We start from the raw sequence: 111,740 nt of genomic DNA on the forward strand, positions 1-111,740 counted from the left end.
CATTTCCAAGCGCGTGAAGGTGGATGTGCCTATCGTTGGCCACGTACAGTCCGTACTCGGCGAGATGAATGATCTGCTGGATGGCGAATTCAAAGCGGCTGCCGACAAAAAACCGGAAGAAGCGGCCATTCAGGCATGGTGGACCCAGATTGAAGCCTGGCGCAGCAAGAAGTGTCTGAGCTACGACCGCAACAGCGACATCATCAAGCCACAATACGTGCTGGAAAAACTGTGGGAAGTGACCAAAGGCGATGCCTTCATCACCTCGGACGTAGGCCAGCACCAGATGTGGGCGGCGCAATATTACAAATTCGACAAGCCACGTCGCTGGATCAATTCTGGCGGCCTGGGCACCATGGGTGTGGGCCTGCCTTACGCCATGGGCGTGCAGCTGGCTTACCCCGATGCGCAAGTCGCCTGTGTGACTGGTGAAGCTTCGATACAGATGTGTATTCAGGAGCTGTCTACCTGCAAGCAGTTCCACCTGCCGGTCAAGGTAATCACCCTGAACAACCGCTATATGGGCATGGTGCGCCAGTGGCAAGAGTTCTTCTACGGCAACCGTTACTCCGAATCCTACATGGACGCGCTGCCTGACTTCGTCAAGCTGGCGGAAGCTTATGGCCACGTTGGCATGCGCATCGAGAAGCCATCCGATGTCGAGCCAGCATTGAAAGAAGCGTTCGGCCCCAAGCTGAAAGAGCGCATGGTATTCATGGACTTCCTCACCGACCAGAAGGAAAACGTATTCCCGATGGTGCCGAATGGCAAGGGGCTGTCCGAGATGATTCTGGCCGAAGAACTGTAGAGCGAGCTGTTAGATGAAACACATTATTTCCTTACTCATGGAAAACGAAGCGGGCGCCTTGTCCCGCGTGGCCGGCCTGTTCTCGGCGCGTGCCTACAATATTGAATCCCTGACTGTGGCTCCTACCGAAGATCCCACATTGTCACGCATGACCATCGTCACTTCCGGATCCGACGAAGTGATCGAGCAGATCATCAAGCAGCTCAACAAGCTGGTCGATGTGGTCAAGGTACTCGACCTTAACGATGGTCGTTATATCGAACGCGAACTGATGCTGGTCAAGGTAAAGGCCACTGGCCCTTTCCGCGACGAAATGAAACGTATGTGCGATATCTTCCGTGGTCGCATCATTGATGTGGCCGATGGCAGTTACACCATTGAGCTGACTGGCACTGGCAGCAAGCTGGATGCGTTTCTGGAAGCGCTGGACAAGACGGCCATACTGGAAACAGTGCGTACCGGCGCCTCTGGCATCGGACGCGGCGACCGGATTCTCAAGATTTAATCAATGTGAGTTCGGGCAATTGGATGCCCGTTTTCTGGCGCTGCATGGCCCAGACCTGATTTCAAATATCCGGACTCACGCCAAACACTATAAATTTAGGAGTTGAAATGAAAGTTTATTACGATAAAGACGCCGACCTTTCACTGATCAAGAATCTGAAAGTCACCATCGTCGGTTATGGCTCTCAAGGCCACGCCCACGCACAAAACCTGAAGGACTCCGGTGTTAATGTGACTGTGGCTCTGCGCAAGGATGGCAGCTCCTGGAACAAGGCCGTGAATGCCGGTCATCAGGTTGCTGAAATCGCCGATGCTGTGAAGCAGGCCGATCTGGTCATGATTCTGCTGCCAGATGAAACCATGCCGCAAATCTACCATGCCGACATCGCAAACAACCTGAAGCAAGGCGCTACCGTCGCATTTGCTCACGGCTTCAATATTCACTACAACCAGATCGTGCCACGCGCTGACCTGGACGTGATCATGATTGCCCCCAAGGGCCCAGGCCACACCGTACGCTCCGAATACCTGAAGGGCGGCGGCGTACCAACCCTGATCGCTGTTTACCAGGACCAATCCGGCAAGGCCAAGGATGTTGCACTGTCCTACGCTTGCGCCAACGGCGGCACCAAGGGTGGCGTGATCGAAACCAACTTCCGCGAAGAAACTGAAACCGATCTGTTCGGCGAACAGGCTGTGCTGTGTGGCGGCGCGGTTGAGCTGGTAAAGGCTGGCTTTGAAACCCTGACCGAAGCTGGTTACGCGCCTGAAATGGCCTACTTCGAGTGCCTGCACGAGCTGAAGCTGATTGTGGATCTGATGTACGAAGGCGGCATCGCCAACATGAACTACTCGATCTCCAACAACGCTGAGTACGGTGAATATGTGACCGGCCCACGCGTGATTGCTGATCAGGCACGTGCTGCCATGAAGGAATGCCTGAAGAACATCCAGACTGGCGAATACGCCAAGCAGTTCATCGCTGAAGGCCGCACCAACTATCCATCCATGACCGCACGTCGTCGCCTGAACGCTGCTCACCCGATTGAGCAAGTTGGTGGCCAACTGCGCGCCATGATGCCTTGGATCACCAAGAACAAGCTGGTTGACCAAAGCAAGAACTAAGCAACATCCCCGTCATGCGTAAATTCAACGCATGACACCATGAAAAAGGCGATGCTCATGCATCGCCTTTTTTATTGCCTACACACCGCCATCCTTGGGACTTGTGGCCGCTATCATTATAATAGTCCGCTCATTGCCCATCCGGAATCTTGTGTGTTGAACCGTCTCGCCGTCTCCCTGCAATATCTCTTGCCCAAACAGGCCATCACCGTTTTCGCCGGATGGGTCGCCAATGCCCGCATGGGCTGGGTAACAACAGCGATCATTCGCTGGTTCGTCGCTCGCTACTCAGTGAATATGCAAGAAGCTGTTGAGCCCGATATCAAGCACTACGCCAGTTTTAACGAATTCTTCACCCGTCCCCTGCGCGCAGATGCCCGCCCCGTCGCTGAGGCTACCTGGCTATGCCCGGTTGATGGTGCTATCAGCCAGATCGGCCCCATTGTTGGCGACCAGATTTTTCAGGCCAAAGGCCACCACTACTCCACCACCGCATTGCTGGCGGGCAATCAGGCACTGGCAGATGAATTTCAGGATGGCCACTTTGCCACCCTCTACCTCAGCCCCAGAGACTATCACCGCATCCACATGCCATGCGATGGGCATCTGCTGCGCATGACCTACGTCCCCGGCGATCTGTTTTCGGTCAACCCGGTGACTGCGCAAGGCGTACCTGGCCTGTTTGCGCGCAACGAGCGCGTGGTATGCGAGTTTGACTCAGCGCATGGCAAGTTTGTGCTGGTATTGGTAGGCGCCACCATCGTCGGCAGCATGGCCACAACCTGGCATGGCGTGGTCAATCCGCCACGTCCGGGCAATATTTCGGTATGGGAATATGCCGAGCACCAGATTCACCTCAAGCAGAATGAGGAAATGGGTCGGTTTTTATTGGGCTCGACGGTGGTGCTGCTTTTTCCAAAACAGCCGCTGCAGTTTAATCCGGTATGGCAGGAAGGCCGCCCGATCCGGCTGGGCGAAGCCATGGCAAACAGGGGCTAGCTAGCACCAGCCCCACGCAAGCTTGCTCAGGAGGCAATAATCGAACTGCTGTGATTGCGCGGTTTTTTGCGCGTATCCCCGCTGAGGTGAGCCGCAAGCTCATTCAGGGCAAGACGATACACCTCGCGCTTGAACTCAATCACACTCTCCATGGGCACCCAATACTCGCTCCAGCGCCAGGCATCAAACTCAGGATGCGTGCTGGCACGCAGTGACACATCCGAATCGCGACCTACCATACGCAGCAGGAACCAGATCTGCTTCTGGCCGCGATAACTGCCGCGCCACTCACGCTTGATCCAGTTGGTGGGGACTTCATACCGCAACCAGTCGCGGGTGCGGCCAAGAATTTTGACGTGCTCCGGGCGCAAGCCAACCTCTTCCATAAGCTCACGGTACATGGCTTGCTCGGGCGTTTCGCCGTGCTTGATGCCACCCTGCGGAAACTGCCAGGAGTGTTCGCGAATACGCTTGCCCCAAAAAACCTCATTGCGGGCATTGCATAATATGATGCCGACATTCGGGCGATATCCATCGCGATCTATCATGACGTACTACCTTAATAATTTAGTGTAATTTTTTCACACTTCAGCCCCGATTGAAAGCCGCATGCCAACTTGCCTTACTGGAAGCCAGAGGATCACGCCTGCAGGCCGTGCAAATTCGGGAATATCACCTGCCAAGCGCGCCTTGACGCTGTTTGCAAGCCCCCCGTATACTGCGTAGTCAACCATATCGGCTTTTCAAGCGTTTGATTCACATCACAACCATTCCGCAGATCCGCTTTCCATTGAAACCGTTGCTTATCCTCCTTGCCGCACTCTCCGCCTGCATCGCATGGTCATGCCAGGCTGGCGGCTTTGCCTACATCAGCAATCAGGGGAATAACACGGTATCGGTAATTGATCTTGCGTCGAATCAGGTCATTGCCAGCATAGAAGTTGGCAAGGCGCCTGTTGGTGTCGCGACTTCTGCCGCCCTGGGCCGCACCTATATCAGCAATGTCGACGGCCAATCCATCAGCGTGATTGACTCTCAGCATTACAAAGTATTGCAAGAGTTGCCATTACATGGCTCGCCGGTCGGCATTGCCCTTGCGCCAGACAGCAAAACCCTGTTTGTCGCCGACTGGTTTGAAGACAAGGTACTGGCGCTGGACACCGCCGACCTGACGCAACAGCGCACAGTCAATGTCGGCAAGGCGCCAGCAGGCATTATCGTCAGCCCAGATGGCAAGCAGCTTTATGTTGCCAATCGCGATAGCAACGATGTCGCTATCATTGATACCGCCAGCATGCAGATCGTCAAGCGCATTGCCGTGGGCGAACACCCATTTGGACTGGGCCTGAGCCGGGATGGCAAGCAGCTTTACGCCGTTAATGTTTATAGCAACAGCGTTTCCATGATTGATACGCAAACACATCAGGTCAACACCATCAAGGTGGGGGAACATCCCTATTGCGTCACGGTCAGCACAGATGGCAGCCGCATTTACGTCACCAATACGCAAAGCGACAATGTCTCGGTGATTGATGTTGCCCAGCAAAAAGTCATCAGCATCGTGCCGGTGGGAGGTTACCCCGAAGGCATCAGTTTTGATCATGCGAACCAGCGGGTATATGTTGCCAACTGGTTCGACAACACGGTTTCAGTGATCGACGCCAGCAACAATAAATTGGTCCAGACCATTGCCACGGACAAGCAAAGCCGGGCATTTGGCCAGTTTATTCAGGAGACGGCGCACTGAGAATGAATCCAGCCCCGGATTCGGATTTAGCACCAAGACTTTTATCAACGGAGAAAAATCGCATGAAAAAACTACTCGCCCTCATTGCCATGGCCGTCATTCCATTGACCGCCGCTGCGCACGGTCCATCGCCACAAAAAGTTGAAAAAACAGTCACCATCAAGGCTGAACCAGCCAAGGTGTGGGCGCTGATCAAGGACTTCGGCAACATGCAGAAATGGCACCCCGCCGTTGCCAGCACCAAGCTGGAAACCAAGGATGGTGACACCTATCGCCTGCTGACCCTCAAAGGCGGCGGCACCATCTACGAAAAACTGCGTAGCGCTGACGATGCCGACATGAAGCTGAAATATGAAATCGTGGAAGGCGTATTGCCCGTGGCTGATTACAACTCCTTCATCACCGTCAAGGCAGGCCCTGGCGCTGGCGAAAGCACCGTGACCTGGGTAGGTCGCTTCTACCGCGTGTACAAGCTGAACCCACCTATCCCACCAGGTCAGGATGACGAATCCGCCATCAACGCGGTGACCGGTGTCTACGACGCTGGCCTGGCCAACCTGAAGAAAGTGGCTGAAGGCAAATAATTGCCATCAGCAAACGGTGACATTTTTTGTCACTGAAAATCAAAAAAGCGGATGTCACCATCCGCTTTTTTTTTGCCTGCGTTATGCTTGATTCATCTGATAAACGAAGTGATCAACCAACACCCCGTTTATCGACGCAACACCCCTGGCAGACATCTGCTAGAGACTCTCCTAAATTGATTGAAAGGTGATGACATGAAAAACGCACAGCAAGGTTTTACTCTTATCGAACTGATGATCGTGGTCGCGATTATTGGTATTTTGGCAGCGGTGGCGATTCCGGCTTATCAGGATTACACCGCAAAAGGCCAAGCAACTGAAGCTATGGTTCTGCTGGACGGCCTGAAGACACCGATTGCAGAGGGGATGTCTCAAGATCCAACATCAGGTTGTGCAATTCCAACAGGCGCAGTCATCCAAGGTAAATTCGTTGATACGATTACACCAAGCTTATCCGGAGCCGTATGCTCATTAGAAGCAAAATACAGAGCGAGTGGTGTTGCAACTGGCATTGCCGGCAAGACTGTTGTCATGACATACAACTCTGAAACAGGTGCTTATACATACAGCGGCGGTGACCTTATTGCCAAGTATCGTCCAAAAGCATGGCAAGCAGCCACCACAACTCCATAATCTCCTGACATAAAGCCCTGGCAGTATTGCCAGGGCTTTTTTTATGCGAGGCCGATATGAAAAAAAGCTTGGGATTCACACTGATTGAACTGATGATTGTCGTTGCCATCATTGGGGTTCTGGCTGCAATCGCTATCCCTGCCTATCAAACCTATATAGCCAAATCGCAAGTCTCAGAAGCCATGGTGATTATGGATGGATTAAAGTCGTCGATGGCTGATTTATTATCTCAAGACCCTTCTGCTTTTAATTGCACCCCTCCCAGCACAGCCACTACCGAAGGGAAATATGTGGCCTCCACAACAGGAACGTGGACTGACCCGGTATGCACGATTACAGCGACATTTAAGAATGCAGGTGTTGCAAGTGAGTTACAAAGTGCCAATCTCAAAATGAACTATGATGTAAGTACGGGTGCATTCGAAACACGCCAATCGCTGACGGGGGGCACAACGCCAACAAAATATTTATCCCCTTCATGGCAATAATCATGGCCTTTACTACAGCTTAAACACCTGCATATTCTGCAAACCTCTCAAAGCCGCATGTTGCGAGCTTTGCTCAATCTGATACATGATCTCAGCTCCCTCGCCCGGCTTCAGGTGGGTGATATATACATGCGCTGATTTCTTCAGCTTGGCCAGCTCCTCAAACAACAACGACGGGCACAGGTGCTTGGATGCTTGTGCCAACGCCATCTCATCATTACCAAACGCCGTTTCAATCAGCACATATTTCAGGTTTTCAATCCGGTTGACGTGTTCCCACAGGGCTTCGCACGTGGTCGTGTCGCCCGTGAACACCATGCTGCTGGTGCCACTATCCAGCCAGTAGCCAACGGCGGGAACCGTATGATTGGCGGGAAGCGGAGTAATACTGCGTCCGCTTAAGCTTACGGCTTTACCTAGCGCGACCTCGGCATAGCGCATCAAGGGGCTTGTTTCGCTGGGGACGGCGCTGAAGTCAGGCCAGATGATCCAGTTGAAGATGTGGGTTTTAAGCGCATGCAAGGTCTCGGGGAGCGCATGAATAATCACGGGCGCTTCGCGCAGACCAGCCACCGTATCCAGCATGAGCGGCAAGCAGGCAATATGGTCCAGGTGCGAATGGGTGAGGAAGACGTGATCTATTTTCGCCATCTGCTCAATACTGAGATCGCCCACCCCGGTGCCTGCGTCAATCAGGATATCGTCGTCCACCAGCAATGAGGTCGTGCGCAGATTGCCGCCTATGCCGCCGCTACATCCCAATACTTTCACTTGCATGGCGCTCGCTCCATATAGCCCCGCTTCCGTCTTTTGTTATGATAGATGCTTGCCCACTGCCTGACAGACGGGCATGGCACGATGGTAGCGCGTATTCCCCGCCCAGCCTAGCAGCCCCCGGCCAACCCATTATCTGGATAATCCACACATGCTCGAAAAAATCACCCTGGAACCTCAAGCGCTGGCGACCGCCAGCATTATCTGGCTGCATGGACTGGGCGCCGATGGGCATGATTTCGTGCCGATTGCCGAGGAACTGGGCTTGCTGCAAGTGCGGTATATTTTTCCGCATGCGCCAGTGCGGCCTATCAGCCTCAACAATGGCTACGCCATGCGCGGCTGGTACGATATTTTTGGCCTGGGACTGGATAGCCAGCAGGATGAAGCGGGCATACGCGCCATGCAAGCCGAGATCGAAACCCTTGTTCAGGATGAAATCGCGCAGGGAATCCCGGCTGAGCGTATTGTCTTGGCAGGCTTTTCACAGGGGGGCGCCATGGCGCTGCAAACAGCATTGCGCTACTCGCATCGACTGGCTGGCGTGCTCGCGCTCTCGACCTATTTACCAATCAAACAGGCACTGGCTACTGAGAAACATGCCGCCAACCAGGCGACGCCCATTTTCATGGCACACGGCACGGACGATAGTGTGATTCTGCCCGCGACGGCCGCCATCTCGCGGGATGTATTGCGCGACAATGGCTATGCGCTGGAATGGCATACCTACGACATGCCGCATAGCGTATGTGCCGAAGAAATTGACGACATCCGCCAGTTTTTGCAGCGCGTGCTGCGTTAAGGCTCATCGCTTTCCGGCACACGGCATACTCCTCAACAACCTCGAGCATGCCCGGGCGCAGCGCGTTTAATCGCGCACCATGACCGCTATGCGCACCCAGTCGGCCTGCTGTTCCAGCACATCGCCCAGCGTGGCCCGATAATCGGAATGTTCCAGATGCATTACCAGTTCGCCAACGTCGGCTTGCGGCTGCAGAGGCAGTAGCAAGCTCGGCGGCCAGTTTCTGTCGTCATCGCGCCCCAGATAAAGGCCAGGAATGGGCTCTTCGTCGGCGGGCAGGTCTTCGGTTGTCAATTGCACATAGGCGGGCGTATAGGAAATCACTTCCAGGCCCACATAAAGCTCGCGACCCGGCCGCTGCTGGAGGCTACGCACCACGGCCAGCACTTCCATATCCGGATTCAACGCAAACTGCAGGGATAGCAAGGCGCCGGGCTTAACCCACAGATTCAGGTCCGCATTCACGACAGCGCCCAGGCCAAATACGCTCTCGTTCTGCACCTCCCACGAATTCGGCAGGGGCTGCACATCATCCGGATGAAGAAAAGTCGGGCGGTAGGCTTCGTTTCGGATTTGCTGACATACGGCAAACAGGCCATTGACCGCTTGCGCCAGCTTGGAGACGGCGGCACGCTCGACGCGTCTGCGCTGCTCGCGCAGATCAGACCAGGCCATGATAAGCAGATCAATGATCTGGGCGCTTCGGACTGTCGTGGCGTCTGGCAATATCGGCAGGCTGATGGCGCCAGCAGAGAGCTGCTCGCGCATCTGCTCCAGATCACGCAAGATCATCTCAATCACCCAGCAGCGAAAGTTTTCAGTGGGCGTAAAGTTGCGCAAGCGCCTGGCACCGACATCCTGTCCCAGGTCGACAAACATGGCATGCGGACGGTCATCGCAATGTGCCGTCACTGCCACTTGCACGCTCCACTGCGCTACCCAGCGGTCCAGCGCTTCGATTTCCGCTTTCTGCATGCTGCTGAGATTGATGCTGTCCAGCATCAGAATATGCACATAACCCGACTGGAAAGCGGGGATATCCAGCCGCAAGCGTTCGGCCAGCAGATAATCCGCATGCAGCTCCAGCCAGTAACGCTCGGGAATAGGCTGATAACGCATGTAACACCATTTGGCGATCAAGGCCATGACCTGCAGCTTTTCCAGCAGCAATTGCATGAGCTGCTGCTTGCTCTGGCGGGCCATCAAGGCTTTGATGTGGTTGGTGCATGCGACGCGTGACTGTTGCAGATGCTCGCCGACGATACGCACAATGCGGTTTTCCAGCACGACATCGAGCTTGGGCGTGGTGGCAAAGTAGCGAGTCAGTGACAGCAAATCCGGCCGGCACGATTGCTGCAGATAGATCACCGCTTCAAGATCACCCAGCGGCATGGCTTTGGACAAGGCCTGGTTGGCTGACTCCAGGCGAACCAGCCACTCTTCGTCCAGCGAGGTAGCATTCTTCATCATCGTTATATGCAGCCTGCGCTGCTCCCTGTTGTATTGTTATTCCCGACCCTGCATTTAGCCCTGACAAAGATATAGCGTAAACTATATAATTCAGGCTAGAAATGCATACTCGTTATCGCCTCGCGGCCTTCATTTTACAGACGCACGCCCCAGAATAATCAATGTCATGAGCAAAAAAATTGCCGATGCGCCACTCACTTACGAAAGTGCTGTGAGCGAACTCGAAGCACTGGTTCAGCAGATGGAGACCAACCAGCTACCGCTGGAGCTCTCGCTGGCCGCCTACAAACGCGGGGCCGAGTTATTGAAATTCTGCCAGCAGACCTTGGCCGATGTCGATCAACAAGTGCAGATACTGAACGATACCCACCAACTCAAATCTTTTAGCGATCAACAATAATGGATTTCAACGCATGGTCGCTGGATATCCAGACCCGCATGGAGCGGGTGCTGGACGACATATTACCTGCTGCAAATATCATACCATCGCGCCTGCATGGGGCGATGCGCTATGCCGTGCTGGGCGGTGGCAAGCGCGTTCGCGCCCTGCTCGCCCACGCTGCGGGGGAGTTCTGTCAGGCGCCGATTTCGGCGGTGGAACAATCAGCCGCTGCGGTAGAGCTGATACACGCTTATTCGCTGGTGCATGACGACATGCCCTGCATGGACGACGACGACCTGCGCCGCGGCAAACCCTCCTGTCATAAACAATACGACGACGCCACCGCACTGCTGGTCGGTGATGCCCTGCAAACGCTGGCGTTCAAGGTGCTGGCGGAGCCAAGGCTGCTTCGTGATGCAGCACGCCAATTGCATATGGTGCATATTCTGGCAGTGGCGAGCGGTTCACGCGGCATGGCCGGTGGGCAGGCAATTGATCTTGCCAGCGTGGGCCTCGACCTGACGCAGACCGAACTGGAACAGATGCACATCCACAAAACCGGTGCGCTGATTCGCGCTGCCGCACTGCTGGGTGCCGAAAGCGCGAATACGGTTGATGCCGACCGCATCAAAGCCGTCGACCACTATGCCCAGGCGATCGGCCTCGCCTTCCAGGTGGTGGACGACATTCTCGATAGCGAAGCCGACACCACCACGCTCGGCAAAACTGCTGGCAAGGACGCCGACAGCAACAAGCCGACCTATGTCACCATCCTCGGCCTGGAGCGGGCAAAGCAGCTGGCGCAAGAACTTTACGACGAAGCCCTGGCGCCATTGGCCGCTTACGGGGATTCCGCCTTACGCCTGCAGCAGCTGGCTAAATTCATTACGCAACGCAGCTTCTGATATGTATCCATTACTCGACACTATCCAATCGCCGGAACAGCTACGATTACTTGATCGCAAGCAGCTTCCCGAGCTGGCCCAGGAACTGCGCACCTTTGTGATTGATAGCGTGGCGCGCACGGGCGGCCATCTTTCATCCAACCTGGGCGTAGTTGAGCTGACCATCGCCCTGCACTATGTATTCAACACCCCGGAAGACCGGCTGGTGTGGGATGTGGGCCACCAGACCTACCCGCACAAGATTCTGACCGGACGCCGCGATGGCATGGCCGACTTGCGCATGCCGAATGGCATCGCCGGTTTTCCGCGTCGCAACGAAAGCCCATACGATACCTTTGGCACGGGGCATTCCAGCACCTCGATCTCCGCCGCACTGGGCATGGCGATTGCCGCCCAGCAGCAGGGTTCAGAGCGCCGCGCGGTTGCCATCATCGGCGACGGTGCCATGACCGCCGGTATGGCCTTTGAGGCGCTCAACAACGCAGGCGCAATGGATGCCAACCTGCTGGTGATCCTCAACGACAATGACATGTCGATTTCGCCGAATGTGGGCGCCCTGCACAACTATCTAGCCAAGCTGCTTTCCGGCCGCTTTTATGCGTCCATGCGCCGCTCCGGCGAGAAGGTGCTGGGCGTGGTGCCACCCATGCTGGAATTTGCCAAGCGGGCGGAAGAGCACGTCAAGGGCATGGTCACGCCAGGCACGCTGTTCGAAGAGTTCGGCTTTAACTATATCGGCCCGATTGACGGCCACGATATTGAAACCCTGATTACCACGCTGAAAAATATCCGCAAGCTCAAGGGCCCGCAATTCCTCCACATCGTCACGCAAAAAGGCCATGGCTATGCGCCTGCCGAGGATAATCCCGGCAAATACCATGGCGTGGGGAAATTTGATCCGAGCAATGGCTGCTCTGTTGCCACCAGCAGCAAAAAAACCTACACCCAGGTATTCAGCGACTGGCTGGTCGACATGGCGGAGCAAGACGAGCGCCTGATCGGCATTACCCCGGCCATGTGCGATGGCTCCGGCCTCAACGCCTTTGCCGAGAAATTCCCCAAGCGCTTTTTTGATGTCGGCATTGCCGAGCAGCATGCCCTCACCTTTGCCGCGGGTATGGCCTGCGATGGCATGAAGCCTGTAGTCGCCATTTACTCGACATTTTTACAGCGCGCCTACGATCAACTTATTCATGATATTGCATTGCAAAACCTGCCTGTCGTGTTTGCGATTGATCGCGCTGGCCTGGTGGGCGCCGATGGCCCGACCCATGCCGGCAGCTTTGATTTGAGCTTTATGCGCTGCATCCCCAACATGCTGATCCTGGCGCCGTCGGATGAAAACGAATGCCGCCAGATGTTGTATACCGCCTATCAGCATGATGGCCCCAGCGCGGTGCGCTACCCTCGCGGTGGCGGCCCTGGTGCCGTCATTGAAAAGGCCATGACAGCGCTGCCCATCGGCAAGGGCGAAGTGCGCCGCCATGGCAAAAACGTTGCCATACTGGCCTTTGGCAGCATGCTGACACCCGCGCTGGCAGCTGGAGAAAAGCTGGATGCCACTGTCGTCAACATGCGCTTCGTCAAGCCACTGGATGTAGCCCTGATTGCCGAGTTGGCCGCCAGCCATAGCCTGCTGGTGACGGTAGAGGAAAACACATTACTCGGTGGCGCAGGCGCGGCGGTGATGGAAGCATTGCAGCAGATCAATCCGCAGGTGGCCACCCTGAGCCTGGGCTTACCGGATACCTTCATTGATCATGGTGTGCATGAAACCATGCTGGCGGAATGCGGTCTCAATGCGGAAGGCATCATTGCCTCAATTGAGAAAAAATTAACCTAGTAGTATACTCAAGTATTACACCGCACTCTCTTTACGATATTGGAACGCCCCATGAACCAGCCAGTTACACCAGCCATTGAAGATGTCCAGAACACGCCGGATACGCGACATCTCGCCATCGACAAGGTGGGGATCAAATCCATACGCCATCCGGTAAAGGTCAAGGACAAAACTGGTGGTGTGCAGCATACGGTCGCCATGTTTGACATGTATGTGCATCTGCCGCACAACTTCAAGGGCACCCACATGTCGCGCTTTGTTGAGATTCTCAACATGAACGAGCGCGAGATTTCGGTGGAGTCTTTCGAGACTATCCTGCGTGCCATGGTAGAGCGGCTGGAAGCAGAGTCCGGTTACGTCGAAATGACCTTCCCGTACTTCATCAACAAGGCAGCGCCGATCTCTGGCGTGCAAAGCCTGCTGGATTATGAAGTCACCTTCATTGGTGAAATCAACAAGGGCAAATTTGATATCACAGTCAAAGTCATGGTGCCGGTCACCAGCCTGTGTCCATGCTCAAAGAAGATTTCTAACTACGGTGCGCACAACCAGCGTTCGCATGTGACCATCACTGCCCTGATCAATGATTTCATCTGGGTGGAAGACCTGATCCGCATCGTGGAAACACAAGCTTCCTCCGAGCTGTTTGGTCTGCTGAAGCGTCCGGATGAAAAATACGTCACCGAGCATGCCTATGACAATCCCAAGTTTGTGGAAGACATGGTGCGCGATGTAGCGGCTCAACTGAATGTGGAAAAGCGCATCGTGAAATACGTAGTGGAATCTGAGAATTTCGAGTCCATTCACAACCACTCGGCCTATGCCTTGATCGAGCGGGATAAACGTATCCAGGCTTAACGCTGGCAAGCCTTGCAGCGAGCTGAAAATAAAAAAGCGCATCTCACCAGATGCGCTTTTTTGTTGCCGAAACCCTGCGAAAATCCTAGGTTCAGTATTTTTTGGTCAACGTCATGGTGATACCGTCGCGCCGCATTTCCAAGCGGTTCAGCGCACTCATGCCAAGCAGTACCATCGCGGGCGAACCACCCTCCAGCACCACGCAATCAACCTGATTCAGGATCACGTTTCCCAGCTTCAGTGTATTGATCACCACACGGTACCCCACCTCTTCCCCCGAGGCAGTATGGATAGGAATGCGAACTCCCTTTTTGTAATCAATGCCGGCATAGACCGCATCACCACTGTTCATGGCGATCAATGTAGCCCCGGTATCAACAAGAAATCGGAGCTCGCGGCCATTTACCATGCCATCCGTCACAAAGTGCCCGGCACCATCGGCATAGAGAGTGACGCTGGCAGGGCCGGTGGCCTGATTTCCCGCCACAGTAGCGGCCTGCCCCATCCCCAGTTCGCGCCGCTTGCCTTCCACCTCAAGCACCGCCCGGCTGGTATCGGCCGCCACCAATTTGACGCCTTCACGCGAGACCTGGCCCACAGAAAGAGTCTGCGGCTTACCCTTGTTGATAATCAGCATCGCCTTGTTGTTAAACAGGGCCACCACGTTGATATCGGTATCCGCATGCACGGCAAACGGCCACAGGCAGAGCAAAGCGAGAGTGAACAGCCGCGGCATGCGGGTCTCCTTCAGAGAGGACTTATTGGTTTTTCTTGGGCATCAGCCAGGCAAATAACAGGCAGCCCAGCATAGCGCAACTGGCCGAGAGGGTAAATGTCCAGCTGGGCCCCAGCGTATCCCAGGCATAGCCACTGGCAATGGCCCCGGCCGTGCCGCCCATGCCATAGGAGACGCTGGTATACAGCCCCTGCCCTTTGGACTGGTGGCGCCCCTTGAAATATTGATGCGTCAGCGCCACCGCGGCGGCGTGATAAGAGCCGAAGGTCGCCGCATGCAGGGTCTGCGCCAGCAGAATCAGCACCCAGTTATCCACCGCCCAGCCAATCACACTGAATCGTACAAAGGCCAGAACCAGGCTGCCCATCATGATGCGGCGCAAGCCGAACCTGGCGGTCAGCCGCGGCATGCCAAGAAAAATCAGAATCTCGCACACCACGCCCAGCCCCCATAACCAGCCGACATGGGTGGCGCTATAACCATGCGCCACCAGATAGATCGAGTAAAAGGTGTAATACACACCATGCGCCGCCGACATGGTGAAACAGGCGACCATCAGCGCGACCACTTCGCGCCGGCGAATAATCGCCCATAGCGATCCGGCATCATCATGGTGCCGAAGTACCGCAGGATCATTCAGCTTGAGTGAAAACAGAAACACCCCAACCAGCAAACCCAGCACCACCCACAGCAGCGCCCGGATATCGCTGAAATCCAGCAGGTAACCGAGGCCAATGACGGCGGCAATAAATCCGATCGACCCCCACAGGCGGATGCGGCCATACCGATCAAACCTGTCCCCCAGATGCCCGAGCGTGACTGCCTCAATCAATGGCAAGGAAGCACTCCAGAAAAAACTCAACGCCAGCATCACCGCAAACAGCCAGGCAAATGAGGTCCCGAAGAAGACACCGGCATATGCCAGCAGGCTCAAGCCCGCCAGCCATTGAATGATACGGACGCGATGGCCTAGATGATCGGCCAGCCAGCCCCACAAACTGGGCGAGAATATGCGCGCCACCTGAAACAGCGACATGAGAATCGCAATCTGGAAAGCGCTGAAGGCAAGGGATTTCAGGTAGAGGCTCCAGAACGGCGTAAAGGCGCCGACGAAGCCAAAATAGGCAAGATAAAAACCAGACAGACGCCAGTAGAGAGACTTATGCATACCGGACGTCTGCGGTTTTATTCAGAGAAAAATCAGATATGTGGTGTGGGGGTGACAACATCGCCGCATTGCGCACGATGACGCAAGGCGTGATCAATGAGCACCAGCGCCATCATGGCCTCGGCAATGGGCGTCGCACGCACACCGACACAGGGGTCATGGCGACCAGTCGTCTGCATGGTGAGTTCGTCGCCCTGCTTGTCGATAGAGCGGCGCTCCTGGGGAATGCTGGACGTTGGCTTTAGCGCAAGGTGGATTTCAATATCCTGCCCGCTCGAAATACCGCCGAGTATGCCACCGGCATGATTGGTGGCAAAACCATGCGCCGTCAGCTCGTCGCTATGTTCAGAGCCACGCTGCGCCACGCTGGCAAAACCTGCGCCGACCTCAACACCCTTGACTGCATTGATGCTCATCATGGCATATGCCAGCTCGGCATCCAGACGGTCGTAGACCGGCTCGCCCCAGCCAACCGGCACGCCACGGGCCACCACGGAAATGCGGGCACCCACCGAGTCGCGCTCGGCGCGAATCTTGTCCAGATAGGCCTCAAGCTCAGGCAAGATGGTGCGATTGGGCGCAAAGAAAGGGTTCTCTGCGACAGCATCAAAGGTCTCGAAGGGAATGGTCAGCTCACCCAGCTGACTCATATAACCCTGAATGGTGACGCCGTAACGCTCTTTCAACCACTTCTTGGCAATGGCGCCTGCCGCCACACGCACCGCCGTTTCGCGGGCACTGGAGCGGCCACCTCCGCGGTAATCGCGGATGCCGTATTTCTGCCAGTAGGTGTAATCAGCATGGCCGGGGCGGAATGTCTCGGCGATCTTGCCGTAATCCTGGCTGCGTTGATCCTGATTGCGAATAATGAAGCCTATCGGCGCGCCGGTGGTTTTACCTTCAAACACACCAGACAGGATTTCAACGGTATCCGGCTCCTTGCGCTGCGTGACATGGCGCGAAGTACCGGGCTTGCGCCGGTCCAGTTCCACTTGCAAATCAGCCTCGCTGAGGGCCATGCCCGGAGGACACCCGTCTACCACACCGCCAATGGCGGGGCCGTGAGACTCACCGAAGGAGGTAAGCGTAAAAAGTGTGCCTAGTGTATTGCCGGACATGAGATTCTCTTGCGTATAAGCCTGAAAAGGCTGAAGTTTACCATAAGCGCCAGACTGGCATGCCGCGCCTCAAGCCTTGAGGCCGCGAATCCATTGCGTGTAGACGCGCTCTGCCGTTTTCTGCAGCACCGCCACATTTGCACTGAGCGCCGCCGTGATATCGGCGACCTGCTGCACACCAGGGCTGGCCGCAGCGGCCTGGATTTCATCTGCGCCGACACGGCACCAGTCCAGCACCATTTGCTCGGTCATTTCAATATGGCATTGCAATGCCAGGTGCTTGCCGATGGCATAGGCCTGATTTTCGCAATAGGGGCTGACCAGCAAGGGCGTGGCTGCCGGTGGTGGCGCAAAGGTTTCACCATGCCAATGAAATGCCAGGAAATGGGCTTGATCACCAAACCAGGCTTTTGCTTCCGGCGCAGCCGTTGGTGATACCTCGCCCCAGCCGATTTCCTTGATCGGGTTCAGCGTTACCTGGCCGCCGAGTGCCTGACTGATCAGTTGGCCACCCAGACAGTGCCCCAGCAGCGGGATATCCAGTGCATACGCTTCACGGATAAGGCCCAGCACAGGCGCTATCCATGGCAGATCATCATGCACACTCATGGGTCCACCCATCAAAACCACGCCACTGTAGTCGGCAATCGATGTGGGCAAGCTTTCACCCTGATCAATCTTCAACAATTGCCAGGGAATCTGATGCGCATCCAGAAACTGCGCCAGAAATCCGGGACCTTCAACTGCAGCGTGACGAAAAATGATGACGGGCTTCATGCGTAATCCTCATAAAAAGCGGGTTAATTAAAAAACGACATCCATCAGAGATAGCTTTCATGGCAATCGGCTGGCTGAGACAAAACCATCAGGTCGCCAGTATCTTAAACTCGCCAGGTTGCAACCCGGCCAGGGTGTGTGCGCCTATCGCATAGCGTATCAACCGGAGGGTAGGAAAGCCGATCTTGGCCGTCATGCGCCTTACCTGGCGATTCTTGCCCTCACTGATGCGGATTTCCAGCCAGGTGGTGGGAATGGCTTTGCGCTCGCGGATGGGCGGAACCCGTGCCCATAGATTGGCAGGCTCGGCAATAATCTTCACCTGTGCAGGCTGAGTCACAAAATCACCCAAATCGACACCACGGCGCAGCGGCGAGAGTGCTTCATCGTCCGGCGCACCTTCCACCTGAGCCCAATATATCTTGATTTCTTTATGCTTGGGGTGCGCAATCCTGTGTTGCAAGCGGCCGTCATCGGTTAAAATAAGCAAACCTTCGCTGTCCGTATCTAGTCTCCCCGCTGCATATACATCCGGCATCGCGATGTAATCCTTGAGCGTGGGATGATTTTCATGCGCGCTGAACTGGCAAACTACGCCAAAAGGCTTGTTGAACAGAATAAGCATTTAATTTCTAGGGATCTACTCAATGTCTACAAAAATCGTTGTGCCTGGCTTTGGCGAAAAAATCACCGTAAACGCAGATAACTCTCTTAACGTTCCCGATCAGCCGATTATCCCATTTATTGAGGGCGATGGCATTGGCGTTGACATCACGCCCCCCATGATCAATGTTGTGGATGCTGCGGTAAACAAGGCCTACAGCGGTAAGCGCCAGATTGCCTGGATGGAAGTGTACGCTGGTGAAAAGGCTACCAAGGTATATGGAGACAATACCTGGCTGCCTGAAGAAACCATGAAAGCCGTGCGCGACTATGTGATCTCGATCAAGGGCCCGCTGACAACGCCGGTAGGCGGCGGCATCCGATCGCTGAATGTGACCCTGCGTCAGGAACTGGATCTGTATGTCTGTCTGCGCCCGGTACAGTACTTCACTGGCGTGCCCAGCCCGGTCAAACATCCGGAAAAAACCGACATGGTGATTTTCCGTGAAAATACCGAAGACATTTATGCTGGTATCGAGTGGGCGGCAGGGACCGATGAAGTCAAGAAAGTCATCGACTTCCTTTCCGACATGGGCGTGCGCAAGAAAATCCGTTTCCCCGAAAGCTCTTCCATCGGCATCAAGCCAGTATCCGTGGATGGCAGCAAGCGCCTGGTTCGCAAGGCTATTCAATATGCGATCGACAATAACCGCAAATCGGTGACCATTGCCCACAAAGGCAACATCATGAAATTCACCGAAGGCGGTTTCAAGACCTGGGGCTATGAAGTCGCCAAGGAAGAATTTGGCGCGGTGGAGATCGATGGCGGCCCATGGTGCAAGCTGCCAAATGGCATCATCATCAAGGATTGCATCGCCGATGCCTTCCTGCAGGAAATTCTGCTGCACCCGCAGGACTATGACGTGGTGGCCACCCTGAATCTGAATGGTGATTACATGTCCGACGCGCTGGCCGCGCAGGTAGGTGGTATTGGCATTGCGCCAGGCGCCAATCTGTCGGATACCGTGGCCATGTTTGAGGCAACACACGGCACTGCCCCCAAGATTGCAGGCAAGGATATCGCCAACCCAAGCTCACTCATCCTCTCCGCTGAGATGATGCTGCGCCACATGGGCTGGGCAGAAGCCGCCGACCTGGTGCTAAAAGGCGTGGGGCAAGCGATTAGCGCCAAACGCGTCACGCATGACTTCTCCTCGCAAATGGAAGGCGCTACGCAAGTGGGCAGCGCTCAATTTGGCGACGAAATCATCAACAACATGTAATCAGCCAGCCATGTTAGCCACGCCATGTGGGTGGCTAACATGCGCAAAACTCACTACAAATGAAAACGGCCCGCGTGACGGGCCGTTTTCATGAAGACTGGTTAGCTTAAAAAGCTTAGGCCTTCTGGATGTTGGAAGCCTGTTTGCCTTTAGGGCCTTCGGTAACGTCAAAGCTTACGCGCTGACCTTCCTTAAGACTTTTGTAGCCAGACTCTACAATTGCGGAGAAGTGTGCGAACAAATCGTCGCCACCATCGTCCGGGGTAATGAAACCAAAACCTTTGGAGTCATTAAACCACTTTACGGTACCTGTTGCCATTTCATACTTCCTTGCTAAAACATTAAGAGGAGGCGTCCTCAAAAGTTTGTACTTCAAGACTTTAAGTCGGTAGTGCCGGCTACTATGACCTCGAATCCAAACGCCTGAACGCGTTTTTACGTGTGTTGAATCAAGAAGTCAAGGTTTTTTTAGCGTTTTTTGCATTTTATTTGAACTTTTTAAAACAGTTTCAATACAAGACAGCTAAGTGCCTAATTCAACTACGCTATTTACCCCCAATCTGACAGGACACGCCAAGTATTCACTTGGATTCTGAAGTGCAATGGCTATTTATCTGTATTGAAATGCAAAATTTGTCACCTGTATATGTCACTTGCTTTACAAAAAAAAGCCGACCGTGCATTATTAAATGTCGTGAAAACTCCCAATACAAGCACAGCAAGGTCGGTTATCTGAATGGCAGCCACCACCCTTCCCAGTAAGTTAGGCGGGCTTGCACGCATGCTGGTGCAAGAGCAACTGCTATCGGAAGAAGACGCGGCCAGTGTACAGGCCAGTGCAACTGCACAACGCATCCCCTTTGTCAGCCAGCTGGTACAAAGCAAGAAACTCCCGGCACTGAAAATTGCTGAGACGGCAGCCAATGCCTTCGGCTTCCCCCTGTTTGATCTTGATGCTTTAAATCCCGATTACATTCCGGCCAAAACGATAGACACCAAGCTCATGGCGAGCAGCCGTGTCATGGCATTGCAAAGCCGCGGCAATTCGCTGTTTGTCGCCCTGTCCGACCCCACCAACCTGCATGCTCTGGATGATGTGCAGTTTCAGGTAGGCATGGCGCTTTCCCCTGTGGTGGTCGAAGAAGACAAACTGAGCAAGTGGATTGCCAGACTGGTGGAAGCGAGCGATACCAGCATGCAATCGCTCAGCATGAGCGATGAATTCAGCCTGGACATGGAATCCGGCAATGAGCCGGTGGAGCAAGAAGTCAGCAGTGCGGAAATTGACGATGCTCCGGTGGTGAAATACATCCAGAAGATACTGCTGGATGCGATCAACATGGGTGCCTCTGACCTGCATTTCGAACCGTATGAGAAGTATTACCGCATTCGCTATCGGGTAGATGGCGTGTTGCAGGAAATCGCCCAGCCGCCGCTGGCCATCAAGGAAAAAATGGCCTCCCGCATCAAGGTGATCTCCAATCTGGATATCTCGGAAAAGCGCGTTCCGCAGGATGGCCGCATGAAACTGGTGCTGTCCAAAACCCGGACCATCGACTTCCGCGTCAGCACCCTGCCCATGATCAATGGCGAAAAAATCGTCATGCGGATTCTGGACCCGAGCAGCGCCACGCTGGGCATTGAGGCATTGGGGTATGAGCCAGACCAGAAAGAGGCACTGCTCAGTGCCGTCAGCCGCCCATATGGATTGGTGCTGGTCACCGGGCCAACCGGCTCAGGCAAAACCGTGTCCCTCTATACCTGCCTCAATATTCTCAATAGCCCAGGCGTCAATATTTCCACGGCGGAAGACCCGGCAGAAATACCCTTGCCTGGCATCAACCAGGTGAATGTGAACGACAAGCAGGGCCTGACCTTTGCCGCCGCCTTGAAAGCATTTTTGCGGCAGGATCCCGATATCATCATGATCGGGGAAATTCGCGATCTGGAAACGGCCGACATGGCGATCAAGGCCGCCTCGACCGGCCACATGGTGCTGTCCACCCTGCATACCAACGATGCGCCATCGACCCTGACCCGCCTGATGAATATGGGCGTGGCGCCTTTCAATATTGCCTCGGCTGTTTCGCTGATTACAGCCCAGCGTCTGGCACGGCGCTTGTGCCCGCATTGCAGAGAGCCGCTCGACCTGCCAAAAGAGGCGCTGCTCAGTGTGGGATTCACCGAAGCTGATCTGGATGGAAGCTGGCAATTGTATGGGCCACGCGAGGGCGGCTGCGAGATGTGCAATGGCGGCTACAAAGGTCGGGTGGGGATTTACCAGGTCATGCCCGTTTCAGACGAAATGAGCCGTATCATCATGAAAAACGGCACCGCGCATGATATTGCGGACCAGGCCAAGCGCGAAGGCGTACGTGACCTTCGCCAGTCAGGTCTCATGAAAGTCAAACAGGGTCTCACTTCCATCGCAGAGGTTGAGGCAGTGACCAATGAATAATCCGCCAACCATAGCATCACTCAGGGGTAATTATGGCCGCACAAGCTAGCAAGGAAGTGATCTACGCCTGGGAAGGCACGGACAAAAAAGGCAAAAAAATCAAAGGCGAAGTCAAAGCCAGTGGCGAAGCCTTCGTCAATGCCACCTTGCGTCGCCAGGGCATTACCGTTACCAAGATCAAAAAACAGAGCGGCCTCAAGTCTGGCGGCAAGGTCAAGGAAAAGGATGTCACGCTATTTACGCGTCAACTGGCCACCATGATGAAAGCCGGCGTGCCGCTGCTACAGGCATTTGAGATTGTCGGCAAAGGGCATAACAATCCCGCGGTTTCCAAACTGCTCAGCGATATCAAGTCGGACGTGGAAACCGGCAGCAGCCTCAGCCAGGCATTTCGTAAATACCCGCTTTATTTTGATACCCTTTACTGCAACCTGGTAGGAGCTGGCGAGCAAGCTGGTATTCTGGATTCGCTGCTTGAACGCCTGGCGACTTACAAGGAAAAAATCCTCGCGATCAAAAGCAAGATTAAATCAGCGCTGTTTTATCCCATCTCCATCGTTGTCGTCGCCTTTATCATCACTGCCGTCATCATGATTTTCGTGATTCCGGCATTCAAGGAGTTGTTCACCAGCTTTGGTGCAGACTTGCCAGCGCCCACCTTGCTGGTCATGGCGATTTCCGACTTTTTCGTCGAATACTGGTGGGCAATTTTTGGGGCCATTGGTGGCGGCGTGTGGTTTTTCTTCTACTCCTGGAAGCGCTCGATCAAGATGCAAGCGACCATGGACCGGCTTGTTCTTAAAATTCCGGTATTTGGAGAGTTGATACGCAAGGCCACCATCGCCCGCTTTGCTCGCACCCTATCCACCATGTTTGCCGCCGGCGTGCCACTGGTGGAAGCACTGGACTCCGTTGCCGGCGCATCGGGCAACCGCGTTTACTATGAGGCAACCAAGCAGATTCAAAGCGAGATCAGCACGGGTACCAGCCTCACCGTGGCCATGCAGAATGTAGAAGTTTTCCCCAATATGGTATTGCAAATGGTCGCCATTGGTGAGGAATCGGGTGCGCTTGACTCGATGCTGTCCAAGGTCGCCGATTTCTACGAAGCAGAAGTGGATGATGCGGTAGAAGCCTTGTCCAGCCTGATGGAGCCTATCATCATGGTCGTGCTGGGCACGCTGATCGGGGGGCTGGTCATCGCCATGTATCTGCCTATCTTCAAGATGGGGCAAGTGGTTTAAGGCGCGTTGTCCCAGATTAGTCCTCTGGCTTTTCAGCGGGTTGCGGACACAAAAAAAGAGGCGGATTACCGCCTCTTTTTTTACAGCCCGCAAACAGTGACTGTTATTTTTTGGCCGGTGTGGTGCTCATGGCTTTTTCAATATCCTTGGCAGGGTAGGCACCCAGCATTCGTTTGCCATCGGCAAAAATCAGGGTGGGGGTGCTCACCACGCCCAGTTTGCGACCAAGCTCGGCGGATTTATCAATCGCAGAAGTATCGCAGTTACCGGCTTTGGCCAGCTGACCATTCAACACCCAATCCTGCCAGGCCTTGGCGCGATCAGTAGCGCACCAGATCGCCTTGGATTTGTTTACCGCATCAGGATGCAGTTGTTCCAGCGGGAAAAGGAAGGTGTAGATCGTGACATCGTTGATATTCACCAGCTCTTTTTGCTCAAGCCGTTTGCAATAAGGGCAGTCCGGGTCAGAAAATACGACCAGCTTGCGGCTGCCATTACCCTTGACGACCTTGATGGCCTGATCCAGCGGCAAGGAAGAAAAGTCCACCTTGGTCAGTTCATCCAGACGCTCGCCAGTCACATCACGCTTGGACTTGGGCTCGATAAGACGGCCATCCGCAATCAGAAAGCTGAATTTGTCGTCGGTATAGATAATCTGACCATCCAGAAATACTTCATACAAGCCGGCATAGCTGGTTTTGGTGATGCTTTCAACGCGCACTTTGGGATATGTAGCTTCAATCGCCTTGCGCAGGCTGGCTTCATCGGCGTGGACATTCAGGCTGAACGCCGCAACCAGCATCATTCCCATCAACTTCTTAATCATGAAATTTCCTTAATCAAACTGCTTAAATAATAGCGTGCTGTATCAGCGGTTTTTTCAATGCGGAAGCATCTACCAGCCGCATGCCATGGTTACGCAAACGCCTTAGCACGGCATGCTCACTGGCAAACAGCAGTTGCAAGCCATGCGTCAATCCCTGCAACGATACCATATCCGTCTTGCGCGACCGCTCGTAATGACGCAAAAGCTGAATATCGCCCCAGCTTTGCAGGGCGTGTCGCCGGGTCAGACTCTGCATCAGGCTAACCACATCGCGAAAGCCCAGATTCACCCCTTGCCCAGCCAGCGGATGCACCTGATGCGCGGCATCGCCCACCAGCGCCAGATGGGGCTTCACCAGCACATGCGATGTCTGTTTGACCAGAGGAAACGCAGCAGCTGGCGTAATCAGGCGCAAAGCGCCCAAGGCATGCTGCCCAGCCTCGGCCACACGTGCCTCCAGCGCCGCGGCATCCAGGGCAAGTAATTCTTTTGCCCCCTCCGTGGACCAGACAATCGAAATGCGGTTCCCCGGCAATGGCAACCACGCCAGGATTCCATCCTTATTCAGCCATTGCTGCGCGATATTGCCGTGTGGCAATGCCGTTTCGAAATTCGCCACCAGCCCTTGCTGAGCATACACATGCTTATCGCTGCTGATGCCCGCCTGCTGCCGTACCCAGGATGCCCCGCCATCGGCTGCCACCAGCAGGTCGGCACTGATTTTCTCACCACTTTCCAGCGTCAGCGTAGCGGCTTTGTCACTGAAAGAGGCACCCGCACACGCCGTAGCAAATCGCATATCAACGCCAGCCTCGTCCAGAGCTTGCAGTAGCGCCTGCTGCAAGGCCGTGTTTTCAACAATAAACCCCAACTGGGAGGCGCCTATGTCTTCGGCATCAAAATGCAACTGGTCTTGGTCGCTATCGCCCCAGACCATCATGCGATCGATCGGACAAATTCGCTCCGCGGGGATACGCGACCAGACACCCAGCGCTGCCAGCCACTCGGCATTGCCCGGGGTGATGGCATAAATCCGGCTATCCCAGTCATGCGTGAGCTCCAGGGAAGAACGGGCTGCACGATCCAGCAAAATAGCATGCATGCCCTGATGCGTGGCCGCCAGCGCCGTTGCCAAGCCCACCAGACCGCCACCTACCACTACCATCTCAGCGCGGGTACTCATCCACGGCTCCCAAAACTCATCTTGCGCACCAATCTGTGTTTAACAAAAGGCACCACATCCAGCAAACCCAGGCCTACACCCCGCATGCGATTGAGTCCGACAATGTCATTGGAAAACAGGTTGACGAGGAAATCGGTAAACAGCAAACCGCGCTTGGTATCGGTTTTACGGCTGGCGCTGTAAGTCTTGAACATATCCAGGCTTCCCCATGCGGCGGCCGGCGTTTCGGCAATTTTCCTGGCCAGCTCCCAGGCATCGCGCAGCCCCACATTGAAACCTTGCCCGGCCACCGGATGCATGGTCTGGGCGGCATTGCCGATCACCACCAGATGTGGCGCGGTTACCGGATCAAGATAGGACAGCTTGAGCGGAAAGCTCATGCGCTTTTCCACCTGCAAAAAACGCCCAACGCGATCACCAAAGTGCTGATGCAACTGCTGCAGGAAGACCTCATCCGGCAGTTCCAGCAAACCGTGGATGGCATCTGCCTGTCCGGTCCATACCAGCGAAAAGTCGTGGGGCCCATTGGGCAACAGGGCGACCGGGCCATCCGGGGTGAATCGCTCATAGGCAATATTGTCGTGGGCAAGCTCGGCGCGGACCTTGGTGACCAGGGCATCATGTCCATAGTGCTTGGTTTCGCGCTTCAGCCCCGGAATATCGCCCAGGCTGCGGCCACCATCGGCCAGAACTACCAGCTTGCCGGTCAGGGTATGTGTCACGCCATGCTGCCGGTAACTCACTTCACCATGTTCGGCTGAAGGCGTAATCGTCAGTACCTCGGCTTCATGGCGGATATCGGTCTCACTATCCTGCTGTAATGCGTGATCAAGCACACGGCTCAGATTGCCATAGGAAAGCACATAACCCAGCGCTGACTGGCCGTGCTCTTCCGCCCGCAAGCGCGAGCGGCCCAGGCTGCCACGTTGTGAAATATGAATGGTGTTGATGGCGGTCGCCTGCTCTGCAAGCTGGCTCCACAGACCGAGCTTTTCCAGAATGACGCGCGTACCATAAGACAAGGCCAGCGCGCGCTGATCCGCATGTGCTGCACCGGGCGCACGGGCTTCCAGCAAGGTGGCACGCAGGCCCTGCTTGCGCAGCTTGAGTGCCAGAGTAGCGCCGACCGGACCGCCACCTACGATAATGATATCGGCCTGATCACTCATGCTGCCCTCATCAACTCTTCAATCGCGGCGACGGTTTTAGGTGCCGCTTCGGTAATGATGTCGCAACCCTCGGCGGTCACCAGCGCATCATCTTCAATACGGATGCCGATATTCCAGAACGCTTCCGGCACACTGTCGGCAGGTCGAATGTAACAACCCGGCTCCACCGTCAGCACCATGCCTGGCTGCAATGTGCGCCATTCGCCGTCCAGCTTGTACTCACCTGCATCATGTACATCCAGGCCTAACCAGTGGCCAGTGCGATGCATGTAAAACTGGCGATAATCGCCCGACTCCAGCACCGCATCCACCGTGCCGTGGCACAGGCCCAGATCAATAAAGCCTTGCGCCAATACCTTGAGTGCAGCTTCATGCGGGGCGTTCCAGTGCGATTGCGGGTTGACCTGGGCGATGGCAGCGTATTGGGCCGCCAGCACCAGCTCATAAACATCCTTTTGCGCCCCACTGAATCGGCCATTGACGGGAAAAGTCCGCGTAATGTCCGAAGCATAACCATCCAGTTCGCAGCCCGCGTCGATCAGCAACAAATCGCCATCGTTGAGCGGCGCATTGTTGGCGATGTAATGCAGCACGCAGGCATTCGCGCCGCCGGCCACAATGGAGGTATACGCCGGATACTGGCTGCCATGGCGATAAAAGGTATGCAGCAACTCGGCTTCAATTTCGTATTCATGCTTGCCGGGCCTCGTGGCCTGCATGGCACGCGCATGTGCTTCAGCCGAAATAACGGCCGCGCGGCGCATGGTGGCAATCTCCTGCGGCGACTTGATAAGCCGCATCTCGTCCAGCAAGGCTCTTACATCGCGAATCGCAGCAGGCGCGCTGACTCCAGCCCGGCCCTGGCTGCGCAACTGATTGATCCATCCCGTTACGCGCTGATCCCAGGCCGCATCGGCGCCCAGGCTGAAGTAAAGCTCGGGCTGGTTGGCGAGCAAGGCCGGGATGCGGGTATCCAGTTCGCTGATGGAGTAGGCTTCGTCGACACCAAACTCGGCCAGCGCACCGGCGGGACCATGGCGAAAGCCATCCCAGATTTCGCGTTCCATATCCTTGTCGCGGCAGAACAGGATACTTTTAGGAGTATCCCCGGCAATCACCACGATCACAGCCTCGGGCTCGGTAAAGCCCGTCAGGTAGTAAAAGTAGCTGTCATAGCGATAGGGATAATGGGTATCCCGATTGCGCAGAGCCTCAGCCGCGGTAGGGATAATGGCGACGCCCCGCCCCATGCGACTGGCAAGAGTGGCACGGCGGGATTGCAAATGCGGTATATCTAGCATGGCATGACCTTAAGCATGTGACTCATTCAGATAGGCATCCAGCTGCGCCAGCTGGGCTGGCGTGCCTATATTGTCCCAAACACCCGAAAAATGCCGGCCGGCCAATTGCCGCCTGGCGATCGCCTGTTTGAACAGGGGCAGCATAGGCATGCTCGCCCCCGCGGGTACGCTGGCAAAAAAAGCAGGCTGAAAAACCCCGATATTGGCATAGGTCAGCTTGGGGTTGCCATCCAGCTGAATCAAGCCATCGACCAGACCAAAATCCCCGGCAGCATGCCAGGATGGATTGTCCACCATCCACAGGCAGGCCAGGGCAGCATCATTTTCGGCCAGCAAACCTTCGCTCAATTGCCGGTAATCTGCTTCAACATAAATGTCGCCACTGATCACCAGAAAAGGCGCATCGCCCAACAAAGGCAAGGCCGCGGCTACGCCGCCCGCTGTTTCCAGCGCCTCGGCTTCTCGCGAGTACTCTATCGACAGGCCCCAGGCGCTGCCGTTCCCCAGTGCCTGCTCAATTTGCACGCCGAGGTAGGCATGATTGATGACGACTTCGGAAAAGCCTGCGGCGGCCAGATGCTCGAGGTGATGCACGATCAATGGCTTGCCACCCGCTTTCAATAAAGGCTTGGGCGTATGGTCGGTCAGCGGCCGCATGCGGGAGCCGCGGCCCGCCGCCAGTATCATGGCGCGCATCAGAAGGTCAAACCCTGCTGCGGGGCGACATCATGCAGTTGGTCCAGCAGGCGCCACATCGGGCGCAGCTCGGTATAGCGGGCGCAGACACGGCGCAAATATTCCAGCACCAGTGGCATGTCCTTGAGATAGCCATCCTTGCCATCGCGGTAATTCAGGCGGGCAAAAATCCCCAGCACCTTGATATGACGCTGCGCGCCCATGAACTCAAAATCACGATAAAACTCGGAAAAATCCTGCGGTACCGGCAAACCTGCATCGCGTGCCGATTGCCAGTAGCGCACCGTCCAATCCAGCACCTGCTCTTCTTCCCAGGCGATGTAGGCATCCTTGAACAGCGAGACCAGATCATAGGTAATCGGCCCATACACGGCATCCTGAAAATCCAGCACGCCGGGGTTAGGCTCGCAGAGCATCAGGTTACGGGCATGGTAATCGCGATGCACATAGACTTGGCCCTGAGACAGCGCATTTTGGGTAAGGACGGCAAAAGTGCTGTCCAGCACCGCCTGTTGTTTTGCATCCAGCTCCCTGTTCAGATGCCGTTTGACATACCAGTCCAGGAACAGCTGCATTTCACGCATGAGCAAGGCTTCATCGTATGGAGGCAAAACGCCAGGGCGACTGGCGCGCTGCAGTGACACCAGCGCCTGACAGGCATCACGATACAAGGCACTGGCATTGTCTGCCGTCAGCACTTGCAGGTAGGTCGTGTCGCCCAGATCACTTAATAACAAAAATCCCTGCTCCAGATCTTGCGCCAGTACCTGCGGCACATGAAGATCAGCCTCCAGCAGCAGCCTGGCGACTTCGACGAATGGCCGGCAATCTTCCTGAGGCGGCGGCGCATCCATCGCAATCAGGGTGCGGTCCGCCAGATGTACTCGAAAATAACGCCGGAAACTGGCATCGGCCGAGGCCGTGGTCAGCTGATAAGCGGCATGGTTCAGAACCTGATCCAGCCACGCCTGCAGTTGAGTCAATCGCATGGGGTAAAAACTTCCTGACAAAATTAACACTTGTGGCAACGCCTGCGAATGCTTGCGCGACGCGGTTTTCACGCTATCGGCGGCAAAGATATGCATTGCCTAAAAATTGAATTTATGCGATTTTATCACCCTATAACAAAGTCCCACCCACACTTTTTGCGTAGCCCAACCATAGTGAAAATCCGCCGACTACCATTTGCCGTAGCCCTCATTTGCCTCAACTACAGTTCAGTCCAAGCCGCAGAGACATCCGAACTCGAGCAAATGGGCAGCGCTCCGTTGCAGACCGTGGGCGTCACCAGCCAGCCGGGTGAAGTCGTCATTGAAGGCGACAAGCTGCAGATGAATCTGGGCCGCAAAATGAAAGCCACTGGCAATGCCTCGCTGCACCAGCAAAGCCAGGATGTATACGGCGATGTGATTGAGTACGACGAGCAAAACGAAGCCCTGCATGTGCTGGGCAATGCCCGCATCGAGTCTGGTGGCGGTGTCGTCACCGGCCCGGAGCTGCGCATGCAGCTGCATGAAAACATAGGCGAAATGCGCGACGCCTCCTTCAAGCTCAATAATCAGTTCACCGGGATCCCGCTGGCAGGCGCTGCCAATCTTGGCAGTACAAAAACCTTTGCCGACCCGAATGAAATCATAGCGGACAGCAACTCGCAGATCAGCTCACAAAATATAGACGACAAGTCCAGCAGTTCGCCAGGCTTCCAGAAGAAAATAGGCGCATCGCGCGGCGATGCCTCGGCCATTTTCTTTGAAGGCCAGGATAAAAAGCGCCTGACCAGTGCACGCTACACCACTTGCGAAGTGGGCAAGGATGACTGGTACATCAAGGCCAGTGAGCTTGAGCTGGATGATTACACCAAGACGGCCACCGCCCGCAACGCGCGCGTGGAGTTCTTGAATACGCCGATTCTGTATACGCCGTGGATCAGTTTTTCCTTCCTGAATCAGCGCAAAACCGGTTTGTTGTCACCGACCTTCGGCACCACGTCGCGTAGCGGTTTCGAATTACTGACCCCGTTTTACTGGAATATTGCTCCGAACATGGACGCCACTGTCGCCACCCGTTATCTGGGTACACGCGGCATGCAATACCAGGGCGAATTCCGCTATCTGGGTGAAACCTACTCGGGCATTGATAACGTCGAATATCTTCCAAGTGATTCCAGCACCGGCGATACGCGTTACTACATGCGTTTCAAGCATGACCAGACATTGCCCAATGGTTGGTCGACGGGTTACCAGTTCGAAAAGGTATCGGATGACAAATACTTCTCCGAACTCTCTACCCGCATTACGGTGACCAGCCGAGTGAATTTGCCGCAACAGGCATATTTGAATTACAGCGATGATGTGTGGAATTTCAATGGCCTGGTACAAAAGTATCAGACTCTGGATGGGGTTTCTTACCCCTATGAGCGGCTGCCCCAGCTGACACTGACCGGCAACAAGGATGTGGGCGCCTTCAATACCAACCTTTATACGCAGTGGGTCAGCTTTGACCGCAACCCCAGCAGTCCACTGACCTCGACCACCGCCAGCGGTCAAGTGCTGACCACCTCGGTAACCGGTAATCGATTTACCGCCTACCCCTCGGTCAGCCTGCCCATGGCCAGGCCTTATGGCTATATCACGCCCAAGATCGGCGTAAATTACACCAGCTACGGACTGCAAAACTCCGAATACACCCTGGGCTCCGTCAGCGGCAATTATGAATCCACCAGTCGCACGCTACCTATCGTCAGCGTGGACAGCGGTCTGTTTTATGATCGCCAGGTGCGGGTCGTGAAAAACATGTACACGCAGACGCTGGAACCGCGCCTGTACTATGTCTACATCCCCTACCAGGACCAGTCGATGTTGCCGGTGTTTGACAGCTCACAGTCCGACTTGAGCATGAGCACCCTGTTCCTGGAAAACCAGTTCAACGGCAATGACCGCATCAACAACGCCAACCAGATCACCCTGGCGGTCACCTCGCGCATGATCGACAGTCGCACGGGTGAGCAGCGGCTTGCCGCCACCGTAGGCCAGCGCTTTTACTTTGCTGACCAGAAGGTGGGTCTTCCCGGTGCAAACCTGCGTACCGGTGACTCCTCCGATATCGTGACCGCCCTCACTGCCAAGCTACTCAACAAGTGGAGCCTGGATACGGCATGGCAGTTCAATACGGATCGCAGCCGCACCACCAAGGCCAACATCGGCGCACGCTACAACCCCGAGCCCGGCAAAGTGCTGAATATCGGCTACCGTTATACCGAAGACAGCCTGGAACAGATCAACTTGTCCAGCCAATGGCCGCTAGGCAATGGCTGGTATGGCCTGGGCCGCTGGAACTACTCCCTGCGTGAAACCCGTCCGATTGAAGGTCTGGCGGGGCTTGAATACAACGCAGGCTGCTGGCAGGCGCGTACCGTGCTGCAACGCGTCTCCACCGCAACGGCCAGTGCCAACTATGCATTCTTTATCCAACTGGAACTGGGCGGCCTCGCCTCCATCGGTTCCAATCCATTAACTCTGTTAAACCGGGGTATCCCAGGCTACACCAGCACTGGCTTACTCCCCGATACCGTTCAGCAACAACCATCCTCCTATGAGTAATATGACCATTAAAAACTGCCTGATGGCAGGCCTGTTCCTGTGGGCTGGCGCCTTGCTTCCGCATGTCGCTATCGCCGCACAGGATGGCTCTGTCAACAAGATTGACCGTATCGTGGCCGTCGTCGACCAAGGCGTCGTCACCGAGAAAGAATTAAACGACCGCATTGAAATCGTCAGCGCGCAACTGGAAAAGCAAGGCAACCAGTTACCGCCACGCAATGTGCTCGAAAAACAGATACTGGAGCGCCTGATCAACGACCGGTTGCAGCTTCAGTATGCAGCGCAGACCGGCCTGCGCGTAGACGATGACCAGCTCGACAAGACCATCATGCGTATCGCCGAACAGAACAAGATGGGCGTACCGGAATTCAAGGAAGCCCTGGCGGCAGAAGGCATTGTCTACAAGAAATTCCGCGAAGACATCCGCAACGAAATCCTGCTGGCGCGCTTGCGCGAGCGTGAAGTGGACAACCGCGTCAATGTCACCGAATCCGAAGTGGACAACTTCCTGACCACGCAATCCTCTCGTCAGGATTCATCGGATGAATATGAAATTTCCCATATCCTCATCCGCGCGCCGGAAGATGGATCGCCTGAAGACCTCAAGCGCCTGCGTGAAAAAGCCGAAGATGCCCTGAAGAAACTGCAAGCAGGCGAGGATTTCGGACAGGTATCCGCCCGCGTATCCGATGCACCGAATGCACTGGAAGGCGGCAAGCTGGGATGGAAGACCGCGGCCCAGGTGCCCGCCTTATTCCTGGAAGCACTGAAACCCATGCAGGTCGGCCAGTTATCCGGCATTCTGCGCAGCCCCAATGGCTTTCATATTCTCAAGCTTACCGACCGTCGTGGCGGCAATACCTCCACCATGGTGCAGCAAACGCATACCCGCCACATCCTGATCAAGACCAGCGAAGTGCTGTCGGAAACCGAAGCCAAGCGCAAGATTGATGGCATCAAACAGCTGATTGATAACGGTGAGGATTTTGGTGAGGCGGCAAAACGCTATTCCAACGACGGCTCGGCCGCCAATGGTGGTGACCTAGGCTGGGTTAACCCGGGTGACACCGTTCCACAATTTGAAAAAGCCATGAATGCCCTGCAGCCAGGCCAGATCAGTGACGCCGTACGTTCGCCTTTTGGCTGGCATTTGATTCAGGTGCTTGAACGCCGCAACCAGGACATGACGCGCGAGGCAGAACGCATGAAAGCGCGTCAGGAAATCCGCCAGCGCAAAGCCGATGAAGCTTACCAGGACTGGGTGCGCGAACTGCGTGACCGCGCCTATGTCGAGCTGCGCCTGGAAGACAAATATTAAGCAGTGGACAGGCGTTTACCCCATATAGCCATTACCGCTGGCGAACCCGCCGGCATAGGTCCGGATTTGTGTGTGATGCTGGCCAGTCAGTCACTGGCGGCCTGCGTCACCGTCATTGCGGACCGCGACCTGCTCACGGCACGCGCGCAACAACTGGGCTTGCCTCTCACCATTACCTCCGACGAAACGGCTCTATCCCTGCACCAGGGCAAGGGTGAGCTGCGGGTACACCATACCCCGCTAGCCGCCCCGGCTATCGCAGGCACGCTGAATGCGCATAACAGCGCCTATGTGCTGCGCACGCTGGAGATCGCGCTGGAAGGCTGCACCAATGGTCGCTTTAGCGCCATGGTCACCGCTCCCGTACACAAAGGCGTCATCAATGATGCGGGTATCGCCTTTACCGGCCACACCGAGTTTCTGGCAGAAAAAACCGATACCGCGCAAGTGGTCATGATGCTGGTAGGCGGCGGCATGCGCGTGGCGCTGGCTACTACCCACTTGCCCTTAACCGCCGTCAGTGCCGCCATTACACGCCGCAGCCTGGAAACCACGCTGCGCATCCTGCATCACGACCTGATCCATAAATTCGGTATCGCCCAGCCACGCATTCTGGTAGCCGGGCTGAATCCGCACGCTGGTGAAGGTGGTTATCTCGGTGATGAAGAAATCACCACCATTACCCCCGTGCTGGATCAGCTGCGCAGCGAAGGCATGCTGCTGCAAGGCCCGCTACCGGCAGATACGCTGTTCGCGCCCCATCACCTGCAGCACGGCGATGCGGTGCTGGCGATGTATCACGACCAGGGCCTGCCGGTGCTCAAACATGCCAGCTTCGGCGGCGGCGTCAACGTCACGCTGGGGCTGCCCATCATCCGTACCTCGGTAGACCATGGCACGGCACTCGACCTTGCTGGCACCGGCAACGCCAACCCTGGCAGCCTGCTGGCCGCCATTCAGCTTGCCATTGAACTCTCACAGAAAACATCCGCTTCCGCATGAAACACGTTGCAAAAAAACGCTTCGGCCAGAATTTCCTGACAGATCAGGCCATCATTACCAGCCTGGTCAATGCCATCGCCCCGCAGCCGAATGACCTCATGGTCGAAATCGGCCCCGGCCTTGGCGCCCTGACCCAACCCTTGTTGCAACGGCTGGAAAACCTGCACGTGGTGGAAATTGATCGCGACATCATCGCCTGGATGGAAAAGCATTATGCCCCCGGCAAGGTCACCATCCACAACATCGATGCGCTGAAATTTGATTTCGCCAGCATTGCGCCCCGGCTGCGCGTGGTCGGCAACCTGCCATACAACATTTCCACGCCCATCCTGTTTCATCTGCTGGATAACGTAGCCCACATCATCGACATGCACTTCATGCTGCAAAAGGAAGTGGTCGAGCGCATGGTCGCCGAGCCGTCAAGCGCGGCTTATGGGCGTTTGTCGGTCATGCTGCAATACCATTTGCACATGGAATATCTGTTCACCGTGCCGCCTGAAGCCTTTGACCCGGCCCCCAAGGTGGAATCCGCCTTTGTACGCTGCGTGCCGCATACCGAGCTGCCATTTCCCGCCAAGGATTACGCCTTGTTTTCACGCGTGGTGGCAACCGCATTCGGCCAGCGCCGCAAGACACTGCGCAACACGCTAAAGGGCCTGCTGGATGACGCGGGCTTTGAAGCGCTCGGCATCGATTCGCAGTGGCGCGCAGAAAATCTGCCGCTCTCCTCATTTGTCAGCATCGCCAATTACCTCGTTTGATATAATCGCGGTTTCGATTCCGCACTCAGTACAAAAAAGGAACCTCACGTGAGACTGATACTTCTTGGCGCTCCCGGCGCCGGTAAAGGCACCCAGGCCAATTTCATCAAGGAAAAATTCAATATTCCGCAAATTTCCACCGGCGACATGCTGCGCGCAGCAGTCAAGGCAGGCACGCAACTGGGGCTGGAAGCCAAGAAATTCATGGATGCGGGTGGTCTGGTGCCGGATGAAGTGATCATCGGTCTGGTCAAGGAACGCATCAAGGATGACGACTGCAAGGCCGGTTTCCTGTTTGATGGCTTTCCACGCACCATTCCGCAAGCCGAAGCGATGAAGCAAGCCGGTGTTGGCATCGATTACGTCGTGGAAATCGACGTCCCCGACGAAGCGATTGTCGAACGCATGAGCGGCCGCCGCTCGCACCCGGCTTCCGGCCGCACCTATCACGTCAAATTTAACCCGCCCAAGGTCGAAGGCAAGGACGACATCACCGGCGAAGACCTGGTGCAGCGTGAAGATGACAAGGAAGAAACCGTGCAAAAGCGCCTGCAGGTTTACCACGAGCAGACCGAACAGCTGATCGGCTACTACTCCGACTGGGCCAAGTCTGGCACCGGCGGCGCTCCGCAATACGTCAAGGTCAATGGCCTGGGCGACATGAACAAGATACGCGACAGCATTTTTGATGCCTTGAAGTAAGCTGTTTACTGCATCTTGCGTTTCAGCAAAAAGCCCGCTTGCGCGGGCTTTTTTTCATGGTGCATGCAGGCGCATGTTTTTACGCCGCAGTCTGACATGGCATACGGCTTCAAGGTATAATTTTAGCTTTATAAATCATTACAAAAGCCCACGTCCTCATGCAGCAGCAGTATCCTTTCCGCGAAATTGAACAACAGGCCCAGCAATACTGGGAAACCCATCAGACATTTGCCGCCAGCGAGCAAAGCGACAAGCCAAAATACTATTGCCTGTCGATGTTCCCCTACCCCAGTGGTCGCCTGCACATGGGCCATGTGCGCAACTACACGATTGGTGACGTATTAAGCCGTTTTCATCGCATGAAAGGCTACAACGTCATGCAGCCCATGGGCTGGGATGCCTTCGGCCTGCCCGCAGAAAATGCTGCCATCAAAAACAACGTGGCGCCGGCTGGCTGGACCTACAGCAATATCGAGCATATGAAGAGCCAGCTGAAATCGCTGGGCCTGGGCATAGACTGGCAGCGCGAGATCGCCACCTGCAAACCGGAATACTACCGCTGGGAACAATGGCTGTTCACAGAGCTGTTCAAGAAAGGGCTGATCTACAAAAAGACGGCCACCGTGAACTGGGATCCGGTGGACCAGACCGTGCTCGCAAACGAGCAGGTGATTGATGGTCGTGGCTGGCGTTCGGGCGCGATTGTGGAGAAGCGCGACATCCCGCAATATTTCATGAAGATCACTGCCTACGCCGATGAGCTGCTGGCGGATCTGGACAAGCTGGAAGGCTGGCCCGAGCAGGTCAAAACCATGCAGCGCAACTGGATAGGCAAGAGCTACGGCTGTGAAGTCGAGTTCCCGATTCTGGATGCGGCAGGCAATGCCACTGCGGACACGCTCAAGGTGTACACCACCCGCCCCGATACGCTGATGGGCGCCACCTATGTGGCGGTTGCCGCCGAGCACGCACTGGCTACCCAGGCAGCGGCCAACAACCCTGCCCTGCAGGCCTTTATTGCCGAATGCAAGATGGGCAGCGTGGCCGAAGCCGACTTGGCTACTGCCGAGAAAAAAGGCATGGCGACTGGCTTGTTTGTTGCCCACCCGCTGACCGGTGAAAAGCTGCCGGTGTGGATCGCCAATTACGTGCTGATCAGCTACGGCGAAGGCGCGGTGATGGCCGTGCCTGCACATGACGAGCGCGACTTCGAATTTGCAGGCAAATATCAGCTGCCAGTGAAAGCCGTGATTCGCCCCGTCGACGGCGAACTCAGCCTGCCACTGACCGCCGCTTATACTGAGCACGGCGTGCTGTTTGCCTCGGGTGAGTTTGATGGTCTGGATTTCGATGGTGCCTCCGCCGCCATTGCCGCCGCGCTCAGCGCCAAAAACCTCGGCAAGCGCCGCACCCAATACCGCCTGCGCGACTGGGGTATCTCACGTCAGCGTTATTGGGGTTGCCCTATCCCCATCATTCACTGCGACAGCTGTGGCGAAGTACCCGTGCCCGCCGACCAGTTGCCGGTAGTATTGCCGGAAGATGTGGTGATGGATGGCGTCGGTTCGCCGATCAAGAAAGACCCCGGCTTTTACGAGACCACCTGCCCGACCTGTGGCGGCAAGGCCACGCGCGAAACGGACACGCTGGATACCTTCTTCGAATCCTCATGGTATTACGCTCGCTATGCGAGCTTTGATGCGGACAAGGCCATGGTCGACGAGCGTGCCAACTACTGGCTGCCGGTGGATCAATACATAGGCGGGATTGAGCATGCCATTCTGCATTTGCTGTATGCGCGCTTCTTTAACAAGCTGATGCGCGATGTCGGCCTGCTCAAGAACGACGAACCGTTCAACAAGCTGCTGACCCAAGGCATGGTGCTGAAAGATGGCAGCAAGATGTCGAAATCCAAGGGCAATACGGTGGATCCGCAAGCCCTGATTGAGCAATACGGCGCTGATACTGCCCGCCTGTTCATGATGTTTGCGGCCCCCCCCGAGCAAAGCCTTGAGTGGTCAGACGCTGGCGTGGAAGGCGCGCACCGCTTCCTTAAGCGCGTGTGGGCGGCCGTGGCAGCCCATGTGGAACAAGGCGTAGTGTCAGCATATAGCGCCGCCACATCGACTGGCGAACTGAATGCAGAATTGAAAACCCTGCGCCGCCAGTTGCACCTGACCATCGAAAAAATCAGCGATGATTATGGTCGCCGTCATGCCTTCAACACCGCGATTGCCGCCGTGATGGAGCTGATGAATGCCTATGCCAAGCTGGAAGGACAAGACGATGTGACGCGCAGCGTGCGTCAGGAAGTACTGGAACATGCCATCCTGTTGCTGTCGCCGATTGTGCCGCATATCAGTCAGGCCCTGTGGAGCGAACTTAAACCCGGTAGCCAGATTGTCGATGCTGCATGGCCGGTGGCCGATCAGGCTGCCCTGGTGCAGGATGACATCACGCTGGTCTTGCAGGTGAATGGCAAGCTGCGTGGCAACATGACGGTGCCCAAAACGCTGGACAAAGCCAGCATCGAGCAATTAGCCCTGCAACATGAAAGCTTGCAAAAACACCTGGCCGAAGGCACTGTACGCAAGATCATTGTCGTACCGAACAAACTCGTCAACATTGTAGTGGGATAGTCCATGCACAGAATGCGTAACGGCGTTAACTCTTTCATTGGCTCCGGATTTTCCGGCCTCTCCGTACTGCTCTTGCTGATCAGTATGGTGCTGGCCGGCTGCGGCTTTCAGATGCGCGGCACCGCCGACCTGGCATTCAAGAACCTGTACATGACAGGCGTCAATACCAGCATAGACAGGCCTCTGAAAAAAGCCCTGGCCGTCAACGGCGTGACCATCGTGCCGGATAAGGAAAACGCCGAGCTGATGCTGGAGATGGTGGGCGAAAAAACGGAAAAGCGCATTCTGTCCCTGAGCGGTACCGGTCTGGTACGAGAATTTGATCTCTACTATCGCGTCTATTTTCGCCTGAAAGACCCGGACAGCGAATTGTGGGGCAAGGAGCAAATGATTGAACAACGCCGCGACTACTCCTACAGCGATGCCGAATTGCTGGCCAAGCAGGGCGAAGAGCAACGCCTGTATGACGATATGCGCGCCGAGGCTGCCCGCGAACTGCTGCGTCGCCTGATTGTGCAAAAACCAGGCAATCTGCAAGCACCCAAGCTCTGATGCGTTTACCGGCAGAGCAACTCGCCAAGCATCTTGAAAAGGGCCTGGAGCCCATCTATGTGCTGACAGGCGACGAACCTTTGGCCCAGCGCGAGTGTCTGGATGCCATACGTGCCAAGGCACGTGCACTGGGCTTTGATGAACGCACCAGCCTGACCGTGGAGCGCAATTTCAACTGGCAGCAGATTGCCGCATTTGGTCAGTCGATTTCGCTGTTTGCCAGCCAGCGCATACTGGAATTGCACATTCCCTCCGGCAAGCCCGGCACCGATGGCGGCAAAGCATTGCAAGCCATGGCAGCCAAACCGCTGCCCGATGCGGTCACCATCATCATCCTGCCCAAGCTGGATCGCGATGGTAAGAACAGTGCCTGGTTCAGCGCCCTTGAAAATGCAGCAGTCACCCTGACCTTGCAGGAAGTGGAGGCTGCTCAGCTACCGCAATGGATTGCGCGCAGGCTGGCCTTGCAGCAGCAAGAGACCGATCAGGCCACGCTGGAGTTTCTGGCGCATCAGGTGGAAGGCAATCTCCTGGCGGCACATCAGGAAATCCAGAAACTGGGGCTCCTGTATCCGGCGGGACCACTAGCTGCTGAAGCCGTGCGCGATGCCGTCTTGAATGTATCGCGCTACGATGCGTTTCAACTTGGCGAGGCCGTACTGGCCGGTGATACCGAACGCACGGTGCGGATATTGCAAGGCTTGCGGGATGAGGGCGTGCAGCCTATCGCGGTCATGAATCCGCTGCTGTGGGTGCTGAGGCCGCTGGTACGCGTGAAAGAAGCCGAAACGCGCGGCGAAAATCTGAATCAGGCCATGCAGCAAGCGCGCATTTACGGCGACCGGCAGGCCCTGACCCGACGAGCGCTGGCAAGACTGAGCCTGCGGCAACTGCAAGCCGCCCTGCACAAGCTGGCCGAGATCGACAAGACTGCCAAGGGCCTGATCCGTCAGGATGCCTGGCTTGAAATATCGCGCCTGTGCTTCGGCCTGGCAAAAGTAAGCAGCCGCGCAGCACGGCGCACATAAGAACATGCTGCATCAGGCAGCATAGAGGACACCATGGATATCAAACATTACATGCAACAGGTAGGTCAGCAGGCACGGCAGGCATCGCGTGCCATGGCCCGTGCCGACACCAACACCAAAGACCTGGCGCTAATCACCATCGCCCAGGCCATACGGCGCCATCAGGCTGCCCTGCTGGCCGCCAACCAGGCGGATCTGGATCGCGCCAAAGCCAATGGCATGGAAGCTGCCATGCTGGATCGCCTGGCCTTGAGCGAAAAATCCATCGCTACCATGGCAGAGGGCCTGGAGCAGATCGCCTCCCTGCCCGATCCTATCGGCGAAATGTCCGACTTCAAATACCGCCCTTCTGGCATTCAGATCGGACGCATGCGCGTGCCGCTGGGCGTCATCGGCATCATTTACGAGGCCCGTCCAAATGTGACGGTGGATGCTGCCGGACTGTGCATCAAGTCTGGCAATGCCGCCATCCTGCGCGGTGGCTCCGAAGCCATTGAGTGCAATCGCGCGCTGGCCAAACTGGTGCACGAAGGCCTGCACGCGGCTGGCCTGCCTGCCGCGGCCGTGCAAGTGGTGGAAACCACGGACCGTGCCGCCGTCGGCGAGTTGATCACCATGAAAGAATATGTGGATGTGATTGTGCCACGTGGCGGCAAGGGGCTGATTGAGCGCATCTCCAACGAAGCGCGTATTCCTGTCATCAAGCATCTGGATGGCAATTGCCATGTTTACGTGGATGACAGCGCCGACCTCGACAAGGCCGTGCGCATACTGGAGAACGCCAAGACCCAGCGCCTGGGCACCTGCAACACGGCAGAATCGTTACTGGTCGCGCGCGGCATTGCCGCTGAAGCGCTGCCAAAACTGGCGGCCATGCTGACGGCCAAAGGCGTGGAAATCCGCGGCTGCGATGAAACGCGCGCCCTGGTACCCGAAGCCAAGGCGGCGACCGAAGAGGATTACTACACCGAGTATCTGGCCGCGATCATTTCATGCAAGGTTGTCGCCGATGTGGATGAGGCCATTGCCCATATCAACCAATACTCCTCGCAGCATACCGAAGCCATCGTCACGGAAAACTACACCCGTGCGCGCCAGTTCCTGCGCGAAGTAGATTCCAGCAGCGTCATGGTCAATGCTTCCCCACGCTTTGCCGATGGCTTTGAATATGGCCTGGGCGCTGAGATCGGGATATCCACCGACAAACTGCATGCCCGCGGCCCGGTGGGTCTTGAAGGACTGACCTCGCTCAAATATGTGGTATTTGGCGACGGCCAGGTCCGGGCCTGATCCCTCATTCCACATGAAACCTCGCCGCCCATGAAATCCCCCGCAGTCATCGGTATTCTGGGCGGCACCTTCAACCCGCTGCATCTGGGGCATTTACGCATGGCGGAGGAGCTGGCCGATGCCATCGGCCTGGAGCAGGTGCGCTTTATGCCTGCTGCGCATCCGCCGCACCGTGCGGAGCCCGAGGTGAGTTCGGCGCATCGCGTTGCCATGGTCCAGCTGGGCATTGCGGGCAATCCACGTTTTGTATTAGATACACGCGAACTGGAACGCTCCGGGCACTCCTACACCATTGACTCCCTTATATCGCTGAGAGCCGAGCTGGGCGAGCAAGTGTCATTATGCTGGCAGCTGGGCAGCGATGCCTTTTTGGGTTTATCCAGCTGGCATCGCTGGCAAGAACTGCTGGAGTATTGTCACCTGGTCGTGGCCTATCGGCCCGGCCCAGCCGAAATCCATGCTGACCTCAGCCCCGAACTGCGCAGCCTGCTCGGCAAACGCCAAACCCACGACACCGCCCGCCTGCATCAGAAACCTGCCGGGCATATTTACCTGCAGGACATCACCGCGCTGGATATTTCAGCCACTCATATACGCGCCACGCTGGAGCAAGGCTTGAGTGTGCGCTATCTGCTGCCGGACAATGTGCTGGCATACATCAACCAGCACAAGCTTTATCGGGATAACGCCTGAAGACTTGCCGCCAGGGCAGTTAAGAGAATAAGGCTTGGCAAACGTCAGGCCTAAGCAACTGATCAATCCGTCAGCAATGCGAGATCAAGCAGAGAACTCACCTGCCGGAAATCCGGCTGATGCGAAGCGGATAACTCAGGATTGGCACCAGCCTGCCACGGAATAATCCCCAGACAAGGCGCCTGTAGTCGTTGCTGCAAGGCGGCGATGTTTTCCAGCGGCATCGCCATGCCGGGATCAATGTGGTTGCCCACCCAGCCATGCAGGCGCAGGCCACGCGACAATATCGCCTCCTGCGTCAGCAAGGCATGGTTCAGGCAACCGAGCCGCAAGCCCACCACCAGGATGACGGGCAAGCCCAGCGCCACCGCAAGGTCAGCCGTATCCAGCGTATCGCCCAGCGGCACGCAAAAGCCGCCCACTCCTTCCACAATCACGCGTTCCGCCTCAGCCTGCAAGCCATGAAAGTTCTGCAGCAGCACATCAAGCACGATCGGGCTATTCGCCTGTTGCGCCGCGATATGTGGCGCAATCGGAGGAATAAAGGCATAGGGATTGATGCGCTCGCGCGCCAAGGGCAGATTGCTGGCGGCGCGTAACATGGCGACATCGTCATTGTGCAGCTCGCCATCGCGCCACTCGCAGCCCGCGGCCACCGGCTTCATGCCAACCGACCGCAGGCCTTGCGCAGCAAAGCCATGCACTAGCGCACTGGAGATCAAGGTTTTACCGACGCCGGTATCGGTGCCGGTCACAAACCAGGCCTTGCTGTTATTGAGAGGATTCTGCATCTGGTGAATCAGGACGTTTATGTGGAAGAGGATGCGCGTGGACGAAACTGCACAGGCGACAGCCCATCTGGCAGCGCCACTCGGGCCTGGGGTTTCCAGGCATGGCCGTAGATTACCTCATAGGTGGCAGGCAGCTTGCCATCGCGCCGGAAAGATTCATAGCGTGCCTGCACCTGCTGCAGGAAGCCCCGCCCCTGCAAGCCGCGGTGGCGACCTTCGGCAGCATTATGAGCGCCTATGGCCTTGAGGTCGCGCATCACGCCCATGACGTCATCATAGGTCAGCTCGAAATACTCCACATCCAGCACCGGCGCATTAAAACCCGCCCGCACCAGGGCATCGCCAATATCATGCATATCGATGAAGCGGCTGACGGTGACATGGGTGTCGTCCTGGCGTGTCGCTGCGCGCAGTTCTTTCAGGGTGTCCGGCCCCAGCGTGCTGAACATCAGTAGCCCTTCCGGCTTCAACACGCGCTGTATCTCGCCAAACGCCTGATCAAGATCATTGCACCATTGAATCGCCACATTGGACCACACCAGGTCGATGCTGGCGGCGGCCAGGGGCAGGCGCTCAATATCCGCACACACCGCATGACGCCGGTCAAAGCCAAACAGCCGCTGCACCAGCGAGCGCGCCGCCATGGTTTTTTTAAGCATGCCCATGGCAATGTCCAGCGAGATCACCTGGCTCTGGCGGTAACGGGAAGATAAGGCCGCACTGGCGTGCCCCGTGCCACAGCCTGCATCCAGCACAGCCTGTGGAGTCAGTTTGACCAGATCCAGCCGTTCCAGCATGCGCTCGCGCACTTCGCGTTGCAGCAGGGCCGCCGCATCATAGGTGCCCGCCGCCCGGTCAAACGAGCGGCGCACACGGGCTTTGTCTATCAGGTAAGCATCGGTGGTCATGGCTGGCGCTCCAGCGGATGGCCCGCCTTGCCCGGCTCAAGAAATTCGTCAATCGCGTGCACAAACTGCTCAGGGTGTGAGAGAAACGGCGCGTGCCCAGCGCCAGCAATGACGCGCAGGCGACCAAATGGTAAATGTTGCGACAGCCAGTGGGCCGCTTGCACCGGCGCCAGGGTATCGCGATCCCCGTGAATCAGCAGCACGGGTTTGTGCAAATGCAGAATCTCGTGCCGCAGGTCATTTTCCAGCAGGATATGCAGTGCTTTTTGCAGCGAGCCCGCCGTTGGCACCGGTCGCTCGGAAAACGTCGAGCGCAGTTGTTTGACCGTGGCGCGGGCGTCGCTGGAACCCATGCATTGCAGCGTCAGGAACTTGATCAGCGTCGCGTGGTAATCCGCATTCACCTGGCTGGCGAATTGATGAAACACGTCCGCGGCAATGCCGTACGACCAAGGGTCAGCGCTGTCATCTTCAGATGCCGCATTGTCGGAGTCCGCATTGACAAAGCGCGGCGAACTGCCGATCAGTATCATGCGCCGTACCACCTCAGGATGCGTGAGGGCCAGACGCATGGCTACCAGACCGCCCATGGACCAGCCGCAGATATCGGCATGCGGTGGCAACTGAGCCGCCAATGCCTCAGCAATCGCATGCAGATGCGCGGGCTCCAGCGGACGGCTGTGGCCCATGCCAGGCAGATCCACAATATGAAGCTGGTAATGCTGGCTGAGTTTTTTGATCAGCGGCTGCCAGACGCCACCATGCATGCCCCAGCCATGGATCAGCACCAGCGGATGACCAGTACCTTTAATTTCAATATGCAGGCTCATGCGGCAGACTCCAGTACCACCTCTGCTTCACGCAGAGCGTCTATCAAGGTATGTACATCCTGCTCACTATGCGCTGCCGAGAGCGAAATTCTCAAACGGGCGGTGCCCTTGGGGACAGTGGGCGGCCGGATGGCAGGTACCAGCAGCCCGCGCGTGAGCAAATACTCACTGAGGCGCAATACCTCGTCATTACTGCCAACAAGCAAAGGCTGTATGGCTGTTGCCGAGGGCATCCACTGCCAGCGACGTGGCGTATGGGTTTTAAGGACAGACATGAGCTGCCGTAAATGTGCGCGGCGCTGCGGCTCATCGCGGATGACGTTCAAGGCCTCCAGCAGCGCGGCAGCCAGTGGCGCCGGACTGGCAGTGGTGTAGATATAAGTACGCGCCTGCTGCAGCAGATAATCGATCAGCACCGGCTCGCCGGCAACAAATGCACCCGCCACACCCGCCGCCTTGCCCAGGGTTGCCATGTAAATGATGCGGGGCGAGGTGATATTGAAGTGCTCAAGGATGCCCGCACCGTGCTCGCCCAGCACGCCAAAGCCGTGCGCATCGTCCAGCATCAGCCAGGCATCGTAGCGTTCGCACAGGGCAAGAATTTCCGGCACCGGCGCAATATCGCCATCCATGCTGAACACCGCATCGACCAGTACCAGCTTGCGCCGTGCGCGACTGGCGGCAAGCAGTGATTCCAGGGCGGCCAGATCCTGATGCGGATAACGCTTGAATTCAGCACGCGATAACACCACGGCATCATTTAGCGAAGCATGGTTGAGCTTGTCGGCAAACACGGCGTCATCACGCCCCATCAGCGCAGCGACGACACCCATATTGGCCATGTAACCAGTGGAGAAAAGTAGCGCGGCAGGCAAACCGACAAAGCGGGCCAGCGCCTGCTCCAGTTCTTCATGCAAGGCGTGATGGCCGGTAATAAGATGGGAGGCACCACTGCCAACACCCACCGCTTGGGTCGCCTGCTGCATGGCAGAGATCAGGCGTGGGTGATTGGCCAACCCCAGGTAATCATTGCTGGCAAACGATAGCAAGCACTTACCGTTTGCCACCACCTGGGCGGCTTGCGGGCCTTGGATAACCCGTCGTTGGCGCCGCAAACCAGCAGAGGTACGCTCTGCCAGTTCAGCAGCCAGCTCGTCCAGCAAGGTCATGATCAGGCGGGATGCAGGCCCAGCTTGGCGAACAGTGCGCGATCGGCCTCGGCTTCAGGATTACCGGTCGTCAGCAACTTTTCGCCGTAGAAAATGGAATTGGCACCCGCAATAAAGCACAGCGCCTGGATACCCTCATGCATGCTTTGACGGCCTGCAGACAAACGGACATAACTGCCAGGCATGGTGATGCGGGCAGCGGCGATGGTGCGCACAAACTCGAATGGATCGAGCTCATCGGTGCCATGCAGCGGGGTACCTTCAACCTGGGTCAGCAGGTTGATCGGCACGCTTTCCGGTGGGCGCTCCATATTGGCCAGCTGTGCCAGTAAACCGGCGCGCTGCACGCGGCTTTCGCCCATGCCGATAATGCCGCCGCAGCAGACATTGATATCGGCATCGCGCACGCGGTCCAGCGTGTCCAGCCGGTCTTGATAGGTACGAGTGGTGATCACATCGCCATAAAACTCGGGCGCGGTATCCAGATTGTGGTTGTAGTAATCCAGACCGGCATCTTTCAGCTGTTCGGCCTGGCCGTCCTTGAGCATGCCCAGGGTAGCGCAGGTTTCCAGACCCATGGCTTTCACTTCGGCGATCATCTTGAGCACAGGCTCAAGGTCACGCTGCTTGGGACTGCGCCAGGCCGCGCCCATGCAGAAACGGCTAGCGCCATTTTCCTTGGCGGCCTTGGCGGCTTCCAGCACGGCGTCCAGCGCCATCAGAGGTTCGTTTTCAACATCAGTATGGTAGCGGGCCGCTTGCGGACAGTAGCCGCAATCTTCAGAACAGCCACCGGTCTTGATCGACAGCAGCGTGCTGACTTGCACGGCATTCGGGTCAAAATTCTGGCGGTGCACGGTTTGTGCCCTGTGAATCAGATCACTGAAGGGCATTTCAAACAGCTCGACAATCTGGGCGACCGTCCAGCGTTTTTCAGCCTCGACGACCGGTGTGTTTTTCTTGATGCTGTTCGCATCCACTGCAACTTCAAGCATTGTCTACCTCTACATTCATTTCTTGCCAGGAATCATTCTTCGCGCGCAACAAATCCCGCACGCCCAAAGGCACCACCACCAGGAAACATCCCAACCAGATAAACCCCATCAAATGTGGCCAGCCGCCTGCCATTTTCGCCAGTTGGGGACTAAAATTCAGAATCACGACCAGCGTGCCGACCACGCCGTAAAAGCGGTACCCGGAGAAACGGATGTAATCACAGATCTTGGGATTGGGATGATTGGCCGCCGCCGCATATACAAAGATGGAAGCCGCCAGCCACAACAGCATCGGGATAATCGCTGGCAACAAAAGCACCGCGATGATGGAGAAGAAGGTAAACATCTGCGCAGCCCGAATCTGCTGCTTGACGGTAATCACTTTGGTAGCCATGTATGCACCTCGCTATGTCGTGTCCGCCATTATACTTGTCGATTAAATGTCAGTCACCTTTAAAACATGTGCTCATTTTTTAGTCAGATTCTGACGCAGGAGTGTTTGTTGTGCACCGCAGCCGACGGCGGTGATCTGGGATTGTGCGCGTCCTGCCAACAGGACCTGCCCTGGCACAAGGCTCCCTGCTGTCCGCAATGCGCTCTGCCCTCCAGTCAGGGCTTGCTGTGCGGCCATTGCCTGACCTCGCCACCGGCGTTCGACCATACCCATGCCCTGCTCCGCTACGACTTTCCGCTGGACGCCATGCTGCAAGGCTACAAATACCGCGACATGCTGCATATGGCCAGGGTATTTGGCCATCTGCTGGCTGAGTCAGTGAGCGCGCGACCACGACCTGACCGCCTGATCCCCATGCCGCTGCACCCGCTACGCCTGCGGGAACGTGGCTACAACCAATCACTGGAAGTCGCCCGCGTTATCAGCAAGACATTGGATATAGCGCTGGATTACAGCAGCTGCGAACGCATCAAGTTAACGCCGCCACAAGCCAGCCTGCCGCTGAAAGCGCGCGCCAGCAACATGAAAGGCGCGTTTGCCTGCCATGCTTCGCTGGCTGGTGAGCGCGTGGTGCTATTGGATGACGTGATGACGACTGGCGCCAGCCTGCAAGCACTGGCCAAAGCCATTAAAAAAGCAGGTGCAGCCGAAGTGGAGTGCTGGGTGATAGCGCGCACACTGCCGCGATAGTGGAAAAAAGCTGCGCCCCGCCACAAGCCCGGCAGCTTGCAAAAAGACGCAGCACAAAGCAAAGCAGCAACCTCAGGCAGGCAAGGCCCGGCGATTGAACTTGTCGTGGTATTTGCTGATGAGCGTATCCCAGTCGATGTGCACGCGGCCACCAGTACCCAGATACTGCTTTTGCCAGTCATCAATCAGCTCGATGCAGGCATGATCCATATACTCCAGATCATCAAACTCAATAATGACTTCACGCCCGTAATCCAGGCATTCCAGCACATTGGCCAGCTTGGGCAGCGCCAGGAATGTGGCCGAGCCCTGCAGATGCACGGTAGTTTTGCGCCCATGGGCTTCCTCCTCAACCCAGACCGCCAGATGAGTAAAGATGTAGATCAGCTTGATCAGCGACAAGGCCAGCCCAACCACCACCCCGGTCAACAGATCAAAGAACACGATGCTCAGGATGGTAATGGCATAAATGGCTACTTCGGTTTTGCCGTACTGGGCCAGTTCCTTTACCACCTTAGGATATGCCAGCTTGTAGCCGGTATACACCAGCACGGCCGCGAGCGTGGCAACGGGGATATAGTTGAACGTGAACAGGAACGCCCCCACGAACAGCAGCAGCCAGAGGCCATGCAGGATGGTGGACGTGCGTGTTGCAGCTCCAGCCTGGATATTGGCGGTGGAGCGCACGATAACGCCCGTCAGGGGCAATGCTCCCAGCAAACCGCAGAGTGAATTGCCCAAGCCTTGCGCCATCAGCTCTTTATCGTAGCGGGCGCGTGGGCCACTGTGCATCTTGTCCACCGCGCTGACAGAGAGCAGGGTCTCGGCACTGGCGATGAATGCCAGTGAAATCACCGCAAGCAGCAAGCCGCCATTGAGGCCTTCGCGCAAGGTTGCCCAATCTGGCAGGGCAATCTGGAACAGGCTGCCAAGCTGTGCGGGCTCGGCAAAAAGATCGACCAGATATTTGATCTCAAGGCCGCCCACATTCGCCACCAGCACCGCCAGTACCACCCCGACCAGGGCACCGGGGATCACACGCCATCGTGGCGGGGCATAACGCGTCCACAGCACAATAGCGGCAATGGTCAGCAGCCCGATAAAGGCCGCAGGCAGGTTGCCCCCGTGATGACTCAGGGTTTCCACCATGGCGTTCGGAATATCCATCAGATTGGCGACACCACTGTTGAGCGGCGAGCGGTCCAGCATGATGTGAAATTGCGAGCCGATAATGAGAATACCAATACCTGCCAGCATGCCATGGATCACCGCAGGGGAAATCGCCCGGAACCAGACGCCCATGCGCAAGGCGCCTGCCAGGATCTGCACCACCCCGGCCAGCAGGATGATCAAGGCCAGCATGGCCAGTCCGAAGCGTTGCAGCATATCCGCCACCAGCACCACCAGCCCGGCGGCCGGGCCGCTCACCGTAAGCGGCGAGCCAGACAAGGCACCAACAATGATGCCCCCGATGATGCCGGTGACGATGCCGGCCGTGGGCGGCATGCCCGAGGCAATCGCCACCCCCATGCACAAGGGCAGCGCCACCAGGAACACCACCAGCGATGCCAGCATGTCTTTGCCAAGAATCTGCCGATCAAGCCGCTGCATGCAGGACTCCTCCGGCGCTGATGCGCATGAGATCGTCAAACGCCACCTGTTTCAGGGCATCGGGCAGGTTGAACCAGCGATACTGTTCCGGAAAAGCCACCATGGCCGTCTCCAAGTCATACATGCCGCCGACCAGGCCGATGCGCTGTTCTCGCAGCATATTGAGCAGCATCTCGCTGCCATGCAGGATACGCACCATCTGCAAGGCAATATTCAGCTCGCATACCCTGTCTACAAACTCGGGATTGCCAGAATGCCGATGCTCGCGGCACTCTTTTTCTCCATCCACCGCATGCTTAATGAGGGATGTGATTTCGCCAATGTGACCGCCGCTGAAGTGATCACAGGCCGCCTTCACCGCCCCGCACTTGGTGTGTCCCAGCACTACCACGACCTTGGCGCCCAGATACTGGCAGGCATATTCCAGACTGCCGATGGCCTTGTTGGAGGCAATATTGCCTGCCAGGCGCACACTGAAAATATCGCCCAGATTCTGGTCAAAAATCAGTTCTGTGGAAGTACGTGAATCACTGCAACTCAATATGGCAGCCAAAGGATGCTGCTGGTCCTTGGTGATATTAGCGACCTGCAGCAAATCCTTGTTGCTGGAGATATTGTTGGTAAACCGCTGGTTGCCCTCGATCAGGTAATCGAGGGCAGCCGTAGGTGTGATTTTGTCGCGATCGATCAGGGGATGTTTGTACATTTGCTTGATCCTAAATAAGTGATGAAAACCCTGCGCAACGGTGTGAAACCGTAAGGCCGTTACCCTTGCGCAGGCATTGCATTCCCCGACGGGCGAACCCGTCGGGAGAGGGACGGCTAGCTGGCGTTGGTCGGTGCGTCAGCCTGGCTTTGTTCAGGGCGTACACACTCCCCTGCCTGCTTCTGCATCTCTTCCCGTTTCAGCTGCGCAGCCTGGCGCGCCTTTTCCTGCTTGGCTTCAATCGCCTTGCGTATGATGTAGCGCTGCTCTTCGCTCTGCCCCGCCTGAGCTGGTAGCGAAAACGCCGCCACGGACAGGGCACAGATAGCGGCCACGGATAATGAATGTATTTTTTTCATGCAAAAACTCCTCCTGAGTGCAAGTACACCGCTGCCACAAGCAGCCGTGGATGCACACATATTGTGGTTGAGACAGACGGACGAAGCCGTCCAGAAAGGCATCCAGAGGATGCGCTGGGTATCCGGTCAGTGCTTGCGCACCATCCGGAATTCGGGAATTACCTTAGGAAATGATCGCCTGGGGAGGGCGATAGAGACCGGCGAGAATGTCGGCGTAGGAAAAGCTGAGAGGACTGACTAAAAGATGGCGTGAAGTATCCTGCGCCAGATAGAGCGAGGACAGATGATCCACATCCAGTTCGGAGAAGGTGCTTTTCTGTTTGATCTCATCATCAAGCTCAGGATCAGGCAGCACATCCTGCTGATCCGGCAACTCGGACAGCGCCATTACCACAGCGGGCTGTGCGTCGCCTCTGGCCTGATCGATATCGACCATGGGCTGGCCGCTGACGAATGCCTGGAACAGAAGGCAGATCAGCAACAGCACAGCAAATGGCTTGAGTAAGGAGGTTATTTTCTGCATAAGCACTACATTAACCACATGGGTATCAGGTGTATCTCTCTTCCATTATTACGGGAACACCAGCAACGGCGCACCATGAATTTCATCTTGCCGATAGGACAGCACACGATTCAAAATGTTTCAGAATTATGACAATTTTATGACAAAAATTTCATTCCTGTCTATCTGCATGTCATCGACCCGCTGAGTTTGCATGCTCATGTAAAATGCAGGCCATCTGTTCAGCGGTACTCATCATGTTCGACATCGTGCTTTATCAACCGGAAATCCCGCCCAATACCGGCAACATCATCCGCCTGTGCGCCAATACCGGCACGCGCCTGCACTTGGTAAAACCGCTGGGCTTCAGCCTGGAAGACAAACAATTGAAACGGGCCGGCCTGGACTATCATGAGTATGCCAATATGCAGGTGCACGAGAATTGGGAGGCCTGTTGCACCGCGCTGGCGGGGCGCCGCATGTTTGCGTTGACCACCAAGGGCAGCACGCGTCATAGTACCATTGCCTTTCAGGAGGGCGATGTGTTTGTCTTCGGGCCGGAAACCCGTGGGCTGCCGGAAGAAATACGGGATCAATTCGCCCCGGACCACCGCGTCCGCCTGCCCATGATGCCGAATAACCGCAGCCTGAATTTATCCAACTCCGCAGCGGTGCTGTTGTACGAGGCCTGGCGGCAACACGATTTTGCCGGCGCTGTTTAAGCGCGTTTGCGGTTTGTCATCTGCATAAAAAAACAGGCTGGCGAAATGCCAGCCTGTTTTTTTGATTCAAAGATTTATCTCGCCAGACCCTGCCTCAAACCGACTCCGGTTTCTGCTCCCGGCTCAGCAGGCTTTCCACCGCGACACGTGGCGATTTGCCATGCGACAGCACCTGATCAACCTCAGCGGTCAGAGGCATATCCACGCCCATCAGCTTGGCACGTCGTACCACTTCACGCGTGGTGTTCACGCCTTCTGCCACATGCCCCAGGCTTTGCAGAATCTCGGGCAGCTTGCGGCCTGAAGCCAGTTGCAAGCCCACTTCGCGGTTACGCGAATATTGGCCGGTACAGGTCAGTATCAGGTCACCAGCCCCGGCCAGGCCCATAAACGTTTCTTTTTTGGCACCCAGGCTTACGCCGAAACGCGTCATCTCGGCGAGGCCACGGGTGATGAGCGCAGCACGGGCATTGTTGCCAAAGTCCATGCCATCACTGATGCCTGCGGCAATCGCCATGACGTTTTTCAAGGCACCACCTACGGATGCGCCCACCACGTCATCGCTGGAATACACTCGAAAACTGCCGCCGTGCATGACGCTCGCGGCTTCGCGAGCAAAATCGGCATCGTTAGCCGCCAGCGTCACAGCGGTTGGCAAGCCGCGCACCAGCTCTGCAGCAAAGCTGGGGCCAGAAAGCGCACCCCATGGATGTTGCGGACCCAGTTCGTCCATCGCCACCTCGTGTGGCAGCTTGGCCGTTTCCGGTTCCAGGCCTTTGTTGGCCCACACCACCGGCAACTTGCAATCAAGCGCTTTCAGGGCTTGCAGCGTAGTTCGAAAGGCTGCGGTAGGCACGACAGACAGCACGAGATCAGAATGGGCTACCGCACGGCCAAGATCGCCTTCAATGCTCAGGTTGTCATTAAACTTGAAATCGCCGAGATAGCGCGGATTGGCACGCGCCCGCTTCATGCCGGAGACGTGCTCCGGATTATGTGCCCACAGCACCACGGGGTGCTGTATGCTGATTTGCATGGCAAGCGCCGTTCCCCAGGCGCCCGCCCCCAATACGGTAACTTTCATTAATATCCCCAGACGGCGGTTGTGGGCAGATACCCTACCAGCCCGTCACGATGACGCACCTTGATCCAGCCGTTGCCGCTCATTTCGAGCATATCCAGCACTACATCCTTTTCTACCGTTCCCACCACACTCGAGGCGGCGTCGGCAGATTGCTGAATGGAGGCCTGGGTCGCAATCACGATCACGGTACGCTTGGTCGCCAGTTGCTTGGCTTCTATCCAATTGAGGCCGCCACGGTTATCGCGCACCTTGATCCAGTCACCAAGGTTGACGATCACCTCCAGCGGATACCCCTGCCAGATGACATAGAGCTTTTTACCCTGACCGGAAGGAGCATCGTAGAGGATGGCGCGCGGAACCGCGACAGAACGGTATTCCAGCGCTGAAGCCACCGAGGGCGTCAACGCCAGAATCATGGCAATGGAAAGTAAAACCTTAGTGGGTCGTTGAACCATTCGCTTGCGCAGCCTGTTCCTGCTTTTGTTGGGCGTACAGGGCTTCGAAGTTAATCGGATTCAGCAGTACTGGTGGGAAACCAGCGCGAGTGGAAATATCGGAAACCGCTTCGCGCAGGTAAGGGAACAGAATGTTCGGGCAAGTCACGCTCAGGATGATTTCCAGGTTTTCTTGAGGAACATTGCGAATCTGGAAAATACCGGCTTGTGCCACTTCGATCAGGAATACGGTCTTGTCTTCCACCTTGGAGGTCACTGTCACGGTGGTCAGCACCTGATAGATGCCATCTTCCACAGCACTGGCGCTGTTGCTGAGCTCGATACCCACTTGTGGGGCTTCGCGCTGAATGAATACCTGCGGCGCGTTAGGGATCTCGAGGGAGATATCCTTCACGTAGATTTTTTCAATGCTGAAACCAGGTTGATTGTCTTGATCCTGGGCTACTGCTTGTTCTTCGGCCATGATGTTTCCTAATGGGAGCAAAGGCGCTCCCTTGTCCCTATCGTTAATGAATAATAAAAAGCGGGGCAGGCCCCGCATCTCTCATGCCATTCTAACTGCTTATGGCGTGTTTTTGAATAACAACGGATCGAGCCCGCCCTTGAGGTCCAGGGCGCGCAAATCGTCAAAGCCACCGACGTGAAAATCGTCGATATAAATCTGTGGCACTGTCCGGCGTCCGGTGCGTGTCATCATGGTCTCGCGCTCGGCCGGGTCAAGGTCCACACGAATCTTCTCCACGGTCACGCCCTTGGCGTCCAGTAGTTGCTCGGCACGCATGCAGTAGGGGCAATATGCAGTGGTATACATAGTGATTCTAGGCATGGCTTACCCCTTTACCAAAGGCAGCTTGGCCTGGGTCCAGGCATTCACGCCGCCATCCAGTTCATACACCTGGGTGAATTCATGTTTACGCAGCGTGGCAGCTGCCTTGCTGGACCGCACCCCACTCTGGCAATGCACGATCACCGGTTTTTCGCGAAACTTTTGCAGCTCTGCCAGCCGTTCATCCAGCTTGGCCAGCGGAATGTGGCGGGCATCCTGCAGATGTCCGGCGGCAAATTCGGCATCGTCGCGCACATCCAGCACGATGGCCTGGTTACGGTTAATCAGCAGTACCGCCTCGCTGGGGCTGACGCTCTTGGCGCCGCGTCGCAGCATGGGCCACAACAGCATGAGGCCAGAGCCGACGGCCAGGCCGATATAAATTGCGTTATTGATCAGAAATTTCACTGTGAAGCCCTCAAAAGAATAGCCCGAAAAATGCCTGCCGATTGTACCGAATTCCCAATGACATTGAATGACTATGCTGCCAATCGGCGGAATTTCAAGAGCGCCACCTCATCGTCAGCAACAAGGGCTGACTGCGCCTGACATTTACTTGCAGATTTATTGGCAAAAAATCTCTAAAATACAAGGCTCGTGTTCAATCAGCTGGAAAACAATCCCCAATGAAGGTCACCCCGGTAATACTGCTCATACTCGATGGTTTTGGTTATCGCGAAGAAATCAAGGACAACGCCATCGCCCAGGCCAACACCCCTAACTGGGATGCGCTATGGAGCCAATATCCGCACACGCTGATCAATGCTTCCGAGCATTATGTCGGCCTGCCAGACGGTCAGATGGGCAACTCGGAAGTCGGCCACCTCAACATTGGCGCAGGCCGCGTGGTGTTCCAGGAATTTGAACGCATCAACAATGCCATTGCCAGCGGCGAGTTTTACACCATGCCAGCCCTGGTCAATGCCGTACAGCAGGTCAAGCAGCAAGGCAAAGCCCTGCATATTTTTGGCCTGCTATCGGATGGCGGCGTACACAGCCATCAGGATCATATCCACGCCATGGTGCGCATGGCAGCACAACAGGGGCTGGACCGCATCTACGTGCATGCCTTCCTTGATGGCCGCGATACGCCGCCCATCAGCGCCGGCCCCTACCTGCAAAAACTGGAAGCCGCACTGGCCGAGATTGGTGCAGGCACAGTCGCCTCGGTATGTGGTCGCTACTACGCCATGGACCGCGACAAACGCTGGGAGCGCGTGGCTCCGGCCTACCGTCTGGTGACGGAAGGCATAGGCGAATTCACCGCCAGCACACCGCAAGAAGCACTGAGCGCCGCTTATGCGCGCGGCGAGAATGACGAGTTCGTGAAAGCAACCGCCATCACCGCCCCCGGTAGCGCGCCCTTGCGCATGGAAGATGGCGACATGGTGGTCTTCATGAACTTCCGTTCAGACCGTGCGCGTCAGCTGACCCACGCCCTGCTCTCCCCCGAATTCGATGGTTTTGAGCGTCACCACATTCCGCAATTCAGCGCCTACTTCACGCTGACCATGTACGACAAAAATGAAGTGCGTGCCGTGCCCATCTTCCCACCGATGGAAGTACGCAATACCTTTGGCGAATACCTGGCAAGCCAGGGCCTGACCCAGCTGCGCATCGCCGAAACCGAGAAATACCCGCACGTCACCTTCTTCTTCAATGGCGGCGAAGAACTGGTGTTCCCCGGCGAAGACCGCATTCTGGTGCCTTCCCCCAAGGTCGCCACCTATGACCTGCAACCGGAAATGAGCGCGTTTGAAGTCACCGACAAACTGGAAGCCGCTATCTTGAGCCGCCAGTACAGCGCGATTATCTGCAACTTTGCCAATTGCGACATGGTAGGCCACAGCGGCAAGCTGGATGCCGCCATCAAGGCGGTGGAGACGCTGGACACCTGCGTTGCCCGCGTGATCAAGGCCATGCAATCCATCGGTGGCGAAGTTATCGTCACCGCCGACCACGGCAATGTCGAGCAGATGCAGGACTATGCGAATCACCAGCCACACACGCAGCACACCACCAATCTGGTGCCTCTGCTGTATGTGGGTCGCGAGGCTACCATGTCGGCCACAGGTGCGCTGTCGGATATCGCACCCACCCTGCTCAAGATGATGGGCCTGCCGCAACCCGCCGAAATGACCGGGCACCCCCTCGTTCATTTCACCGCCCCGACGAATGCGTGATCACCTGCGTTTGTGGCCCGATGCATCTGCACTCGGGCTCGTCTTGCTGTGCGCGCTCAGCCTGGCTCCAGGCATCAGCGTGGCAGCGCCCAAGGTGGAAAAATCCAAGGCCGAACTGAGCGAGCTGCATGACAAGATCGAATCGCTGAAAAAAGAACTCGACGACACCAAGGAAGCCCATGCCGACGCCAGCGATGCGCTGAAAGAGAGCGAGCAGGCCATCAGCAATACCAATCGCAAGCTGTATGAGCTGCAACAGCAGCAACAGCAGACGAGCACGCAATTACAAGCCCTGCAGCAGCAGCAAAATGGCGTAGACAGCGAGCTGCAAAAGCAGCAGCGCATGCTTTCCTCGCAGCTTTACAAGCAATACCTGCACGGGCAGCCGGGATACACGCAGCTTTTTCTGCAACAGGAAAACCCGGCCGAGGCCGCGCGGCAATGGCAATACTATCGCTACGTTGCCCAGGCCCGCGCCGAGCTGATTTCCGGCATGCAGCGCAACCTGGACAAACTCACCCGGCTGAATGAAGAAACCGCTGCCAGCCTGCAAAAACTGACAGAACTGAAAGCCTCCCAGGAAGCAGAACGCGCAGCCCTGCAAGCGCAAAAAAATCAGCGCAACAAGGTGCTGCAGAGCCTGGCCGCCAAGATCAACAGTCAGCGTGGTCAGATCGACAAAATGAAGCGTGATGAGCAGCGCTTGTCGCAGCTGGTGGAAAAACTGGCGCGCCTGGCCGCCATGCCACCGAAACGCAAACCGCAGAAGCCTGCGGCCACAGACAAGGCTACTACCCCTTCATCGCCGCAAGTGATCGCGCGCAATGAAGACCTGCCGACCAATGCGTTTGAAGGCGGTAATTTTGCCGCGCTCAAAGGCAAACTGAACCTGCCCGTGCGTGGTGACATCACTAACCGCTTCGGCAGTTCGCGTGAGGATACCGGCGTCTCGTGGAAAGGCCTGTTCATTAAATCGGCCGAAGGTAGCGAAGTGAAGTCCGTCGCCAGCGGCCGCGTTGTGTTTGCCGACTGGCTGCGTGGCTTCGGCAATCTCATCATCGTGGACCACGGCAATAGCTATATGAGCCTGTATGGCAACAATCAGGCCTTGCTGAAGCAGGTGGGCGACACGGTCAAGGGCGGGGATACCATTGCCTCGGTGGGCAACAGTGGAGGCAATGAGGCCTCCGGCTTGTACTTCGAACTGCGTTACCAGAGCAAGCCGTTTGATCCTTTAAGCTGGAGCGTGGTGCGCTAGTCACTCGCCAGCCATGCACATCCGGCGGCTTAAAGCTGCGGCGTCAGACTGGGGCTGGCAACGTCATCCGGAACATTCTGCGCAGGAATTTGTGCCTGCAAATACCCATCAAACAAACGGCACACACTTTGCCAGGAACACTGCGCCACCGCGCTCGCGGCCGCGCCGCCGTATTGCCGCATTAACGCAGGGTCAGCCACCAGTGCCGTCGCCGCCTGGATAAACCCAGCGCTATCGCCAAATGGCACCCTGACGCCATTCACACCCGGCTGTATGAAGATTTCAGCCGCAGCATAGTCATACGCCACCACCGCCAGGCCGCTGGCCATGGCTTCGGTCAAGACATTGCCAAAGGTTTCGGTCATGCTGGGGAACAGGAAAACATCGCCGGAGGCATAGTGTTCCGCCAGTTCCTCGCCCGATTTTGCCCCGCAGAAAATATGCTGCGGATAGCGGCGCATCAGCTTGCGCGCCTCGGGGCCACTGCCCACCCAGACCATGCGGGCGGTCGGGTTCACTTTCTGTATGGCATCAAATGCCTTGATCACCAGCGCCAGATTCTTCTCCGCGGCCAGCCGACCGACATAGATCACCGCCAGATCATCCGGCGCCAGTCCCCACTCGGCGCGCAAGGCCGCGCTGCGCCGGGCGGGTGAAAACAAACTGCTATCCACGCCGCGACCCAGCACCGCCACATTGCGATAGTTTTCCTGCAGCAGCATCTGGCGCAGGGTGTCGTTCGGCACCATGGTCAGCGCCGACTGATTGTGAAACTGACGCAGATGACGCGTCACCACGCCACGCAGCCAGCTCATGCCGTAGTGCTTGCAGTAGCGATGAAAGTTGGTATGAAAACTGGAGGTGACGGGGATACCCATATTGCGTGCCACCTTGAGGGCGGCCCAGCCCAGCGGACCTTCGGTGGCAATATGCACCACATCTGGCCGCTCTTTTTTCCAGGCCTGGCGCAGTTTTTCCACCATGGGCATGCCAAAGCGCAAACCGCTATAGCCAGGGATAGGCAAACCGGGCACCAGCATGTGACCAGCCGAATCTTCACCATCCGACTTCTGGCGCGGCCGCACCAGCCGCACCTGCCAGCCCAGGTCTGAAATGCCCTGCACCAGCCGCGACAAGGTCATGGCTACACCATTGATTTCCGGCGGCCAGGTTTCCGTGACCAGTACCAGGCGCCGGGCTTGCCCGATGGCGGGACGCACTATTGTTGTTTGATCATCCATGCTGCCATGGTTGCCGGGGCATATGACAAACGCATGACGTTACGATGAAGTGAATGTTATAAGCGGGACCGCAAAATACCTGCCACCTCGTCATCGCTCAGCACGACGGGGTTGGTTTTCATGCTGCTGCCACGACAGTTGGCCACCACGCGGGGAATATCCGATGCCTGCATGCCCATGCTGGAGAGCACGGGCAATGCCATCTCACGGGTGAGGAATTCCAGCCGCTCGACCAGGGCATGCAGGCCATCGGCCTCAGCAAGCCGCATATCATTCGCCAGCACTTTACCCACATGGGCATACCGCCAGAGAAAGTCGCTGCCCGGAGCCCGCTCTTGCAAACAGGCGATATTGACGCGCGTGCACTCCGCCACCAGCGTGCCGCAAACCACACCATGCGGCATCGGGAAAAATGCCCCTAGCGGTGCCGCCAATCCATGCACCGAACCCAGCCCCACCTGCGCCAGGGTAATGCCGGATAACAGGGCGGCATACGCCATATTGCCGCGATGGCTCGCCAGATCGCCCTCGCCACGAAACCATGGCAGCAAGCTGTCGCGCACCGCGCGCAGGCCAGACATGGCCAAAGCGTCCGTCAAGGGATTGGCACGGGTAGAAACATACGACTCCAGCAATTGCGTCAGGGCATCCATGCCATTGGCCGCGATCAGGGAAGGCGGGCAGGACGCCAACAGATCGGGGTCTATCACGGCATAGTTCGCCACCAGCCTCTCGTGCCGGAACGACTTCTTGAAACCACCTTCGCCATGTTGCGAGAGCACGGCGTTGCGGGTGGCTTCCGATCCCGTGCCTGCTGTCGTGGGTACGGCAATGAACGGCACTTCCGGGCCGGGATAAGGCAATTCCGGCCCGACGCCTTCCAGAAAATCCATCAAGCTATTGGGGATGCGCAGCAACCCCGCCACCGCTTTGGCGGCATCCAGCACGCTACCGCCGCCTATACCGATGACGACATCAATGCCTGCAGCACGATATTGGCTTGCCAGCGCGTCGGCCAGTTGCGGCGAGGGCTCGCCATCAACCACGGCATGCTCAAAGGACAAGCCGGCATGGCGCAATGCGGTTTGCAGCACCGGCCAATCATCGCTCGCGGTAAACGAGCGCGCACCGGTAAGGATGAGGATGCGTGAGCCGAACTCAGCCGCCAGGGCAGGCAATTGGTGCCGGGTGCCCGCACCAAACACGATGCGCGGCATCTGGCCAAAATTGAACGCGGGAATCTGCATTATTCGCCTATCGCGTGCAACAGCACTTTGCGCGTATGCGACATGCGGCGATGCTCATACAGAAAGATGCCTTGCCAGGTGCCCAGCGCGAGCGCGCCGTTGAGGATGGGAATGGAGATGCTGGTCTGCGTCAGCGCACTGCGCACGTGGGCGGGCATGTCATCCGGCCCTTCGGCGGTATGGATGAACAGGGGATCCCCCTCCGGTACCAGTCGCGCAAAAAAGGCTTCCATGTCCACCAGCACATCGCTGTCGTAATTTTCATTCACCAGAATACTGGCCGAGGTGTGTTGAATATAAAGCGTGAGCAAGCCGGACTGCAGGCCAATATCGGCTACCCAGTCGGTGACTTGCGGAGTGATGTCATACAGGCGCTTGCCCTGCGTGCGCACGGTGATGTGCGTGGATGATTGTTGCATCTGCTTCTCCCATGAGATCAAGCAGAATTATAAGCCGGACAAGACGTACACAGGGCAATGCGGCTACGCTGTGTTCATCCTGTCCGGCTAGCAAGGATTACCAGCCGTAACCGTACCGGAAACTCGGGCCGTAGAAAGGACGCCGCCAGTAGGGGCCGGGGCCGTAGCTATAGCCCCACCAGGGATCATAGTAGGGTTGATAGCGCAGCTGGTATTCGCGGCGCAGACGTTCCTGTTCTTCGCGCTTGGCTTTTTCACGCTTGTTGATTTCATCGGCAAAGCCTTCGCGCAAGGCTGCTTCGCGGGTCTGGTAAATGTAGTCCAGCACCTTGGGGCTGACGCCCTGCTTGCTCAGCTCCACGGACTGCGAGGGTGTAAGGTCATACTGCGAATTGCTGGCCTTGATTTTGGCGATCAGCTCATCAGGCGGGGTGGTTTTGGAGAGCTGCACCAGCTCCTCCAGACTGATATTCGGCACCGGCTTCGGCATCAGGCGTTCCAGCTCCTCGGGGGAAATCCGCTTGACCTGCGGTTCCTGCTGGCCGGTGGTAGCGCACGCTGCCAGCAGCATTAACATACTGGCCAGCCAGAGCTGTTTGATTGTTTGCACGTTCATCTCCAGAACAATTAGTGATTGGTGTTTCGACTGCCCGGCGAATCAAAAATTCATCGCCGACGCACGGGCTGGTGAAATGTTTCAGCGCCGATATTAACCCTGCTTCATGATCACGCGCGTGGGGTCCACCACGCGCTCGTCATAGGGATGATGCAGGCGCGGGTATAACTCCATCACGCGCTTTACGTAAGCACGGGTTTCAGCATAAGGCGGAACGCCACGATAGCGATCGACCGCCCGCTCCCCCGCATTGTAGCCAGCCACCGCCAGGCGCACATCGCCCTTGAAGTAAGCCAGCAGCCAGCGCATGTAGGCAATGCCGCCGCGTATATTCTGGCTGGCATCGTAAGCGTTACGCACATTGAAGCGCTCTGCGGTGTCGGGAATCAGCTGCATCAGCCCCATGGCTTCCTTGGAAGAGCGGGCAGACAGCTTGAAATTGGATTCCACGGCAATAATCGACAGTATCAGCTTGGGGTCCACCTGATGCCAACGCGCCAGGGTATCCACCAAGCCCACCAGCCAGCGCTTGTTGGCAGGCAGGCTGGCAATGTGCTGTTCAATCCGGGCGGCATCACTGCCGGCGTAACTGTCCAACGGCGCTTTGTCCGGCGCGACATCGGCCAATACACAGGGAGGCAATTCACTGGAGGTAAGTGCAATCGTCTCCAGCATGCGTTGCGCCTGAAAATGCCCCTGGCTCGATGCCAGAGTGAATAGCGAGGCGCCCAGCGCCTGGCTCTGCGGCACACCCTTGCCAAAGGCATACAGCATGCCGAGCCGATATTGCGCCTCGGCACTGCCCATGCGCGAGGCCTGGCAATACAGACGGGCGGCTTGCCACTCGCCCTCCACCTCGTCGAGACTGGTTTCAAGGCGGCTGGCATCCTGCAGCAGCTGGCGAATGACGGGCGGCTCATTATCCAGAATGTCGTCCATTGCACGCGCCTGCTGCGTCTGGCTGGCAGACGACGCGCTTTCAGCGCCCATGGCGATGCCAGCGGGCAAGCTGCTGAAAACGAGCATACACACCAAGATCATCGGGAATTTACCCATGCCTGATTTACGTTACCCCATCATGATTTGAACAGTACATCCGCCAACACCAATGCGCCGCATGCTCTACTTGAACGGCTTGCCAACGCAAGTCTTGAGTGCGCCTCAAGGCTTGCAGCATTCTACGCCATTGCCATGCATAAAGGCCGGCGTCGCTCTATGCATCGGCTTGTTGTGCGGCCAGGATATTCGGCAATTTTTCCTGTATCCAGTCGGCCAGCGCTTCCACCCGCAAGCCTACCTCTTGGCCCAGCGGGGTCAGGCTGTATTCCACATGCGGCGGCACCACCGGGTAAGAGGTGCGCAACACAAAGCCATCCTGCTCCAGCCATTGCAGGGTTTGCGCCAGCATGCGCTCGCTGACGCCGCCTATTTTGCGGCGCAAATCGCTGAAGCGATGCGTACCGCCCAGCAAGGCCACCAGCACCAGCACACCCCAGCGACTGGTGACATGCTTCAACACCTCACGCGAAGGGCATTGCGCGGCAAACACGTTGCCACGCTCCATCAATGCGGCAAGCGATTCGTCCTGTCGTGTTTCCTGATTCGCCATTTGACACTTACCTTTCTGTAAGTACTTACTAAAAGTTAGCTTGTTTGTTATTGTGCCTTTTCTTTGATTTCAAGCCAACAGGAGTTTTACCATGATCGTGATTACCGGAGCTTCCGGCCAACTCGGCCGACTGGTTATTGAGGAGCTGTTAACCTCGGTGCCTGCCAACCAGATTATTGCCGCCGTCCGCACCCCCGCCAAGGTGGCCGACCTCGCCGCCCGCGGCGTCGTGGTGCGTCAGGCAGACTATACCCAACCAGCAACGCTGGATGCCGCCTTTGCCGGTGCCACCCAGATTTTGCTGATTTCATCCAGCGAAGTCGGCCAACGCCTGCCGCAACACCAGAATGTGATTGCCGCCGCCAAGCGCGCCAATGTCAGCCTGCTGGCCTACACCAGCCTGCTGCACGCCGATACTTCCCCGCTGGGCCTAGCCGCCGAGCATGTGGCCACCGAACAGGCACTCAAGGCCTCTGGCTTGCCATATGCGATTTTGCGTAATGGCTGGTATACCGAAAACTACACCGCCAGCATTCCACCTGCGCTGCAATACGGCGTGCTGCTGGGCAGCGCAGGCGACGGCAAAATCGCCTCGGCTACGCGCAGTGATTACGCCGCAGCGGCCGCCGCTGTATTACGCACACCCAACCAGGCTGGCAAGGTTTACGAACTCGCAGGCGACACGGCTTATACCCTGACGGAATTTGCCGCCGAGCTGACACGCCTTTCAGGCAAGGCCATCGCCTATCAGAACCTGCCGCAGGCCGACTATGCCAAAGCGCTGCTGGATGCCGGACTGCCCGACTTTCTCGCCGACCTGCTGGCAGATTCGGATACGGGTGCCTCCAAGGGTGCGTTGTTTGATGATAGCCATCAGCTGAGCCAGTTGATCGGCCGACCAACGACGCCTCTGGCAACTGCTATCGCTGCTGCGCTGTAATTCGCCTGAACATAGCGCCCATGAAAAAAGCCGACGTCATGTCGGCTTTTTTCGTTCTACTGCCTGCGGTTCAACTCACCGTCACAAACCCACGGTTTATCGCACTCAGGCCTTGCTGAACAACATCTTGCCACCCTTGTACTCGACCTTGATCGTATCCTTGGCGGCAAAATTGCCACTGAGGATTTCCCGCGCCAGCGGATTCTCAATCTCGGACTGGATGGCCCGCTTGAGCGGACGGGCGCCATACACCGGATCAAAGCCAGCAGCGGCAATCTCTGCCAACGCAGACGGTGTGACTTCCAACTGCATGTCCATCGCATTCAGGCGTTTTGCCAGGCTTTGCAACTGGATGCCGGCAATCGACTTCACGTGCGCTTCACCCAGAGAGTGGAACACAACAACCTCATCGATTCGGTTGATGAACTCCGGACGGAAATGGGTTTTGACTTCGCCCATCACTGCCAGCTTCACCACCTGATAATCGTCGCCGCTCATGCTCTGTATCATCTGGCTGCCCAGATTGGAGGTCATGATGATGACGGTATTCTTGAAGTCCACCGTACGGCCCTGACCATCGGTCAGGCGACCATCGTCCAGCACTTGCAGCAGCACATTGAATACATCCGGGTGCGCCTTTTCCACCTCATCCAGCAGGATCACGCTATAAGGTTTGCGCCGCACCGCCTCGGTCAGCGTGCCACCTTCTTCGTAGCCCACATAGCCGGGAGGAGCGCCTATCAGGCGCGATACCGAATGCTTCTCCATGAACTCGCTCATGTCGATGCGCACCAGATGCTCTTCCGAATCAAACAGGAAATTGGCAAGCGCCTTGCACAGCTCGGTCTTGCCGACACCCGTCGGGCCCAGGAACAGGAATGAGCCATAAGGCCGGTTCGGGTCGGACAAACCAGAGCGCGAGCGGCGGATGGCATCGGCCACCAGTCGCACGGCCTCATCCTGGCCGACCACGCGCTCGTGCAGCTTGTCTTCCATGGTCAGCAACTTGTCGCGTTCCCCCTGCAGCATCTTGGACACGGGGATCCCGGTCGCGCGGCTCACCACCTCGGCAATTTCTTCGGCACCCACCTGGGTGCGCAGCAATCGGTTTTTCACCGGCACGCCATTCAACTCTTCCGACGCCGCCTTGTTGAGCTGGGCTTCCAGCTGCGGCAACTTGCCGTACTGCATTTCCGACACACGCTGCCAGTCGCCTTCGCGCTTGGCTTCTTCCATCTGCTGCTTCAGCTTTTCAATGGCTTCCTTGATATGGGCCGAGCCTTGCACCTGGGCTTTTTCCGATTTCCAGATATCGTCCAGATCGGCATACTCGCGCTCCAGACGCTTGATCTCGTCCTCAATCAAATCAAAGCGTTTTTGCGAGGCTTCGTCCTTTTCCTTGCGCACCGCTTCGCGCTCAATCTTGAGCTGAATCAAGCGACGGTCCAGCTTGTCCATCACTTCCGGCTTGGAGTCGATTTCCATCTTGATGCGCGAGGCCGCTTCGTCAATCAGGTCAATCGCCTTGTCTGGCAAAAAGCGGTCGGTGATGTAGCGCTGCGAGAGTTCAGCCGCCGCCACAATCGCCGGGTCGGTAATCTCCACGCCGTGGTGCAGCTCGTACTTCTCCTGCAAACCGCGCAAGATGGCAATAGTGGCTTCCACACTGGGCTCATCCACCAGCACTTTCTGGAAGCGACGTTCCAGCGCGGCATCTTTTTCTATGTACTGGCGATATTCATCCAGCGTGGTGGCGCCCACGCAGTGCAGTTCACCGCGTGCCAGCGCAGGCTTCAGCATATTGCCGGCATCCATGGCGCCATCGGCCTTGCCCGCACCAACCATGGTGTGGATTTCATCAATAAAGACGATGGTCTGGCCTTCATCCTGTGCCAGCTCTTTCAGCACGGATTTCAGGCGCTCTTCAAAGTCGCCGCGGTATTTGGCCCCTGCCAGCAATGCCGCCATATCCAGCGACAGCACGCGCTTGTTCTTCAGCGATTCCGGCACCTCGCCATTCACAATGCGCTGTGCCAGGCCTTCCACAATCGCGGTTTTACCCACGCCAGGTTCGCCGATCAGCACCGGGTTGTTTTTGGTACGGCGTTGCAGCACCTGAATCGCGCGGCGGATTTCATCGTCACGCCCGATCACAGGATCCAGTTTGCCAGCGCGAGCACGCTCGGTCAGGTCCATGGTGTATTTCTTCAGCGCCTCGCGATTGCCTTCCGACTCCTGGCTATTCACCTGATCACCCCCGCGCACGGCGTTAATGGCCGCTTCCAGCGCGCTTTTATTGAGTCCGGCCTGTTTCAGCAGTTTGCCGGTGTCACCCTTGTCCTCGGCCAGCGCCAGCAAAAACATCTCACTGGCAATATAGGCATCGCCGCGTTTTTGCGCGTGCTTGTCGGTCAGGTTCAAGAGATTGTTCAGCTCACGCGACACGGTCACTTCACCCGTGCTTTCTTCCATCTTGGGCAAACTCTCGATGGCTTTTTGCAAACTGCCTTTCAGGTTGCCGGTATTGACCCCCGCCCGGGACAGTAGCGACAGGGTGCCGCCATCTTCCTGATTGATCAGCGCTGCCAACAAGTGTTGTGCTTCTATGCTGGGATTATCGTTGCCGACAGCCAGACTTTGCGCATCGCTCAGGGCTTGCTGAAATTTGGTTGTCAGCTTGTCTATACGCATTTCCTGCTCCTCGTCATGTATTTTGAATACCCTATAGATGGGAGGGTTTTTCCATATTTCAAGTTTTACCTGCACCCGGCCGATATATCCTTAAGCATAAAAGGTTTTCATCTGACAGACCTCGTGGTAACTTAGCGCCATAAGCTTCATGAGAATTCGACATTTAGGGCCTTAACGGCTTGATTAAAAATGAATGTCATGCAGCAAACTTAGACCAATCCGGGGGAAGAAGTATGTCTGTATTACGCGCCGCCGTGCAGCGGGCCAGCCTGTCATGATCTCGATTTACGTATCTCTGGTATGGCACTGACCGCACAGACAGAGTCCGATCTGATTCATCAGCTACTCCACGCCATGGATGGAGTCGCTGTTATTGCTTTTGATGCCAAGCTGCATATTCGCTACGCCAGCCCATACGCCCTCCAGATTCTCAGCCTCAAATCCCCGTCGCGCGCCAAACTTCCTGCCAGCATAGGTCAGCGCGTGCTGGCCGAGCTACAGAAAAACAATCTCAAATTCACCCTGCAGCATGCCGTGGGCAATGCGCTCAAAAGTTTTTGTGTGCAGATCGCAACGCTGGAGCCAGCGACCGCAGGCGCCGACTATGTGCTTTACATGCAGGATGTCACCGAACGCTTTGCCAGCGAATACGAGCTGCGCAGCATGCTCAATCTGCTGCGCAAGCTGATTGATGCCAGCCCCGACTACATCTGCCTGAAAGATGGTGCGGGCCGCTGGCTGCATGCCAATACCAGCGGACTTTCACTGCTGCATCTCAATGGCGTCAACACCCAGGGCAAGACCGACCGCGAACTGGCCGATCTCACGCACCCCATTCTGCGTGACTTCATGCAGCACTGGCAGGCGGCGGATGAATATGTCTGGGAAACCGGTCAGCTGCTGCGGGAAGAAGAAACCGTGCCGCTGCCCGGCGGTGACCGGGTGCTGGATGTGATCAAGGTGCCGCTGTTTCATGATGACGGCAGTCGCCATGGCATTGTCACCCTGGGGCGCGACATCACCGACCGCAAGCAGGTGGAGAGCCAGCTGCGACAGCGTAGCGCCATCCTCGATGCGCTGATCTCCTGCGACTGGCTGCTGCACTCCTCGGAATCCTGGCAAAAAGTCGCCGTCGGCGTGCTGGAACTGCTGGGGCTGGCTTCCCATGCCAGCCGGGCAGCCTTGCTGAAAAACAGCAGCGATATCGAAGCCGAAGCACCTATTTCCGAACTGCTGCATCACTGGAATGCGCCTGGCTTCAAGCCACTGAGCGATGGCTACCACTGCATTGATTATCTGCGCGATGGTTGCAGCCGCTGGCTCAACATCCTGCAACAGGGCAGCCCGATTTTTGGCAATGCTGATGACTTCCCGCCTGACGAACGCCGCTTTCTGCTGAACCACGATAGCCAGTCTTTCGTCATCATCCCGATTTTTGTGCATGCCCACTGGTGGGGCGTGATCATGATAGAACGCGATCATGCGGCCTCTACCGTCACCTCGCAGGAGCTGGGGGCGCTGATGTCCATCGGCCGCTCGTTCGGCGTGGCGATTCAGCGCGAATCTTCCGACCACCGCTTGCACCAGGCCAAAATCGCCTTTGAAAGCACGGCCGAAGGCATTTTCATCACCGATGATGAACTGCGCACCATCGCCATCAACCAGGGCTTTACCGACATCACCGGCTATACCGAGGATGATGTGCTGGGGAATATCCCCAATGTGCTGGAAGCCGACCTGAAAAAACCGGAACCGCACCGCGAGATATGGAAGGCCCTGACGCGCGAAGGCCGCTGGCGCGGCGAATTCTGGAATCAGCGCAAGAACAACGAACAATATGCCGAATGGGTGACGCTCACCGCCGTTAACAATGAAGAAGGCAAGGTGATCAACTATGTGGGCGTGTTTGCCGACATCAGTGAAATCAAGCATTCGCAAAGCCGTCTCAATGAGCTGGTGAATCGCGATCCGCTCACCGGCCTGCCCAACCGCCGCCTGATGCATGAGCTGCTGGACCATGCCATCAAATATGCCGAGCGCGAGCAGAACGAGATTGCGCTGCTGTTTGTGGATCTGGATCGTTTCAAGGCGATCAACGATACCCTGGGTCATCAGATGGGTGACAAGCTGCTGTTTGAGGTATCGCAACGCATACGCGCCGCGGTGCGCGACAGCGATGCGGTCGCCCGGCTGGGCGGCGATGAGTTTATTGTCATGATGGATGTGCTGCGCGAACGCGAAGATGCCGCCAAGGTCGCCAAGAAAATCATCAGCAGCCTGCAGAATGAATTCCTGATTGATGGCCGCGAGCTGTTCATCAGCGCCAGCGTCGGCATTTCGGTCTACCCGGACGACAGCCTGGATGTGGATGGCCTGATCAAGGCGGCCGACATCGCCATGTATCAGGTGAAGAACAAGGGCAAGAACAACCATTGCTTCTACTCCGCCGACCTGAGCCAGAACGCGGTGGAACGCTTTACCCTGGAAAACCAGCTGCGCCGCGCGCTGGCACGGGATCAGTTTGAAGTGTATTACCAGGCCCAGGTATCGCTGGAAACCGGCCGCATTATCGGCGCCGAGTCGCTGATCCGCTGGATACACCCGGAGCTGGGCGTGGTATCGCCCGCCAAGTTCATCCCGCTGGCGGAAGAAACCGGACTAATCATCCCCATCGGCGAATGGGTATTGCGGCAATCCGCCATGCAGGTGAAAGAGTGGCACGACCAGGGCTTTGATATCGACTGGGTGTCGGTCAATGTATCCGGCGTGCAGATACAGCGCAGCAATTTTGCCGATACCGTGTATGGCATTCTGGTGGAAACCGATTGCGAATCGCATCTGCTGGAGTTGGAGATTACCGAGAGCACCGTCATGCACAACACGGAGTATGTGATTGATGTGTTTGATCGCATCAAGCATCTGGGGGTGCGGCTGGCGATTGACGACTTTGGCACGGGCTATTCGTCGCTCTCCCACCTCAAGCGTTTGCCGCTGGACAAGATCAAGATTGACCAGTCGTTTGTGCGCGACCTGCCCAATAACAGCGATGACGCGGCCATTGCCACCGCCATCAATGCCATGGCGCAGAGCCTGGGCTTTACCGTGATTGCCGAGGGAGTAGAAACACGGCAACAGGCGAGCTTTTTAAAGAAAATAGGGTGCCAGCAGGGTCAGGGCTATCTGTACAGCCGCCCCGTCACTGCCAGCGAATTCACTGCGCTCTTGCGAGCAGAACAACTCAACAATAAAAAATGAATCCGCAACAAAATCATTTCATCGATGTGAACCAGCTGAGGGTGGGGCTGTATGTCCACCTGGATCTCGGCTGGATGGACCACCCCTTCACCTTCAGCAATTTCAAGCTCAAGGATGAAGAGCAGATCGCCACCATCAAGAAAGTCGGCCTCAAACGCCTGCGTTACGACCCCAACCGCAGTGATTGCGACCCACTGCCCATGCCCGAGCCCATCCTCTCGCCGCGAGGGCCGCTGGTGGAGCCACCCGTGGAGCCTGTTTCCCATGACAGGCATCAGCCAGACCCGGGCTTGCGCCTGCAAGAACTGCAACATGCGCTGGATGAAAGCGAAAAGAAATTCCTGGCAGCCGCCAATGTGGCCAAGCAGGTGACGCGCAATATCCTGACGCAAACCCAGACCTCCCTGCAGCAGGCCAACACCTTGATAGAAGGCATGGTGGACTCGGTGCTGGGCGAGAGTGATATCGCGATTTATGCCATGAGCGGCAACCGCTCGGGGGATGAGCATTTCAACCACCCGCTGAATGTGACGACGCTGGCGCTGATGCTGTCGAAATCCATGGACATGTCGGAAGAACATGCTCGCACCCTGGGCCTGGCTGCGCTATTTCATGACATCGGCAAGATCGAGATTCCCAATCGCTTGCTGATGAAAACCGAGCCGCTGACCAAGGCCGAGCAATCCTTCATGGAGCAGCACAGTGAAATTGGCGCGCGCATTGCCAAACAGTGCGGCATGTCTCCCGAAGTAGTCGAGCTGATCCTGCATCATCACGAATATGCCGATGGCAGCGGCTATCCCAAGCGCCTGAAGATGAACGACATATCGCTGCTGGCGCGCCTGCTGGCCATCGTCAATGTCTACGACAACTTGTGCAACCCGGCGCTGACAAACAAAGCCCTCACCCCGTATGAAGCGCTGGCCTATATGTTTGCCCACCAGCGCAGCAAGTTCGATGAAAGCCTGCTGAAGCGCCTGATCAAATGCCTGGGTGTTTATCCGCCAGGCAGCGTAGTGCAGCTTTCCACCGGCCTGCATGGCATTGTGGTGTCGGTCAACATGGACAAGCCGCTGCGCCCCTTTGTCATGGTGCATAACCCGGCTTCATCGACTGAGGAAAGCCAGCTGATCGACCTGCGCGACGACCCCAGCATCAATATCAGCCTCTGCCTCAAGCCTTCGCAGCTGCCAGAGGATGCCATGCACTTCCTCAAACCGCGCAAGCGCCTGAGCTATTTCATCAGCAAGGATAACCAGATCGCAGGTTAACCAGATCGCAGGTCAAACCTGCGCTCAAGGCGAATCTGCAAGTGTAAAAAACGGCGGCGAGTGTCACCCACTCGCCGCCGTTTTTTGTTGGCCGGATGTTGGCCTGACTTTCGTTAAAAATCCACGCTCAAGCCCACATTCACCGAGCGCCCCATGCCAGCCACAGGACCAATTGTCCCCTGCCCGCCATTGGCATTCCAGTTGGCATAATCGGCCCCGCCCAAGGGCAGGTAGTAGAACTTGTCGAACAGATTGGTGACGCCGAGATCCAGCCGCGCCTTTTTCCATTGATAGCCAGTGCGCAGGTTCACCAGCGTGTAGCCTGCCGTTTTGGACTCAAAGCGTACGCTATCCACCGCGGTTTTGCTGTCCACCAGTTGCAGGTCCACGGCATTGCTCCAGGCGCCGATGCGCTGCTCCAGCGAGGCTTTGAACTGCAGCGGCATGATGTGATAGAGATCGTCGCCATTGCTGACGCGCTCGCCACGCGTCCAGCCCAGCGAGCCGCTGACACGGCCTTGGCCAAAGCGTGCGTTATCCCACAAGCTGCGCTTGAAGGCAGTCTCCACCCCGTAAAACTGGGCATCCTGATTCTGGAATTGCAGCAATGCACGCGGCACGCCGCTGGCCAGATTGAAGGTGCCGATGCGATTCACGCCGATGTAATCCTGTACATAGGTGTAATACGGCGTGAGCTTGAGCTCCCATTGCGCCTGCGCGGCATCGTGCAGATTGAGCGTGGCACTGATGGTATTGGCGGTTTCCGGCTTGAGGTCAGGGTCTCCCACATAGCCATTGGCATCGCCAAACCAGCCTATCATGGTCATGGCCATGGTGCCGCGGCCCCAGGAATAGCGTTCATACAGACTGGGCGCACGGTTTTTGCGGGCATAGCCAAAATCCACACTTGCGGTGTTGCTGGCGATATAGGTCGCTATGGCAGTGACGTCGATGTTCTGATCGGTGCGCGAGCGATTGCCGGCATTGAAAACCTGGGCCGCCGCATTGTCGGTGGCGTTCATCATGCCGCCGTAGGATTGCACCTCGCCGGTGCTGGTGTGTACCACATCCTCGCGCAGACCCAGCAGCGTGCTCCACTGATTGCTCCAGCTGGAGGCCACCTCGGCATACACGGCCACGCGATCGCGACGACCATTGTTGATATTCACATAGGTTTGCGGGCCCATCATCATGCTGCCAGGCACAGCAGGCCAGAAGTCATCCAGCTTCTGGCGGTGGGCCTCGTTGCCAATGCGCAGGGTATGAATGGCATCCAGCGGCAATGCCGCCTTTATGCTGTACCCCATATCCTCGCCCTTGGTTTTCATGGGCATGGTGCCGGTCTTCTCGTTCGAGAAGAAGCCCATCTCGTGATTCACATTCTGCCAGTAGATGCGCGTATCCAGATCGCCCCAGGCAAACGTGCGGCTGTAGCCGATATTGATGGCGTCAGACTGGTTATTGATCAGGTCCATGTATTGATTCACATAACCCTGGAACGGCACATCCTGATGGGTGAGTTTGACGGTCAGCAGCTGGTCTTCGCCGCGGGCCGCAAAGTTGACCGTTTGCGTGCGCCGGTCAAACTGGGTGGAGCGTACCTTGTTGCCACGGCCATCTTCGTAACTGCCCGCACGGTCTATGCTGCCGGTGAAGCCCAGGCTCAAGCTGTCATTGGCAACAGAGGCGCTGAGGGCGGTGCTGAAGGCATTGTTATTGCTGCGATAGAGGCTGGAGAAACGGCCCTGGGTCACCAGCGTCTCGCCATTCGCGGCAAACACCGGAGCGGGCGAATTCAGCAGAATAGTCCCGGCGATGCTGTCGCCACCCTGGCTGACGGGGGTGATACCCGCCAGCACGCTGGCATTCGCCACGGTAGCCGGGGCAACATACGACAAGGGAGAGTTCATGTGATTGCCACAGGCAGCAGTCACCTCGGCGCCATCCACCAGAATTTTGATGCGGTCATCATTGAGTCCGCGTATCACCGGCAAGGCCGACACTCCGCCCGACTGGTAAAACTGCAGGCTGCCTTCAGCTGCCAGCACTTCGACCATATCTGCACTATTGAGCGGGCGCGCCCGCACAGGCTCGCTGTCTTTTTTGGCATCGACCACTACCTCGGGCAGTTTCACTGTCGCTTCTTCGGCGTACAGGCTGTTGCAGTTCATCACGCTGATGGCGACGGCCACCGCGTATGGCAGATGTTTCATGCGGATTGCTTGTTTCATAGGCTCCCTGTCTTTCTCATATCGCATGCCTGCAGGCGCAGGCTCATGTTGCGCAGGCATTCTAGCGAAGCCGGGGAAATTGAAAATGCGACATGATGTCGCACGCGCAGACGGAACGGGCCTGTCAGGAACGCCAGTGATTCAGATGGGAGACAATTCAGATGGGAGACAATTCAGATGGGAGACAAAGCGGAAATCAGGAAACTCGGGATAAGAAGTGCGCCACGCATGAATATCCGCGTAGCCATGGATCCGCTAAGGCAGGCTGCGGCCCCAGTTGTCCAGCCAGTCTTTGGCTGGCCGGCCGCTGACGGCCTGCACGTTGTGCCGGGCATCGTAAAAATAAGTGCGCGGCAGCTCGCCATACCAGGCGGGGTCCAATTGATAACGCAGGCGATCGGCATCGTTCCCGGCGAACTGCCAGCGAGCATGGGCTGGCAAGGCCAGCCCATCGATGAATGTTGCGGCTTCCGTCGCCTGACCGATATCGGTATTGACCGTAACCAGGGTGACGTGCGGATGCTGCCTGACCCAGGCGCCCAGCGTGCGCAAGTCCTCGGCACAATAGGCGCAATCGAGTGACCACAAGGCCAGAATAAAGGGTTTGCGGGCGTATTGCTGTTCGAGTGCCCGACGACTGTCCCCTTGCCAGGGCTGGAAGTCGGCGGCCATGGCCCAGCGGCTGCCGACCACGGATACCAACATCAGCAAGCCAACCAGGGCAATTGCCCGCGCCATGCCAGCAGCAGCACGGCCACAGATGGCAGCCAGGTCACGCATGCTCACGGTGCTGTCTCCAGCGGCTTCAAGAGCAGGCCATCGCGTGCGGTATTCCAGGCCAGATAGACCTGGGTGCCGCGCATGAGCAGCATGGGGTAATCGGCACTGCCTGCGGTGCTGAGCATGGACTCGGCCTCGCCCCAGCTGCGACCACCATCTTGCGAGCGCATCAGGTAAAGGCGGCTGCCGTCGGCTTCCATCTCGCGCCAGGCCAGCCATACCGCATCGCCACGGCTGATCAGCGCGGGATGCCCCGCCTGCTTGCTGCCATCGCCTATGCGTTTGGCGGGAGAGGATACCCAGGCTTCGCCGTCCATGCGGGCGTAAAACAGGCCGGGCATTTTTTCGCGATTATGTGTGCCACCGTCAAACCAGGCCATGTGCCAGCCCCAGTCGCCGCCTTGCGCCAGCGTCGGGCCATGGTGTGGGCAGGCGTCTATCTGCCAGTTGCCAAAGCTGGCGCGTTTGATGGCATCCGCAGCGACGGGCTTGGTATTGAATCTGGCAATGGCATGGTCGCGCACGCCGCCCTCGAACACATGGCGCCATAACGCCACGGCATCGCCCGAACCGTCATCCGGGGTCACCAGCGCAATGCGGCAACACTCGCAACTGCTATCAGCCAGCTTGCGCTCGGCAGCAAAACTGGCGCCACCATCGTCCGATACCGCGTAATAGATCGCAGCACCCGCATAGGGTTTAGCCGCGGCTTGCGCCGCCAGCAGATCACGCTTGTCCACCCAGGCAACGTACAGGCGATCCTGGGCCTGCCCCGGCACGCGGCTGACGGCCAGCGCATCAAAGCGATGGGTTATCTCGGCGCGGTCCTGATGCACGATAAACGGTGGCTCAAAGTGCTTGCCGCCATCCACGGAGCGGGCAAACCAGATATAGCCGGTATAGGGTTTGGGCAGCGCCTGCGTCCAGGTGACATACAGATGCCCCCCTTGCCCCAGGGCGAGCTTGGGTTTGGCATCGCCATCCACGCCGATTTTTTGCGCGTCAGGATTCACCACGCGCGGCGTATCAAAATGCTGGCCGTTATCGGGCGAGCTATCCACCAGAACATGGCCGTCTTTTACCGAGGCGCGCCACAAGGTCCCTTGCGCATCGAAGACCAGGGATATGGCGAGGGGCGCTGCCGCAGCGCCGTGATCGTGCCCTTCATGGGCAAGGGCAAGACTAGCCGCCAGCAGTGCTGGCAAACCCAGCAAAAACAATACAATCGCCCGGCAGATTGCCGGTAAAACCATCAGCATGCGCATGCAAATCCGTTATCAGTAATCAAACTTGAGTTGGGCAAAGGCCGTGCGTTGCGGGTAGGGGTGAAACACATAGGCCTTGTCGTTGTTGAGATTATCGACGCCCAGCGCCGCTGTCCAGCGGTCAGCAAATTTATAGGCCATGCGCACATCCACAAAAAAGAAATGACTGGCGCCGCCATAGGTATCGGGGTTGCTATCGCTGTTATCCAGGTAGGTGTACTGGCGACCGCTGTAGCGCAATGCCAGGCTATAGGTGAGCGCCTGCCCCTGATGATAGGTCGCCACTGCCTTGGCGACGGCATTGGGGATGCGCGGCGGGCGATTGCCTTCGGTATCAGGGTTGGCGCTGTTGCGCAGAATTTCCGCCTCGGTCATGGTCAGGCTGCCACCCAGGTCCAGCCCGTGTACAAACACATCCTGCCATTGCGTGGCCAGTTCAATGCCACGGGTACGCACCAGGTCCACATTCTGGATAAAGCTACAGGTGGCGCTGCCACAGGCACTAACCCCGTTAGTAACGGTTTGCGAGATCAAGGCATCGTGCTTGTTTTCCTGAAACAGGGTGGCGCGCAGATAGCCCTTGGCAAAACGCCGCTCGGCAGAAAGCTCGGCCGACAGCACCCGCTCCGGCTGCAAGTCAGGATTGCCCTGCACCAGATTGCTGCCACTGGTAATGCTCTGAAACAGCTCGCTCACGGTAGGAAAGCGATAGGCACGCCCCAGGGCGGCGTTGAAACCCCAGGCAGGCGCAGGCTCAAAGCTCAGGGCCAGCTTGGGCGAAAACGCATGCTCCTGCTTGTCTGCGTAATCGCTGGTTTGCAGGCTGCCGCCCACGGTCGCCTGATTCTGCCCATTCCATGCCCGCCAGTCTTCATAGCGTCCGCCGGCTGTCAGTTTCCAGCGGGTGGCAAAGCGCCAGGCATCCTGCACATACAGCGCCTGGGTCATGGTATCGCCACGCGAAGCACTGTTGCGTGTAGTGGTAGTGGCGCTGCTCCAGTCGCTGGCGTTATCCGTCACGCTGCGCAGGGCATAGTGATCAATGTGATAGCCCACATCCATCTGATGTGCACCGCGACTCAGGGTGCCCTGGGCGTCGGCCGCGGTCCAGCCGGTCCCCTGCATGTCCTGCACCGTGCCCACACTGCTCAGGGTGGGGTTGTTGGCGGTTGAGGTACGGCTTTCATCCCGGTTGTAGCGGTAATCGGAAAGGCCGAGCTGCCATTGCCAGCCGCCATCCGCTTTGGATTGCAACTGCAAGGCCTGCATCAGATGCACACTGTTGGCGGCGGTGGGGTTGAGGCCGCGCACACTGTAGGTATTGCCGCCGATACTGACATTGCCGTTATAGAACGCCGCGCCGCTGGCGGTGCGCAGATAACTGTCCACCCGGGTATCGGAATCCAGCTGCCACAAGCCCACGGTATAGCGCGCCTGCAAACTGGGGCTGATGTCATACGCCAGCTTGAGCTTGAGGTTGTCCTGCACCGAGTGGTCTATGCCATAGGCGCCAAACACCAGGCGGGAGACGCCCTTTTCACTGACATCGCGATAGGCACCAGTCACCGCAGTACCGGCACCGCCCGTGGTGGCCGTTGCCACGGCAAACTGCATGGGCTGGCCCCAGGTATCCAGATGATCCACGCCCAGCCAGAAAGAAAGGTCGTTGATGCGGTTACCGACAGAAGCGCTGGCATGCTTGCCCTCGTTGTTCTGCTTGGTGCCGTAGAGATCGAAGCGCTGCGTGAACCATTGCATATTGGCATGCGCTTCAAACTTCTGTGGCATGCGCGTCTGGATATTCACCACGCCGCCCATGGAGTTGCCCGCATACAGCGAGGAATACGGTCCATACATTACATCCACCTGCTGGATTTCCTCCGGCGACACCATGCCCCAGCGCGGCGGATAGGCAAATGAATTGCCTAGCAGATTGGACAGCAGGATGCCATCGGCATACAGCAGCGTTTGCGCACTGGATAATGTGCCGGCCGTGCGGCTGGCAATAATGCCATTGCGGTCGCCAATATAGCGCTCGCGTACTTGCAAGCTGGGCAGGTATTTGATGGTTTCAGCGGCCGTGGCGGCGTTAGTGGTCTCGGCAATCTGTTGCGCGGTGACGCTTTCGATGACCGCGGGCACGCGCTGGTTGCTCTCAGTGGCACTGCGCGTGGCTGTCACCTCCAGCGGATCCAGCACCACGGTTTCGTTATGGTCGGCATGCGCAGGCCCTGCCCCAGTGACAAGGGCGCCGCAGACGAGTGAGTGAATGATGCAGGCAGTTGTTTTCATGCCCGAAATTGTAGGGTCTGCCACACGGCGCCACCATGCGACATGTTGTCGCACCCATCGCCCTCTGGCCCACATGCAGCAAGCCCGCTGTGGCAATTTGCCGCAGCGGGGCGCTAGCAACTTGGGTTAGAATCCCCGGCATGTTCGCGTCCACGTCATCCTCGCTTGCCACCCGTACCAATCTGCGCCGCCTGCTCAGGCTGCGACTGGTCATGACCGTGGTGCTGGGCGCCGCCGCCGCCATTGCCATGCTGTATTACGATGTGGCGCTGCCCATGCATACCGTGGTGGGCGCCATGCTGCTGATGCTGATGCTGAATGGCATGACCTGGTGGCGTTTGCGTCACCCCATGCCGGTATCCGACATTGAATTGCTGATGCAGCTGCTACTGGATATGGGCGTGCTCAGTGTGCTGTTCTACAAAGCAGGCGGCTACACCAATCCCTTTGTCTGGATGTATCTGCTGCCCCTCATTGTCGCGGCCGTCGCCCTGCCCTCGCGCTTTGTCTGGCTGGTCGCCTCTCTGGCCATCGCTTGCTACAGCGGCCTCATGTTCTGGTATCAGCCGCTGCCCTCGACCATGCCGACCATGATGCCAGGCATGAACATGTCGCAGATGGATATGGACATGCACATGATGCATATGCATGCCAGCCAGAGCGGATTCAGCGTACATCTGGTCGGCATGTGGGCAGGCTTTGTGGTGTCTGCCAGCGTGATTGCCATTTTTGTGGAACGCATGGCACGCAGCCTGCGCGAGTATGATCGATTGATGGCAGAAGCCCGGGAACAGGCACTGGAAAGTGAGCGCATGCTCGCGCTCGGCGCACTGGCAGCCGGGGCTGCACACGAGCTGGGCACACCGCTTGCCACCATGGCGGTGGTCACCGAAGAGCTACGGCAAACCCATACCGATAATACCGAACTGACAGAATCACTTGATCTGTTGCGCAAGGAAATCAACCGCTGCAAGGGCATTTTGTCCTCGCTCTCCGGCTCGGCGGGCGAGCTGCGTGCCGAGGCAGGGCTGAGTCGTCCGCTGGATGCGTTTTTGCAGGATACCTTCAGCCGCTGGCAGGATATGCGCCCGGCCATTCCGCTGGCGCTGGATCAGCAAGGCAGCAGCCCTGCGCCGCAGATTGTGGCTGACCGGGCCTTGAGCCAGGCAATCTGTAACCTGCTGGATAATGCGGGCGATGCCTCGCCGGATGGCATCAGCGTGCATGCTCGCTGGCGTGCCGACTGGCTGGAGCTGCAGATTGTTGACAATGGCCCCGGCCTCAACAGCGTGGCACAGGCACGGCTGGGTGAGCCGGGATTCACCACCAAGGCGGCAGTGCATCTGGAATCCAGCATGCACACCTCCGCAGACAGGGAAAGCGTGGGCGGCCTGGGGCTGGGCGTGTTCCTGGCTAAATCCGTGATTGAGCGCCTGGGGGGCAGCCTGCAATTCAGCAATCGCGAGCAGGGCGGCACACTTACCAGCGTCAGCCTGCCATTACGGAGATTGTCACATGAGTGAGATGGACGAACTCCCCAGCCTGCTGCTGGTAGATGATGACGAAACTTTTACCCACGTGCTGGCCCGCGCCATGACCAGGCGCGGCTTTGCCGTCAGTGTGGCGCATGATGCGGTGCAGGCCATGAGCATGGCGACCGCCAATCCCCCCGAATATGCCGTGCTTGACCTGAAAATGCCCGGGGATTCCGGACTGACGCTGATCCGCCAGCTGAAAGCCCTGGATGAAGAAACCCGCATAGTGGTGCTGACCGGCTATGCCAGCATTGCCACGGCGGTTGAGGCGGTCAAACTGGGGGCGACCTACTACCTTGCCAAGCCGGCCGATGCCGATGAAATCCTGCAGGCGCTCGAGCGTAAAGAAGCCGATGACACCATTCCGCTCGCCGCCAATCCCTTATCGGTAGACCGCATGGAGTGGGAGCACATACAGCGCGTGCTAAAAGAGCATGACGGCAATATCTCGGCCACGGCACGCAGCCTTAACATGCACAGGCGCACCCTGCAGCGCAAATTGAACAAACACCCCACGCGCCAGTAAGCCACACAAAAACTATCAAACATAAGGTATTGATATATTTATTTTATATCGCCCAAATCAGGGCCAAATTAATAACCATATTTAAATAAGGCCTATTATAATAAGCCCAGCCAAACTACTATGCCGAATGATGAATAATCGCTGGATATCGCATCTGACATCGCTCAAGGCGCATCGCCGATATAGTCGTCTGGCCATCGAAATTACGGTGATCCTGCTCGCAAAAGTAGTACTGCTTTACCTGCTCTGGTGGGCCTGCTTTTCGCACCCCATCGCCAAGCAGGACAGGCAGGCAGCGGTCACCCGCATAATAATGAGCACCTCAAAATAGGAGTCATGTCATGCTACCCTCGGCAGAAGTCGTCGATCTCTCGCGGCTGCAGTTCGGCGCCACCGCACTCTACCATTTCCTGTTTGTCCCCCTGACGCTCGGGCTTTCCTGGATGCTGGTGATCATGGAATCCGTATACGTGATGACCGGCAAGCAGGTTTACCGGGACATGACCAAGTTCTGGGGCAAGCTGTTCGGCATCAACTTTGCCATGGGGGTCACCACCGGCATCACCATGGAATTCCAGTTTGGTACCAACTGGGCGTATTACTCGCATTACGTCGGCGATATTTTCGGCGCGCCGCTCGCCATTGAAGGCCTGATGGCTTTCTTCCTCGAATCCACCTTTGTCGGCCTGTTTTTCTTCGGCTGGGATCGCCTGAGTAAGAAGCAGCATCTGGTCGTGACATTCCTGGTGGCCCTTGGCTCCAATCTTTCCGCGCTGTGGATCCTGATTGCCAATGGCTGGATGCAGAACCCGGTGGGCGCTGAATTCAACTTTGAAACCATGCGCATGGAAATGACGAATTTTGCGCATCTGCTGTTCAACCCCGTGGCCCAGGTCAAGTTTGTGCATACCGTGGCAGCGGGGTACACCACCGCCGCCATGTTTGTGCTCGGCATTTCGTCGTGGTATCTGCTGAAAAAGCGCGATACCGCATTTGCCCTGCGCTCGATTGCCGTCGCCTCCGGCTTTGGCCTCGCCTCCATCCTCTCGGTGATTATTCTGGGCGATGAATCTGGCTACGCCACCGGCGAAGTGCAAAAGGTCAAGCTGGCCGCGGTGGAAGCCGAATGGCATACCGAGCCGCCACCCGCATCCTTTACCCTGTTTGGCCTGCCCAACCAGAAAGAGGAACGCACCGATTACGCGGTCAAGATTCCATACGTCATGGGTATCATCGCCACCCGCTCGCTGGATGAGCCCGTGGCCGGCCTGGTGGATATCAAGCGTGAAAACGAAGACCGCATCCGCAAAGGCATGGTGGCCTATGCCGCCCTGCAGAAGCTGAAGGGCGGCGATACCAGCGCCGAAGCCGTCGCGGCTTTCAACGCAGTCAAGGATGATCTGGGCCATGGCCTGCTGCTTAAGAAATACACGCCAAATGTCGTCGATGCGACAGACGAGCAGGTAAAGCTTGCCGCCGCCGACACCATCCCCAATGTGTTCGTGCTGTTCTGGAGCTTCCGCGTCATGGTTGGACTGGGCGTGCTGATGCTGTTCATGCTGGGTGCCGCGTTTTATTACTCGGCCAAACGCACCATCGCCAGCAAAACCTGGCTGCTGCGCCTGGCAGTAGCCGCGATCCCCGTGCCATGGATTGCTGCCGAAATGGGCTGGGTGGTGGCGGAAATGGGCCGTCAACCATGGACGATTTCCGGCATTCTGCCCACGCATCTGTCAACGTCATCGCTCAACACCGGCGAACTCTATTTCAGCATTGCCGGCTTTCTCGGCTTCTACACCCTGCTGCTGCTGATCGAGCTGTTCCTGATGTTCAAGTACGCCCGCCTCGGGCCGTCCAGCCTGCATACCGGTCGCTATCACTTTGAAGTTTCTTCGCGTGCTGCTGCTTAAGGAAAAATCATGAGCGAAATCATCGACTATCAAACCCTCAAGCTGGTCTGGTGGCTGTTTGTGGGCGTATTGCTGATTGGCTTTGCCATCATGGATGGCTTTGACATGGGCGTGACCACCTTGCTGCCCTTTCTGGGCAAAACCGACGACGAGCGTCGTGTCATCATCAACTCGGTGGGCCCGGTATGGGAAGGTAACCAGACTTGGCTGATCACCGCAGGTGGCGCCATTTTTGCCGCGTGGCCGCTGGTGTATGCCGCAGCCTTCTCCGGTCTGTATGTGGCTTTGCTGCTGGTATTGTTTGCCCTGTTTTTCCGCCCGGTAGGCTTTGATTACCGCAGCAAGATGGAAAGCCCCGCGTGGCGCAATGGCTGGGATTGGGCCTTGTTCGTCGGCGGCTTTGTGCCATCGCTGGTGTTTGGCGTGGCCTTTGGCAATCTGCTGCTGGGCCTGCCTTTTCATTACGACGACACGCTGCGTTCGTTTTACACCGGCAGCTTCTGGGCATTGCTTAATCCGTTTGCCCTGCTCTGCGGCCTGGTCAGCCTGACCATGCTGCTGATGCACGGTGCGATATACCTGCAACTGCGTACCGAAGGTGTAGTGCAAAAACGCGCAGCGCGCGCAGCCCGCATCAGCGGCATCACATGCGCGATTCTGTTTGCGCTGGCTGGCCTGTGGCTGGCGGCCGGTATTGAGGGTTACAGACTGCTGCAGATTCCAGACGTGAATAGCGCCATCAACCCACTGCACAAAACGGTAGAAAAAGTGGCCGGGGCCTGGCTCAGCAATTACAGCACTTACACCTGGATGATGCTGGCACCTGCCTTCGGTTTTGCCGGTATTGCCTTTGCCTTGCTGAGTGCGGCCAAAAAATGGGAGCGCTGCGCTTTCGTCTTCAGCAGCCTGGCACTGGCGGGGATTATCCTTACGGCCGGGTTCTCCATGTTTCCGTTCATCATGCCCTCCAGCACCGATCCGGTAAGCAGCCTGACCCTGTGGGATGCAGTCTCCAGCAAGAAGACACTGGGCATCATGTTCATCGTGACCCTGATTTTCCTGCCGCTGATCCTGATCTATACCTCCTGGGTATTCCGCGTTCTGCGCGGCAAGATCACGGTACAGCATATCCGCGACAACTCGCATACAGCCTATTAAAGGAGCACGCACATGTGGTATTTCACCTGGATACTGGGCGTCGGACTGGCGCTGGCATTTGGCATCATCAATGTCATGTGGCTCGAATCGGAGCTGCCATTTGAAGAGCAGGAAACTGAATAGCTAATCAGGCCTGCCGTTTCAATTCATCACTGGTTTCATCTCCGCTGTGGGCGGTTTCTCTAGGAGAAACCGCCTTATTTTTTTATAGTCAGCCAGGCAGGATTTATTTGATTAGTTTTACTTATTGATTATATCAAAACAATCAACTTCAGATATCAATCAAGTTTCATTACTATGGCACCCATACCAAGGCGCCACTGCCAGGTTATCAACCCAGATAAGGAGAAATGTAATGAGCAAAGACATCTTGACCACCTCTGCCGGGGCTCCGGTACCCGATGACAACAACAGCATCAGTGTCGGTGCACGTGGCCCACTGACCTTTGACAATCACTACCTTTTCGAAAAGCTGGCACACTTCAACCGTGAGCGCATCCCCGAGCGCGTAGTGCATGCCCGCGGCACCGGCGCTTACGGCACTTTCACCTTGAGCAAGAGCCTCAAGGATTACACCATCGCCAGCTTCTTGCAGGATGTGGGGCAAAAGACCGAAGTATTCTTGCGCTTCTCTACTGTAGGTGGCGGCCAGGATTCCAGCGACTATGCGCGTGATCCCCGCGGCTTTGCCGTGAAGTTCTACACACCGCAAGGCAACCTGGATATTGTGGGCAACAATACGCCCGTGTTCTTTTTGAATGACCCGATCAAGTTTCCGGACTTCATCCACAGCCAGAAAAAAGACCCGCGCACCAATTTGCCGAATCCAGCCAATGCCTTCGAATTCTGGGCCAATCACCCGCAATCCTTGCATCAGATGACCATCCTGATGTCGGACCGTGGCATCCCGGCTTCGTATCGCCATGTGCACGGCTTCAGCTCACACACACTGAGCTTCTGGAACAAGGATGGCCAGCGCTACTGGATCAAATGGCACTTCAAGACCAATCAGGGCATCAAAACCCTGACCAATGAAGAAGCCGCCAAGATGCCAGCGTTTGGTGCGCAGAAGGATCTGGTGGATGCGATTGATCGCGGCGACTTCCCCAGCTGGACAGTGAAGTTGCAGATCATGTCGGAAGCCGAAGCAAAGGGTTATCACATCAACCCGTTCGACTTGACCAAGGTCTGGCCGCACAAGGATTTCCCCTTGATCGAGATTGGTCAGCTGGAGTTGAACCGCAATGTGCGCAACTACTTTGCCGAAACCGAGCAAGCTGCCTTCGCCCCCAGCAATCTGGTGCCTGGTGTAGGTGCCTCGCCGGACAAGATGTTGCAGGCGCGCTTGCTGGCTTATCAGGATGCGCATCGCTACCGCGTGGGTGTTAACGCCAACCAGTTGCCCGTCAATGCTCCGCGTTGCCCGGTTAACCACTACCAGCGCGATGGCGCCATGGCAGGCATGGGTTGCCCGGCACATGGTCATGAAAACGCCTTCCTCGGCTCGCCGAATTTCTACCCGAATGACCGGGCAGCCGAAGGTGCGCCAGTACCCGCAGCGGAATTTGCACCACCGCCGATGCCGGTATTGGAACAAGCATGGATTGGCTACCACGACCAAAGCGAGGAAGACTATTACACGCAGGCCGGTGAACTCTTCCGCTTGATGAACGACGATCAGAAGCAACAGTTGTTCAACAACATTGCCGGTGGTTTGTCGCAAGCCAATGCAGATATTCAGGCGCGTGTACTTGCGCAGTTTGAAAAAGCCGACCCGGCTTATGCGGCTGGCGTGAAAAAGGCGATTGCCGCTATTTCGTAGTTTTCCGCCATGAAAAAGCCCCGCATTCCGAAAGGATGCGGGGCTTTTTTACTTTTTTACCTTCGCTGCTCCCCCATACGGTGGGGGCATACATACACTCAAGGCAGATAACGCGTCTTGCAGGTTTTTTTGCTTTCATCGCAAAGGGCCGCAGATTTCATGGATTCACGATAGAGCTTGGCGTGAGCCGCATCAATCGCCCATAGCGAGCTCTGCTTCTCGGCTTCGGATTGTGGGCGCCAGCTGTACTGCACTTTGTAAATGAAATTCTTGCTTTCGTAAAAAGCGACAAAAGCGCCTTCCCCCAGCGGGGCATTCTCCGACGGTTTGCCACAATATCCCCCGCCGAGTGCAGAATAAAGCCCGTTGACCGTCGTGGTACGCATGGTGATCTCCTCATATCCCGTACATGAGCCAGACAATCGCTTGACCATGCCTATTAATGCCACGTCCGCCACCTTGAGTTTGGCATCGCGAATTTCCTTCATGGTCTGCGCAGAAGGATAGGGTTTTCTGATAATGGAAAGATGCCCGGTTTTCCAGGTTTCGACATCTTCTCCTGGCGGCGCGTATTCCACGAAATACTCGCCTTTGGGGTCGCCCTCCATCCAGACGATTTTCCAGCCAGCTGGCGGCGTCACATCAAGACGCTCGCCCTTTACATTGAATGGCATGCCCACCACAGTTTCCGCGAACGCAGGCAGCGCGGACTGAAGACTAATGCACGCAGCTGCCATCAAAATGCAGATTATCCTGATCATTGCGCACATGTCCCTTCGATGTTGTTGATAAGCCCGGTTTGCGGGTTAATGTGGATTTGCAGACTATTTTTCACCAGACGTATATCCTCTTTGTCCTGCCAGCCAAACACCACGTTGTCTTTGCTGAGACTGACAAAGTAAGGGTCTCCCAGCAGCTTTACCACGTCTGCCTGCCTCATGCCTACATGCACTTTTTTAGCATCCGTACAATTGATATGGGGTTCAATGCCGCACGCAGTTTGCAAAAACAGCAGGCCGATGTAAAAACAGAAGCGTGGCATGGATTTCAAAGCAGACGTCCAGCACTCGCACATGTCATCCAAGATTGTTTCCATTTCCGGAATTCTGATTTCAAGACTGCATCATTTATTGGAACACCAGACTATTGCATACTGTCCCACATGAAGTTGTGCCGTTCGGCACAGTCTGTTCTGTTTTCTAATAATTCTGCGGAGGTTATCCCCATGGCAAAAGCAATTGGTTATGCCGCTTACGATCCCAAGAAGCCGTTGGCCCCTTTTAATTTCGAACGTCGCGAGGTAGGTGCCAATGATGTCGAAATCGAGATCCTGTTTTGCGGCGTTTGCCACTCGGATTTGCACCAGGTACGCGATGAATGGGGTAACTCGACTTTCCCCATGGTGCCGGGGCATGAGATTGTTGGCCGCGTGACCAAGGTCGGCAGCGCCGTCACCAAGTTCAAGGCAGGTGATCTGGCGGGTGTGGGCTGTCTGGTGGACTCTTGCCGCAGCTGCCCGGATTGTGAAGACAGCCTGGAGCAATACTGTAACCATGCCGTGTTTACCTACAACTCGCCGGACAAGCAAATGCCAGGGCAATCCACCTATGGCGGTTACTCCAACCTGATCGTGGTGGAGCAGCGTTTTGTGCTCAAGGTATCGGAAAAACTGGACCTGGCAGCAGTCGCGCCTTTGCTGTGCGCTGGCATTACCACCTACTCCCCCCTGCGCAATTGGAAGGTCGGCCCTGGTCAAAAGGTCGGTGTGGTCGGCCTCGGCGGCTTGGGTCACATGGCCGTGAAGTTTGCGCATGCCTTCGGCGCTCACACTGTGCTGTTCACTACCTCAGCCAGCAAGGTGGAAGATGCCAAGCGCCTGGGTGCGGATGAAGTCGTGATCTCCAAAAACCCTGAAGAGATGGCCAAGCACGCACAGAGTTTTGACTTCATTCTGAACACCGTGGCCGCACCGCATGATCTGGATCAATACACGGCGCTGCTGAAGCGTGATGGCACGCATTGCCTGGTTGGCGTGCCGGATAGCCCTCACCCGACGCCGAACATTGGCAACCTGATCTTCAAGCGTCGCTCGCTGGCGGGCTCGCTGATCGGCGGCTTGCGCGAAACCCAGGAGATGCTGGATTTCTGCGCCGAGCACAATATCACCTCGGACATTGAGTTGATCAAAATCCAGGACATCGAGAATGCGTTTGCACGCATGTTGAAGAGTGACGTGAAATACCGCTTTGTGATTGATCTTGCCAGCCTGAAACAGGCCGCCTGATATAAAAGCGATGCATTGCCCGCCCCCGCCGCCTTGCGCCGGGGGCTTTTTATTATCTGCCCGACATTCAGGTACACTGGCAGATCCATTGATACACAGGACAACATTATGGCCGGTAGCAGCTTGCTCACCCTGATCGACGACATTGCCACCATCCTGGATGACGTTTCCGTCATGACCAAGGTAGCCGCCAAGAAAACTGCCGGGGTACTGGGCGATGATCTGGCACTCAATGCCCAGCAGGTTGCCGGGGTGAAAGCTGACCGCGAACTGCCCGTGGTGTGGGCCGTGGCCAAGGGCTCCTTCATCAACAAGCTGATACTGGTGCCGACGGCGTTGTTGATCAGCGCATTTTTGCCCTGGGCCATCACGCCATTGCTCATGCTGGGGGGCGCATTTTTGTGTTTTGAAGGGTTTGAAAAAATCGCGCACAAATACCTGCATGGCGCTGAAGAAGAAACCCGACACGCTGCACAAGCACAGGCACTGAGCGACCCCGCTGTTGATATGGTGAGTTTTGAGCGCGACAAGATCAAGGGCGCGGTGCGTACCGACTTTATCCTGTCAGCAGAGATCATTGTCATCACACTGGGGACAGTGGCCGGGGCCACACTTGCCAAGCAAATCTCGGTGCTCACCGGCATCGCGGTCATCATGACAGTCGGCGTGTATGGTCTGGTGGCGGGTATCGTGAAACTGGATGATGGCGGGCTTTATCTGGCACAGCGTCGTGGAGCGTCGTTATGGGCCGCATTCAGCCGCAGCCTGGGTCGCTTGCTGCTGGCAGGCGCGCCATGGCTGATGCGCACACTTTCCGTGGTGGGTACCGCGGCGATGTTCATGGTGGGCGGTGGCATACTGGCGCATGGCTTGCCCTGGCTGCATCACCTCGCGGCAGATGTGCAAAGCACGGTAAGTGCCAGCGCAGGCAATGCGGTTGCCTTGCTGGCGACGATTGCACTGGATGCCCTGACCGGCATCGTGGTAGGTGGGTTGATCGTGCTGGTGGTGACTATTATTCAGCGGCTGATACGCCGCAAGTAATCTGCGTGAAGGCGGCAGCTCTTATGAAAACCACGAACAGGACTAAGGAATGCTCAGCCCTGAACGGGTTGCAAAGGCTCGAAGCTTAGCGAAGCAGAGTTGATACAATAGCGCAGCCCGGTAGGCTTGGGGCCATCGGGAAACACATGCCCGAGATGCGCATCGCAGACATTGCACAGCACCTCGGTGCGTATCATGCCGTGGCTGATGTCGCGCTTCTCACGCACATTGGCCGGGTCCAGTGGCTCAAAATAGCTGGGCCAGCCACAGCCCGCATCAAACTTGGTATCCGAAGCAAACAACGGTGTACCACAGCACACACAGCGATACACCCCAGGCTCAAAGCGAAACGCATATTCACCGGTGCCAGGACGCTCAGTGGCGGCTTTGCGGGTGACTTCGTATTGCAATGGCGTCAGTTGGGCGCGCCATTCTTCATCGGTTTTGATGACGGTTGCCATGATGTTCTCCTCACGATCAGCCTGACGTTTTGCCATCAGGGTTTCGATCAGTTTTAACCGAAGCGCTGTTCGAGCCATGGGTCCGCCTCGTTGTGATATCCACGCACTTCCCAGAAACCGGGACGGTCTTCGACATGCAGTTCAATAGCCTTCAGCCATTTCGGGCTCTTCCATGCATAGCGTTTGGGCACGACCAATCGCACCGGCCCGCCATGCTCAATACTCAGTGGCTGACCAAACACGCTGTGGGCAATGATCACATCATCATCCAGCAGGGCTTCCAGCGGCAGGTTGGTGGTGTAGCCATCGTAGCAATGCAAGGTCACAAAGCCAGCCTCAGGCAAGGGGCCAGCGCGCAGCAACAGTTCGCTGGCTGATATACCTGCCCATTCCATATCCAGTTGCGACCAGCGGGTAACGCAGTGAAAGTCCGATACGTCTTCTATCTGCGGCATGGCCTGATAGGCAGCCCAATCCAGCGTGATGTCATGCTGCACCAAGCCAAACACGCGCAATGTCCACTCATTCAAGGGAATATCAGGCTGGACGCCCAGATCAAGCACGGGGAAATTCCTGACCTCGGTCTGCCCGGCAGGAATGCGCGCGTTGGCGTTGACCTTGCCCGGCTTTTGCAAGCCGCGCTTGGCGACGGCGACTTTGGCAGCAATGAGTTTTTCCCAATCCGGCATGTGATGGCTCCTGTGGATTAGCCCGCCCGGGGCCGTCGGTTAGAAAAGAGGGTCAGGACTTCTTTTTGAAGCTGTCCAGAATCAGCAGGGCGACGCCCACGCAGATAGCCGAATCGGCCACATTAAACGCGGGCCAATAGAAACTCTGGTAATGGAAGAACAGGAAATCCACCACATAGCCCAGCGTCAGTCGGTCATACAGGTTGCCCAGCGCCCCGCCTAATACTAGGGCCAGCGCAAAACAGAAAAGTTTCTGTGTGGGATGGCGGCGCAGCATGAACAGGATAATGCCCGATGCAATCAAGGCAATCGCGCTGAAAAACACGCGCTGCCAGCCGCCTGCCTGGCTGAGGAAGCTGAATGCCGCGCCCTCGTTGTGGTACCGCACCAGATCAAAAAACGAGGTAATGGGCAGATGCTCGCCATAAGCAAACGCCTTGATCACCAGATGCTTGGTATACAGATCGAGCGCAATGACCGCCGCGCTAAGCGCCAGCCATTTACGCATGCTGACGCGGCTCACCGGCACCAAACAGATTGCTGACGCAGCGGCCGCAGAGGGTCGGATGCTCAGCATGCGCGCCAACATCAGCGCGGTAATGCCAGCAACGATCGCACTTGGCATGCGCGCTTGGCGCTACCTGGATTTCAACGGGGCCGCCTTGACGCAGATGCAAGGTCGCGCGCGAGGTGATCAGCACAAAGCGCAAATCATCGCCCAGGCGAGCTAGCGAAGCATGCACGGCACCATCGGCATAAATATCCAGCTCAGACTGCAGCGAGGAGCCTACCAGGCCAGCAGCGCGCTTTTCTTCAATCGCCTTGTTGGCAAGTGAACGCACCTGTGTGATATCTCCCCAGGTACGGATATCTTCATCGCTCATGCCATGCGCAGGCAGCGTGTACCACTCTTCCTCAAACACGCTATCATCCGCGCTCAAGCCCAGCGTCTGCCAGATTTCATCGGCGGTAAAGCTGAGGATAGGCGCCATCAGGCGCATCAGCCCGTGCGTGATATGGTAAAGCGCGCTCTGCGCGGCGCGGCGCGCATGCGAACTGGCGCCGGTGGTGTAGAGGCGATCCTTCAGGATATCCAGGTAGAAACCGCCCAGGTCTTCTGAGCAGAAGCCGACAAATTTCTGCACCGCGAGGTGGAATTCATACTTGTCGTAATCCTTGACGATGGATTCCTGCAGTTGCGTGGTCAGCACCAGCGCGTAGCGGTCAATTTCCAGCCATTGATCCACGGGCAACAAATCCTTGCTGGCATCAAAGTCAGCCAGATTGGCCAGCAGGAAGCGCAAGGTATTGCGGATGCGACGATAGCCTTCAGCCACGCGCTTCAGGATTTCATCGGAGATGGTCAGCTCGCCAGAGTAATCGGTGGAAGCCACCCACAGACGCAGGATATCGGCGCCATAGGTGTCCATCACCTTTTGCGGCGCGACGACATTGCCCTTGGATTTGCTCATCTTGTGACCAGCGCCATCCACGACAAAACCATGTGTCAGCAAGGCGTTATACGGCGCGCGGCCATCGATGGCACACCCAGTGAGCAGGCTGGACTGGAACCAGCCGCGATGCTGGTCCGAGCCTTCCAGATACAGATCAGCCGGGCTGCGCAGCTCTTCACGCCGCTTCAGCACGGCCGCATGCGTGGCGCCGGAATCAAACCAGACGTCCAGGGTATCGGTGACTTTTTTGTATTGCCCGGCATTGTCAGGCGCATGCTGGGCGAGGAAGGCAGCGCCATCCAGCGAGAACCAGGCTTCGACGCCCTGTTGTTCCACTTGCAGCGCGACGGTTTCCAGCAGGCGCATGGTATCAGGATGCAGTTCGCCGGTTTCCTTGTGCACGAACAGCGGCATGGGCACACCCCAGTTGCGCTGACGCGACACGCACCAGTCCGGACGATTCTTGATCATGGCTTCCAGCCGAGCGCGGCCCCATGTCGGGAAGAACTCGGTGGCATCGACCGCCTGATTGGCGTGTTCGCGCAAGCTGGTGCCGGTCTTGTCCTGGGCATTCATGCCGATAAACCATTGGTGCGTCGCCAGCTGCATCAGCGGCGTCTTGTGGCGCCAGCAATGCGGGAAGCTGTGGTTGAGGCGCGCGCTGGCAAACAGCACACCGTTTTCCTGCAGCTTGGCGAGAATCACCTTGTTGGCTTCCTGACGAGTGAGGCCGCGAATGGCCTCCAATTCCACCAGGTCACTAGTGAAGAATTTGCCATCGCCACCGATAAGCACCAATGGCTTTTCGTTAGGGTAATGGGCGCGCATCACCAGCCAGTCGTCGTTACCATGGGCGGCGGCTGTGTGCACCAGGCCAGTACCCGCATCGGTAGTCACATGCTCGCCGGTGATCACGGGAACCTGGCGGTTATCAAACGGATGCTGCAGCATGAAGCCCATGAGGCTGGCGCCTTTGCAACTGCCCAGCGTCGTCGCATCTTCTTCGCCATAACGCTTGAGCGTAGCCTCAGCCAGGGCATGCGCTAATACCAGCAAGCCCTTGCTAGTGCGGATCACATCATAGTCCAGCTCAGGATGCACGGTCACTGCCTGATTGGCAGGCAGCGTCCAGGGGGTTGTCGTCCAGATGACGGCATAAACCTCACCGTCCAATGGCATATCAAAAACGGCACTCAGCGCGGCATTGTCAACAAAGCGAAACCCCACATCAATGGCGGGCGAATTGACATCCTCGTACTCCACTTCGGCTTCGGCCAAGGCAGAGCCGCAGTCCACGCACCAGTGCACAGGCTTGCTGCCCTGATACAGGTAACCATTCTGATAGATCTCGCCAAGAGCGCGCATGATGTCGGCCTCGGTCTTGAAATCCATGGTCAGGTAGGGATGATCCCAATCGCCGAGTACGCCCAGGCGGATGAAATCCTTCTTCTGGCGCTCGATCTGTTCCTTGGCATATTCGCGGCATAACTCGCGGAAACGGGCAGGATCAATATTCTTGCCGTGCTGCTTTTCCACCATCAGCTCAATAGGCAGGCCATGGCAATCCCAGCCCGGCACATAGGGCGCATCAAAACCGCTCAGGGTCTTGGATTTGACGATGATGTCCTTCAGGATTTTGTTAACGGCATGACCGATATGAATATCCCCGTTGGCATACGGCGGGCCATCATGCAGGATGAATTTCTGCTTGCCCTGACGTGCCTTGCGGATGCGCTGGTAAAGTTTTTTATCCTGCCAGGCTTTCAGCCAGCCTGGCTCACGCTTGGCGAGATCGCCACGCATGGGGAAGCTGGTTTCCGGCAAATTAAGCGGGTATTTGGTTTCGTCGGTCATGAACGCGTATCTTTAAGTTGAGCCGTATGGTTTGCAAAAGTGAAACGGTATTATAAAAAATCAGGCACCCTGATCAGCCACCCTGGCTTGCAAAAAAGGTGCGGGCCTGGGCACTATCCAGCGCTATTTGTTGCTTGAGCGCATCCAGCCCGGGAAACTTCATTTCATCACGCAGCTTTTTCAGAAAGCTGACATGGACATGGCGGTCGTAAAGGTCGCCGCTGTAATCCAGCAAATGGACCTCAAGACTCAGGCGCGGGGTTCCGGCAATGGTCGGGCGCACGCCAAGATTGGCCACACCCGGCAAACCATCCAATTTTACCGCATATACCCCGGTCAGTGCAGGCCGTTCGTGCCGCATGTGTATGTTTGCAGTGGGAAATCCCAGCTGGCGCCCCAACTTGCGACCATGTACCACCTTGCCGCTGATGCTGTAGTAACGTCCCAGCAAGGCACTCGCCAGAGGCAAGTCGCCGTCATGCAGCGCCTGACGCACGCGCGTGCTGGAAATGCGATCGCCATCCAGCTGAATCTCTGGCACGCTTTCCAGTGCAAAGCCGGCCTGGCGCAGATCGTCCAGCCCACCCTGGCGCCGCGCACCAAAGCGGAAGTCATCGCCCACCAGTATGGCTTCGGCATTCAATTGCCCACGCAGAATATCCTGCATGAAGGCAGAAGCCTCCAGCGCGGCGAAGCGCTGATTGAAATGGCAAACATAGACATCTGCCACACCGGCCTCGATAAAGTGTTCGAGCTTCTCACGCAGCGAGGTCAGGCGCGCTGGTGCTTGTAAAGGCGTAAAAAATTCGCGTGGATGCGGCTCAAAGGTCATCACCACGGGTTGCAAACCTCGCGCCGTCGCCACTTGCACCAACTGGCGCAACAAGGCCTGATGACCAAGGTGCACGCCATCAAAATTGCCTATCGCCAGCGCTGCCGGGGGGCGCTGTCCGCTTGCAGGAAAATGTCGGAATACACGCATCAGATAGCCACCCGCCGCATGAAGTCCTTGGGCCGTATGCCCATCAGCCACAAAGCAGCAAAATAAGAAACTGCACCCAACGCTACCAGCATGGTCACCGAGGTCAGCTTGGCCAGCAGCTTGAGGTGCATCCAGTGCTGGTTGTCGCCCATGGCGACATACAACACGCCCCCCATCACGGAAACCGCAACCAGCAACTTGAACATGAACATCCACCAGCCGGCTTGCGGCTTGTAGATATTGGCTCGGCGCAGGTAAAAATACAGCAGCCCGGCATTCAGGCAAGCGCCCAGCCCAATGGCCAGCGCGAGCCCGGCATGCTTGAATGGACCGATGAACAGCAGATTCATCGCCTGCGTCGCCAGCAGTGTAAAAATGGCAATCTTCACCGGGGTTTTAATGTCCTGCCGCGAGTAAAAGGCAGGCGCCAGCACCTTGACCAGAATCAGGCCAAGCAGCCCCAGGCTGTATGCCATCAAGGCCTGCCGTGTCATCCACACATCCTGTTCGGAAAACGCGCCATAGTGGAACAGACTGGCCACCAGCGGCACGGCGATCACCGCCAATGCTACCGCCGCGGGCAAAGCCAGAATAAACGTCAGGCGTAGCCCCCAGTCGAGCAATTGCGAGTATTCGCCATCGGCCTTGTCAGCAAAGCTTTTGGACAGGCTGGGCAGCAGGATGGTCCCCAGGGCCACACCCAGGATGCCGGTCGGAAACTCCATCAGGCGATCTGCGTAGTAGAGCCAGGAGACGCTACCAGTCTGCAGAAACGAGGCAAAAATGGTGTTGATGAGCAGGGAAATTTGTGCGATCGACACCCCGAAAACCGCCGGGCCCATCAAACGCAAAATACGCCATACCCCCTCGTCACCCAGGCCGAGTCGTATGCGTGGCAGGAGACCGATCTGGCGCAAATATGGCACTTGATACACCAGCTGCAATACACCGCCGGCAAACACCGCCCAGCCCAGCACCATGACGGGAGGATCAAAGTAAGGCGCAAAAAACAGCGCGGCCACAATGAAGGTGATATTGAGCCAGACTGGCGTAAAGGCAGGTACGGAAAACTTGCTATAGGTATTCAGCACGCCGCCCGCCAGCGAGACCAGCGAGATAAAAAAGATATACGGAAACGTCACGCGCAATAGCGCCACGGTCATGGCGAATTTATCCGGCTCGGATTCAAAGCCGGGTGCACTGATATAAACGACCCAGGGCGCTGCCAGCATACCCAATATTGTCACGACGATAAGCGCGAGTCCCAGCAAGGTGGCGACATGATCCACCAGAAGACGGGTTTCTTCGTGGCCGCGACGGTTTTTGTATTCGGCCAGCACGGGCACAAATGCCTGCGAAAACGCGCCCTCGGCAAACAGACGGCGCAACAGATTGGGGATTTTGAAGGCAACAAAAAAAGCATCCGTATAGATGCCAGCGCCAAACACGCGAGCAATCAGCGTATCGCGCACAAAACCGAGGATGCGCGAGACAAAGGTCATGCTGCCGACAGTAGCCAGAGCTTTTAAGAGGTTCATTACGCCAGTATTTTCAATTAATATTCTGCCACCGCCGTGGGTTGGCGCGGAGCCATCTATAAAATGCGCGTGGCCTGCGAAGCCACTCTTTAAGTCCAATAGCTGCAAAAATCTCTCATGGACATCGGGCTCTAAACCAAGGCGCAAACCCGGCAATGAGTGCATCGGCACACCGATAGCAGCAGCATACCTAATGCCATGAATACAAGCGCATGATTTTAGCATGCCCACACGCCAAGCCTAAAGCGCAACATGCGCGAGACAACTTGCACGATGGCAAAAAAACGGCTAATATGCTCGGCTTCGAATTTACAAACTTGATTAGGATTATCCATGGCTAATAGCGCACAGGCGAGAAAACGTGCCCGTCAGGCAGTTAAGCAACGCGCCCACAACGCCAGCTTACGTTCCACTCTGCGCACCGCGATCAAAAAGATCATCAAAGCGGTTGAAGCAGGTGACAAAGCTGCCGCACAAACTGCTTACATCGAAAATGTAAGCGTGATTGATCGTATCGCGGACAAGAATATCATCCATAAGAACAAGGCCGCTCGCCATAAGAGCCGCCTGTCTGCCTCTATCAAGGCCATGGCATAGTATTCAAGCTACATAGCTGCAAGCAAAAAAGCCGAACAGATGTTCGGCTTTTTTATTGGTGTTAGCACCCACCCCAAACTAAGACCGCTCGCCATCAGCACGTCATCTTTTTCAATGGCGCCAATCCAATACACCCGCATTCGGCTTCAGGATATTCTGCGAGCAGCGACGCCCGAACCGATCTCAAAAAAACCAAGCGCAACAAAACAAATGAGGGTGCAAACTTCGCACCCTCACATCGACCAACTTCCTTAAAAAATCTCTTGTAGTGCGTTACTCGCCAATCCCCAGAGCCTCGCGGGCTTGCATGGCTAAACCATAAGCATTATCCGCGTTCGCATCCACCACCGTAAAATGGCCCATCTTGCGACCAGCACGGGGCTCATGTTTGCCATACAAATGCAGCTTGAGTGCTGGCACAGCAAACGCAGCTGCCCAATCCGGCTCGCCATCGTGCCAGATATTGCCCAGGATATTCACCATGACAGACGGGCTATGCAAACGGGCATCCCCCAAGGCGTGTCCGGTCAGCACGCGCACTTGCTGTTCGAACTGGTTGGTCACGCAGCCATCCAGCGTGTAGTGCCCGGAGTTGTGCGGCCGCGGAGCAATTTCATTCACCAGAATCTGGTCGCCACATACAAAAAACTCTACTCCCAACACGCCAACGTATTCCAGCTTCTGTGCCAGTTCAATCGCCAGCGCCGTGGCCTTTTCACGCAAGGCATCACTACAGCGCGCAGGGGCAATGCTGATATCCAGAATGCCATTCAGATGGCTGTTTTCTGCTACCGGGAAGGTAGCCACATGCCCATGCACATCCCGCGCCAGCACCACGGAAACTTCAAGATCCAGCGCCAGCATTTTCTCCAGCACGCAGGTCTCGCCGCCAAACTGCTCAAACGCCGCTTCAGCTTCCTCGCGCCCACTTACCCGCGCCTGGCCTTTGCCGTCATAGCCAAATCGCGCCACTTTCAGAATCGCTGGGTAAATCGCGGCATCCACCGAATTAAAATCAGCAGCGGACTCAATCACATGGAAGGGTGCTACTGGCAAGCCAGCATCGCGTATGAAGTTTTTTTCCTTGACGCGATGCTGTGCGGTGGCAACTGCGGCCGCAGCTGGGCGAACAATGCGGGTCTGCTCAAAAAACTCGAGCGTTTCGGCCGGGACATTTTCAAATTCGGTGGTAATCGCAACACAGCTTTGCGCCACGGACTCAAGCGCTTCACGATCATCGTAAGCCGCACATAAATGCACATCTGCAATTTTGCCTGCGGGGCTGTTCAGATCAGGGTCAAGCACGGTCACGCGGTAACCCATTTCATGTGCAGCAATCACAAAAAAACGGCCCAGTTGGCCGCCACCCAGCATGCCGAGCATGGCAGGCGGCAAAATCTTGGAAGAAAGTTCAGCTAATTTCACGCTCAAGGTTGCTCCGATAATTGCATGGCAAATACTTTGTCGGCCTGGGCCGCACGGAATTCATTTAATTTGGTAGCCAGCGCAGCATCCTGTGTCGCCAGCATGGCGATGGCAAACAAGCCAGCGTTTGCCGCCCCGGCTTCGCCAATGGCGAAGGTGGCCACGGGGATACCTTTGGGCATCTGCACGATCGATAACAGGGAATCTTGCCCTTGCAAATGCTTGGAAGGTACAGGTACGCCCAGAACAGGCAGTATGGTCTTGGCAGCGACCATGCCGGGCAAGTGAGCAGCACCGCCAGCACCGGCGATGATTACCTTGAAGCCACGCTCAGCGGCCTGCTCGGCAAACTCGAACATCAGGTCCGGAGTGCGATGAGCCGACACCACGCGGGCTTCATATGCGACGCCAAAATCAGCCAGCATTTGCGCCGCGAGCCGCATGACGGGCCAATCGCTATCAGACCCCATGATGATGGCGACTTGCGCCTGTGTTGTAGACATGGAAGCTACCTTTACAAAAGAATAAGATTATCGCGGTGAATCAGCTCGGCTTCATCCACATAGCCCAGTATCTGGATAATATCCGCACTGGGCTTGCGCAGGATGCGCGAGGTTTCACTGGCACTGTAGTTTACGAGGCCACGGGCAATTTCCTGCCCCCGCTGATCAAAACAGGCCACTGCCTCGCCGCGCTCAAAACTGCCCTCGACCGAAAGCACGCCTATTGGCAGCAAACTTTTGCCATCTTCGCGTAGCGCTTTCACGGCGCCATCATCCATGATGACCTTGCCGGAAAGGCGCAGATGATCTGCCAGCCATTGTTTTTTAGCCATCAATTTCACCTGGCCTGCTTGCAGGTGTGTCCCCACCGCTTCACCCGCGGCCAGACGCACCAGCACTTGTGGTTCACGGCCTGAGGCGATCACGGTATGGGCTCCACTGCGTGCCGCACGCTTGGCCGCCAGTATCTTGGTCAGCATGCCACCTGTACCGACACTGCTGCCCGCACCGCCTGCCATGGCTTCCAGTTCGGGAGCACCCGCCACCGCGTGGTTAATGAACTGGGCATCGGGATTTTTGCGTGGGTCAGCCGAATACAAACCCTGCTGATCGGTAAGAATAACCAGCGCATCCGCTTCAATCAGATTAGCCACCAGCGCGCCCAGGGTGTCGTTATCCCCAAAGCGGATTTCGTCGGTGACGACCGTATCGTTTTCATTGATGATGGGGATGACACCGAGATCAAGCAGGGTACGCAATGTGCTGCGCGCATTGAGGTAACGCTTGCGGTCCGCCAGATCATCATGCGTCAGCAGCACCTGGGCGGTGTGCAGACCGTGTTTGCTGAAGCAGCTTTCGTACATCTGCACCAAGCCCATTTGACCAACAGCCGCGGCGGCCTGCAACTCATTAACGGCCTTGGGCCGTTTTTTCCAGCCCAGGCGCTGCATGCCTTCGGCAACCGCCCCACTGGAAACCAGCACCACTTGCCGCGACTGCTTTACCAGATGCGATATCTGGTCTGCCCAAGCGGCAATCGCTTGCCGATCCAGTCCCTCACCATTATTGGTGACCAGACTTGAACCTACCTTGACGACAATGCAATCAGCCTCAAGCAGCAGGGAGTCCATCTTGATCCTCTTGCGCATGCTCACCCGCGCGTACAGATTCGATATGTTCCATGATGGCGTAGGTCAGCTCTTTGCAACCGATGCCTGCCAGCGCCGATATGGCAAATACACGGCCTTCCCAGCCATAATCGCGCACAAATGCTGCGACAACCTCGGCACTGTCAGACAGCATGTCGACCTTGTTCAGCACCAGCCAGCGTGGTTTTTGATAAAGGGACTCGTCGTATTTGCGCAGTTCTTCCACAATGGCACGGGCTTCTTTGACTGGATCAACCGACTCATCAAAAGGCGCAATGTCGACAAGATGCAGCAACAAGCGCGTGCGTGCCAGATGCCGCAGGAATTGGTGACCAAGGCCCGCCCCTTCGGCCGCGCCTTCTATCAGCCCGGGAATATCGGCAATAACAAAACTGCGATTGGTATCCACGCGAACCACACCCAGATTGGGATGCAGCGTGGTGAAAGGATAATCCGCCACCTTGGGTTTGGCTGCAGAGACCGAGCGAATAAACGTCGATTTGCCTGCGTTTGGCATGCCGAGCAAGCCGACATCCGCCAGGACCTTCAGCTCGAAATAAAGCTCAAACTCTTCGCCAGGCTCCCCCTTGGTACATTGACGGGGAGAACGATTAACACTGGATTTGAAATGAATATTGCCCAGGCCGCCATTACCGCCCTTGGCCAGCAAGGCCTGCTGACCATGCTCGGCGAGGTCGATCAGCACTTGCTCGGTGGCTTTGTTGCTGATCACCGTGCCCACGGGCACACGCAGAATCAGGTCTTCACCACCCGCACCGTACTGATCCGAACCGCGACCATTTTCACCACGCTGGGCGCGGAAGGTTCGCGTGTATCGATAATCCACCAGGGTATTGATGTTGCGGTCAGCGACCGCATAGATGGAGCCACCACGACCGCCATCGCCGCCATTGGGACCGCCCATGGGCTCGTACTTTTCGCGCCGGAAGGTGGCTACGCCATTACCGCCGTCGCCGGCGTAGACCTTGATGGTTGCTTCATCTATGAATTTCATGTTTTCCAGTCAATCTCAATATCGACAAGCGCGGCTTATTATAGCAAGCCGTTTTTTCCGACATGCACGCCTGAAATAAAAAAGCCCTATCTGTGCGATAGGGCTTTTACCAACCTGTGCTGCGAATTAAGCAGGGATGATGCTGACCAGCTTGCGACGCAGAGCGCCCTTAACTGAGAAAGCAACCTTGCCATCCACCTTGGCAAACAGGGTGTGATCCTTGCCCATGCCTACATTGTCACCAGCGTGCATGCGAGTGCCACGTTGACGAACAATAATGCTGCCAGCAGAAACCAATTGGTCGCCGAAGGCTTTCACGCCCAGTCGCTGGGCCTGTGAGTCGCGGCCGTTACGGGAACTACCGCCTGCTTTTTTGTGTGCCATGTTTTATTCCTTATCTCAAGTAACCGCAGCCGAATTACTTGGCAGCAATGTTTTCGATCTGGATTTCTGTGAAATCCTGACGATGACCCTGGGTCTTGCGATAGTGCTTACGACGACGCATCTTGAAGATCAAGACCTTGTCAGCACGACCGTGTGCGACCACCTTGGCCTTGACAGTGGCACCAGCGATGACAGGAGCACCGATAGTAACGTTGTCGCCGTCAGCAACCATTAATACTTGGTCGATGGTGATGTCGCTACCGACTTCGCCCACCAACTTCTCAACCTTAAGTTTGTCGCCGGCTGCTACACGGTACTGCTTACCGCCGGTCTTGATGACTGCATACATGATCTAGCCTCGTTCGCTACGCATTCAAATGAATCGAGCATTATACGGAAAATTGGACGTTTAGCAAATCTTAATGCGCTTTTCCGCAAACAATTCGCCATAACGCCGACATTATGCCGCAGACGTTGCGCAAGGCCAACAAGCACGGGACAAGCGCTGTATATGCCCATACCCTATATGATAAAATGCCGCATCTAATTCTGGCTGATACTCGTGTCCCTCGCTTTTATACAATCCTGCATCGCTCAAGACATGCAAGCAGTCGATGCGGTGATTCGCAAATCCCTTCACTCCGATGTTGTTCTGATCAACCAGGTTGCCGAGTACATCATCAATGGCGGCGGCAAGCGCCTGCGGCCTGCGCTGGTTCTTCTTTCCGCCGGCGCGTTTGGCGAGGTGAATGCACGCCATCACGAGCTCGCCGCAGTTGTGGAGTTCATCCACACCGCCACATTGCTGCATGACGATGTCGTCGATGAATCCGCCATGCGCCGTGGGCGCGCCACGGCCAATACCTTGTTCGGCAATGCAGCCAGCGTACTGGTGGGCGACTTCATCTACTCACGCGCCTTTCAGATGATGGTCGGTGTTGAAAGCATGCGTGTAATGGAGGTGCTGGCCCAAGCAACCAACATCATCGCTGAAGGCGAAGTATTGCAACTGCTGAACGTACACGATGCCGACATCACCGATGAGGCCTATCTCAAAGTCATCCATTACAAAACAGCCAAGCTGTTTGAGGCCGCCACCCGCCTGGGCGCGATTATCTGCGCAGCCTCGGAGCAGGATGAACAGGCGATGGCGGAATACGGCATGCGACTCGGCACCGCGTTTCAGCTGATTGATGACGTATTGGATTTCAGCGGCGACAGCCAGGAAATTGGCAAAAATCTGGGTGACGACCTGGCAGAAGGCAAACCAACCCTGCCTCTGCTGATCGCCATGCGTCTGGGCACAACCGCACAAGCCCAGACCATACGCAAAGCGATCGAAGAGGGCGGTCTGGATGAACTCCCTGCCGTCATGCAAGCCGTGCACGAGACTGGCGCGCTTGATCAGGTACGCGCGATTGCGCGGCAAGAGGCCAAGGCCGGGTGCGACGCGATTCAGCATCTGCAGGACTCCCCTTCACGCCAGGCACTGCTAAAACTGGCCGAATTTGCAGTGGACCGCACATTTTAAGCAGTCGCAGAACCCGCGCACCAACAAAAACGCCACCAACCCGCTAAGGGTGGTGGCGTTTTTTTCAACAGACTGAAGCAGGTGCCAGAATGCGCAAGGCATCTTGGCGCTACATCAATTCAATACAATCTGCTCGCCGCTATCGGCACGATAGTAGCTAAGGTGAGCGCAGGGGCTGGTATCTGGCGTGAGCGCTCCATCAAACAAGGCACGCCCATCAACATCCACCACGGCATAGCCGTTATGGTAGAGCGTCACTTCAGCCTGTTGCCGTCCCTGCCTCATGGCAAAGCTCATGTACCCGTCGTCCTCCTCTTCTCCATAGACTTCCCAGTTGGAGCGGCCGGTCAACTGCTCCATCCATCCTGGAAGATCAACCTCTACGCGGCAAACGACCGGGGCTTCCCATGCAGCTTGGACAGTGTTTTCCATCATTCGCTTCCTTTCGTTTTAAGTGGTTGGTTAAGGTGTAAGTGGCGTCGATACGGCGCAATTTCAAGTGTGACTCTACCCGACAGTGGATAGTTGCTTATATCTGTATAACGGTGCGATGATGCAGAAAGTTTAATGGAACAAGCGTATGCCCGACGTTATTAGCAATTTTCTTCAGGTATTGCAGGACTCCCCTGCCTTTTTTATTGCCGTTTCTGCCCTGCTCGGGCTTCTGGTAGGCAGCTTTCTGAATGTCGTCATTCATCGGCTGCCTAAAATGATGGAAGCGGAATGGCGACTGAATTGCCTGTCACTCGATGGACAGCCACCTTCAGAACCTCCGAAAAAATTCAACCTGCTGACTCCACGTTCCAGCTGTCCGCATTGCGGGCATGCCATCACGGCCATCGAGAACATCCCCTTGATAAGCTACCTGGGCCTGCGCGGCAAATGCCGGGCTTGCAAGGCGCCTATCAGCTTGCGCTACCCTGCGGTCGAGCTGCTCACCGGCATCCTGACCGCTCTGGTGAGCTGGAAACTAGGCTACGGCGGCATGACGGTGTTTGCCTGGCTATTTGTTTTTGCATTGATCGCCCTAACCTTCATTGACCTGGATACGCAGCTGCTGCCTGACGACATTACGCTCCCTTTGCTATGGCTGGGCTTGCTGGTCAATCTCAATGGCGGCTTTACCGACTTGTACTCCGCCGTAACTGGCGCCGCAGCCGGGTATCTCATCCTGTGGAGCATCTATTGGCTGTTCAAACTCATAACAGGCAAAGAAGGCATGGGCTACGGCGACTTCAAATTGCTTGCCGCCATCGGCGCCTGGTTTGGCTGGCAAATGCTGCCTGCCGTCATCCTGCTTTCATCACTGGCGGGCTCGGTCATTGGCATAGGCTTGATTCTGTTTGCACGCCATGGTCGCAGCACGCCCATCCCATTTGGACCCTACCTGGCATTAGGCGGCATTGCCGCCTTGTTCTTCGGCCCGACTTTGGCAAGCTTTTACCTGGGCAGCTGACATGATCGTAGGACTGACGGGCGGCATAGGCAGCGGAAAATCAGCGGCAGCAGCGCAGTTTGCTGCCCTGGGTACTCCGGTCATTGATGTGGATGTCATCTCGCACCAGCTCACCGCTGCAGGCCAACCAGCCGTACTGGCGATCGCCAAGGAACTGGGAAATGACATGCTTAACGCAGATGGCAGCCTCAACCGCGCCGCTGTGCGCAGCAAAGTGTTTGAGGATGCTGCGGCGCGCCAGCAGCTGGAAGGCATTTTGCACCCGGCTATTTATGAAGAAGCGCAACGCCAGCTGCAGCAGGTTCGCAACACCGCGCCATACTGCATCATCGTGGTGCCACTACTGTTCGAAAGCGAACGCTACCAGCAATTGATAGATCGCAGCCTGCTGATTGATTGCGAGGAATCCATACAGATTGCCCGCACCATGCAGCGCAGCCAAATGTCGGAAATCGAAGTGAAAAACATCATGGCAGCCCAGCTATCCCGCGAAACCCGTCGGCAATTGGCAAATGACATCATCAGCAACAACGGCAGCCTGGATGAATTACAAAAAAATGTCATCGCTTTTCACCAAAAATACATTAATCCTTGCATAGTTAGCAATTAGATTTCATAATCCACCGTAACTTTAAAAACGCTAAGCGCTCAGCCAAAAAAGCCCGTGCCCAGTTACGATTACCCATTTAATGAACGTATCCGGACGCTGCTGCGCCTGGAGGATCTGTTCACTAAAGTGCTGCACAATATGGCGGCCGGGCATGAGTATCACCATCACTGCGCGCTGCTCTCCCTGTTCCAGATTCTCGATGTGATTGATCGTGCCGAATTGAAGGCGGACCTGCTACAAGAGCTGGACCGGCAAAAGATCGTCATGACCAGCTTGCTTGGTAATCCCTCCATCGCCGAAAAAGTGCTTACCGACCTGATCGGCGAAATCGAAAATACCAGCAAAGCCCTGCGCCAGAACACCACCAAGCTTGGCCAAACCCTGCGGGATAACGACTGGCTGATGAGCATCAAACAGCGGGCTGGCATCCCGGGCGGCGTGTGCGAGTTTGATCTGCCGTCCTACCATTATTGGCTGGGGCTGGATGAAGACAGGCGCCGCCAGGATCTCGATAACTGGCTGCAGCCATTGATCAGCATTTACGATGCCTTGCGCATCATCCTGCATATTTTGCGCGGGAGCGGCAATACCGTTGAGCTGACCGCCGTCAATGGCGTGTACCAGCAAATGCTGGGCGGTTCAAAACCCGCCCAGATGCTGAGATTGCAGGTCGACGATGATGTCGAATGCTTCCCGGAAGTCAGCGCCAACAAATACGCCATCAACATCCGTTTCAATAGCCTGGACTACGCGCAAAAGCCGCGTGCATGCGACAAGAACGTTAACTTCACCCTTACCCTGTGCAACCTGTAAAGCCCATCAAAAAACGCTTGGTCACCTGTCCCCAATGCCAAGCCGTATCCGAATACTCTGTCGAAAACCGTTTTCGCCCCTTTTGCTCCGAGCGCTGCAAGCTGATTGACCTGGGCTTGTGGGCAGACGAGGGTTACCGTATTGCACAACCCATAGAACCTGACGAATTCCTGGAAGAATAAGGAGTCATGCCCATGTTCCAACAGCTCAGATGTATCGCCTTATGCCTGTTACTGGCTGCCACCCAGAGCGCCTGGGCAGCCGATGTCTTGCGCATCAGCCATGACTGGGTACGTGCCACAGCACCGGGGCAGGCCGTTGGCGCAGCCTACATGACACTGACCAGCGCTGAAGACGCCACCCTGACCAAAGTCGAAAGCGATGTTGCAGGGTCGGTGGAAATACACAGCATGACCATGAACGACGGTGTCATGCGGATGCGCATGCTGGAAACCTTGCCGTTAAAAGCGCAGCAAGCGGTCAATCTGGAGCCAGGCGGCTTTCACCTGATGCTGTTTGATCTGAAGGCCCCGCTGAAGGCAGGCACGAATGTTACGTTCAAACTCCACGTACAGGACAGCCACGGCAAGCAGCATGTCTACACGCACAGCAGTCTGGTAAAAGCGGCAGCGGAATAGCCTGCACCCGCCAGCCCTCAGCGCGGCTCCGCCTTGAAGGTAAACTGATAGCGCTGCAGCCCGGCGGCGGTTTCCACATCAATACGCGCGATCCAGTCACTGCGCCCCTGCACACACACCGGCAACGTAATATCCCCATGCCAGCGGCCATCGGGCTTCTGCAACAGCCGATATTTGTTAAGCCCCATCTCCATGCCATCCATGGCAAAACTGGCGTGTATGGTCTGTGCACCCGCCATGGCGACATCAATACCAAAGGGCTTCAGCACCGCAGGCGACGAGGCAAACACGACATGCAGGTTCTGATCACCACAGCCTTCCACCGGTGCTGGGCAATATAACAATTTGATACTCTGCGGCATCGCTGGCGCCCGCATATAGAAATAAAGTGCGGCCGCGCCCACCATAAGCAACAGCCCCAATACCGCCCATTTTTTGCGCTTAGCTGTTTTCATTCCAACATCCTCTCAACATGGCAATACCGTGCGCGCCATGACGCCACGCCTCTTGCAGATGGGATGCTTGCAAACCACCCAATGCATAGACTGGCAAGGCGTAGCCGACAATGCCCTCGGCAAACCCATGCCAGCCCAGAGGCTTGGCATCCGGATGGGACAAGGTTCGCAGCACGGGGGAAAAGACGACGAAGTCGAGCTCAAGCTCAGCCGCGCGGGCAAGCTCGTGCGCATCATGGCAGGAAGCCCCCACCACCAAGCCTTCAGGCTTTTGTTCCAGGGCCATCAGCGCCTGGCTGTTGAGATGCACGCCATCGGCATGCACGCTGGAGGCCAATTCCGGCGACGCATTCAGCAAGACTCTGGCACCGTAAGGGCGCGCCAGCGCAAGGACTTTAGTGGCAAAAGCCTGTAGAGCCTCTTCACTCAGATGCTTTTCGCGCACCTGTATCAGCTTCAAGCCGCCTTGCAATGCCCGCTCCAGCCGGGCCAGAAACACCGGCTCACCCAGCGCCTCCAGCTGCGTAATCGCATATATGGAGGGCAAGCTCAGCATGCGCAGCAATGGTTCGTTCGCAGGCAACAAAGGCCCGACATCCACCGCAGAAGGCCATTGCCAGGACAAGGCCTGACCTTCGCGCCCATGTGGCTCACCAGTCCATCGCCGCACCTGATAGAAATGCAATTGAACGGTACGCTCGGGATAGGCAAAGCGGCGGGTAATCCAGGGATAAGCCTCGACAATCGCGGTGCCGAGCTCCTCTTCTATTTCACGTTTAAGCGCTTGCAAGACGGATTCGCCCTGCTCGATCTTGCCGCCGGGAAACTCCCACCATCCGGCCCAGGGTTTGCCTTCAGGGCGTTGCGCCAGAAGCACTTTGCCATCCTCCCGCACCAGCACCGCCACAGCGGCATGCACCACAGGCTTATCGCTCATTGCGCATCCGGTGGATTGCTGACGGCAGCCAACTCACTCAACTTGGCCTGCCCGGCATAATCGCGGGCAAATTGCGAGGCAATGCGGCCACTGCGCGAGCCACGAGCCAGCGCAAACTGCAAGGCCGCCTGGCGCGCATCTTCGGTAAACGGCGTGATACCATGGTATTCCAGCCACTGCTCGGCCACGCGCAAATAGTCTTGCTGGCTGAATGGATAGAAGGACAGCCACAGGCCAAAGCGCTCCGACAGCGAAATTTTTTCTTCAGCGGTATCGCCAGGGCGTATCTCTTCACCCAGATGCTGGGTTTCGAGATTTTCGGCCATGTACTCTGGCATGAGGTGACGGCGATTGGAGGTGGCGTACACCAGCACATTGTCCGAGGTGGCCGAGACCGAGCCATCCAGCACTACCTTGAGCGCCTTGTAGCCGGGCTCGCCAGCATCAAACGTCAGATCATCGCAGAAGACAATAAAGCGCTCGGGACGCTCGCGCAAAATCGCCACGATCTCGGGCAATGACACCAGATCCTGCTTTTCCACCTCCACCAGCCGCAAACCATGCTGGGCAAAGTGGCTCAGCACCGCTTTCACCAGGGAAGACTTTCCAGTACCACGCGCGCCGGTCAGCAACACATTATTGGCCGGCAGGCCACGCACAAACTGCTCGGTGTTGCGCACGATGCGCGCCTTCTGTTCATCCACATTTTGCAGGCCATACAGGCTGACATAATGCGGGTGATGCACGGCTTGCAGATAACCACGCCCCTGATGCGCAACCCAGCGCCAGGCGATCGCACTCCAGTCAGTATCCTGCGCCTGCGGCAGCAAGTGCTTTTCCAGACGGTCGAGCAGGCGCTCGGCTTTCTGTATCAATTGTTCAATATCTGCCATGGATGGCCTCGTCTGAATTCAAGAATCAGGAGCGATAGTCTGCATTGATCTTGACGTAATCATAGGAAAAATCACAGGTCCACACAGTGGCTTTCGCGCTACCGCGATTCAGCACCACTCGCACCGTGATTTCCGCTTCCTTCATGACGGCTGCACCCTGCGCCTCTTCATAGCTGGCAGCGCGGCCGCCATGCTCTGCGACCAGCACATCGCCCAGATAAAGCTGCATGGCGTTGACATCCAGGTCAGCGATACCGGCGTAACCGATAGCCGCCAGAATACGGCCAAGATTCGGGTCAGAGGCAAAGAATGCCGTCTTGATCAGCGGGGAGTGCGCAATGGCATACGCCACCTTGCGGCATTCTTCGCGGTCTTTGCCTGCTTCGACATGTATGGTCATGAACTTGGTAGCCCCCTCGCCATCGCGCACAATGGCTTGCGCCAGCTCAACGGCGACTTCCGTCATCACCGCACGCAAGGCCTCAAACTCACTGCTGCTTTCGGTAATTTCCGCATTTCCTGCCTGGCCCGTTGCCATCAGGATCAGGGAGTCATTGGTGGAGGTGTCGCCATCGACGGTAATACAGTTGAACGAGTGATTTACCGCGTGATCAATGATCGCCTGCAAAGCCGACTGACTAACTGCGGCATCGGTCGCCACATAGCCCAGCATGGTCGCCATGTTGGGATGTATCATGCCGGAGCCCTTGGCAATGCCGGTCACTGTCACTTGCTTGCCGCCCAGCGTCACCTGACGCGATGCGCCCTTGGCCACGATATCGGTAGTCATGATGGCTTCGGCCGCATCCAGCCAGCCATCGGCGCGTTGAGCTGCCACGGCTGCCGGTAAACCTGCCACCAGCCGTTCAATCGGCAAAGGCTCCAGAATCACACCCGTCGAAAATGGCAGAATCTGCCCGGCCTGGCAGCCCAGCAAGCTGGCCAGGGCATCACAGGTTTCACGTGCGTGCTGCATGCCGGGCTCACCAGTGCCTGCGTTGGCATTACCCGTATTCACTACCAGCGCACGGATTTCATTTCCCGCAGCCAGGTGTTCACGGCAAAGCGTGACTGGGGCTGCACAAAACCGATTCTGCGTGAATACGCCTGCCACACGCGTGCCTGGGCTCAGTTGCATGACCAGTACATCCTTGCGGTCTGGCTTGCGGATATGGGCTTTGGCATAACCCAGGGTAATGCCGGCAACCGGCTTCAGGGTGGCGGCATCAGGAGCAGTAAGGTGAACTGGCATGTGGAGGTTTCCCGAAAGATGGACACGAAATTAGAAAGTAGTCGCGATTTTACCCGATCACCGCGACAAGGGCATGACATGTGGAGTGGCGTAACCGTGTGAGGTCATCGCGCGCACGGAGAATAGCGCAAGTAGTCAGGCAGCAGACCGGGCTTAGTCGTCGAAACGGGCGATTTCGATTTGGCGCTGTGCCAGCCGTTCTTTTACTTCATGGCGCTGCTGTGGCGACATATCCCACCACTCGCGAATCTCGTCTATGGTGCGAAAACAGCCTTCGCACAAGCCGGTTTCTTCGTTCATGGCACAGACGCCGATACAGGGCGAGGATACAACGGTGGAATTGGGTTCAGAACTCATGGGAAACAACCTCTGGAGAATAGCCTCAGGATTATAACAAACATGCAGCGAGCTATAGGCGCAGAAAATCCTGGAGATGGCCGGGATTGATAGTGCAATGGAAAGAAGGTAGTGCAGGCCAAGATGAGACCACCTGAATAATCACATGGACCCAGCCTGTCGGCAGCAAGCATCTCCGAAGATGTGATCTGGCAACACTACCGCAATGTGCCGATATAGCGCTTCTTGACAGTATCGACGGAAGGGGCGGCGGCCTCGGTTCGGGCAGGGCCTTGCTCCCCATTTAGCAAGGCCTGGTAGCGTAGCGCCTGACGCGCCAGTTCGTCATTGCCCTGTTCAACTGCGAGCTTGATGATCGCACGGGCATACTCTTCATTTTGCGCCATCCACTCGATATCAATGACGCGATTGGCAACCCGACGCAAGGAAACATAAAGATGCGCAGCTATCGCTGTTTTTTCAGTATCCGCCATCAGATGATACGCTCCGCATGTTGGGAAATATCCAGCCCATCCTCCTCATCCTCGGCACTCACCCGCAGCGGACTCACCAGGTTCACAAGCAACAGGATCACCCAGGTACCCACCCCGCTATACACCAGGGTGGCAATCACCCCTGTGGTTTGCGCGATCATGTTGCCATGCATGCCACCGACAGCGGGATTGGCCAGCAAGCCGGTCAGCAAGGCCCCCACAATGCCGCCTATGCCATGAATGCCAAACACATCAAGCGCATCATCTGCACCCAGCACCTGCTTCAAGCCGGTGGCGCCCCAATAACAGGCGACCCCGGCAACCAGCCCGATGATCAAGGCGCCACCTGCATCCACAAACCCTGAGGCGGGGGTAATCGCGACCAGGCCAGCCACAGCGCCCGAGCAAGCGCCAAGCAAAGTGGCGCGTGCCTTCACCCACCACTCCAGCGCCATCCAGGTTAACACCGCCATGGCCGTCGCCACTTGCGTGACCAGCATGGCCATGGCCGCACGCCCATCCGCCGCCACGGCAGAGCCCGCATTAAACCCAAACCAGCCTACCCAAAGCAGGGAAGCACCGAGCAAGGTATAGGTGAGATTGAATGGCGGGAAAGCAACTCGGCCATAGCCCAACCTCGGCCCCAGCATATAGGCACAGACCAGACCGGCAATACCGGCGTTGATATGCACGACGGTGCCGCCCGCAAAATCAAGCACGCCCTGCGCCGCCAGCCAGCCGCCTGGCTCCCACACCCAGTGCGCAATCGGCGCATAGATCAGCAAGCTCCATAGCGCGATAAACAGCAGCATGGCAGGGAAGCGGATGCGCTCGGCAAAAGCGCCCGTCAGCAGGGCTGGCGTAATGATGGCAAAGGTAAGCTGAAACATGACAAACACAGCTTCAGGTACGCTGGAAGCAATATGGCTGACGCTGATCTCCGCCCCATCCGGGCTGAAGCCCAGGCCATGCAGCATGACCCGATCAAAACCGCCAATGAAAAAACTGGATGGCGTGAAGGCCAGACTGTAGCCCACCACCACCCATACCAGGGTGACCATGCAGGTGACCGCCAGACTCTGGAAGGCGGTCGAAAGTACATTCTTCTTGCGCACCATCCCTGCGTAAAACAAGGCGAGGCCGGGAATGGTCATCAGCAGCACCAGAGCCGTGGCCGTCAGCATCCACGCCGTATCTCCGGCACTGATCTGTGTCACCGGCACCATGCCGGGGCCAGTGGGGGCGGCATGTGCGACCGCTGGCATCAAGCCGACCCAGCTGCCAATGCCCAGCGACATCCCTGCCATCTTGCTGCTGAATGCCCTCAATATGCCCTCGCCTTCTGCTTTTTGCCCGGACTGACAACTGCCGGGCGCTTCTTTCACAGGCATATTCACGCAAAAGCCATGCCACCAATAAAAAAACCCGGCCATCAGCCGGGTTTTTTCAAGTCAGACAATACGCGATCAATCAGCTCAGTTTGCCATGGCACTGCTTGTACTTTTTACCAGAGCCGCATGGGCATGGATCATTACGCCCGACCTTGACGCCTTCGCGTTCAAAGGGCTGGCTTTCTTCCGTCGCGGCATCCGCAACGGCCAGCGGATCTTCACCGACGCTGGCACTCGCATCAAAGTCAGCATGCTGGTATTGCACGTTTTCCAGCTCCACCGGTTTTTCTACGGCTTCCACATCGGCTTCATTGCGTACTTGCACCAGCATGGTGATCTGGGTGACTTCACGCTTTACGGTATCCAGGAGAGCAGCGAACAACTCAAAGGCTTCGCGCTTGTATTCTTGCTTGGGGTTTTTCTGCGCATAAGACCGCAGGTGTATGCCCTGACGCAGATGATCCAGCGCTGCCAGATGCTCGCGCCAATGGTTATCAAGACTTTGCAGCATCACGGCGCGCTCAAACTGGCGCATGACATCGGCACTGGCCTGTTGCTCTTTGGCAGCATACGCCGCCTCCGCCGCATTCAGCACATGCTCACGCAGGGTTTCTTCATGCAGGTCAGGATTGTCTTCCAGCATCTTTTGCAGGGGAATATCCAGACCCAGATCAGCCAGCAGGACTTTCTCCAGACCGGCAATATCCCACTGCTCTTCGAGCGTGCCTGGCGGGATATGGGAGGCAAAGGTGTCATTCACCACATCGGCACGCATGGCGGCGATGGTCTCGCCCACATCGGCGGCTTCCAGCAACTCGTTACGCTGCTGGTAGATCACCTTGCGCTGATCATTGGACACATCATCGTACTCAAGCAGCTGCTTGCGAATATCGAAGTTGCGGCCTTCCACCTTGCGCTGCGCGTTCTCGATGGCGCGCGTCACCCATGGGTGCTCAATCGCTTCGCCATCTGGCATTTTCAGACGTTCCATGATGGCGGATACGCGGTCAGAAGCAAAAATACGCAGCAACTGGTCTTCGAGAGAGAGATAGAAGCGGCTGGAACCTGGGTCACCCTGACGGCCAGATCGGCCGCGCAACTGGTTATCCACGCGGCGTGACTCATGGCGCTCAGTAC

The 111,740-nt window shown here is 56.7% G+C and carries 113 protein-coding genes (2 of these 113 only partly in view); 49 read left to right on the top strand and 64 right to left on the bottom strand.

Going from position 1 to position 111,740, the window contains the following annotated elements:
- The 4 genes from ACWWD9_RS11130 to asd form a co-directional block, all read left to right on the top strand.
- A protein-coding gene (locus ACWWD9_RS11130) for an acetolactate synthase 3 catalytic subunit (protein ID WP_255348599.1) crosses the window boundary here: on the top strand, positions 1-808 show its 3' portion. It extends 992 nt beyond the left edge of the window; 808 of the gene's 1,800 nt are visible here — the last part of the coding sequence; the start codon falls outside the window, past its left edge; its stop codon occupies positions 806-808.
- Positions 809-821: 13 nt separating this feature from the next.
- Positions 822-1,313, top strand: a complete 492-nt coding sequence (gene ilvN, locus ACWWD9_RS11135) for an acetolactate synthase small subunit (protein ID WP_013441439.1) — start codon at positions 822-824, stop codon at positions 1,311-1,313.
- Positions 1,314-1,420: 107 nt separating this feature from the next.
- A complete protein-coding gene (gene ilvC, locus ACWWD9_RS11140; protein WP_013441438.1) occupies positions 1,421-2,437 on the top strand; it encodes a ketol-acid reductoisomerase in 1,017 nt (338 codons plus the stop codon).
- A 153-nt stretch (positions 2,438-2,590) separates the two neighbouring features.
- A complete protein-coding gene (gene asd / locus ACWWD9_RS11145; protein WP_455867048.1) occupies positions 2,591-3,436 on the top strand; it encodes an archaetidylserine decarboxylase in 846 nt (281 codons plus the stop codon).
- Positions 3,437-3,462: 26 nt separating this feature from the next.
- Here asd and ACWWD9_RS11150 read toward each other — a convergent pair whose 3' ends face one another.
- Positions 3,463-3,984 carry an RNA pyrophosphohydrolase gene (locus ACWWD9_RS11150; protein WP_159356507.1) on the bottom strand — a complete coding sequence of 174 codons (522 nt, stop codon included), beginning with the start codon at positions 3,982-3,984 and terminating at the stop codon, positions 3,463-3,465.
- 203 nt (positions 3,985-4,187) lie between these two features.
- On the opposite strand from ACWWD9_RS11150, the gene ACWWD9_RS11155 reads away from it, so the two are divergent.
- The 4 genes from ACWWD9_RS11155 to ACWWD9_RS11170 all read left to right on the top strand — a co-directional run bounded on the left by ACWWD9_RS11155 (position 4,188) and on the right by ACWWD9_RS11170 (position 6,888).
- A complete protein-coding gene (locus ACWWD9_RS11155; RefSeq protein WP_455867049.1) occupies positions 4,188-5,183 on the top strand; it encodes a YVTN family beta-propeller repeat protein in 996 nt (331 codons plus the stop codon).
- Positions 5,184-5,245: 62 nt separating this feature from the next.
- Positions 5,246-5,767: an SRPBCC family protein gene (locus tag ACWWD9_RS11160; protein WP_015829476.1), complete on the top strand. Its 522-nt coding sequence runs from the start codon at positions 5,246-5,248 to the stop codon at positions 5,765-5,767.
- Between the two features lie 195 nt (positions 5,768-5,962).
- Positions 5,963-6,400 carry a pilin gene (locus tag ACWWD9_RS11165; protein WP_455867050.1) on the top strand — a complete coding sequence of 146 codons (438 nt, stop codon included), beginning with the start codon at positions 5,963-5,965 and terminating at the stop codon, positions 6,398-6,400.
- A 56-nt stretch (positions 6,401-6,456) separates the two neighbouring features.
- On the top strand, positions 6,457-6,888 hold the full coding sequence (locus tag ACWWD9_RS11170; RefSeq protein WP_455867051.1) for a pilin: 432 nt from the start codon (positions 6,457-6,459) through the stop codon (positions 6,886-6,888).
- 12 nt (positions 6,889-6,900) lie between these two features.
- Here the strand turns inward: ACWWD9_RS11170 and ACWWD9_RS11175 are convergent, their stop codons facing one another.
- Positions 6,901-7,665 carry a 3',5'-cyclic-nucleotide phosphodiesterase gene (locus ACWWD9_RS11175; protein ID WP_455867052.1) on the bottom strand — a complete coding sequence of 255 codons (765 nt, stop codon included), beginning with the start codon at positions 7,663-7,665 and terminating at the stop codon, positions 6,901-6,903.
- Between the two features lie 148 nt (positions 7,666-7,813).
- Between ACWWD9_RS11175 and ACWWD9_RS11180 the strand changes: the two genes are divergently transcribed.
- Positions 7,814-8,464 carry an alpha/beta hydrolase gene (locus tag ACWWD9_RS11180; RefSeq protein ID WP_455867053.1) on the top strand — a complete coding sequence of 217 codons (651 nt, stop codon included), beginning with the start codon at positions 7,814-7,816 and terminating at the stop codon, positions 8,462-8,464.
- Between the two features lie 66 nt (positions 8,465-8,530).
- Here ACWWD9_RS11180 and ACWWD9_RS11185 read toward each other — a convergent pair whose 3' ends face one another.
- Positions 8,531-9,934, bottom strand: a complete 1,404-nt coding sequence (locus tag ACWWD9_RS11185) for a hypothetical protein (protein WP_455867054.1) — start codon at positions 9,932-9,934, stop codon at positions 8,531-8,533.
- A gap of 166 nt (positions 9,935-10,100) precedes the next feature.
- On the opposite strand from ACWWD9_RS11185, the gene ACWWD9_RS11190 reads away from it, so the two are divergent.
- From ACWWD9_RS11190 to folE2, 4 genes are read left to right on the top strand one after another with little or no spacing between them, the layout of a single operon-like run.
- The gene (locus ACWWD9_RS11190; RefSeq protein WP_013441429.1) at positions 10,101-10,334 is read left to right on the top strand and encodes an exodeoxyribonuclease VII small subunit; all 234 of its coding nucleotides are present in this window, start codon (positions 10,101-10,103) and stop codon (positions 10,332-10,334) included.
- Positions 10,334-11,221, top strand: coding sequence for a polyprenyl synthetase family protein (locus tag ACWWD9_RS11195; protein ID WP_455867055.1), 888 nt, complete (start codon positions 10,334-10,336; stop codon positions 11,219-11,221). Before ACWWD9_RS11190 ends, ACWWD9_RS11195 begins: the two co-directional genes overlap by 1 nt.
- 1 nt (position 11,222) lies before the next feature.
- Positions 11,223-13,064 (top strand): 1-deoxy-D-xylulose-5-phosphate synthase, encoded by a 1,842-nt coding sequence (gene dxs / locus ACWWD9_RS11200; RefSeq protein ID WP_455867056.1) that lies wholly within the window; start codon positions 11,223-11,225, stop codon positions 13,062-13,064.
- Positions 13,065-13,115: 51 nt separating this feature from the next.
- On the top strand, positions 13,116-13,922 hold the full coding sequence (gene folE2, locus ACWWD9_RS11205) for a GTP cyclohydrolase FolE2 (protein WP_013441426.1): 807 nt from the start codon (positions 13,116-13,118) through the stop codon (positions 13,920-13,922).
- A 91-nt stretch (positions 13,923-14,013) separates the two neighbouring features.
- On the opposite strand, the gene ACWWD9_RS11210 is transcribed toward folE2, so the two are convergent.
- The 5 genes from ACWWD9_RS11210 to ACWWD9_RS11230 form a co-directional block, all read right to left on the bottom strand.
- A complete protein-coding gene (locus ACWWD9_RS11210) occupies positions 14,014-14,658 on the bottom strand; it encodes a retropepsin-like aspartic protease family protein (RefSeq protein ID WP_455867057.1) in 645 nt (214 codons plus the stop codon).
- A 22-nt stretch (positions 14,659-14,680) separates the two neighbouring features.
- Entirely contained in the window at positions 14,681-15,826 is a 1,146-nt protein-coding gene (locus ACWWD9_RS11215) for an MFS transporter (RefSeq protein WP_455867058.1), read from the bottom strand.
- A 32-nt stretch (positions 15,827-15,858) separates the two neighbouring features.
- Positions 15,859-16,944, bottom strand: coding sequence for a chorismate synthase (aroC, locus tag ACWWD9_RS11220; protein ID WP_455867059.1), 1,086 nt, complete (start codon positions 16,942-16,944; stop codon positions 15,859-15,861).
- A gap of 69 nt (positions 16,945-17,013) precedes the next feature.
- Positions 17,014-17,721 carry a type 1 glutamine amidotransferase gene (locus ACWWD9_RS11225; protein WP_013441422.1) on the bottom strand — a complete coding sequence of 236 codons (708 nt, stop codon included), beginning with the start codon at positions 17,719-17,721 and terminating at the stop codon, positions 17,014-17,016.
- Positions 17,722-17,809: 88 nt separating this feature from the next.
- Positions 17,810-18,346, bottom strand: a complete 537-nt coding sequence (locus ACWWD9_RS11230) for a pseudouridine synthase (protein WP_013441421.1) — start codon at positions 18,344-18,346, stop codon at positions 17,810-17,812.
- Between the two features lie 22 nt (positions 18,347-18,368).
- Between ACWWD9_RS11230 and icd the strand changes: the two genes are divergently transcribed.
- The gene (gene icd, locus ACWWD9_RS11235; protein WP_455867060.1) at positions 18,369-19,607 is read left to right on the top strand and encodes an NADP-dependent isocitrate dehydrogenase; all 1,239 of its coding nucleotides are present in this window, start codon (positions 18,369-18,371) and stop codon (positions 19,605-19,607) included.
- Positions 19,608-19,722: 115 nt separating this feature from the next.
- Here icd and ACWWD9_RS11240 read toward each other — a convergent pair whose 3' ends face one another.
- Positions 19,723-19,926 carry a cold-shock protein gene (locus ACWWD9_RS11240; RefSeq protein WP_013441419.1) on the bottom strand — a complete coding sequence of 68 codons (204 nt, stop codon included), beginning with the start codon at positions 19,924-19,926 and terminating at the stop codon, positions 19,723-19,725.
- A gap of 417 nt (positions 19,927-20,343) precedes the next feature.
- Between ACWWD9_RS11240 and pilB the strand changes: the two genes are divergently transcribed.
- Entirely contained in the window at positions 20,344-22,065 is a 1,722-nt protein-coding gene (gene pilB / locus ACWWD9_RS11245) for a type IV-A pilus assembly ATPase PilB (protein WP_015829464.1), read from the top strand.
- 32 nt (positions 22,066-22,097) lie between these two features.
- A complete protein-coding gene (locus ACWWD9_RS11250; protein ID WP_455867061.1) occupies positions 22,098-23,309 on the top strand; it encodes a type II secretion system F family protein in 1,212 nt (403 codons plus the stop codon).
- A 103-nt stretch (positions 23,310-23,412) separates the two neighbouring features.
- On the opposite strand, the gene ACWWD9_RS11255 is transcribed toward ACWWD9_RS11250, so the two are convergent.
- From ACWWD9_RS11255 to ACWWD9_RS11280, 6 genes are read right to left on the bottom strand one after another with little or no spacing between them, the layout of a single operon-like run.
- Positions 23,413-24,135, bottom strand: a complete 723-nt coding sequence (locus ACWWD9_RS11255; RefSeq protein ID WP_013441415.1) for a DsbC family protein — start codon at positions 24,133-24,135, stop codon at positions 23,413-23,415.
- Between the two features lie 22 nt (positions 24,136-24,157).
- Positions 24,158-25,318, bottom strand: coding sequence for an FAD-dependent monooxygenase (locus ACWWD9_RS11260; RefSeq protein ID WP_455867062.1), 1,161 nt, complete (start codon positions 25,316-25,318; stop codon positions 24,158-24,160).
- Positions 25,315-26,487: an FAD-dependent oxidoreductase gene (locus tag ACWWD9_RS11265; RefSeq protein ID WP_455867063.1), complete on the bottom strand. Its 1,173-nt coding sequence runs from the start codon at positions 26,485-26,487 to the stop codon at positions 25,315-25,317. Before ACWWD9_RS11265 ends, ACWWD9_RS11260 begins: the two co-directional genes overlap by 4 nt.
- On the bottom strand, positions 26,484-27,788 hold the full coding sequence (locus ACWWD9_RS11270; RefSeq protein ID WP_455867064.1) for an aminopeptidase P N-terminal domain-containing protein: 1,305 nt from the start codon (positions 27,786-27,788) through the stop codon (positions 26,484-26,486). Before ACWWD9_RS11270 ends, ACWWD9_RS11265 begins: the two co-directional genes overlap by 4 nt.
- A gap of 9 nt (positions 27,789-27,797) precedes the next feature.
- On the bottom strand, positions 27,798-28,484 hold the full coding sequence (gene murU, locus ACWWD9_RS11275) for an N-acetylmuramate alpha-1-phosphate uridylyltransferase MurU (protein ID WP_455867065.1): 687 nt from the start codon (positions 28,482-28,484) through the stop codon (positions 27,798-27,800).
- A complete protein-coding gene (locus ACWWD9_RS11280; protein WP_455867066.1) occupies positions 28,484-29,473 on the bottom strand; it encodes an aminoglycoside phosphotransferase family protein in 990 nt (329 codons plus the stop codon). Before ACWWD9_RS11280 ends, murU begins: the two co-directional genes overlap by 1 nt.
- A gap of 264 nt (positions 29,474-29,737) precedes the next feature.
- Here ACWWD9_RS11280 and ACWWD9_RS11285 point away from each other — a divergent pair, with 264 nt between their 5' ends.
- The 10 genes from ACWWD9_RS11285 to nadD all read left to right on the top strand — a co-directional run bounded on the left by ACWWD9_RS11285 (position 29,738) and on the right by nadD (position 42,068).
- Positions 29,738-32,083: an LPS-assembly protein LptD gene (locus ACWWD9_RS11285; RefSeq protein ID WP_455867067.1), complete on the top strand. Its 2,346-nt coding sequence runs from the start codon at positions 29,738-29,740 to the stop codon at positions 32,081-32,083.
- 1 nt (position 32,084) lies between these two features.
- Positions 32,085-33,401 carry a peptidylprolyl isomerase gene (locus ACWWD9_RS11290; protein ID WP_013441408.1) on the top strand — a complete coding sequence of 439 codons (1,317 nt, stop codon included), beginning with the start codon at positions 32,085-32,087 and terminating at the stop codon, positions 33,399-33,401.
- Positions 33,402-33,404: 3 nt separating this feature from the next.
- Positions 33,405-34,403: a 4-hydroxythreonine-4-phosphate dehydrogenase PdxA gene (gene pdxA, locus ACWWD9_RS11295; RefSeq protein ID WP_455867068.1), complete on the top strand. Its 999-nt coding sequence runs from the start codon at positions 33,405-33,407 to the stop codon at positions 34,401-34,403.
- The gene (gene rsmA / locus ACWWD9_RS11300; protein ID WP_013441406.1) at positions 34,400-35,164 is read left to right on the top strand and encodes a 16S rRNA (adenine(1518)-N(6)/adenine(1519)-N(6))-dimethyltransferase RsmA; all 765 of its coding nucleotides are present in this window, start codon (positions 34,400-34,402) and stop codon (positions 35,162-35,164) included. Before pdxA ends, rsmA begins: the two co-directional genes overlap by 4 nt.
- 48 nt (positions 35,165-35,212) lie before the next feature.
- On the top strand, positions 35,213-35,866 hold the full coding sequence (gene adk, locus ACWWD9_RS11305) for an adenylate kinase (protein WP_013441405.1): 654 nt from the start codon (positions 35,213-35,215) through the stop codon (positions 35,864-35,866).
- 158 nt (positions 35,867-36,024) lie between these two features.
- Positions 36,025-38,505 (top strand): leucine--tRNA ligase, encoded by a 2,481-nt coding sequence (leuS, locus tag ACWWD9_RS11310; RefSeq protein ID WP_455867069.1) that lies wholly within the window; start codon positions 36,025-36,027, stop codon positions 38,503-38,505.
- 3 nt (positions 38,506-38,508) lie between these two features.
- Positions 38,509-39,057, top strand: coding sequence for an LPS-assembly lipoprotein LptE (locus ACWWD9_RS11315; RefSeq protein ID WP_455867070.1), 549 nt, complete (start codon positions 38,509-38,511; stop codon positions 39,055-39,057).
- Positions 39,057-40,085 (top strand): DNA polymerase III subunit delta, encoded by a 1,029-nt coding sequence (gene holA, locus ACWWD9_RS11320; RefSeq protein WP_455867071.1) that lies wholly within the window; start codon positions 39,057-39,059, stop codon positions 40,083-40,085. The genes ACWWD9_RS11315 and holA overlap by 1 nt, the downstream gene beginning before the upstream one ends.
- Positions 40,086-40,118: 33 nt before the next feature.
- A complete protein-coding gene (locus ACWWD9_RS11325) occupies positions 40,119-41,375 on the top strand; it encodes a glutamate-5-semialdehyde dehydrogenase (protein WP_455867072.1) in 1,257 nt (418 codons plus the stop codon).
- 30 nt (positions 41,376-41,405) lie between these two features.
- Complete coding sequence (gene nadD, locus ACWWD9_RS11330; protein WP_455867073.1) at positions 41,406-42,068, top strand: nicotinate-nucleotide adenylyltransferase; 663 nt, start codon at positions 41,406-41,408, stop codon at positions 42,066-42,068.
- A gap of 62 nt (positions 42,069-42,130) precedes the next feature.
- Here nadD and bioD read toward each other — a convergent pair whose 3' ends face one another.
- From bioD to ACWWD9_RS11360, 6 genes are read right to left on the bottom strand one after another with little or no spacing between them, the layout of a single operon-like run.
- Positions 42,131-42,859, bottom strand: a complete 729-nt coding sequence (gene bioD / locus ACWWD9_RS11335) for a dethiobiotin synthase (protein WP_455867074.1) — start codon at positions 42,857-42,859, stop codon at positions 42,131-42,133.
- A 17-nt stretch (positions 42,860-42,876) separates the two neighbouring features.
- Entirely contained in the window at positions 42,877-43,767 is an 891-nt protein-coding gene (gene bioC / locus ACWWD9_RS11340; RefSeq protein WP_455867075.1) for a malonyl-ACP O-methyltransferase BioC, read from the bottom strand.
- Positions 43,764-44,597, bottom strand: coding sequence for a pimeloyl-ACP methyl ester esterase BioH (gene bioH, locus ACWWD9_RS11345; RefSeq protein ID WP_455867076.1), 834 nt, complete (start codon positions 44,595-44,597; stop codon positions 43,764-43,766). The genes bioC and bioH overlap by 4 nt, the downstream gene beginning before the upstream one ends.
- Positions 44,594-45,766, bottom strand: a complete 1,173-nt coding sequence (gene bioF / locus ACWWD9_RS11350; RefSeq protein ID WP_455867077.1) for an 8-amino-7-oxononanoate synthase — start codon at positions 45,764-45,766, stop codon at positions 44,594-44,596. Before bioF ends, bioH begins: the two co-directional genes overlap by 4 nt.
- A gap of 2 nt (positions 45,767-45,768) precedes the next feature.
- Complete coding sequence (bioB, locus tag ACWWD9_RS11355) at positions 45,769-46,761, bottom strand: biotin synthase BioB (protein WP_013441394.1); 993 nt, start codon at positions 46,759-46,761, stop codon at positions 45,769-45,771.
- A complete protein-coding gene (locus ACWWD9_RS11360) occupies positions 46,754-47,155 on the bottom strand; it encodes a hypothetical protein (RefSeq protein ID WP_013441393.1) in 402 nt (133 codons plus the stop codon). Before ACWWD9_RS11360 ends, bioB begins: the two co-directional genes overlap by 8 nt.
- A gap of 66 nt (positions 47,156-47,221) precedes the next feature.
- Between ACWWD9_RS11360 and ACWWD9_RS11365 the strand changes: the two genes are divergently transcribed.
- Positions 47,222-47,905, top strand: coding sequence for a double zinc ribbon domain-containing protein (locus ACWWD9_RS11365; RefSeq protein ID WP_455867078.1), 684 nt, complete (start codon positions 47,222-47,224; stop codon positions 47,903-47,905).
- A gap of 72 nt (positions 47,906-47,977) precedes the next feature.
- On the opposite strand, the gene ACWWD9_RS11370 is transcribed toward ACWWD9_RS11365, so the two are convergent.
- From ACWWD9_RS11370 to ACWWD9_RS11385, 4 genes are all read right to left on the bottom strand, one after another.
- Positions 47,978-49,516: a SulP family inorganic anion transporter gene (locus tag ACWWD9_RS11370; protein WP_455867079.1), complete on the bottom strand. Its 1,539-nt coding sequence runs from the start codon at positions 49,514-49,516 to the stop codon at positions 47,978-47,980.
- Positions 49,503-50,222, bottom strand: coding sequence for a carbonic anhydrase (locus tag ACWWD9_RS11375; protein ID WP_013441390.1), 720 nt, complete (start codon positions 50,220-50,222; stop codon positions 49,503-49,505). Before ACWWD9_RS11375 ends, ACWWD9_RS11370 begins: the two co-directional genes overlap by 14 nt.
- A 116-nt stretch (positions 50,223-50,338) precedes the next feature.
- Entirely contained in the window at positions 50,339-50,581 is a 243-nt protein-coding gene (locus tag ACWWD9_RS11380) for a hypothetical protein (protein WP_013441389.1), read from the bottom strand.
- A 163-nt stretch (positions 50,582-50,744) separates the two neighbouring features.
- Positions 50,745-51,104 (bottom strand): hypothetical protein, encoded by a 360-nt coding sequence (locus ACWWD9_RS11385; protein WP_013441388.1) that lies wholly within the window; start codon positions 51,102-51,104, stop codon positions 50,745-50,747.
- A 236-nt stretch (positions 51,105-51,340) separates the two neighbouring features.
- Here ACWWD9_RS11385 and trmL point away from each other — a divergent pair, with 236 nt between their 5' ends.
- Complete coding sequence (gene trmL / locus ACWWD9_RS11390; RefSeq protein ID WP_041362548.1) at positions 51,341-51,805, top strand: tRNA (uridine(34)/cytosine(34)/5-carboxymethylaminomethyluridine(34)-2'-O)-methyltransferase TrmL; 465 nt, start codon at positions 51,341-51,343, stop codon at positions 51,803-51,805.
- 94 nt (positions 51,806-51,899) lie between these two features.
- Here trmL and ACWWD9_RS11395 read toward each other — a convergent pair whose 3' ends face one another.
- The 5 genes from ACWWD9_RS11395 to ACWWD9_RS11415 all read right to left on the bottom strand — a co-directional run bounded on the left by ACWWD9_RS11395 (position 51,900) and on the right by ACWWD9_RS11415 (position 54,578).
- The gene (locus ACWWD9_RS11395) at positions 51,900-52,889 is read right to left on the bottom strand and encodes an NAD(P)H-dependent glycerol-3-phosphate dehydrogenase (RefSeq protein ID WP_013441386.1); all 990 of its coding nucleotides are present in this window, start codon (positions 52,887-52,889) and stop codon (positions 51,900-51,902) included.
- A complete protein-coding gene (locus ACWWD9_RS11400; protein WP_013441385.1) occupies positions 52,889-53,344 on the bottom strand; it encodes an SH3 domain-containing protein in 456 nt (151 codons plus the stop codon). Before ACWWD9_RS11400 ends, ACWWD9_RS11395 begins: the two co-directional genes overlap by 1 nt.
- Positions 53,325-53,807, bottom strand: coding sequence for a protein-export chaperone SecB (secB, locus tag ACWWD9_RS11405; RefSeq protein WP_013441384.1), 483 nt, complete (start codon positions 53,805-53,807; stop codon positions 53,325-53,327). Before secB ends, ACWWD9_RS11400 begins: the two co-directional genes overlap by 20 nt.
- Positions 53,808-53,906: 99 nt before the next feature.
- Positions 53,907-54,170: a glutaredoxin 3 gene (gene grxC / locus ACWWD9_RS11410; RefSeq protein WP_041361974.1), complete on the bottom strand. Its 264-nt coding sequence runs from the start codon at positions 54,168-54,170 to the stop codon at positions 53,907-53,909.
- 3 nt (positions 54,171-54,173) lie between these two features.
- On the bottom strand, positions 54,174-54,578 hold the full coding sequence (locus ACWWD9_RS11415; RefSeq protein WP_013441382.1) for a rhodanese-like domain-containing protein: 405 nt from the start codon (positions 54,576-54,578) through the stop codon (positions 54,174-54,176).
- A gap of 218 nt (positions 54,579-54,796) precedes the next feature.
- On the opposite strand from ACWWD9_RS11415, the gene gpmI reads away from it, so the two are divergent.
- Positions 54,797-56,353 carry a 2,3-bisphosphoglycerate-independent phosphoglycerate mutase gene (gene gpmI, locus ACWWD9_RS11420; RefSeq protein WP_455867080.1) on the top strand — a complete coding sequence of 519 codons (1,557 nt, stop codon included), beginning with the start codon at positions 54,797-54,799 and terminating at the stop codon, positions 56,351-56,353.
- Entirely contained in the window at positions 56,346-57,611 is a 1,266-nt protein-coding gene (locus ACWWD9_RS11425; RefSeq protein ID WP_455867081.1) for a murein hydrolase activator EnvC family protein, read from the top strand. The genes gpmI and ACWWD9_RS11425 overlap by 8 nt, the downstream gene beginning before the upstream one ends.
- Positions 57,612-57,640: 29 nt before the next feature.
- Here the strand turns inward: ACWWD9_RS11425 and ACWWD9_RS11430 are convergent, their stop codons facing one another.
- The 6 genes from ACWWD9_RS11430 to ACWWD9_RS11455 form a co-directional block, all read right to left on the bottom strand.
- Positions 57,641-58,852, bottom strand: coding sequence for a glycosyltransferase family 4 protein (locus tag ACWWD9_RS11430; RefSeq protein ID WP_455867082.1), 1,212 nt, complete (start codon positions 58,850-58,852; stop codon positions 57,641-57,643).
- Positions 58,853-58,908: 56 nt separating this feature from the next.
- The gene (locus ACWWD9_RS11435; protein ID WP_455867083.1) at positions 58,909-60,099 is read right to left on the bottom strand and encodes an iron-containing alcohol dehydrogenase; all 1,191 of its coding nucleotides are present in this window, start codon (positions 60,097-60,099) and stop codon (positions 58,909-58,911) included.
- Positions 60,099-60,518, bottom strand: coding sequence for a secondary thiamine-phosphate synthase enzyme YjbQ (locus ACWWD9_RS11440; RefSeq protein ID WP_455867084.1), 420 nt, complete (start codon positions 60,516-60,518; stop codon positions 60,099-60,101). Before ACWWD9_RS11440 ends, ACWWD9_RS11435 begins: the two co-directional genes overlap by 1 nt.
- Before the next feature lie 97 nt (positions 60,519-60,615).
- The gene (locus tag ACWWD9_RS11445; RefSeq protein ID WP_159356468.1) at positions 60,616-61,128 is read right to left on the bottom strand and encodes a hypothetical protein; all 513 of its coding nucleotides are present in this window, start codon (positions 61,126-61,128) and stop codon (positions 60,616-60,618) included.
- A gap of 99 nt (positions 61,129-61,227) precedes the next feature.
- Positions 61,228-62,190 carry a transglycosylase SLT domain-containing protein gene (locus tag ACWWD9_RS11450; protein WP_455867085.1) on the bottom strand — a complete coding sequence of 321 codons (963 nt, stop codon included), beginning with the start codon at positions 62,188-62,190 and terminating at the stop codon, positions 61,228-61,230.
- A gap of 157 nt (positions 62,191-62,347) precedes the next feature.
- Positions 62,348-62,743 carry a winged helix-turn-helix transcriptional regulator gene (locus tag ACWWD9_RS11455; protein WP_455867086.1) on the bottom strand — a complete coding sequence of 132 codons (396 nt, stop codon included), beginning with the start codon at positions 62,741-62,743 and terminating at the stop codon, positions 62,348-62,350.
- Positions 62,744-62,834: 91 nt separating this feature from the next.
- On the opposite strand from ACWWD9_RS11455, the gene ACWWD9_RS11460 reads away from it, so the two are divergent.
- Positions 62,835-63,683 (top strand): SDR family oxidoreductase, encoded by an 849-nt coding sequence (locus ACWWD9_RS11460; RefSeq protein WP_455867087.1) that lies wholly within the window; start codon positions 62,835-62,837, stop codon positions 63,681-63,683.
- A 105-nt stretch (positions 63,684-63,788) separates the two neighbouring features.
- On the opposite strand, the gene clpB is transcribed toward ACWWD9_RS11460, so the two are convergent.
- Positions 63,789-66,374 (bottom strand): ATP-dependent chaperone ClpB, encoded by a 2,586-nt coding sequence (clpB, locus tag ACWWD9_RS11465; RefSeq protein WP_015829432.1) that lies wholly within the window; start codon positions 66,372-66,374, stop codon positions 63,789-63,791.
- A 300-nt stretch (positions 66,375-66,674) separates the two neighbouring features.
- Here clpB and ACWWD9_RS11470 point away from each other — a divergent pair, with 300 nt between their 5' ends.
- Positions 66,675-69,629 carry an EAL domain-containing protein gene (locus ACWWD9_RS11470; protein WP_455867088.1) on the top strand — a complete coding sequence of 985 codons (2,955 nt, stop codon included), beginning with the start codon at positions 66,675-66,677 and terminating at the stop codon, positions 69,627-69,629.
- Positions 69,626-70,900, top strand: a complete 1,275-nt coding sequence (locus ACWWD9_RS11475) for an HD-GYP domain-containing protein (protein WP_455867089.1) — start codon at positions 69,626-69,628, stop codon at positions 70,898-70,900. The genes ACWWD9_RS11470 and ACWWD9_RS11475 overlap by 4 nt, the downstream gene beginning before the upstream one ends.
- A gap of 113 nt (positions 70,901-71,013) precedes the next feature.
- Here the strand turns inward: ACWWD9_RS11475 and ACWWD9_RS11480 are convergent, their stop codons facing one another.
- The 4 genes from ACWWD9_RS11480 to ACWWD9_RS11495 all read right to left on the bottom strand — a co-directional run bounded on the left by ACWWD9_RS11480 (position 71,014) and on the right by ACWWD9_RS11495 (position 77,492).
- A complete protein-coding gene (locus tag ACWWD9_RS11480; RefSeq protein ID WP_455867090.1) occupies positions 71,014-73,113 on the bottom strand; it encodes a TonB-dependent receptor in 2,100 nt (699 codons plus the stop codon).
- A 273-nt stretch (positions 73,114-73,386) separates the two neighbouring features.
- Positions 73,387-73,911 carry a hypothetical protein gene (locus ACWWD9_RS11485; RefSeq protein WP_455868156.1) on the bottom strand — a complete coding sequence of 175 codons (525 nt, stop codon included), beginning with the start codon at positions 73,909-73,911 and terminating at the stop codon, positions 73,387-73,389.
- Between the two features lie 2 nt (positions 73,912-73,913).
- Positions 73,914-75,176 (bottom strand): exo-alpha-sialidase, encoded by a 1,263-nt coding sequence (locus ACWWD9_RS11490; protein WP_455867091.1) that lies wholly within the window; start codon positions 75,174-75,176, stop codon positions 73,914-73,916.
- Between the two features lie 12 nt (positions 75,177-75,188).
- Positions 75,189-77,492, bottom strand: a complete 2,304-nt coding sequence (locus ACWWD9_RS11495; RefSeq protein ID WP_455867092.1) for a TonB-dependent receptor — start codon at positions 77,490-77,492, stop codon at positions 75,189-75,191.
- A 116-nt stretch (positions 77,493-77,608) separates the two neighbouring features.
- Here ACWWD9_RS11495 and ACWWD9_RS11500 point away from each other — a divergent pair, with 116 nt between their 5' ends.
- The 7 genes from ACWWD9_RS11500 to ACWWD9_RS11530 all read left to right on the top strand — a co-directional run bounded on the left by ACWWD9_RS11500 (position 77,609) and on the right by ACWWD9_RS11530 (position 84,419).
- A complete protein-coding gene (locus ACWWD9_RS11500; protein WP_455867093.1) occupies positions 77,609-78,991 on the top strand; it encodes an ATP-binding protein in 1,383 nt (460 codons plus the stop codon).
- Entirely contained in the window at positions 78,984-79,529 is a 546-nt protein-coding gene (locus ACWWD9_RS11505; RefSeq protein ID WP_041361972.1) for a response regulator transcription factor, read from the top strand. The genes ACWWD9_RS11500 and ACWWD9_RS11505 overlap by 8 nt, the downstream gene beginning before the upstream one ends.
- Positions 79,530-79,656: 127 nt before the next feature.
- On the top strand, positions 79,657-79,860 hold the full coding sequence (gene cydP / locus ACWWD9_RS11510; RefSeq protein WP_015829423.1) for a cytochrome oxidase putative small subunit CydP: 204 nt from the start codon (positions 79,657-79,659) through the stop codon (positions 79,858-79,860).
- 10 nt (positions 79,861-79,870) lie between these two features.
- The gene (locus tag ACWWD9_RS11515) at positions 79,871-81,439 is read left to right on the top strand and encodes a cytochrome ubiquinol oxidase subunit I (protein WP_455867094.1); all 1,569 of its coding nucleotides are present in this window, start codon (positions 79,871-79,873) and stop codon (positions 81,437-81,439) included.
- A 9-nt stretch (positions 81,440-81,448) separates the two neighbouring features.
- Positions 81,449-82,597 (top strand): cytochrome d ubiquinol oxidase subunit II, encoded by a 1,149-nt coding sequence (gene cydB, locus ACWWD9_RS11520; protein ID WP_455867095.1) that lies wholly within the window; start codon positions 81,449-81,451, stop codon positions 82,595-82,597.
- 12 nt (positions 82,598-82,609) lie between these two features.
- The gene (cydX, locus tag ACWWD9_RS11525) at positions 82,610-82,720 is read left to right on the top strand and encodes a cytochrome bd-I oxidase subunit CydX (protein ID WP_455867096.1); all 111 of its coding nucleotides are present in this window, start codon (positions 82,610-82,612) and stop codon (positions 82,718-82,720) included.
- A gap of 232 nt (positions 82,721-82,952) precedes the next feature.
- On the top strand, positions 82,953-84,419 hold the full coding sequence (locus tag ACWWD9_RS11530; protein WP_455867097.1) for a catalase: 1,467 nt from the start codon (positions 82,953-82,955) through the stop codon (positions 84,417-84,419).
- Positions 84,420-84,517: 98 nt separating this feature from the next.
- Here the strand turns inward: ACWWD9_RS11530 and ACWWD9_RS11535 are convergent, their stop codons facing one another.
- Positions 84,518-85,093, bottom strand: a complete 576-nt coding sequence (locus ACWWD9_RS11535) for a hypothetical protein (RefSeq protein WP_455867098.1) — start codon at positions 85,091-85,093, stop codon at positions 84,518-84,520.
- Between the two features lie 83 nt (positions 85,094-85,176).
- The gene (locus ACWWD9_RS11540; protein ID WP_159356454.1) at positions 85,177-85,515 is read right to left on the bottom strand and encodes a hypothetical protein; all 339 of its coding nucleotides are present in this window, start codon (positions 85,513-85,515) and stop codon (positions 85,177-85,179) included.
- Between the two features lie 129 nt (positions 85,516-85,644).
- On the opposite strand from ACWWD9_RS11540, the gene ACWWD9_RS11545 reads away from it, so the two are divergent.
- Together ACWWD9_RS11545 and ACWWD9_RS11550 are read left to right on the top strand one after the other, a co-directional pair.
- Positions 85,645-86,703: an NAD(P)-dependent alcohol dehydrogenase gene (locus ACWWD9_RS11545; RefSeq protein ID WP_013441356.1), complete on the top strand. Its 1,059-nt coding sequence runs from the start codon at positions 85,645-85,647 to the stop codon at positions 86,701-86,703.
- Between the two features lie 108 nt (positions 86,704-86,811).
- Positions 86,812-87,747, top strand: a complete 936-nt coding sequence (locus tag ACWWD9_RS11550; RefSeq protein WP_455867099.1) for a DUF808 domain-containing protein — start codon at positions 86,812-86,814, stop codon at positions 87,745-87,747.
- Positions 87,748-87,800: 53 nt separating this feature from the next.
- On the opposite strand, the gene msrB is transcribed toward ACWWD9_RS11550, so the two are convergent.
- From msrB to murJ, 6 genes are all read right to left on the bottom strand, one after another.
- A complete protein-coding gene (msrB, locus tag ACWWD9_RS11555; RefSeq protein ID WP_015829414.1) occupies positions 87,801-88,286 on the bottom strand; it encodes a peptide-methionine (R)-S-oxide reductase MsrB in 486 nt (161 codons plus the stop codon).
- On the bottom strand, positions 88,262-88,897 hold the full coding sequence (locus ACWWD9_RS11560) for a sulfite oxidase-like oxidoreductase (RefSeq protein ID WP_455867100.1): 636 nt from the start codon (positions 88,895-88,897) through the stop codon (positions 88,262-88,264). The genes msrB and ACWWD9_RS11560 overlap by 25 nt, the downstream gene beginning before the upstream one ends.
- Positions 88,898-88,949: 52 nt before the next feature.
- Positions 88,950-89,405 (bottom strand): signal peptidase II, encoded by a 456-nt coding sequence (lspA, locus tag ACWWD9_RS11565; protein ID WP_455867101.1) that lies wholly within the window; start codon positions 89,403-89,405, stop codon positions 88,950-88,952.
- Positions 89,398-92,205: an isoleucine--tRNA ligase gene (ileS, locus tag ACWWD9_RS11570; RefSeq protein ID WP_455867102.1), complete on the bottom strand. Its 2,808-nt coding sequence runs from the start codon at positions 92,203-92,205 to the stop codon at positions 89,398-89,400. Before ileS ends, lspA begins: the two co-directional genes overlap by 8 nt.
- 73 nt (positions 92,206-92,278) lie before the next feature.
- The gene (locus ACWWD9_RS11575) at positions 92,279-93,187 is read right to left on the bottom strand and encodes a bifunctional riboflavin kinase/FAD synthetase (RefSeq protein WP_455867103.1); all 909 of its coding nucleotides are present in this window, start codon (positions 93,185-93,187) and stop codon (positions 92,279-92,281) included.
- On the bottom strand, positions 93,187-94,725 hold the full coding sequence (gene murJ, locus ACWWD9_RS11580) for a murein biosynthesis integral membrane protein MurJ (RefSeq protein WP_455867104.1): 1,539 nt from the start codon (positions 94,723-94,725) through the stop codon (positions 93,187-93,189). Before murJ ends, ACWWD9_RS11575 begins: the two co-directional genes overlap by 1 nt.
- Before the next feature lie 333 nt (positions 94,726-95,058).
- Here murJ and rpsT point away from each other — a divergent pair, with 333 nt between their 5' ends.
- A complete protein-coding gene (rpsT, locus tag ACWWD9_RS11585; RefSeq protein WP_013441347.1) occupies positions 95,059-95,322 on the top strand; it encodes a 30S ribosomal protein S20 in 264 nt (87 codons plus the stop codon).
- 273 nt (positions 95,323-95,595) lie between these two features.
- Here rpsT and ACWWD9_RS11590 read toward each other — a convergent pair whose 3' ends face one another.
- The 6 genes from ACWWD9_RS11590 to rplU all read right to left on the bottom strand — a co-directional run bounded on the left by ACWWD9_RS11590 (position 95,596) and on the right by rplU (position 100,146).
- Positions 95,596-96,753: a 5-(carboxyamino)imidazole ribonucleotide synthase gene (locus ACWWD9_RS11590; protein ID WP_455867105.1), complete on the bottom strand. Its 1,158-nt coding sequence runs from the start codon at positions 96,751-96,753 to the stop codon at positions 95,596-95,598.
- Positions 96,750-97,250, bottom strand: a complete 501-nt coding sequence (gene purE, locus ACWWD9_RS11595; protein WP_013441345.1) for a 5-(carboxyamino)imidazole ribonucleotide mutase — start codon at positions 97,248-97,250, stop codon at positions 96,750-96,752. The genes ACWWD9_RS11590 and purE overlap by 4 nt, the downstream gene beginning before the upstream one ends.
- Before the next feature lie 11 nt (positions 97,251-97,261).
- Positions 97,262-98,380, bottom strand: coding sequence for a glutamate 5-kinase (gene proB / locus ACWWD9_RS11600; RefSeq protein ID WP_455867106.1), 1,119 nt, complete (start codon positions 98,378-98,380; stop codon positions 97,262-97,264).
- A complete protein-coding gene (cgtA, locus tag ACWWD9_RS11605; RefSeq protein WP_013441343.1) occupies positions 98,361-99,413 on the bottom strand; it encodes an Obg family GTPase CgtA in 1,053 nt (350 codons plus the stop codon). The genes proB and cgtA overlap by 20 nt, the downstream gene beginning before the upstream one ends.
- Positions 99,414-99,539: 126 nt before the next feature.
- The gene (rpmA, locus tag ACWWD9_RS11610) at positions 99,540-99,797 is read right to left on the bottom strand and encodes a 50S ribosomal protein L27 (protein ID WP_013441342.1); all 258 of its coding nucleotides are present in this window, start codon (positions 99,795-99,797) and stop codon (positions 99,540-99,542) included.
- A 34-nt stretch (positions 99,798-99,831) separates the two neighbouring features.
- A complete protein-coding gene (rplU, locus tag ACWWD9_RS11615) occupies positions 99,832-100,146 on the bottom strand; it encodes a 50S ribosomal protein L21 (protein WP_013441341.1) in 315 nt (104 codons plus the stop codon).
- Between the two features lie 213 nt (positions 100,147-100,359).
- On the opposite strand from rplU, the gene ispB reads away from it, so the two are divergent.
- Complete coding sequence (ispB, locus tag ACWWD9_RS11620; protein WP_455867107.1) at positions 100,360-101,328, top strand: octaprenyl diphosphate synthase; 969 nt, start codon at positions 100,360-100,362, stop codon at positions 101,326-101,328.
- A gap of 114 nt (positions 101,329-101,442) precedes the next feature.
- Here the strand turns inward: ispB and ACWWD9_RS11625 are convergent, their stop codons facing one another.
- Entirely contained in the window at positions 101,443-101,763 is a 321-nt protein-coding gene (locus tag ACWWD9_RS11625) for a hypothetical protein (protein ID WP_041361967.1), read from the bottom strand.
- Positions 101,764-101,908: 145 nt separating this feature from the next.
- On the opposite strand from ACWWD9_RS11625, the gene ACWWD9_RS11630 reads away from it, so the two are divergent.
- From ACWWD9_RS11630 to ACWWD9_RS11650, 5 genes are read left to right on the top strand one after another with little or no spacing between them, the layout of a single operon-like run.
- Positions 101,909-102,784, top strand: coding sequence for a prepilin peptidase (locus ACWWD9_RS11630; protein ID WP_455867108.1), 876 nt, complete (start codon positions 101,909-101,911; stop codon positions 102,782-102,784).
- A 1-nt stretch (position 102,785) separates the two neighbouring features.
- Positions 102,786-103,394: a dephospho-CoA kinase gene (gene coaE, locus ACWWD9_RS11635; RefSeq protein ID WP_455867109.1), complete on the top strand. Its 609-nt coding sequence runs from the start codon at positions 102,786-102,788 to the stop codon at positions 103,392-103,394.
- A gap of 54 nt (positions 103,395-103,448) precedes the next feature.
- Positions 103,449-104,207, top strand: coding sequence for a cell division protein ZapD (gene zapD / locus ACWWD9_RS11640; protein WP_015829403.1), 759 nt, complete (start codon positions 103,449-103,451; stop codon positions 104,205-104,207).
- A gap of 17 nt (positions 104,208-104,224) precedes the next feature.
- Positions 104,225-104,389 (top strand): DNA gyrase inhibitor YacG, encoded by a 165-nt coding sequence (locus tag ACWWD9_RS11645; RefSeq protein ID WP_013441335.1) that lies wholly within the window; start codon positions 104,225-104,227, stop codon positions 104,387-104,389.
- A gap of 12 nt (positions 104,390-104,401) precedes the next feature.
- A complete protein-coding gene (locus tag ACWWD9_RS11650) occupies positions 104,402-104,845 on the top strand; it encodes a copper chaperone PCu(A)C (RefSeq protein ID WP_455867110.1) in 444 nt (147 codons plus the stop codon).
- Positions 104,846-104,862: 17 nt separating this feature from the next.
- Here the strand turns inward: ACWWD9_RS11650 and ACWWD9_RS11655 are convergent, their stop codons facing one another.
- The 8 genes from ACWWD9_RS11655 to secA all read right to left on the bottom strand — a co-directional run.
- Positions 104,863-105,300, bottom strand: a complete 438-nt coding sequence (locus ACWWD9_RS11655; protein WP_455867111.1) for a hypothetical protein — start codon at positions 105,298-105,300, stop codon at positions 104,863-104,865.
- Complete coding sequence (locus ACWWD9_RS11660; RefSeq protein ID WP_455867112.1) at positions 105,287-106,237, bottom strand: Nudix family hydrolase; 951 nt, start codon at positions 106,235-106,237, stop codon at positions 105,287-105,289. The genes ACWWD9_RS11655 and ACWWD9_RS11660 overlap by 14 nt, the downstream gene beginning before the upstream one ends.
- The gene (locus ACWWD9_RS11665) at positions 106,234-107,130 is read right to left on the bottom strand and encodes an ATP-binding protein (RefSeq protein WP_013441331.1); all 897 of its coding nucleotides are present in this window, start codon (positions 107,128-107,130) and stop codon (positions 106,234-106,236) included. The genes ACWWD9_RS11660 and ACWWD9_RS11665 overlap by 4 nt, the downstream gene beginning before the upstream one ends.
- A gap of 25 nt (positions 107,131-107,155) precedes the next feature.
- Positions 107,156-108,382: a bifunctional glutamate N-acetyltransferase/amino-acid acetyltransferase ArgJ gene (gene argJ / locus ACWWD9_RS11670; protein ID WP_455867113.1), complete on the bottom strand. Its 1,227-nt coding sequence runs from the start codon at positions 108,380-108,382 to the stop codon at positions 107,156-107,158.
- A gap of 153 nt (positions 108,383-108,535) precedes the next feature.
- Complete coding sequence (locus ACWWD9_RS11675) at positions 108,536-108,739, bottom strand: DUF1289 domain-containing protein (protein ID WP_015829397.1); 204 nt, start codon at positions 108,737-108,739, stop codon at positions 108,536-108,538.
- A 197-nt stretch (positions 108,740-108,936) separates the two neighbouring features.
- The gene (locus ACWWD9_RS11680) at positions 108,937-109,212 is read right to left on the bottom strand and encodes a hypothetical protein (protein WP_013441327.1); all 276 of its coding nucleotides are present in this window, start codon (positions 109,210-109,212) and stop codon (positions 108,937-108,939) included.
- The gene (locus tag ACWWD9_RS11685; protein WP_455868157.1) at positions 109,212-110,603 is read right to left on the bottom strand and encodes an ammonium transporter; all 1,392 of its coding nucleotides are present in this window, start codon (positions 110,601-110,603) and stop codon (positions 109,212-109,214) included. The genes ACWWD9_RS11680 and ACWWD9_RS11685 overlap by 1 nt, the downstream gene beginning before the upstream one ends.
- A gap of 79 nt (positions 110,604-110,682) precedes the next feature.
- On the bottom strand, positions 110,683-111,740 hold the end of the coding sequence (gene secA / locus ACWWD9_RS11690; protein WP_455867114.1) for a preprotein translocase subunit SecA. 1,678 nt of this gene lie beyond the right edge of the window; the window shows 1,058 of its 2,736 coding nt (coding positions 1,679-2,736); its start codon lies off the right edge, out of view; it ends in the stop codon at positions 110,683-110,685.

This window comes from Methylovorus sp. SPW-M1 (genome assembly GCF_053848825.1).

What these genes read in the sequence shown, in the direction of transcription:
- ACWWD9_RS11325 (WP_455867072.1), top strand. Translation starts at nt 40,119, where the DNA reads ATGGATATCAAACATTACATGCAACAGGTAGGTCAGCAGGCACGGCAG.
- ACWWD9_RS11395 (WP_013441386.1), bottom strand. Translation starts at nt 52,889, where the DNA reads ATGAAAGTTACCGTATTGGGGGCGGGCGCCTGGGGAACGGCGCTTGCC.
- proB (WP_455867106.1), bottom strand. Translation starts at nt 98,380, where the DNA reads ATGGACTCCCTGCTGCTTGAGGCTGATTGCATTGTCGTCAAGGTAGGT.
- ACWWD9_RS11270 (WP_455867064.1), bottom strand. Translation starts at nt 27,788, where the DNA reads ATGCTAGATATACCGCATTTGCAATCCCGCCGTGCCACTCTTGCCAGT.
- ACWWD9_RS11505 (WP_041361972.1), top strand. Translation starts at nt 78,984, where the DNA reads ATGAGTGAGATGGACGAACTCCCCAGCCTGCTGCTGGTAGATGATGAC.
- ACWWD9_RS11375 (WP_013441390.1), bottom strand. Translation starts at nt 50,222, where the DNA reads ATGTACAAACATCCCCTGATCGATCGCGACAAAATCACACCTACGGCT.
- ACWWD9_RS11675 (WP_015829397.1), bottom strand. Translation starts at nt 108,739, where the DNA reads ATGAGTTCTGAACCCAATTCCACCGTTGTATCCTCGCCCTGTATCGGC.
- ACWWD9_RS11680 (WP_013441327.1), bottom strand. Translation starts at nt 109,212, where the DNA reads ATGGCGGATACTGAAAAAACAGCGATAGCTGCGCATCTTTATGTTTCC.
- ACWWD9_RS11470 (WP_455867088.1), top strand. Translation starts at nt 66,675, where the DNA reads ATGGCACTGACCGCACAGACAGAGTCCGATCTGATTCATCAGCTACTC.
- icd (WP_455867060.1), top strand. Translation starts at nt 18,369, where the DNA reads ATGTCTACAAAAATCGTTGTGCCTGGCTTTGGCGAAAAAATCACCGTA.
- folE2 (WP_013441426.1), top strand. Translation starts at nt 13,116, where the DNA reads ATGAACCAGCCAGTTACACCAGCCATTGAAGATGTCCAGAACACGCCG.
- ACWWD9_RS11545 (WP_013441356.1), top strand. Translation starts at nt 85,645, where the DNA reads ATGGCAAAAGCAATTGGTTATGCCGCTTACGATCCCAAGAAGCCGTTG.
- ACWWD9_RS11230 (WP_013441421.1), bottom strand. Translation starts at nt 18,346, where the DNA reads ATGCTTATTCTGTTCAACAAGCCTTTTGGCGTAGTTTGCCAGTTCAGC.
- pilB (WP_015829464.1), top strand. Translation starts at nt 20,344, where the DNA reads ATGGCAGCCACCACCCTTCCCAGTAAGTTAGGCGGGCTTGCACGCATG.
- leuS (WP_455867069.1), top strand. Translation starts at nt 36,025, where the DNA reads ATGCAGCAGCAGTATCCTTTCCGCGAAATTGAACAACAGGCCCAGCAA.
- msrB (WP_015829414.1), bottom strand. Translation starts at nt 88,286, where the DNA reads ATGGCTCGAACAGCGCTTCGGTTAAAACTGATCGAAACCCTGATGGCA.
- ACWWD9_RS11515 (WP_455867094.1), top strand. Translation starts at nt 79,871, where the DNA reads ATGCTACCCTCGGCAGAAGTCGTCGATCTCTCGCGGCTGCAGTTCGGC.
- bioF (WP_455867077.1), bottom strand. Translation starts at nt 45,766, where the DNA reads ATGACCTTGCTGGACGAGCTGGCTGCTGAACTGGCAGAGCGTACCTCT.
- rplU (WP_013441341.1), bottom strand. Translation starts at nt 100,146, where the DNA reads ATGTATGCAGTCATCAAGACCGGCGGTAAGCAGTACCGTGTAGCAGCC.
- rpmA (WP_013441342.1), bottom strand. Translation starts at nt 99,797, where the DNA reads ATGGCACACAAAAAAGCAGGCGGTAGTTCCCGTAACGGCCGCGACTCA.
- murJ (WP_455867104.1), bottom strand. Translation starts at nt 94,725, where the DNA reads ATGAACCTCTTAAAAGCTCTGGCTACTGTCGGCAGCATGACCTTTGTC.
- cydB (WP_455867095.1), top strand. Translation starts at nt 81,449, where the DNA reads ATGAGCGAAATCATCGACTATCAAACCCTCAAGCTGGTCTGGTGGCTG.
- ilvC (WP_013441438.1), top strand. Translation starts at nt 1,421, where the DNA reads ATGAAAGTTTATTACGATAAAGACGCCGACCTTTCACTGATCAAGAAT.
- ACWWD9_RS11400 (WP_013441385.1), bottom strand. Translation starts at nt 53,344, where the DNA reads ATGGTTCAACGACCCACTAAGGTTTTACTTTCCATTGCCATGATTCTG.
- ACWWD9_RS11210 (WP_455867057.1), bottom strand. Translation starts at nt 14,658, where the DNA reads ATGCCGCGGCTGTTCACTCTCGCTTTGCTCTGCCTGTGGCCGTTTGCC.
- ACWWD9_RS11160 (WP_015829476.1), top strand. Translation starts at nt 5,246, where the DNA reads ATGAAAAAACTACTCGCCCTCATTGCCATGGCCGTCATTCCATTGACC.
- ACWWD9_RS11265 (WP_455867063.1), bottom strand. Translation starts at nt 26,487, where the DNA reads ATGAGTGATCAGGCCGATATCATTATCGTAGGTGGCGGTCCGGTCGGC.
- ACWWD9_RS11290 (WP_013441408.1), top strand. Translation starts at nt 32,085, where the DNA reads ATGACCATTAAAAACTGCCTGATGGCAGGCCTGTTCCTGTGGGCTGGC.
- ACWWD9_RS11530 (WP_455867097.1), top strand. Translation starts at nt 82,953, where the DNA reads ATGAGCAAAGACATCTTGACCACCTCTGCCGGGGCTCCGGTACCCGAT.
- ACWWD9_RS11655 (WP_455867111.1), bottom strand. Translation starts at nt 105,300, where the DNA reads ATGAAAACAGCTAAGCGCAAAAAATGGGCGGTATTGGGGCTGTTGCTT.
- argJ (WP_455867113.1), bottom strand. Translation starts at nt 108,382, where the DNA reads ATGCCAGTTCACCTTACTGCTCCTGATGCCGCCACCCTGAAGCCGGTT.
- ACWWD9_RS11660 (WP_455867112.1), bottom strand. Translation starts at nt 106,237, where the DNA reads ATGAGCGATAAGCCTGTGGTGCATGCCGCTGTGGCGGTGCTGGTGCGG.
- ACWWD9_RS11485 (WP_455868156.1), bottom strand. Translation starts at nt 73,911, where the DNA reads ATGCGTGACCTGGCTGCCATCTGTGGCCGTGCTGCTGCTGGCATGGCG.
- secB (WP_013441384.1), bottom strand. Translation starts at nt 53,807, where the DNA reads ATGGCCGAAGAACAAGCAGTAGCCCAGGATCAAGACAATCAACCTGGT.
- ACWWD9_RS11625 (WP_041361967.1), bottom strand. Translation starts at nt 101,763, where the DNA reads ATGATGGAAAACACTGTCCAAGCTGCATGGGAAGCCCCGGTCGTTTGC.
- cydP (WP_015829423.1), top strand. Translation starts at nt 79,657, where the DNA reads ATGATGAATAATCGCTGGATATCGCATCTGACATCGCTCAAGGCGCAT.
- lspA (WP_455867101.1), bottom strand. Translation starts at nt 89,405, where the DNA reads ATGCGTAAATGGCTGGCGCTTAGCGCGGCGGTCATTGCGCTCGATCTG.
- ilvN (WP_013441439.1), top strand. Translation starts at nt 822, where the DNA reads ATGAAACACATTATTTCCTTACTCATGGAAAACGAAGCGGGCGCCTTG.
- dxs (WP_455867056.1), top strand. Translation starts at nt 11,223, where the DNA reads ATGTATCCATTACTCGACACTATCCAATCGCCGGAACAGCTACGATTA.
- ACWWD9_RS11225 (WP_013441422.1), bottom strand. Translation starts at nt 17,721, where the DNA reads ATGAAGCCCGTCATCATTTTTCGTCACGCTGCAGTTGAAGGTCCCGGA.
- cgtA (WP_013441343.1), bottom strand. Translation starts at nt 99,413, where the DNA reads ATGAAATTCATAGATGAAGCAACCATCAAGGTCTACGCCGGCGACGGC.
- ACWWD9_RS11380 (WP_013441389.1), bottom strand. Translation starts at nt 50,581, where the DNA reads ATGAAAAAAATACATTCATTATCCGTGGCCGCTATCTGTGCCCTGTCC.
- trmL (WP_041362548.1), top strand. Translation starts at nt 51,341, where the DNA reads ATGTTCGACATCGTGCTTTATCAACCGGAAATCCCGCCCAATACCGGC.
- rsmA (WP_013441406.1), top strand. Translation starts at nt 34,400, where the DNA reads ATGAAACACGTTGCAAAAAAACGCTTCGGCCAGAATTTCCTGACAGAT.
- ACWWD9_RS11240 (WP_013441419.1), bottom strand. Translation starts at nt 19,926, where the DNA reads ATGGCAACAGGTACCGTAAAGTGGTTTAATGACTCCAAAGGTTTTGGT.
- ACWWD9_RS11665 (WP_013441331.1), bottom strand. Translation starts at nt 107,130, where the DNA reads ATGGCAGATATTGAACAATTGATACAGAAAGCCGAGCGCCTGCTCGAC.
- ACWWD9_RS11385 (WP_013441388.1), bottom strand. Translation starts at nt 51,104, where the DNA reads ATGCAGAAAATAACCTCCTTACTCAAGCCATTTGCTGTGCTGTTGCTG.
- ACWWD9_RS11285 (WP_455867067.1), top strand. Translation starts at nt 29,738, where the DNA reads ATGGGCAGCGCTCCGTTGCAGACCGTGGGCGTCACCAGCCAGCCGGGT.
- ACWWD9_RS11535 (WP_455867098.1), bottom strand. Translation starts at nt 85,093, where the DNA reads ATGCCATTCAATGTAAAGGGCGAGCGTCTTGATGTGACGCCGCCAGCT.
- holA (WP_455867071.1), top strand. Translation starts at nt 39,057, where the DNA reads ATGCGTTTACCGGCAGAGCAACTCGCCAAGCATCTTGAAAAGGGCCTG.
- nadD (WP_455867073.1), top strand. Translation starts at nt 41,406, where the DNA reads ATGAAATCCCCCGCAGTCATCGGTATTCTGGGCGGCACCTTCAACCCG.
- ACWWD9_RS11560 (WP_455867100.1), bottom strand. Translation starts at nt 88,897, where the DNA reads ATGCCGGATTGGGAAAAACTCATTGCTGCCAAAGTCGCCGTCGCCAAG.
- ACWWD9_RS11630 (WP_455867108.1), top strand. Translation starts at nt 101,909, where the DNA reads ATGCCCGACGTTATTAGCAATTTTCTTCAGGTATTGCAGGACTCCCCT.
- ACWWD9_RS11440 (WP_455867084.1), bottom strand. Translation starts at nt 60,518, where the DNA reads ATGCAACAATCATCCACGCACATCACCGTGCGCACGCAGGGCAAGCGC.
- ACWWD9_RS11250 (WP_455867061.1), top strand. Translation starts at nt 22,098, where the DNA reads ATGGCCGCACAAGCTAGCAAGGAAGTGATCTACGCCTGGGAAGGCACG.
- murU (WP_455867065.1), bottom strand. Translation starts at nt 28,484, where the DNA reads ATGCGCGCCATGATACTGGCGGCGGGCCGCGGCTCCCGCATGCGGCCG.
- gpmI (WP_455867080.1), top strand. Translation starts at nt 54,797, where the DNA reads ATGAAGGTCACCCCGGTAATACTGCTCATACTCGATGGTTTTGGTTAT.
- ACWWD9_RS11150 (WP_159356507.1), bottom strand. Translation starts at nt 3,984, where the DNA reads ATGATAGATCGCGATGGATATCGCCCGAATGTCGGCATCATATTATGC.
- ileS (WP_455867102.1), bottom strand. Translation starts at nt 92,205, where the DNA reads ATGACCGACGAAACCAAATACCCGCTTAATTTGCCGGAAACCAGCTTC.
- ACWWD9_RS11685 (WP_455868157.1), bottom strand. Translation starts at nt 110,603, where the DNA reads ATGCCTGTGAAAGAAGCGCCCGGCAGTTGTCAGTCCGGGCAAAAAGCA.
- ACWWD9_RS11475 (WP_455867089.1), top strand. Translation starts at nt 69,626, where the DNA reads ATGAATCCGCAACAAAATCATTTCATCGATGTGAACCAGCTGAGGGTG.
- ACWWD9_RS11435 (WP_455867083.1), bottom strand. Translation starts at nt 60,099, where the DNA reads ATGCAGATTCCCGCGTTCAATTTTGGCCAGATGCCGCGCATCGTGTTT.
- ACWWD9_RS11550 (WP_455867099.1), top strand. Translation starts at nt 86,812, where the DNA reads ATGGCCGGTAGCAGCTTGCTCACCCTGATCGACGACATTGCCACCATC.
- ACWWD9_RS11500 (WP_455867093.1), top strand. Translation starts at nt 77,609, where the DNA reads ATGTTCGCGTCCACGTCATCCTCGCTTGCCACCCGTACCAATCTGCGC.
- ACWWD9_RS11260 (WP_455867062.1), bottom strand. Translation starts at nt 25,318, where the DNA reads ATGAGTACCCGCGCTGAGATGGTAGTGGTAGGTGGCGGTCTGGTGGGC.
- clpB (WP_015829432.1), bottom strand. Translation starts at nt 66,374, where the DNA reads ATGCGTATAGACAAGCTGACAACCAAATTTCAGCAAGCCCTGAGCGAT.
- ACWWD9_RS11450 (WP_455867085.1), bottom strand. Translation starts at nt 62,190, where the DNA reads ATGGGTAAATTCCCGATGATCTTGGTGTGTATGCTCGTTTTCAGCAGC.
- ACWWD9_RS11575 (WP_455867103.1), bottom strand. Translation starts at nt 93,187, where the DNA reads ATGCGTGTATTCCGACATTTTCCTGCAAGCGGACAGCGCCCCCCGGCA.
- ACWWD9_RS11190 (WP_013441429.1), top strand. Translation starts at nt 10,101, where the DNA reads ATGAGCAAAAAAATTGCCGATGCGCCACTCACTTACGAAAGTGCTGTG.
- ACWWD9_RS11185 (WP_455867054.1), bottom strand. Translation starts at nt 9,934, where the DNA reads ATGATGAAGAATGCTACCTCGCTGGACGAAGAGTGGCTGGTTCGCCTG.
- ACWWD9_RS11480 (WP_455867090.1), bottom strand. Translation starts at nt 73,113, where the DNA reads ATGAAACATCTGCCATACGCGGTGGCCGTCGCCATCAGCGTGATGAAC.
- bioC (WP_455867075.1), bottom strand. Translation starts at nt 43,767, where the DNA reads ATGACCACCGATGCTTACCTGATAGACAAAGCCCGTGTGCGCCGCTCG.
- ACWWD9_RS11315 (WP_455867070.1), top strand. Translation starts at nt 38,509, where the DNA reads ATGCACAGAATGCGTAACGGCGTTAACTCTTTCATTGGCTCCGGATTT.
- aroC (WP_455867059.1), bottom strand. Translation starts at nt 16,944, where the DNA reads ATGTCCGGCAATACACTAGGCACACTTTTTACGCTTACCTCCTTCGGT.
- rpsT (WP_013441347.1), top strand. Translation starts at nt 95,059, where the DNA reads ATGGCTAATAGCGCACAGGCGAGAAAACGTGCCCGTCAGGCAGTTAAG.
- ACWWD9_RS11255 (WP_013441415.1), bottom strand. Translation starts at nt 24,135, where the DNA reads ATGATTAAGAAGTTGATGGGAATGATGCTGGTTGCGGCGTTCAGCCTG.
- ACWWD9_RS11460 (WP_455867087.1), top strand. Translation starts at nt 62,835, where the DNA reads ATGATCGTGATTACCGGAGCTTCCGGCCAACTCGGCCGACTGGTTATT.
- ACWWD9_RS11180 (WP_455867053.1), top strand. Translation starts at nt 7,814, where the DNA reads ATGCTCGAAAAAATCACCCTGGAACCTCAAGCGCTGGCGACCGCCAGC.
- ACWWD9_RS11430 (WP_455867082.1), bottom strand. Translation starts at nt 58,852, where the DNA reads ATGGATGATCAAACAACAATAGTGCGTCCCGCCATCGGGCAAGCCCGG.
- ACWWD9_RS11170 (WP_455867051.1), top strand. Translation starts at nt 6,457, where the DNA reads ATGAAAAAAAGCTTGGGATTCACACTGATTGAACTGATGATTGTCGTT.
- ACWWD9_RS11365 (WP_455867078.1), top strand. Translation starts at nt 47,222, where the DNA reads ATGTGCTCATTTTTTAGTCAGATTCTGACGCAGGAGTGTTTGTTGTGC.
- cydX (WP_455867096.1), top strand. Translation starts at nt 82,610, where the DNA reads ATGTGGTATTTCACCTGGATACTGGGCGTCGGACTGGCGCTGGCATTT.
- ACWWD9_RS11165 (WP_455867050.1), top strand. Translation starts at nt 5,963, where the DNA reads ATGAAAAACGCACAGCAAGGTTTTACTCTTATCGAACTGATGATCGTG.
- grxC (WP_041361974.1), bottom strand. Translation starts at nt 54,170, where the DNA reads ATGCCTAGAATCACTATGTATACCACTGCATATTGCCCCTACTGCATG.
- ACWWD9_RS11540 (WP_159356454.1), bottom strand. Translation starts at nt 85,515, where the DNA reads ATGGAAACAATCTTGGATGACATGTGCGAGTGCTGGACGTCTGCTTTG.
- ACWWD9_RS11455 (WP_455867086.1), bottom strand. Translation starts at nt 62,743, where the DNA reads ATGGCGAATCAGGAAACACGACAGGACGAATCGCTTGCCGCATTGATG.
- ACWWD9_RS11175 (WP_455867052.1), bottom strand. Translation starts at nt 7,665, where the DNA reads ATGCAAGTGAAAGTATTGGGATGTAGCGGCGGCATAGGCGGCAATCTG.
- purE (WP_013441345.1), bottom strand. Translation starts at nt 97,250, where the DNA reads ATGTCTACAACACAGGCGCAAGTCGCCATCATCATGGGGTCTGATAGC.
- ACWWD9_RS11280 (WP_455867066.1), bottom strand. Translation starts at nt 29,473, where the DNA reads ATGCGATTGACTCAACTGCAGGCGTGGCTGGATCAGGTTCTGAACCAT.
- ACWWD9_RS11360 (WP_013441393.1), bottom strand. Translation starts at nt 47,155, where the DNA reads ATGGCTACCAAAGTGATTACCGTCAAGCAGCAGATTCGGGCTGCGCAG.
- ACWWD9_RS11425 (WP_455867081.1), top strand. Translation starts at nt 56,346, where the DNA reads ATGCGTGATCACCTGCGTTTGTGGCCCGATGCATCTGCACTCGGGCTC.
- bioB (WP_013441394.1), bottom strand. Translation starts at nt 46,761, where the DNA reads ATGCTTGAAGTTGCAGTGGATGCGAACAGCATCAAGAAAAACACACCG.
- coaE (WP_455867109.1), top strand. Translation starts at nt 102,786, where the DNA reads ATGATCGTAGGACTGACGGGCGGCATAGGCAGCGGAAAATCAGCGGCA.
- ACWWD9_RS11370 (WP_455867079.1), bottom strand. Translation starts at nt 49,516, where the DNA reads ATGCAGCGGCTTGATCGGCAGATTCTTGGCAAAGACATGCTGGCATCG.
- ACWWD9_RS11215 (WP_455867058.1), bottom strand. Translation starts at nt 15,826, where the DNA reads ATGCATAAGTCTCTCTACTGGCGTCTGTCTGGTTTTTATCTTGCCTAT.
- bioD (WP_455867074.1), bottom strand. Translation starts at nt 42,859, where the DNA reads ATGCAGAATCCTCTCAATAACAGCAAGGCCTGGTTTGTGACCGGCACC.
- bioH (WP_455867076.1), bottom strand. Translation starts at nt 44,597, where the DNA reads ATGAGCCTGCATATTGAAATTAAAGGTACTGGTCATCCGCTGGTGCTG.
- ACWWD9_RS11195 (WP_455867055.1), top strand. Translation starts at nt 10,334, where the DNA reads ATGGATTTCAACGCATGGTCGCTGGATATCCAGACCCGCATGGAGCGG.
- ACWWD9_RS11490 (WP_455867091.1), bottom strand. Translation starts at nt 75,176, where the DNA reads ATGCGCATGCTGATGGTTTTACCGGCAATCTGCCGGGCGATTGTATTG.
- ACWWD9_RS11650 (WP_455867110.1), top strand. Translation starts at nt 104,402, where the DNA reads ATGTTCCAACAGCTCAGATGTATCGCCTTATGCCTGTTACTGGCTGCC.